Annotated in this window: 106 protein-coding genes, 1 tRNA gene and 3 pseudogenes (2 of these 110 only partly in view); 23 read left to right on the top strand and 87 right to left on the bottom strand. The window is 44.9% G+C overall.

All coding sequences use genetic code 11. The annotated features are described in order from the left end of the window. From lutB to QA442_RS04365, 6 genes are all read right to left on the bottom strand, one after another. A protein-coding gene (gene lutB, locus QA442_RS04390; protein WP_014665427.1) for a lactate utilization iron-sulfur protein LutB crosses the window boundary here: on the bottom strand, positions 1 to 1,172 show its 5' portion. It extends 268 nt beyond the left edge of the window; the window shows 1,172 of its 1,440 coding nt (coding positions 1–1,172); the start codon lies at positions 1,170 to 1,172; the stop codon falls past the left edge of the window. 26 nt (positions 1,173 to 1,198) lie between these two features. After that, the gene (lutA, locus tag QA442_RS04385) at positions 1,199 to 1,915 is read right to left on the bottom strand and encodes a lactate utilization iron-sulfur protein LutA (protein WP_014665428.1); all 717 of its coding nucleotides are present in this window, start codon (positions 1,913 to 1,915) and stop codon (positions 1,199 to 1,201) included. A 189-nt stretch (positions 1,916 to 2,104) separates the two neighbouring features. Then, the gene (gene yvfU, locus QA442_RS04380; RefSeq protein WP_095431918.1) at positions 2,105 to 2,707 is read right to left on the bottom strand and encodes a two-component system response regulator YvfU; all 603 of its coding nucleotides are present in this window, start codon (positions 2,705 to 2,707) and stop codon (positions 2,105 to 2,107) included. 16 nt (positions 2,708 to 2,723) lie between these two features. Further along, positions 2,724 to 3,839, bottom strand: a complete 1,116-nt coding sequence (gene yvfT / locus QA442_RS04375) for a two-component system sensor histidine kinase YvfT (RefSeq protein WP_141237722.1) — start codon at positions 3,837 to 3,839, stop codon at positions 2,724 to 2,726. A gap of 3 nt (positions 3,840 to 3,842) precedes the next feature. Further along, a complete protein-coding gene (locus tag QA442_RS04370) occupies positions 3,843 to 4,580 on the bottom strand; it encodes an ABC transporter permease (RefSeq protein ID WP_014665431.1) in 738 nt (245 codons plus the stop codon). Continuing rightward, positions 4,581 to 5,486, bottom strand: coding sequence for an ABC transporter ATP-binding protein (locus tag QA442_RS04365; protein WP_095431919.1), 906 nt, complete (start codon positions 5,484 to 5,486; stop codon positions 4,581 to 4,583). 284 nt (positions 5,487 to 5,770) lie between these two features. Between QA442_RS04365 and rsbQ the strand changes: the two genes are divergently transcribed. Further along, on the top strand, positions 5,771 to 6,580 hold the full coding sequence (rsbQ, locus tag QA442_RS04360; protein ID WP_095431920.1) for a sigma factor SigB/phosphatase RsbP regulator RsbQ: 810 nt from the start codon (positions 5,771 to 5,773) through the stop codon (positions 6,578 to 6,580). Between the two features lie 34 nt (positions 6,581 to 6,614). Continuing rightward, positions 6,615 to 7,826, top strand: coding sequence for a phosphoserine phosphatase RsbP (gene rsbP, locus QA442_RS04355; protein WP_095431921.1), 1,212 nt, complete (start codon positions 6,615 to 6,617; stop codon positions 7,824 to 7,826). 53 nt (positions 7,827 to 7,879) lie between these two features. Here the strand turns inward: rsbP and ganB are convergent, their stop codons facing one another. The 7 genes from ganB to lutR form a co-directional block, all read right to left on the bottom strand. Next, positions 7,880 to 9,169, bottom strand: a complete 1,290-nt coding sequence (ganB, locus tag QA442_RS04350; protein WP_095431922.1) for an arabinogalactan endo-beta-1,4-galactanase — start codon at positions 9,167 to 9,169, stop codon at positions 7,880 to 7,882. Between the two features lie 79 nt (positions 9,170 to 9,248). Then, positions 9,249 to 11,312 (bottom strand): beta-galactosidase GanA, encoded by a 2,064-nt coding sequence (gene ganA, locus QA442_RS04345; protein ID WP_095431923.1) that lies wholly within the window; start codon positions 11,310 to 11,312, stop codon positions 9,249 to 9,251. 18 nt (positions 11,313 to 11,330) lie between these two features. Further along, positions 11,331 to 12,182: a galactooligosaccharide ABC transporter permease GanQ gene (gene ganQ, locus QA442_RS04340; protein WP_279473742.1), complete on the bottom strand. Its 852-nt coding sequence runs from the start codon at positions 12,180 to 12,182 to the stop codon at positions 11,331 to 11,333. Between the two features lie 3 nt (positions 12,183 to 12,185). Continuing rightward, positions 12,186 to 13,442, bottom strand: a complete 1,257-nt coding sequence (gene ganP / locus QA442_RS04335; RefSeq protein WP_040081765.1) for a galactooligosaccharide ABC transporter permease GanP — start codon at positions 13,440 to 13,442, stop codon at positions 12,186 to 12,188. Between the two features lie 39 nt (positions 13,443 to 13,481). Further along, positions 13,482 to 14,747 carry an arabinogalactan oligomer ABC transporter substrate-binding protein GanS gene (ganS, locus tag QA442_RS04330; RefSeq protein WP_095431924.1) on the bottom strand — a complete coding sequence of 422 codons (1,266 nt, stop codon included), beginning with the start codon at positions 14,745 to 14,747 and terminating at the stop codon, positions 13,482 to 13,484. Between the two features lie 141 nt (positions 14,748 to 14,888). Further along, a complete protein-coding gene (gene ganR, locus QA442_RS04325) occupies positions 14,889 to 15,881 on the bottom strand; it encodes a galactan degradation operon transcriptional regulator GanR (protein WP_095432028.1) in 993 nt (330 codons plus the stop codon). Positions 15,882 to 16,062: 181 nt separating this feature from the next. Next, the gene (gene lutR / locus QA442_RS04320; protein WP_095431925.1) at positions 16,063 to 16,785 is read right to left on the bottom strand and encodes an L-lactate utilization/bacilysin biosynthesis transcriptional regulator LutR; all 723 of its coding nucleotides are present in this window, start codon (positions 16,783 to 16,785) and stop codon (positions 16,063 to 16,065) included. Positions 16,786 to 17,012: 227 nt separating this feature from the next. Between lutR and lutP the strand changes: the two genes are divergently transcribed. Beyond that, positions 17,013 to 18,704, top strand: coding sequence for an L-lactate permease LutP (gene lutP / locus QA442_RS04315; RefSeq protein ID WP_014665442.1), 1,692 nt, complete (start codon positions 17,013 to 17,015; stop codon positions 18,702 to 18,704). Between the two features lie 25 nt (positions 18,705 to 18,729). On the opposite strand, the gene rpoN is transcribed toward lutP, so the two are convergent. Then, positions 18,730 to 20,040 (bottom strand): RNA polymerase factor sigma-54, encoded by a 1,311-nt coding sequence (rpoN, locus tag QA442_RS04310; RefSeq protein ID WP_095431926.1) that lies wholly within the window; start codon positions 20,038 to 20,040, stop codon positions 18,730 to 18,732. A gap of 78 nt (positions 20,041 to 20,118) precedes the next feature. On the opposite strand from rpoN, the gene yvfG reads away from it, so the two are divergent. Then, the gene (gene yvfG / locus QA442_RS04305; RefSeq protein ID WP_003219905.1) at positions 20,119 to 20,337 is read left to right on the top strand and encodes a protein YvfG; all 219 of its coding nucleotides are present in this window, start codon (positions 20,119 to 20,121) and stop codon (positions 20,335 to 20,337) included. A gap of 9 nt (positions 20,338 to 20,346) precedes the next feature. Here yvfG and QA442_RS04300 read toward each other — a convergent pair whose 3' ends face one another. From QA442_RS04300 to QA442_RS04230, 15 genes and pseudogenes are all read right to left on the bottom strand, one after another. After that, complete coding sequence (locus QA442_RS04300; RefSeq protein ID WP_095431927.1) at positions 20,347 to 21,315, bottom strand: polysaccharide pyruvyl transferase family protein; 969 nt, start codon at positions 21,313 to 21,315, stop codon at positions 20,347 to 20,349. Continuing rightward, a complete protein-coding gene (locus QA442_RS04295; RefSeq protein WP_095431928.1) occupies positions 21,294 to 22,460 on the bottom strand; it encodes a DegT/DnrJ/EryC1/StrS family aminotransferase in 1,167 nt (388 codons plus the stop codon). The genes QA442_RS04300 and QA442_RS04295 overlap by 22 nt, the downstream gene beginning before the upstream one ends. A gap of 4 nt (positions 22,461 to 22,464) precedes the next feature. Next, positions 22,465 to 23,115, bottom strand: coding sequence for an acetyltransferase (locus QA442_RS04290; RefSeq protein ID WP_095431929.1), 651 nt, complete (start codon positions 23,113 to 23,115; stop codon positions 22,465 to 22,467). Continuing rightward, positions 23,112 to 23,720 carry a sugar transferase gene (locus QA442_RS04285; RefSeq protein ID WP_095431930.1) on the bottom strand — a complete coding sequence of 203 codons (609 nt, stop codon included), beginning with the start codon at positions 23,718 to 23,720 and terminating at the stop codon, positions 23,112 to 23,114. The genes QA442_RS04290 and QA442_RS04285 overlap by 4 nt, the downstream gene beginning before the upstream one ends. After that, on the bottom strand, positions 23,717 to 25,234 hold the full coding sequence (locus tag QA442_RS04280; RefSeq protein ID WP_095431931.1) for an MATE family efflux transporter: 1,518 nt from the start codon (positions 25,232 to 25,234) through the stop codon (positions 23,717 to 23,719). The genes QA442_RS04285 and QA442_RS04280 overlap by 4 nt, the downstream gene beginning before the upstream one ends. Further along, a complete protein-coding gene (locus tag QA442_RS04275; protein WP_095431932.1) occupies positions 25,231 to 26,265 on the bottom strand; it encodes a glycosyltransferase in 1,035 nt (344 codons plus the stop codon). The genes QA442_RS04280 and QA442_RS04275 overlap by 4 nt, the downstream gene beginning before the upstream one ends. Next, complete coding sequence (locus QA442_RS04270) at positions 26,262 to 27,338, bottom strand: polysaccharide pyruvyl transferase family protein (RefSeq protein ID WP_095431933.1); 1,077 nt, start codon at positions 27,336 to 27,338, stop codon at positions 26,262 to 26,264. Before QA442_RS04270 ends, QA442_RS04275 begins: the two co-directional genes overlap by 4 nt. A 4-nt stretch (positions 27,339 to 27,342) precedes the next feature. After that, entirely contained in the window at positions 27,343 to 28,377 is a 1,035-nt protein-coding gene (locus tag QA442_RS04265) for a glycosyltransferase family 2 protein (protein WP_095431934.1), read from the bottom strand. Positions 28,378 to 28,401: 24 nt separating this feature from the next. Beyond that, positions 28,402 to 29,506: pseudogene (gene epsG / locus QA442_RS04260) on the bottom strand (biofilm exopolysaccharide biosynthesis protein EpsG). Beyond that, complete coding sequence (locus QA442_RS04255; protein ID WP_095431936.1) at positions 29,503 to 30,657, bottom strand: glycosyltransferase family 1 protein; 1,155 nt, start codon at positions 30,655 to 30,657, stop codon at positions 29,503 to 29,505. The pseudogene epsG and the gene QA442_RS04255 overlap by 4 nt, the downstream one beginning before the upstream one ends. Continuing rightward, a complete protein-coding gene (epsE, locus tag QA442_RS04250; RefSeq protein ID WP_069150356.1) occupies positions 30,650 to 31,486 on the bottom strand; it encodes a glycosyltransferase EpsE in 837 nt (278 codons plus the stop codon). The genes QA442_RS04255 and epsE overlap by 8 nt, the downstream gene beginning before the upstream one ends. Further along, positions 31,483 to 32,628 carry a glycosyltransferase family 4 protein gene (locus QA442_RS04245; protein WP_095431937.1) on the bottom strand — a complete coding sequence of 382 codons (1,146 nt, stop codon included), beginning with the start codon at positions 32,626 to 32,628 and terminating at the stop codon, positions 31,483 to 31,485. The genes epsE and QA442_RS04245 overlap by 4 nt, the downstream gene beginning before the upstream one ends. 11 nt (positions 32,629 to 32,639) lie before the next feature. Next, positions 32,640 to 34,460: a polysaccharide biosynthesis protein gene (locus QA442_RS04240; RefSeq protein WP_176465947.1), complete on the bottom strand. Its 1,821-nt coding sequence runs from the start codon at positions 34,458 to 34,460 to the stop codon at positions 32,640 to 32,642. 234 nt (positions 34,461 to 34,694) lie between these two features. Further along, positions 34,695 to 35,378, bottom strand: coding sequence for a protein tyrosine kinase EpsB (gene epsB / locus QA442_RS04235; protein ID WP_040081747.1), 684 nt, complete (start codon positions 35,376 to 35,378; stop codon positions 34,695 to 34,697). A 5-nt stretch (positions 35,379 to 35,383) separates the two neighbouring features. Next, a complete protein-coding gene (locus QA442_RS04230; RefSeq protein WP_069150359.1) occupies positions 35,384 to 36,088 on the bottom strand; it encodes a YveK family protein in 705 nt (234 codons plus the stop codon). A 245-nt stretch (positions 36,089 to 36,333) separates the two neighbouring features. On the opposite strand from QA442_RS04230, the gene slrR reads away from it, so the two are divergent. From slrR to QA442_RS22180, 3 genes and pseudogenes are all read left to right on the top strand, one after another. Continuing rightward, positions 36,334 to 36,792: an HTH-type transcriptional regulator SlrR gene (slrR, locus tag QA442_RS04225; RefSeq protein WP_095431939.1), complete on the top strand. Its 459-nt coding sequence runs from the start codon at positions 36,334 to 36,336 to the stop codon at positions 36,790 to 36,792. A gap of 75 nt (positions 36,793 to 36,867) precedes the next feature. Beyond that, positions 36,868 to 38,337, top strand: a complete 1,470-nt coding sequence (pnbA, locus tag QA442_RS04220; protein ID WP_095431940.1) for a para-nitrobenzyl esterase — start codon at positions 36,868 to 36,870, stop codon at positions 38,335 to 38,337. 18 nt (positions 38,338 to 38,355) lie between these two features. Continuing rightward, a pseudogene (locus QA442_RS22180) lies at positions 38,356 to 38,477 on the top strand (hypothetical protein). A gap of 26 nt (positions 38,478 to 38,503) precedes the next feature. Here the strand turns inward: QA442_RS22180 and padC are convergent. The 4 genes and pseudogenes from padC to QA442_RS04195 all read right to left on the bottom strand — a co-directional run bounded on the left by padC (position 38,504) and on the right by QA442_RS04195 (position 41,649). Continuing rightward, a complete protein-coding gene (padC, locus tag QA442_RS04215; protein ID WP_069838674.1) occupies positions 38,504 to 38,989 on the bottom strand; it encodes a phenolic acid decarboxylase in 486 nt (161 codons plus the stop codon). A 22-nt stretch (positions 38,990 to 39,011) separates the two neighbouring features. Further along, positions 39,012 to 39,468, bottom strand: a pseudogene (locus QA442_RS04205) (DUF3237 domain-containing protein). A gap of 129 nt (positions 39,469 to 39,597) precedes the next feature. After that, entirely contained in the window at positions 39,598 to 40,278 is a 681-nt protein-coding gene (locus QA442_RS04200; RefSeq protein WP_071582389.1) for an aspartate/glutamate racemase family protein, read from the bottom strand. Continuing rightward, positions 40,279 to 41,649 carry a serine hydrolase gene (locus tag QA442_RS04195; RefSeq protein ID WP_095431941.1) on the bottom strand — a complete coding sequence of 457 codons (1,371 nt, stop codon included), beginning with the start codon at positions 41,647 to 41,649 and terminating at the stop codon, positions 40,279 to 40,281. It lies immediately after the preceding gene. Positions 41,650 to 42,183: 534 nt separating this feature from the next. Here QA442_RS04195 and sacB point away from each other — a divergent pair. From sacB to QA442_RS04165, 6 genes are all read left to right on the top strand, one after another. Next, a complete protein-coding gene (gene sacB, locus QA442_RS04190; RefSeq protein WP_071582387.1) occupies positions 42,184 to 43,602 on the top strand; it encodes a levansucrase in 1,419 nt (472 codons plus the stop codon). 79 nt (positions 43,603 to 43,681) lie between these two features. Then, positions 43,682 to 45,232 carry a 2,6-beta-fructan 6-levanbiohydrolase gene (gene levB, locus QA442_RS04185; RefSeq protein ID WP_095431942.1) on the top strand — a complete coding sequence of 517 codons (1,551 nt, stop codon included), beginning with the start codon at positions 43,682 to 43,684 and terminating at the stop codon, positions 45,230 to 45,232. A gap of 107 nt (positions 45,233 to 45,339) precedes the next feature. Beyond that, on the top strand, positions 45,340 to 46,902 hold the full coding sequence (gene aspP / locus QA442_RS04180) for an aspartate/proton symporter AspP (protein WP_069838669.1): 1,563 nt from the start codon (positions 45,340 to 45,342) through the stop codon (positions 46,900 to 46,902). Between the two features lie 95 nt (positions 46,903 to 46,997). Next, positions 46,998 to 47,582, top strand: a complete 585-nt coding sequence (locus QA442_RS04175; RefSeq protein ID WP_014665467.1) for a TetR/AcrR family transcriptional regulator — start codon at positions 46,998 to 47,000, stop codon at positions 47,580 to 47,582. A gap of 81 nt (positions 47,583 to 47,663) precedes the next feature. Beyond that, positions 47,664 to 47,999, top strand: coding sequence for a DMT family transporter (locus QA442_RS04170; protein ID WP_095431943.1), 336 nt, complete (start codon positions 47,664 to 47,666; stop codon positions 47,997 to 47,999). After that, positions 47,999 to 48,319, top strand: coding sequence for a DMT family transporter (locus QA442_RS04165; RefSeq protein ID WP_069150367.1), 321 nt, complete (start codon positions 47,999 to 48,001; stop codon positions 48,317 to 48,319). Before QA442_RS04170 ends, QA442_RS04165 begins: the two co-directional genes overlap by 1 nt. 35 nt (positions 48,320 to 48,354) lie before the next feature. Here the strand turns inward: QA442_RS04165 and QA442_RS04160 are convergent, their stop codons facing one another. Both QA442_RS04160 and QA442_RS04155 read right to left on the bottom strand, forming a co-directional pair. Next, entirely contained in the window at positions 48,355 to 48,867 is a 513-nt protein-coding gene (locus QA442_RS04160) for a DUF3231 family protein (RefSeq protein WP_069838667.1), read from the bottom strand. A 151-nt stretch (positions 48,868 to 49,018) separates the two neighbouring features. Next, positions 49,019 to 49,094, bottom strand: a tRNA-Arg gene (locus QA442_RS04155). 269 nt (positions 49,095 to 49,363) lie between these two features. On the opposite strand from QA442_RS04155, the gene clpP reads away from it, so the two are divergent. Beyond that, positions 49,364 to 49,954: an ATP-dependent Clp endopeptidase proteolytic subunit ClpP gene (gene clpP, locus QA442_RS04150; RefSeq protein ID WP_014665471.1), complete on the top strand. Its 591-nt coding sequence runs from the start codon at positions 49,364 to 49,366 to the stop codon at positions 49,952 to 49,954. A gap of 45 nt (positions 49,955 to 49,999) precedes the next feature. Here clpP and pgmB read toward each other — a convergent pair whose 3' ends face one another. The 10 genes from pgmB to QA442_RS04100 all read right to left on the bottom strand — a co-directional run bounded on the left by pgmB (position 50,000) and on the right by QA442_RS04100 (position 62,629). After that, positions 50,000 to 50,674 (bottom strand): beta-phosphoglucomutase, encoded by a 675-nt coding sequence (gene pgmB, locus QA442_RS04145; protein ID WP_095431944.1) that lies wholly within the window; start codon positions 50,672 to 50,674, stop codon positions 50,000 to 50,002. After that, positions 50,671 to 52,356 (bottom strand): oligo-1,6-glucosidase, encoded by a 1,686-nt coding sequence (gene malL / locus QA442_RS04140; protein ID WP_095431945.1) that lies wholly within the window; start codon positions 52,354 to 52,356, stop codon positions 50,671 to 50,673. Before malL ends, pgmB begins: the two co-directional genes overlap by 4 nt. Further along, entirely contained in the window at positions 52,349 to 54,622 is a 2,274-nt protein-coding gene (locus QA442_RS04135) for a glycoside hydrolase family 65 protein (RefSeq protein ID WP_095431946.1), read from the bottom strand. The genes malL and QA442_RS04135 overlap by 8 nt, the downstream gene beginning before the upstream one ends. Further along, the gene (locus QA442_RS04130; RefSeq protein WP_103749345.1) at positions 54,600 to 55,484 is read right to left on the bottom strand and encodes a DUF1189 domain-containing protein; all 885 of its coding nucleotides are present in this window, start codon (positions 55,482 to 55,484) and stop codon (positions 54,600 to 54,602) included. Before QA442_RS04130 ends, QA442_RS04135 begins: the two co-directional genes overlap by 23 nt. 4 nt (positions 55,485 to 55,488) lie before the next feature. Further along, positions 55,489 to 56,325 carry a maltodextrin ABC transporter permease MdxG gene (mdxG, locus tag QA442_RS04125; RefSeq protein ID WP_095431948.1) on the bottom strand — a complete coding sequence of 279 codons (837 nt, stop codon included), beginning with the start codon at positions 56,323 to 56,325 and terminating at the stop codon, positions 55,489 to 55,491. Further along, complete coding sequence (mdxF, locus tag QA442_RS04120; RefSeq protein WP_071582379.1) at positions 56,326 to 57,633, bottom strand: maltodextrin ABC transporter permease MdxF; 1,308 nt, start codon at positions 57,631 to 57,633, stop codon at positions 56,326 to 56,328. It abuts the gene before it with no gap. A gap of 39 nt (positions 57,634 to 57,672) precedes the next feature. Further along, positions 57,673 to 58,926 carry a maltodextrin ABC transporter substrate-binding protein MdxE gene (gene mdxE, locus QA442_RS04115; protein ID WP_095431949.1) on the bottom strand — a complete coding sequence of 418 codons (1,254 nt, stop codon included), beginning with the start codon at positions 58,924 to 58,926 and terminating at the stop codon, positions 57,673 to 57,675. Between the two features lie 95 nt (positions 58,927 to 59,021). Further along, a complete protein-coding gene (gene mdxD / locus QA442_RS04110) occupies positions 59,022 to 60,791 on the bottom strand; it encodes a maltogenic alpha-amylase (protein WP_095431950.1) in 1,770 nt (589 codons plus the stop codon). Between the two features lie 112 nt (positions 60,792 to 60,903). After that, positions 60,904 to 61,854: a LacI family DNA-binding transcriptional regulator gene (locus QA442_RS04105; RefSeq protein WP_095431951.1), complete on the bottom strand. Its 951-nt coding sequence runs from the start codon at positions 61,852 to 61,854 to the stop codon at positions 60,904 to 60,906. 199 nt (positions 61,855 to 62,053) lie between these two features. Further along, entirely contained in the window at positions 62,054 to 62,629 is a 576-nt protein-coding gene (locus QA442_RS04100; protein ID WP_014665480.1) for an LOG family protein, read from the bottom strand. Positions 62,630 to 62,745: 116 nt separating this feature from the next. On the opposite strand from QA442_RS04100, the gene QA442_RS04095 reads away from it, so the two are divergent. Next, positions 62,746 to 63,066 (top strand): MazG nucleotide pyrophosphohydrolase domain-containing protein, encoded by a 321-nt coding sequence (locus QA442_RS04095; RefSeq protein WP_040081731.1) that lies wholly within the window; start codon positions 62,746 to 62,748, stop codon positions 63,064 to 63,066. Positions 63,067 to 63,093: 27 nt separating this feature from the next. Here QA442_RS04095 and QA442_RS04090 read toward each other — a convergent pair whose 3' ends face one another. Then, positions 63,094 to 64,686, bottom strand: coding sequence for a SulP family inorganic anion transporter (locus QA442_RS04090; protein ID WP_095431952.1), 1,593 nt, complete (start codon positions 64,684 to 64,686; stop codon positions 63,094 to 63,096). An 18-nt stretch (positions 64,687 to 64,704) separates the two neighbouring features. Continuing rightward, entirely contained in the window at positions 64,705 to 65,298 is a 594-nt protein-coding gene (locus tag QA442_RS04085; protein ID WP_095431953.1) for a beta-class carbonic anhydrase, read from the bottom strand. A gap of 382 nt (positions 65,299 to 65,680) precedes the next feature. Here QA442_RS04085 and QA442_RS04080 point away from each other — a divergent pair, with 382 nt between their 5' ends. Next, positions 65,681 to 66,658 (top strand): 2-hydroxyacid dehydrogenase, encoded by a 978-nt coding sequence (locus QA442_RS04080; protein ID WP_081483646.1) that lies wholly within the window; start codon positions 65,681 to 65,683, stop codon positions 66,656 to 66,658. Positions 66,659 to 66,694: 36 nt separating this feature from the next. On the opposite strand, the gene psdB is transcribed toward QA442_RS04080, so the two are convergent. From psdB to QA442_RS04055, 5 genes are all read right to left on the bottom strand, one after another. Continuing rightward, positions 66,695 to 68,635: a lantibiotic ABC transporter permease PsdB gene (psdB, locus tag QA442_RS04075; RefSeq protein WP_095431954.1), complete on the bottom strand. Its 1,941-nt coding sequence runs from the start codon at positions 68,633 to 68,635 to the stop codon at positions 66,695 to 66,697. Then, the gene (gene psdA / locus QA442_RS04070) at positions 68,610 to 69,389 is read right to left on the bottom strand and encodes a lantibiotic ABC transporter ATP-binding protein PsdA (protein WP_014665486.1); all 780 of its coding nucleotides are present in this window, start codon (positions 69,387 to 69,389) and stop codon (positions 68,610 to 68,612) included. Before psdA ends, psdB begins: the two co-directional genes overlap by 26 nt. 82 nt (positions 69,390 to 69,471) lie before the next feature. Further along, on the bottom strand, positions 69,472 to 70,542 hold the full coding sequence (gene psdS, locus QA442_RS04065; RefSeq protein WP_095431955.1) for a two-component sensor histidine kinase PsdS: 1,071 nt from the start codon (positions 70,540 to 70,542) through the stop codon (positions 69,472 to 69,474). Then, entirely contained in the window at positions 70,536 to 71,249 is a 714-nt protein-coding gene (gene psdR / locus QA442_RS04060; protein WP_095431956.1) for a two-component system response regulator PsdR, read from the bottom strand. Before psdR ends, psdS begins: the two co-directional genes overlap by 7 nt. Positions 71,250 to 71,588: 339 nt before the next feature. Continuing rightward, positions 71,589 to 72,359: a DUF6973 domain-containing protein gene (locus QA442_RS04055; protein WP_043940202.1), complete on the bottom strand. Its 771-nt coding sequence runs from the start codon at positions 72,357 to 72,359 to the stop codon at positions 71,589 to 71,591. Between the two features lie 136 nt (positions 72,360 to 72,495). Between QA442_RS04055 and QA442_RS04050 the strand changes: the two genes are divergently transcribed. Further along, a complete protein-coding gene (locus QA442_RS04050) occupies positions 72,496 to 72,696 on the top strand; it encodes a hypothetical protein (protein WP_411814089.1) in 201 nt (66 codons plus the stop codon). 64 nt (positions 72,697 to 72,760) lie between these two features. Here the strand turns inward: QA442_RS04050 and QA442_RS04045 are convergent, their stop codons facing one another. The 23 genes from QA442_RS04045 to QA442_RS03935 all read right to left on the bottom strand — a co-directional run bounded on the left by QA442_RS04045 (position 72,761) and on the right by QA442_RS03935 (position 96,443). Further along, the gene (locus QA442_RS04045; protein ID WP_095431958.1) at positions 72,761 to 73,525 is read right to left on the bottom strand and encodes an arylamine N-acetyltransferase family protein; all 765 of its coding nucleotides are present in this window, start codon (positions 73,523 to 73,525) and stop codon (positions 72,761 to 72,763) included. After that, positions 73,526 to 73,783, bottom strand: coding sequence for an HPr family phosphocarrier protein (locus tag QA442_RS04040; RefSeq protein WP_003219835.1), 258 nt, complete (start codon positions 73,781 to 73,783; stop codon positions 73,526 to 73,528). A 23-nt stretch (positions 73,784 to 73,806) separates the two neighbouring features. Continuing rightward, positions 73,807 to 74,757, bottom strand: a complete 951-nt coding sequence (gene whiA, locus QA442_RS04035) for a DNA-binding protein WhiA (RefSeq protein WP_003243775.1) — start codon at positions 74,755 to 74,757, stop codon at positions 73,807 to 73,809. Between the two features lie 22 nt (positions 74,758 to 74,779). Next, the gene (mgfK, locus tag QA442_RS04030) at positions 74,780 to 75,733 is read right to left on the bottom strand and encodes a gluconeogenesis morphogenetic factor (RefSeq protein WP_095432029.1); all 954 of its coding nucleotides are present in this window, start codon (positions 75,731 to 75,733) and stop codon (positions 74,780 to 74,782) included. A gap of 1 nt (position 75,734) precedes the next feature. Further along, positions 75,735 to 76,622 carry an RNase adapter RapZ gene (gene rapZ, locus QA442_RS04025; protein WP_003235371.1) on the bottom strand — a complete coding sequence of 296 codons (888 nt, stop codon included), beginning with the start codon at positions 76,620 to 76,622 and terminating at the stop codon, positions 75,735 to 75,737. 24 nt (positions 76,623 to 76,646) lie between these two features. Further along, a complete protein-coding gene (locus tag QA442_RS04020; RefSeq protein WP_080478281.1) occupies positions 76,647 to 77,123 on the bottom strand; it encodes an 8-oxo-dGTP diphosphatase in 477 nt (158 codons plus the stop codon). Positions 77,124 to 77,441: 318 nt separating this feature from the next. Further along, the gene (trxB, locus tag QA442_RS04015; RefSeq protein ID WP_069150380.1) at positions 77,442 to 78,392 is read right to left on the bottom strand and encodes a thioredoxin-disulfide reductase; all 951 of its coding nucleotides are present in this window, start codon (positions 78,390 to 78,392) and stop codon (positions 77,442 to 77,444) included. A 217-nt stretch (positions 78,393 to 78,609) separates the two neighbouring features. Further along, positions 78,610 to 80,019: a peptidoglycan DL-endopeptidase CwlO gene (gene cwlO / locus QA442_RS04010; RefSeq protein WP_071582368.1), complete on the bottom strand. Its 1,410-nt coding sequence runs from the start codon at positions 80,017 to 80,019 to the stop codon at positions 78,610 to 78,612. 380 nt (positions 80,020 to 80,399) lie between these two features. Then, positions 80,400 to 81,854: a tetratricopeptide repeat protein gene (locus QA442_RS04005; protein ID WP_095431959.1), complete on the bottom strand. Its 1,455-nt coding sequence runs from the start codon at positions 81,852 to 81,854 to the stop codon at positions 80,400 to 80,402. Between the two features lie 125 nt (positions 81,855 to 81,979). Continuing rightward, positions 81,980 to 83,749, bottom strand: a complete 1,770-nt coding sequence (gene bmrA, locus QA442_RS04000) for a multidrug resistance ABC transporter ATP-binding protein/permease BmrA (protein ID WP_095431960.1) — start codon at positions 83,747 to 83,749, stop codon at positions 81,980 to 81,982. A gap of 166 nt (positions 83,750 to 83,915) precedes the next feature. Continuing rightward, positions 83,916 to 84,275 carry a hypothetical protein gene (locus QA442_RS03995; protein ID WP_040081718.1) on the bottom strand — a complete coding sequence of 120 codons (360 nt, stop codon included), beginning with the start codon at positions 84,273 to 84,275 and terminating at the stop codon, positions 83,916 to 83,918. A 14-nt stretch (positions 84,276 to 84,289) separates the two neighbouring features. Next, on the bottom strand, positions 84,290 to 86,194 hold the full coding sequence (locus tag QA442_RS03990; protein WP_071582366.1) for a DUF6792 domain-containing protein: 1,905 nt from the start codon (positions 86,192 to 86,194) through the stop codon (positions 84,290 to 84,292). After that, positions 86,184 to 86,921 carry a lipoprotein YvcA gene (locus QA442_RS03985; protein WP_071582365.1) on the bottom strand — a complete coding sequence of 246 codons (738 nt, stop codon included), beginning with the start codon at positions 86,919 to 86,921 and terminating at the stop codon, positions 86,184 to 86,186. Before QA442_RS03985 ends, QA442_RS03990 begins: the two co-directional genes overlap by 11 nt. Before the next feature lie 314 nt (positions 86,922 to 87,235). Beyond that, entirely contained in the window at positions 87,236 to 87,973 is a 738-nt protein-coding gene (locus QA442_RS03980; RefSeq protein WP_095431961.1) for a lipoprotein YvcA, read from the bottom strand. 130 nt (positions 87,974 to 88,103) lie between these two features. Continuing rightward, a complete protein-coding gene (locus tag QA442_RS03975) occupies positions 88,104 to 89,762 on the bottom strand; it encodes a DUF2339 domain-containing protein (RefSeq protein ID WP_095431962.1) in 1,659 nt (552 codons plus the stop codon). 262 nt (positions 89,763 to 90,024) lie between these two features. Continuing rightward, complete coding sequence (gene hisIE, locus QA442_RS03970) at positions 90,025 to 90,648, bottom strand: bifunctional phosphoribosyl-AMP cyclohydrolase/phosphoribosyl-ATP diphosphatase HisIE (RefSeq protein ID WP_024571940.1); 624 nt, start codon at positions 90,646 to 90,648, stop codon at positions 90,025 to 90,027. Further along, complete coding sequence (gene hisF / locus QA442_RS03965) at positions 90,645 to 91,403, bottom strand: imidazole glycerol phosphate synthase subunit HisF (RefSeq protein WP_069838645.1); 759 nt, start codon at positions 91,401 to 91,403, stop codon at positions 90,645 to 90,647. Before hisF ends, hisIE begins: the two co-directional genes overlap by 4 nt. Further along, the gene (gene hisA / locus QA442_RS03960) at positions 91,400 to 92,137 is read right to left on the bottom strand and encodes a 1-(5-phosphoribosyl)-5-[(5-phosphoribosylamino)methylideneamino]imidazole-4-carboxamide isomerase (RefSeq protein ID WP_069838644.1); all 738 of its coding nucleotides are present in this window, start codon (positions 92,135 to 92,137) and stop codon (positions 91,400 to 91,402) included. The genes hisF and hisA overlap by 4 nt, the downstream gene beginning before the upstream one ends. Then, positions 92,134 to 92,772: an imidazole glycerol phosphate synthase subunit HisH gene (gene hisH, locus QA442_RS03955; protein WP_069838643.1), complete on the bottom strand. Its 639-nt coding sequence runs from the start codon at positions 92,770 to 92,772 to the stop codon at positions 92,134 to 92,136. The genes hisA and hisH overlap by 4 nt, the downstream gene beginning before the upstream one ends. Further along, positions 92,773 to 93,357, bottom strand: coding sequence for an imidazoleglycerol-phosphate dehydratase HisB (gene hisB, locus QA442_RS03950; RefSeq protein ID WP_069838642.1), 585 nt, complete (start codon positions 93,355 to 93,357; stop codon positions 92,773 to 92,775). It abuts the gene before it with no gap. Continuing rightward, positions 93,354 to 94,637, bottom strand: coding sequence for a histidinol dehydrogenase (gene hisD / locus QA442_RS03945; RefSeq protein ID WP_069838641.1), 1,284 nt, complete (start codon positions 94,635 to 94,637; stop codon positions 93,354 to 93,356). The genes hisB and hisD overlap by 4 nt, the downstream gene beginning before the upstream one ends. Next, positions 94,634 to 95,275 (bottom strand): ATP phosphoribosyltransferase, encoded by a 642-nt coding sequence (gene hisG, locus QA442_RS03940; protein ID WP_040081700.1) that lies wholly within the window; start codon positions 95,273 to 95,275, stop codon positions 94,634 to 94,636. The genes hisD and hisG overlap by 4 nt, the downstream gene beginning before the upstream one ends. Then, positions 95,268 to 96,443 (bottom strand): ATP phosphoribosyltransferase regulatory subunit, encoded by a 1,176-nt coding sequence (locus tag QA442_RS03935; RefSeq protein WP_095431963.1) that lies wholly within the window; start codon positions 96,441 to 96,443, stop codon positions 95,268 to 95,270. Before QA442_RS03935 ends, hisG begins: the two co-directional genes overlap by 8 nt. Before the next feature lie 250 nt (positions 96,444 to 96,693). Here QA442_RS03935 and QA442_RS03930 point away from each other — a divergent pair, with 250 nt between their 5' ends. Then, a complete protein-coding gene (locus tag QA442_RS03930; RefSeq protein ID WP_069838639.1) occupies positions 96,694 to 97,446 on the top strand; it encodes a C39 family peptidase in 753 nt (250 codons plus the stop codon). Positions 97,447 to 97,686: 240 nt separating this feature from the next. Next, a complete protein-coding gene (gene pelC / locus QA442_RS03925; protein WP_071582355.1) occupies positions 97,687 to 98,352 on the top strand; it encodes a pectate/pectin lyase PelC in 666 nt (221 codons plus the stop codon). A 19-nt stretch (positions 98,353 to 98,371) separates the two neighbouring features. Here the strand turns inward: pelC and hprF are convergent, their stop codons facing one another. Genes hprF through hprK form a run of 5 tightly spaced genes read right to left on the bottom strand, consistent with a single transcriptional unit; the run spans position 98,372 to position 102,258 of the window. Continuing rightward, a complete protein-coding gene (gene hprF / locus QA442_RS03920; protein WP_071582354.1) occupies positions 98,372 to 98,890 on the bottom strand; it encodes an acyltransferase in 519 nt (172 codons plus the stop codon). Positions 98,891 to 98,893: 3 nt separating this feature from the next. Further along, on the bottom strand, positions 98,894 to 99,544 hold the full coding sequence (gene ppaX / locus QA442_RS03915; protein ID WP_071582353.1) for a pyrophosphatase PpaX: 651 nt from the start codon (positions 99,542 to 99,544) through the stop codon (positions 98,894 to 98,896). Further along, entirely contained in the window at positions 99,541 to 100,479 is a 939-nt protein-coding gene (locus QA442_RS03910; RefSeq protein WP_014665517.1) for a nucleoside recognition domain-containing protein, read from the bottom strand. Before QA442_RS03910 ends, ppaX begins: the two co-directional genes overlap by 4 nt. 23 nt (positions 100,480 to 100,502) lie before the next feature. Continuing rightward, a complete protein-coding gene (gene lgt, locus QA442_RS03905; RefSeq protein ID WP_014665518.1) occupies positions 100,503 to 101,312 on the bottom strand; it encodes a prolipoprotein diacylglyceryl transferase in 810 nt (269 codons plus the stop codon). Positions 101,313 to 101,325: 13 nt separating this feature from the next. Next, the gene (gene hprK / locus QA442_RS03900) at positions 101,326 to 102,258 is read right to left on the bottom strand and encodes an HPr(Ser) kinase/phosphatase (protein ID WP_095431964.1); all 933 of its coding nucleotides are present in this window, start codon (positions 102,256 to 102,258) and stop codon (positions 101,326 to 101,328) included. 181 nt (positions 102,259 to 102,439) lie between these two features. Between hprK and nagA the strand changes: the two genes are divergently transcribed. The 3 genes from nagA to nagR are packed head-to-tail and all read left to right on the top strand — an operon-like array spanning position 102,440 to position 105,102. Next, a complete protein-coding gene (gene nagA, locus QA442_RS03895; protein ID WP_095431965.1) occupies positions 102,440 to 103,630 on the top strand; it encodes an N-acetylglucosamine-6-phosphate deacetylase in 1,191 nt (396 codons plus the stop codon). Continuing rightward, entirely contained in the window at positions 103,627 to 104,355 is a 729-nt protein-coding gene (gene nagB, locus QA442_RS03890; RefSeq protein ID WP_071582349.1) for a glucosamine-6-phosphate deaminase, read from the top strand. Before nagA ends, nagB begins: the two co-directional genes overlap by 4 nt. Positions 104,356 to 104,370: 15 nt before the next feature. Further along, positions 104,371 to 105,102: an N-acetylglucosamine utilization transcriptional regulator NagR gene (gene nagR / locus QA442_RS03885; RefSeq protein WP_071582348.1), complete on the top strand. Its 732-nt coding sequence runs from the start codon at positions 104,371 to 104,373 to the stop codon at positions 105,100 to 105,102. Positions 105,103 to 105,121: 19 nt separating this feature from the next. Here nagR and QA442_RS03880 read toward each other — a convergent pair whose 3' ends face one another. From QA442_RS03880 to yvlA, 5 genes are all read right to left on the bottom strand, one after another. Beyond that, complete coding sequence (locus tag QA442_RS03880) at positions 105,122 to 108,991, bottom strand: lamin tail domain-containing metallophosphoesterase family protein (RefSeq protein WP_095431966.1); 3,870 nt, start codon at positions 108,989 to 108,991, stop codon at positions 105,122 to 105,124. Between the two features lie 163 nt (positions 108,992 to 109,154). After that, positions 109,155 to 109,514, bottom strand: coding sequence for a phage holin family protein (locus QA442_RS03875; RefSeq protein WP_095431967.1), 360 nt, complete (start codon positions 109,512 to 109,514; stop codon positions 109,155 to 109,157). A 1-nt stretch (position 109,515) separates the two neighbouring features. Continuing rightward, positions 109,516 to 109,713 carry a PspC domain-containing protein gene (locus tag QA442_RS03870; RefSeq protein WP_095431968.1) on the bottom strand — a complete coding sequence of 66 codons (198 nt, stop codon included), beginning with the start codon at positions 109,711 to 109,713 and terminating at the stop codon, positions 109,516 to 109,518. 4 nt (positions 109,714 to 109,717) lie between these two features. Then, on the bottom strand, positions 109,718 to 110,815 hold the full coding sequence (locus QA442_RS03865) for a DUF4097 family beta strand repeat-containing protein (RefSeq protein ID WP_095431969.1): 1,098 nt from the start codon (positions 110,813 to 110,815) through the stop codon (positions 109,718 to 109,720). Positions 110,816 to 110,839: 24 nt separating this feature from the next. Beyond that, positions 110,840 to 111,166: a protein YvlA gene (yvlA, locus tag QA442_RS03860; protein WP_095431970.1), complete on the bottom strand. Its 327-nt coding sequence runs from the start codon at positions 111,164 to 111,166 to the stop codon at positions 110,840 to 110,842. Positions 111,167 to 111,383: 217 nt separating this feature from the next. On the opposite strand from yvlA, the gene QA442_RS03855 reads away from it, so the two are divergent. Then, entirely contained in the window at positions 111,384 to 111,614 is a 231-nt protein-coding gene (locus QA442_RS03855) for a hypothetical protein (RefSeq protein WP_095431971.1), read from the top strand. 198 nt (positions 111,615 to 111,812) lie between these two features. Here QA442_RS03855 and hag read toward each other — a convergent pair whose 3' ends face one another. Together hag and uvrA are read right to left on the bottom strand one after the other, a co-directional pair. Further along, complete coding sequence (gene hag, locus QA442_RS03850; RefSeq protein ID WP_040081686.1) at positions 111,813 to 112,682, bottom strand: flagellin Hag; 870 nt, start codon at positions 112,680 to 112,682, stop codon at positions 111,813 to 111,815. 336 nt (positions 112,683 to 113,018) lie between these two features. Beyond that, positions 113,019 to 115,343, bottom strand: partial view of an excinuclease ABC subunit UvrA gene (uvrA, locus tag QA442_RS03845; protein ID WP_095431972.1) — the 3' portion only. 549 nt of this gene lie beyond the right edge of the window; the window shows 2,325 of its 2,874 coding nt (coding positions 550–2,874); its start codon lies beyond the right edge, outside the window; its stop codon occupies positions 113,019 to 113,021.

Raw genomic sequence — 115,343 nt, 5'->3', positions numbered from 1 at the left:
ACGATGTTTTGGCGATGCTTGAGAAGGAGCTCGTGCAGCGGAATTTTGACCGGGCAGGCTTCTGTACAAGCAGCGCACAGTGAAGAAGCGTACGGCAGCTCCTTATAATCGTCATAACCGCCGAGCAATGGCGATAAAACCGCTCCGATCGGCCCCGAGTAGATTGAGCCGTATGAATGTCCGCCGACATGGCGGTACACAGGGCAGACATTGATACAGGCGGCACAGCGGATACATTGCAGCACAGACTGGAATTCCGTTCCTAGGATGTTGGATCGTCCATTGTCAACGATGACAAGATGGAATTCTTCTGGACCATCCACTTCACCTTCCAGCTTCGGACCCGTTAATGCTGTAATATAGCTTGTCAGCCGCTGTCCGACAGCACTTCTTGTCAGCATGCTGACAAGCACTTCAAATTCAGAAAATGACGGGACAATCCGTTCCATTCCCATGACGGTAATTTGTGTTTTCGGCAAGGTGCTCACAAGCCGTCCATTTCCTTCATTGGTCACAAGGCTGACGGAACCCGTGTCCGCAATGGCGAAGTTACAGCCGGTAATGCCGATATCCGCTTCCAGAAACTTTTTCCGGAGAATGGCACGCGCATGCATGACAAGCTCTTCCGGTTTTTCTGTATGTTGATAGTCCAGCCTTTCTTTAAACACATCGCGTATCTGCTCTTTATTTTTATGAAGGGCGGGCGCGACGATATGTGACGGCGGATCGTGATCATCAATCTGCAAAATATACTCGCCGAGGTCGGTTTCGACGACTTCACAGCCTTCCTTCTCCAGCACCTCATTCAGATTGATTTCCTCTGTAACCATTGATTTTGATTTTACGATTTTCTTCCCGTTCTTCTTTTGAATGACGTCGCGAATATAAGAAGACGCCTCTTCCGCTGTTTCCGCGAAATAGACATGTCCGCCTCTTTTCGCTACATTTTCGGCAAGCTGTCCGAGATAGAAATCAAGGTTTTCAAGGACATGCTGCCTGATTTCCTCTGATAAAGAGCGCCACTCCTCCCAGTTTCCCAGTTCTTCTGCTGCCTCTAGGCGCCGCGTCCGCAGACGCTCCTGTGCACCTGAAACAGCGCCTCTCATAAATTCATTATCAATCCCCTGTGATACCCGCTCTTTAAAAGCGTCAGTACCGATTTTCATCGCCATGATCCTTTCCCCCTCTGAATCCAGTTTTATCTGCTGTTGAGCACTTCGGCGATGTGCATCACTTTGACATTCTTATCTTTTCGGTCAAGCCGTCCCCCGATATTCATCAAACAGCCGCAGTCAGCGCCGATCAGCACCTCTGCTCCCGTTTCCTCCACACATTCGACTTTTTCATCGACCATCTGCTCTGAAATCTGCGCCATTTTGACGGAGAACGTTCCTCCGAATCCGCAGCAGTTATGTTTGCCTGGAAGCTCTGTAAACTGCAGTCCCTTTACATGGCTCAACAGCTTCATCGGCTCCTCCCGAACCCCGAGCAGCCTTGTCATATGGCACGACGTATGTAAGGTCGCTTTTGTATGAAGGGTCGCGCCGACATCCTCTACCCCAAGGACGTTCACGATAAAATCTGTCAGTTCATACGTTTTATCCGCCAGCTTTTGCGCTTTATCGGCCCATTTCGGATCATCCGCAAACAAGTGCGGGTATTCCCGGAACATCGTTGTGCAGGAACCGGAAGGACTGACAACATATTCGGAATCCTGAAACGTTTCGATCATCCGTTTCATTGCTTTTTTGGCGTCATGTACATAGCCGCTGTTGTAAGCCGGCTGCCCGCAGCAAATCTGCCCTTCCGGAAAATCAACCTCGCACCCAAGCCGCTCCAGCAGCTCAACCGTTGCTTTTCCGACATTTGTTTGAAACATATCAACAAGACAAGTGACAAAAAGTGAGACTTTCATGATGAACCCCTCTCTCATCCCCAATATATGATCAGGTCATCTGATGACCTGAGTTAAAATAACTATATGAATATCGTACACTATTCTGATAATAGAAGGGAAGGGTTTTCTGGGGATATTTTCATTAGCGGGCATATCAAAAACACTCCTGATCTCCCAGGAGTGCAGTAAATGGTGAAAAGTATACGGTTAAATCCAGCCCTTTTCCTCAGCAATGCTGGCGGCTTCTGTCCGATTTTTCGCATGAAGCTTTTGGATGATTTCTGAGATATAGTTTCGGACTGTGCCTTGAGATAGATAGAGCTCCAGCGTAATGTCTTTTGTTGTCTTGCCTAAAGCCGCAAGCCTCAGAATTTCTTGCTCTCTAGCGGTTAGCGGATTTTCGTCTCGCATCATATTAAACGTAAGCTCGGGGCTGAAGACACGTTTTCCCTCTACACATTTTCGAATGGCATCGGCCAGATCGTCAATTTCTCCGTCTTTCAGCAGATAGCCATGCGCACCGGCTTTTACCGCACGTTCAAAATATCCGGGGCGGGCAAAAGTAGTTAAAATTATGACCTTGCTGACGCAGCCTTTTTTCATTAATTCCTCTGCCACATCCAGTCCGCTTCGAACCGGCATTTCAATGTCCATGATGCATACATCCGGCTCCAGCTTCAAAATAGCATGTAGCGCCTCTTCCCCGTTTAATGCTTGTCCGATGACTGTCATATCCTCTTCTAAATCAAGCAAAGATCCCAAAGCGCCTAAAAGCATTCGCTGGTCCTCAGCAATAAACAGACGAATCATTCTTTTCGTCCTCCAATCATTCTGCTTTTTTAATCAGCGGAATCGTCAGAGTCACAACCGTTCCGTTATGATCTGAAACTGTTAATCCCCCTTCAATGAGCATGAGCCGTTCTTCCATTCCCCGCAGGCCATTCCCAAAGGTTTTCTCCTTCGCTGCTCCCTTTCCGTCATCCCGTATCACGATCCTCATTTTGCCAGCAAACTGAGAAATGGTGATGGCGCAGTGAGTTGCTTTGCTGTGCTTGATGATGTTAGTCACTGCTTCCCGCATACACATACTGATAATATTTTGAGTGACGGGAGATATCGCTGAAAAGTCGTCGGCTCCTTCGTATTGAAAGGTAATGTTCCCCGCCCTTAAAATGTGCTGAATGTTTACGAGCTCCTCTGTTATCGTGACCGTCCTCATATCAGAAACCAGCTCTCGGACTTGCTTGAGTGCGGCTCGCGAGCTGGTTTCCATTTCTTTTGCCTCATGCTTGGTCCGTTCTGGATCAGATGCAGCCAACCGCTGAATGAGCTGGCTTTTTAATGTAAGCAGCGACAAGGTATGGCCAAGAGTATCGTGAAGATCACGGGCGATTCGAACACGCTCCTCTCTTTTAGAGAGTTCTTTTATCTGTTCGTTGGCTTGTGCCAGCTTAGCTTCAAGCTCAATTCTCCGAAACATAGAACGAATGCCGAATGGAGAAATGAGCATGATGACGAGAAACGGGAGAACAGAAAAAAGCTCCCGGAGCGTGACTGAATTCACGATAAATTGGTATAGGCATGGAAAAAGCAGGATAAAGATTAAAGCGCAGAACGCACGGTTAAAATTCGTTTTCTCTTTGTAATAACCAACAAAGTTTGCCGGGAAAAAACCTAAGTATATATAGGTGATATTGTAAAACACACTATATATCAAAATAACCGCCATTTGCATGATAAGCCAATACGTAAACGAAGCTCTGCCCACGCAGCAGAATAACTGGCGATATGCCGCGATAAATAGAAGCAGGATGCCATATCCAATGACCTGTTTGATGCCTGATTCTTTCAATAAAGAGAGGAACGGCATAATGGTGTACACCAGAAAGATATAAGGGAAAAACCCGAATTGCTTCGGGAAAATTGATATTGCCTTTTTCATGTATTACACCGCTTCTTGTTTTCTTCTAATATATTTAGATAGTAGCATGAAGAACATCATATAAGCGATTAATATCAGGATATTTTTCCAATCCGGACTCCCGCCCCGCACTAGTTCCCACGCGCCGCTCCCGAAATGATAAGACGGAAGCCACTGGCCAATGTTCTGCATCATGTCAGGCATGACCTCAAACGGCATCCACATCCCCCCGCCTAAAGCCAGCAGCATATAAAGCACATTACTGATTCCGGCCGCTGTTTCTACTTTTCTCATGAGGCCGATTAGTGTGCCTAATGCTAAAAAAGGCAATGCGCCAAACAAAATCCACAGTCCGCTCATCATCCATTCAAACGGTGACAAGGCAATGTCATTGATCATTGCGCCGAACAGAAAAATGACGGTAATCGATAAAACGTGAATGACACTTTGTCCGATCATCTGAGCTAATAAATAGATATGATCTGGAAGAGGTGTAAGGCGGATAAAGGCAGTCCAGCCTTGTGACCGTTCTTGAACCATACGGATGCCCAGTGTCATGATAGAGGAACCCATCACGCTGAAGACTGTCATTGACATTAAGTAATGGGCGTCCCATGCACGTTGGTCGGGAACGTTGGTATTCACTACATTGGTAAAGAGATAATAAAAGACTATTGGCATGATCAGCGACCAAAGCACAAAATACTTGTTCCTAAGCACCCTTTTCATTTCAGCTATGCTTTGCTTCTGCAGCATGTTCACTCACATCGCCTCCCTGTTTCCGTCAGCCAGCCGGCGAAATGCCTCATCGAGCGTCCCGTGTTCAATTCGAATATCCCGTGCTGGGATGTTTTCTTGAAAGATCAACGCCAACACTTTGTCTGTATTTGATGTTTGGATGATGATTCTTTGATGCCTGCGGAACACTCGCTCTACTTCCGGGTGCCGAGACAGCTTTTCCAACGATTCATCTGAATGGAGCGCAAAGGAAACAGACTGTTTTTGAATTCTTGAGCGGATTTGCATCGGTGAGTCATCTGCCACAAGCCGTCCATCAGCAAAAAATAAGATTCGCTGTGCGGCATCGTCTGCTTCCTGTAAATAATGCGTTGAAAAAATAATCGTTTTTCCTTGGTCCGACAGTCCGTGAATGGTCTGCCAGAATCGATGTCTTGATGAAGTGTCCATGCCGACTGTCGGTTCATCAAATATAAGCAGCTCCGGATTCCCGGCAAGAGCCAAAGCAAAGCTTAAACGGCGTTTTTGTCCTCCGGATAATTTTTCTGCTTTTGTTTTCAAATCTTCTTTTGTGAGTGCTGTTAACGAAACGAGTTCGTTCAAGGACAATGGATTCGGATAATAGCTTCGAAAGAGTTCGAGAATTTCATTCACCTTGAGGCCCGGCATGACACTTACTTCCTGAAGCATCACGCCTATTTGTTCGCGAACCTGTTGATCATCGGGAACCCGGTTAAATAGTTTGATTTCTCCCTCGCTTGGTTTCAGCAATCCTAATATCATAGAGATGACAGTCGTCTTCCCTGCCCCATTCGGTCCGAGAATGGCTGCGATTTCTCCTTTTTTCATGCTGAAGCTGATGTTGTTTACAGCTGTTTTATGCTGGAACTGTTTTGTCACATTGCTTACTGATACTGCCTCATTCATCACTTGAGCACCTCCTGATGGCTTACATTGATTGTAAAATGGCTGAGCAGCTGTTGTTAGTATGGGGTGTCATGATGATAGAGTGACAAATGTCATATTCTTTCTCACCGTTAGTGTCTAGGCAATCCATCCTCTGCATCTTCCAATTCAATCACCTTTTCTATGCCGCATGTCCCCTTTCTTTTAAACTGCTATGACTTTCATAGAAAGTACACTCTTCAAACCGTCCGAGTGTTATGATAGACACATTGAACTTTATATTACTTTCCGGCTGAAAGGAGCCAATCATGAACGAAGCGATTTTGTCTAGAAATCATGTGATGGTGAAAGGCAGCGGCAAAGCATCTATCATGTTCGCACCCGGTTTTGGATGCGATCAAAGCGTGTGGAATGCCGTGGCACCGGCCTTTGAAGAAGAGCACCGGGTCATTTTATTTGATTACGTCGGTTCGGGACATTCAGATTTGCGCGCATATGACCTGAATCGCTACCAGACACTTGACGGCTATGCCCAAGATGTCCTTGATGTTTGTGACGCTTTAGATCTGGAGGAAACCGTGTTTGTGGGGCACTCCGTCGGAGCCGTGATTGGGATGCTTGCATCCATCCGCCGCCCGGAGCTTTTTTCCCAACTGGTGATGGTAGGGCCTTCTCCTTGCTATTTGAATGATCCTCCTGAGTATTACGGAGGATTTGAAGAGGAGCAGCTCCTTGGTTTGCTGGAGATGATGGAGAAAAACTATATCGGCTGGGCAACTGTATTTGCGGCAACCGTTCTGAATCAGCCAGATCGGCCTGAAATTAAGGAAGAGCTTGAAAGCCGTTTTTGTTCTACTGATCCTGTCATTGCCCGCCAATTCGCGAAAGCGGCGTTTTTTTCTGATCACCGGGAGGATCTTTCGAAGGTAACGGTTCCCTCTCTTATTCTCCAGTGTGCAGATGATATCATCGCACCTGCAACAGTAGGTAAGTATATGCATCAGCATCTGCCTTATAGCAGTCTGAAACAAATGGAGGCTCGCGGTCATTGCCCTCATATGAGCCATCCAGATGAGACGATACAGCTGATCGGCGATTATTTAAAAGCACACGTGTGATAGCGGAACGAAAGGGATAGAGGTGACCCTCTTAATGGACAAACAATTGAATGATGCACCATGCGGTTTCCTCACTTTGTCAGAAGAGGGGTCGATCTTAGCTGCCAACCGTACCCTTATCAAGATTCTGGGTTATGGGGCGGAGCAGGTTATCGGCCAGCATATGAATACGATGTTGACCGTTCCCGCACAGCTTTTCTGCCAGCTTTATTTTTTTCCGCTTTTGAAATTGGAGCATCACATCGAAGAATTATACATTTCCCTGAAAGCAAGAGATGGAGAAGAAGTCCCCGTCCTTATCAATGCTATTGCGAGACACAGTAGCGGGGCTTCTGTCTTCGATTGTGTTCTCATTCCAATGCGGAAGCGAAATGAATATGAAAATGAGCTGCTGATAGCCAGAAACGCGGCTCAAGAAGCTTTGCTTGCTAAACAGAAAGCCAATGCGGAGTTAGAAATTGCCTTGGAAACGCTGAAGGCAAAACAAGAAGAGCTTCTTGAGATCAACAAACAAAATCAACAATTTAAATTAAACACCAAAAGAGAGCTTGAACTCGCCAGAAAGATCCAGAAAAACTCGTTGACTGAACCGATTGTAAACGATCAGGTTCAGATTGGATCTTATTACAATGCATCGAGTGAATTGTCAGGTGATCTTTACGGATTTTATCAAATCGATGAACACCGTTACGGCATTATTATCCTTGATGTGATGGGGCACGGGATTTCATCGGCATTGATTACGATGTCACTTCATCCTTTGTTTCAGCGCCAGATCACGCAAGGTCTCAGTCCCGTTAACGTCATGAAAGAATTAGACCGGCACCTTCACAGCTTGTTTCAAAATGATGAGGAAGCAAGACATTATTGCACTGCTATTTATCTTGAGATTGATATAGCAAGGCAAAGCATTGATTATGTCAACGCAGGACATCCGCCGGCACTATGGCAGGACGACAGCGGAACTCAACAACTGCTTCACGCGACCTCGCCTCCGATCGGGATGTTTGAAGACTTAGTGTTTCAGTCAAGCAGCCTTTCATATACAGATGGCGGAAGACTGCTTCTATACACAGATGGCGTGATGGATCCTACGGCTTCATGCTATTTATTTGATTTACTAAAAGAGCATCCTGATTCGCCGATCACTGACCTGAAGGAGAAAATCCTTACATCACTCCAGCATCAAAAGGAAGCTCATCATAAGAATGATGATGAATGTTTTATATTAGTTGATGTAAAATAAAATGATCCATGAGACATAACAATGATTTGTTACATCTCATGGATTTTTTTGTTTCAGCGTTTCTTTGGAATATGGCCTGATTCCGCATATTGAAACACCTGCAAGGAAGGCAGCGGATGACCATTAAAATCAAACAAAGCTTGATTATCTACAGCACTTCCCCCATACCACTTCCCGGCATCTTCAGGGTCATATTCAGCAGCATAGCTGGAGGCCCACCCTGACCCGTATGTTTCCCATAACACTTTGTTTTTCTCTATCTGCGTCTTCGGCCCGACTGGAATCCACGCCGGCTCCCAATAGAAAACGCCAAGTCCTGCTTTGCCCGTATTCGCCACTGCCTCCATTACATCTCTTACTGCAGTTGCCTGGCCTTGAACAGAAATGGGATATGGCAGCGTCTGTCCGCTTTTTGGCGCTGTATTTCCATGCCCATCGCCATCCTCAGCGGTATAGGTGTACGACGTCTCCGCCACCATGACTTTTTTGCCGTACGTATCGGCAACAGCCTTCAGCACGGAGGTCAAATTTTGTAATGTGCCATGCCAGAAAGGATAATAGGAGCTCGCGAACACATCATAATCTACTTTGTTTTTGCTGAGTGTTTCTGCAATAAATGAATACCTTCCAGCCGTTTCAGGATTGGTAAAATGCAGGGCGACCAAAATGCCTGAATTTGTCTCCCTGACCGCTCGGCTTCCTTCTTGAAATAATTGGAACATCTTCGTCCAATCGGTTTCGCCGGCAAATCCTCCTGTTGTTTCATTTCCGACCTGAACCATGCCGATGTCAACGCCTTCCTTGATCATCTTTTGCAGGCTTTGTTTCGTATACTCATAGAGCTTGGCTTTTTTTGCTTCAAAGCTGAGATTCGCCCAAGCTTTTGGCACCTTTTGTTTCGCGGGATCTGCCCAAAAATCAGAATAATGAAAGTCGGCAAGCACCTTCATTCCGTTCGCTGTCGCTCTTTTTCCGATTTCGATGGCTTTTTGAATATCATTGTTTCCCCCGCCATACCCGTTGCCATTTGAATCATACGGGTTATTCCAAATGCGGACGCGAACATAGTTGACCCCAGCCTGTTTTAAAGTTGTAAAGATGTCCTGGCGTTTTCCGCTTGTATTGTAAAAGGTGACACCGCTGTTTTCCAAAGCAATAACGCTGGACACATCTGCCCCTTTAATAAAGTCTTTGTTCATTCCCTCTACTTTTTTAACAAAAAGATCCTCTGCCCGAAGCTCTGGCATATGCTTCTCCTTCTCAACGGCAGCGGCAGATCCCGGTGAACTGAATGCACTCCACACGATGGCAGCCGCTAAGCACATTTTCACTCCATTCCTCATGATTCCACCCCTCACGATTTAGTAAGCGTTTTCTAAAATGCAGAAAAAAGAATCCGCCCATATCGAGCGGAGCATCAGCCTAATGTGTGTTTACGACGATTCTTACTTCATACTTTTCCATCGTCAGGTCGCCTGACAATATCTCTCCTGTCATCATGTCCTTCACACTCTGATCAAACGTGACCAGCTGTTTTTCTTCCGTAAAATTCATGACAAAAATATAATCATTGCCCTGATCCTGCCTCGCTTGTACGGAGACGCCTTTTCCGTGCCGAACCGGAAAAACAGGTGAGAGAGACAGGTCTGTGATCAGACCCTCATAGAAATCACGGTGAAATTGATCCTCCAAACGCGCGCCGATAAAATACGCCTTGCCCTGCTGATATTGATGGCTTGTGACAGCTGGCGTACGGGCGTAAAAATCCTCTTGATACACCGCTTCTGTTGAAGCAGTTTTTACATCAATCACGGTTGCATAATCCTTCATTTCGTATGTTTTGCCGCGGTATGTGACAGCATTTCGATCCTTCGGATACAGCGTGTCAGTCTCAAGAGGCTCAATTCCGAAAATTTCTTGAAGATCCGGATGCCATCCGCCTGTGTACGTTAAATCATGCTCATTCACAATTCCGCTAATATACGTCATGACTAAGATGCCGTCATCAGCTGTAAACGCTTTTAAACGGGAAATGGTGTCCTCGCTGATTAAATAAAGCATCGGGACGATGAGCAGTTTATATGGTGAAAAGTCTTGTTCTTTCGTGATGACATCGACAGGGATATCGTGTTCCCAGAATGTGCGGTAATGCTGCTGAAGCGTTTGCGGATAACGTTTTGTCGCCTTCGCAAACCCCTGAGCATCCTCGAGCGCCCAATGATTTTCCCAGTCATATAAAATAGCGGTTTGTGCCGGCCTCTTCGTTCCGACAACCTCGGACAGCCGTTCCAATGTCTCGCCGACCTTGGCCACTTCTTGAAAGACGCGGTTCTTCGGGCTGTTGTCATGATCCACAACCGCCCCATGCAATTTTTCTGATGACCCGCGTGATTTGCGGTATTGGAAATAGAGAACGCTGTCCGAGCCGTGGGCTATCATTTGCATAGATGACAGCAGATTCATGCCCGGGCGCTTCGCCTTATTGACGTTATGCCAATTGACCGCGCTTGGCGTACACTCCATTAATAAGAAAGGCTGCTGCTTCAAGCTTCGGTACAGGTCATTGATAAAGCCGACCTTCATCGCCAAATCAGCTGTGCTTTCCCAGTCATTGTGCCAGACAGGATAAGCGTCCCAGCTGATGGCATCGACATGTTTCGCAAATTTGCTGTAGTCGAGGCCCTGATATGGAATTAAATCCGGTGTGTCAGCCATAAAGTTCGTTGTGATAGGGACATCAGGCGTCAGTTCTTTCAGCGGAATGATTTCATTTTCATAAAACGAAATCGTTTGATCGGTGACGAACCGGCGCCAGTCTAAGTTCAAGCCGTGCAAGCCGTTTTCACCGATCGGCGAAGGGCTTTCAATCTGTGACCAGTCATTGAATGTATGGCTCCAAAAAGGAGTCCACCACGCACGGTTCAATGTTTTGAGGCTGTTGTCGTATTTCGATTTCAGCCACTCCCTGAAAGCATGCTGGCATAGATCACAGTGGCAATCTCCCCCGTATTCGTTTGAAATATGCCACATTAACAGCGCCGGGTGATTGCCGTATCGTTCTGCTAATAGGCGGTTGATGTGCCGTGTTTTTTCTCGATAGACTTTAGATGTGAGACAGTGGTTGTGCCTTCCGCCGTGCAGCTGTTTGACGCGGGAGGCATTGACGCGCAAAACTTCCGGATAGGCTTGCGACAGCCAGGCCGGACGGGCTCCGCTCGGCGTTGCTAATATGACCCGGCCGCCTATACTGTGAATCCGCTCAAAAATATCATCCAGCCAGGCAAATTGATATACGCCCTCTTCCGGCTCAAGTGCGCTCCATGCAAAAATGCCGACAGAAAACGTATTCGTATGAGAAAGCTTCATCAGTTTGATATCGTCAGCTAAAATATCGGGCCGATCCAGCCACTGATCGGGGTTGTAGTCTCCCCCATGAAGCATAAAATTCGCTTCGGTTACGTGCGTTTTTTCAAGCTTTGACATCACATTCTCCTCCTTATTCTCTTAGCCCTTCGTTCCGCCTGCGGTTAATCCGGACACAAAATTCTTTTGCAGTATGATAAAGATGACGGCAACCGGAATGCTGATAAGCAAGGCTCCGGCCGCAAATGTCGTATAGCTGGCCCCCATAACATCATTCACTAAATTGAATAGGCCGACGGGCAATGTATATGATTCAGGCGTTCTCAATATCGTTGAGGACAGCACAAAATCTCCGAGCGGTCCTGTAAAGCTGTTCATGGCCACCACTGCCGCCATCGGTTTTGATAATGGCAGAATGATTTGGAAGAAGATTCGGGTGCTGCTGGCCCCGTCAATCTTGGCGCTTTCGTCTAAATCCATCGGAATCGAATCCACGTACCCTTTCATCAAATACGTATTCATCGGGATCAGGCCGCCGATATAAAGCAAGATTAACAGCCAGTGGCTATTGATCATGCCCAAGATTTGCGCCAATACAAACAAAGCGATTAAAGCCGAAAACTGAGGAATCATTTGCAGCAATAAAAAGAGGGTTAAAGCGTATTTCCTCCCTTTGAACCGAAAGCGCGAAAACGCATAGGCCGTAAACGTCACACAGAGCAAAGACCCTGCCATTGTAAACAGGCTGATCTTCATTGAGTTGACATACCACTGCACATATTGAAGGCTTTCCTTGCCCGCAAATAATTCTTTGTAATGGTCGAATGTCGGATGCTTCGGAATGATGGATGTACTGATTAAGCTGTTGCCGGGATTAAAGCTTGCACCTGCCGTCCAAAGGAGAGGATAAATAATGATGACCGCCATACAGGCTAACAACAAGTAAGAGAAAAGGAGACGGAAATATTTTCTGACCTTCATATCTGCCAGCATGCCTCATGCCTCCTCTTTAAAAGACTTTGTCTGTCTGAACTGCCACAATGCGATGGAGATGACAAACACAGATAATAAAATCGTTAAAGCCGCAGCAAGTGAATATTGACTGGACTGCATTGTCAACTTATAAATCCATGAAACGAGGATATCTGTCCCGCCGGCTGTTGATCCGGTTACAGCCGGACCTCCGCCATTAAATAGATAGATAATATTAAAGTTATTAAAATTAAACGTAAACTGAGTAATGATAATCGGAGCCATGGCGATGAACACCATTGGAAGCGTAATGTATCTCAGCTTTGAAAAGACAGAAGCGCCATCAATCGTAGCTGCTTCATACAGATCGTCCGGGATGGATTGCAATACGCCTGTTGAGACGAGAAAGATGTACGGAAATCCGAGCCAGCCCTGCATGAGAATCAACGCAAGCCTCGACCAATTGGCATCTGTCATCCACGGAAGCGGATCTATCCCGAAGAAAGCCAAGATGTCGTGATTCATCGCACCAAAGCTATCATTAAACAGCCCCGCAAAAATTAAAATCGTCACAAAACCGGGAACGGCCCATGGCAAAATCAGTATCGTCCGGAAAAAGCGTTTAAACCGAAGGTCTTTCTGGTTGACAATGATCGCGAGAAAAATCCCCAAGCTGACTTGCAGTGTGGATGCAGCAAGTGTCCAAACCACCGTCCAAGCCAGTACATCAAAAAAGGTCGACCTCCAAATATCAACTGTGAAAATATTTGCGAATGTTTGAAAACCGACCCAATCAATTAATTTTGCAGGAGGAGAATGATACAAATCATAGTTTGTGAACGCTAATGCAAAGCTGAATAAAATAGGGAAGATCACGGCGAAAATTAGAATAAACAAAGATGGGCCGCTGACGACATAAGGATAGCCCTCAGAAATGATATGCCGGTATTGTTCTTTTAAGGAACTTAATGGCTTGTTTTCGTCACGCTGCTTTCCGCTTTGAAACGCATCGCGAAGATTCACATAATACACCGCAAGGCCAAAGCAGGTCACGATGACAGCGATAATTCCTTCCGCCAGCAAGAAAACGGAATTATCCCGCGGCACTTCTGTTCCCAGTGTAAAGATTCCCCAAAATCCCATATTGAGCAGATCTCCAAAGACCGCAAAAAACGATGCGCCTAAGAAAAGAAAGACAAAGCCTTTTATCCATTGCTTGTTATAAAATTGCCCGAGCCCCGGGATGATAGACAGCAACAAAGCGATTTGACGATGCTGCACCGTTTTCACCTCTCTTACAATACAAATCTAGCTTTCTCTTTATGTTCCGCTGTGCTTTGCCTTAATTTGTCCTTTGGCCGTTTCAGCTGCTTGATCCAATGCTTGTTTCGGACCCGCCTTCCCTGTTGCAACTGTCTGTAATGCAGAATCAGCCGGCGTCCATATTTCATTCATTTCCGGAATATTTGGTGTTGGCTCTGAGAAACGGGATTGTTCAGTAACAGCCCGTGCCGCCTCACTTTTCATAATAGCCGGGTCATTGGCTAGAGATTTTACAGCAGGAACTTCTTTCGTCTCTTCATATCGTGTTTTAGAATTCCTTTCATTTGCCAGGAATACGGCTAATTCTTGCGCCAGCTCCGTATTCTTTGAAAATGCGCTGACGTTGTAGCTTTTAACGCCGATAAAGGAACTCATGTTTTTCCCATTTTCCAGCTTCGGCAGTTTCGTAATGCCATAATTGATTCCTGCTTTCGAGAAGGCTTCTACATTCCATGGGCCAGAAATAATCGCGGCGGCTTTTCCTTCTGTGAACAGCGATTCCAACACGTTAATCCCTTGTTCTCCAATAATGCCTGCCGGGAATAAGCCCTCTTTGTAAAACTTCTGCATCAGCGCCGCACCTTTGACAGCGCCTTCATTATTGATTCCAATGTCTGACGGGTTATAGTTGCCGTCTTTGTCCTTTCCAAAAATGTATCCGCCGTATCCGCTCATTACACTTTCCGCATAATAAATTTGATCGAATAAGGCTAAAAAGCCAAATTTGCTGCCATCAGCAGTCTTTTTGGAATAGTCGTACCACTCTTCCAGCGTTTTGGGCAATTCCTTTTCTGAGATGAGATCTTTGTTGTAAAACAGCACAGTCGTTTCAACTGCTTTTGGCAGTCCATAAAGCTTTTGATCGACCATTTGAGACTGAATGGAAGCGTCAGTATAAAGTGATTGAACGTCTTTTTTGACATGTAATTCCTTGAGTAATCCTTCCGTGACAGCCGTTCCGATTTGGTCACCTGGCATTGTTAACACGTCAGGGCCTGTGCCGGCCGGTCCGTCCATTCGCAAATCTTCAATCTGCTTGGCATACGGTTTTTCAACGACTTTGACCTTCACATCGTGCTCTTTTTCAAATGCAGCCACGGCGTCTTTAATGCCGTTGCTCTTTTCTTTATCCTCCCATACAACAAGCTCTGACCCTTTTGAACTCGATTTGGCGCTGCTGCTTTCCTTTGGGCCGCAAGCCGCCAAGGATAAACTGACAGCTGCACAGAGCATGAATACGGAACACTTTTTTGCCATTTTCATTGATTGTCACCCTTTCGGTATGAATGAAAGCGCTTTAAAAATAATATAGCACGCTTGAGAAAATGTGTAAACAAACTATTTACTACTTTAGGTAAATTATTTTACCTAATTAAAAAAACGGCTTAGTATCCCAAGCCGTTTTTAATTCATACTCTTTCTGACGATTAATTCCGCGCCCACATATAAAGTTTTTACCGTCTTTCTCTTGTCCTGCACTTGTTCAAGCAGCAATTGAACAGCGTTTTTACATAATTCATGTATATCAATATGAAACGTCGTCAGAGGAGGTGAGACATACTTCGCGAAGCTGATGTTGTTGATACTCACAATACTGACCCTGTTCGGTATGGCAATTCCTTTTTCGTTCAGGGCTTGCAGACAGCCCACTGCAATCGGGTCCGCTGCGATCATAAAAGCAGTCGGAAGCTGGTCGCCTAATGTCTCGATCGCCGCTGACATCAGGCGGTAGCCGTTTTCTACAGAGAATCCGCGATGACAGAAAATATACCGCTCGTCCAGCATGCCTTTTTCCCTCATATAGGATCTGAAGGTTTCTTCACGGATGTCCATTTCATCCTGGTTGGTGTTCGGATTTTTGTATGTGCCGCCGATAAAACCGATGCTTTTATGCCCCTTCTCAGCCAGGATGTTTACCGTCTTCCTTGTCATTTGTGCTAAGTCAGGCCTTACCGAGTCAAAATGATCGGGATCAGGAGTTGAATCGATAAAGACGCCGTTTTCAGTGAGATTTCTAAGGAAAGCCAGCTCTTCATCTGAAAATGTGCCGACGGCAATAAACCCTTCCGTATGTTCAGGAATGCACTCGATTCCATCTGATATTTTATAAGTGGTTATATCGATATTGAATGCTTTCGCCAGTTTCTCTATTTCCAATCTCATCGTTTTAAAATAGACATCTTCCAATTCTTCTTTATCTGTCAGCCAATATAAAAACGCAATATGTTTCACCAGCGGCCTTACTGTTTTTTTGCGGTAATTGAGTTTCTCCGCCGCTTCATAGATTTTCTCCCGTGTCTCATCAGGAACAGAAAGGCTTTCATCGTTATTTAAAACGCGGGAAACGGTTGAGATTGAAAATCCCGCTTCCTGCGCGATATCTTTAATTGTCGCCATTGCATCTGCCTCCATAATGCAGCTCGCATTCATTTTAGTAAAATATTTTACTTTCTTTTTCAAAAATGTCAAGCGTACAAAGCCCCTGGCTGCCTCATGTAAAAAGACTGAACCATTTGCGGCTCAGTCTCAGTTGTTCGTATCATCCGGAACCAGCAGAATTGCCCGGGAAATGAGTTGGTTATTGCACATTTTCCTCGAAATATCCCGAAAGCACATCTTCCACATTCGTCAAGTGCGCCAGCATGGCGGCTTCCGCCTGTGCACCGTTCCCGGCAGCCACGGCATTGTAAATCCGTTCGTGCTCCTCATACAGCCGCTGAACTGAGGTCTTCTTGGAAAACAGCCAGATTTTCCGCGTTTCTCTCATTGTTTCCAGCAGCAATGATGATACGTGATTCATCAAGTGTTTAAGAAGTTCATTTTGAGAAGCGTTCGCAAGCGCCAGATGAAATGCAAAATCTGCTTTCTCTCCCAACTCCCCGTCTGCTTCAATGCTCCCCATTTCCTTTAGTGCATCATGAATTCTTTCGAGATCTGCTTCTGTCCTTTTTTCAGCAGCTAATGACGCCACGCCGAGTTCAAGCAGTTTTCTGACCTCGAGCAGCTGCTTGACGTCCTCTTTTTTCATGAGAAGGGCGGCTGAGAGCGGCTGAGAAATTTGATTGAGCTCAAATTCCTTCAGGTACGTGCCTTCCCCCTGTTTCATTTCGACAAGCCCCATCGCTTTTAGCGCAGAAAGTGCTTCTCGAACCGCTGAACGGCTGACTTGAAAGCTCTCAGCAAGCGCCTGAACAGAGTCCAGTTTATCTCCAGGCTTCAATTCGCCGTTTTTGATCATATCTAATAGTGCATCCGCTACTTCTTCATATATTTTTTTTGTTTTAATCTGTTTGTATTTCAATGCAATTCACCCCGTAACTTGTAGGTCTGGCTGTTTACGATCTATTATACTCTGTTTTATGGGCCGCCAAAAGATTTTGACTATTTTGTCAAAAAGTCTTGTACTTTGATTTTTTTCAAAATATAATGCTAGGTAACTGGTCTTATTACCCAGTCATCAGATGATCATATCATCTATAGAAACCGCTTACATACAACGCCAGTTTATGTTTCAAGGAGGGGTTTGGGATGCAATGGACACAGGCATATACGCCTATAGGGGGAAATTTGCTTTTATCAGCGCTTGCCGCACTTGTACCGATTATTTTCTTTTTTTGGGCACTCGCGATTAAACGGATGAAGGGGTATACAGCGGGCTTGGCCACATTGGGGATCGCCCTTGTCATTGCTGTATTGGTTTATCGGATGCCTGCGGAAAAAGCGCTGATGTCGGCGACACAAGGAGCCGTTTACGGAATATTGCCGATTGGCTGGATCATTGTGACATCTGTTTTTTTGTATAAAATCACTGTGAAAACGGGGCAGTTTGATATCATCCGCAGTTCGGTTCTCTCGATTACTGATGACCGGCGGCTTCAAGCCCTCTTGATCGCTTTTTCATTCGGGGCTTTTTTAGAAGGGGCAGCAGGCTTCGGAGCGCCTGTCGCCATTTCTGCCGCGCTTTTGGTCGGTCTCGGCTTTAATCCTCTTTATGCGGCGGGGATCTGTTTGATCGCCAATACGGCGCCTGTCGCCTTTGGCGCAATTGGAATTCCAATTACAGCCGTAGAAGGGCCGACAGGGATTCCGGCGATGGAGATTTCACAAATGGTCGGGCGGCAGCTGCCGTTTTTATCCGTATTTATTCCTCTTTATTTAATCATCATTATGAGCGGGTTCAGGAAAGCCTTGGAGGTCTGGCCGGCAATTCTCGTATCCGGTGTTTCCTTTGCTGTTGTTCAATATCTCAGTTCCAATTTTTTAGGGCCTGAGCTGCCTGATGTTTTGTCAGCGCTTGTTTCAATGGCTGCGCTTGCTGTGTTTTTGAAATGGTGGAAGCCGAAAACAACATTCCGGTTTGCCGGTGAACAGGAATCGGCCGCCGCGATTGAAACGGCGCGAACGAATCCGACAGCGCCTGCGTACAGCGGCGGACAGATTTTCAAGGCTTGGTCGCCATTTCTACTGCTGACGGTGATGATTTCCGTATGGGGCATTCCATCTGTCAAATCCGCGCTGACCGGGCATTATGAAGGCTCTGCTGTGTTCTTGACATGGCTGAATGCTGTTGGGGAAAAACTGACTTTTGCCCCTGGTGTGCCTTTTTTGAACAATCAGATTGCCAATGCTGACGGTACGCCGATTGAAGCGGTTTACAAGCTTGACGTGCTCGGTTCGGCCGGCACCGCCATCTTGATTGCCGCTGTGCTGTCAAAATTCATCACGGCGATTTCGTGGAAAGACTGGGGAGCCGTTTTTAAAGAAACGATCCAAGAGTTGAAGCTTCCGATTTTGACCATCGCATCTGTGGTTGGTTTTGCCTATGTCACAAACTCCTCAGGAATGAGCACGACACTCGGGATGACACTCGCGCTGACGGGTTCGATGTTTACCTTCTTTTCACCTGTTCTCGGCTGGCTCGGCGTCTTTATTACCGGCTCGGATACTTCTGCCAACCTGCTGTTCGGCAACCTGCAGAAAGTCACCGCGTTATCGGTCGGTATGGACCCTGTTCTGTCTGTCGCCGCCAACTCTTCAGGCGGTGTCACAGGAAAAATGATTTCGCCGCAATCGATTGCGGTGGCATGCGCCGCGGTAGGACTCGCCGGAAAGGAGTCAGATCTTTTCCGCTTTACCATTAAACACAGTCTGTTTTTGCTGCTGCTCGTTTGTATCATCACCTTTTTGCAGCATCATGTGTTCAGCTGGATGATTCCTTAAAAAAACCTCCCAACACGGGAGGTTTTTATTTATACCGTTTTCTCGCTGCCGAAGACGGAATATTCATCTGATCGCGGTATTTTGCCACGGTGCGTCTCGAGATTTGGATGCCGTGCTGTTCATATAGCAATTCGGCAAGCTTTTGATCTGAGAGCGGTTTTGTTTTGTCCTCTTGATTGATCAGGTCTTCAAGATGCATTTTGACTGCATAATTCGACGCATCTCCATCTCCTGAAGCCTCGGCTTTTGCTGAGAAAAAGAGTTTCATCTCAAACAGCCCGTAAGGCGTTTGGATCGTTTTTCCTTTAATGGCCCGGCTCACAGTTGATTCATGAAGGCTTAAGCAGTCTGCTATCTCCCTGAGAGTCAGCGGTTTCATTGCGCTTCGCCCTTTCAGAAAGAAATCCTTTTGGCGTGTGATCAGCTCATTGATTATCCTCGTGATTGTCTGTTTTCGCTGCCGCAGCGCGCGGCTCAGCCAGCGCCATTCCTGATATTTGGCGGATAAATAAGAGACAGTGTCCTGACAGGAGCCGGATGATAAAAGCGTACTGTACTGCGGATGCAGATCGATCTCGGGAAACGAGCGGGTATTCAGCTCCGCTGCAATGTGCCCGTTTTTTACAGTGATAAAAATGTCAGGCTCGATATACACATCTTGCTCTGGTCGGGCAAACAGAAGACCCGGTCTTGGATGAAGAGCCGCTATATCATCTGAGATATCCTGAATGGTATCAAGCGGAATTCCAGTCTCCACTGAAAGCGCTTTCCACTTTTTTTGCGCAAAAGCATCAAAATGAGCAGAAACAAGCATTTCCGCGTGTTCATTTCTGTTCGGCAGCCGCTGTAATTGAAGAAGGATGCATTCCTGCAAAGATCTCGCGCCGATTCCAGCCGGCTCTAGTGACTGGAGTTTTGCCAAAACAGCCTCTGTTTCCTTGGCCGATACAGATAAGCGCTGTGCCGCCTCCTCAACATCTTCTTCCAAGTATCCGTTTGCATCAAGCGAATAAATCAGATAATTAAAAATCTTTTTTTCAGTGTTTGACAGATTCATATCGAGTGACTGCTGTTTTAACGCATCCTGCAATGTTTTTTGCGGATCACTTAATTGAAGGCCCGCTTCCTGTGCATTCATCCTGTTTTTATTTGTTTTATGGTAAGATAGTGGCGGTGTGTCTGTTTCCTTTCGTTCAATAAGAGGGTTTTCCAGTGAGAGCTCATCAATGTACTCGGCAAGCTCTGCCGAATGATAGCCAAGCAGCGTGATGGCCTGCCTGAGCTCCTGTGTCAGTTGAGGCTTTAATACTTGTACTTGCTGAAGTTTCATATCCATCTTGCTCACTCCCCTTTCTTCATTGTACATGATTGAGATCACACCGTATACATTTATGAAAAAGGAGCTGCCAAAGAAATGTCTGAACTTTTTTCCGTCCCTTATTTTATTGAGAATTTAAAACAGCATATTGAAATGAATCAGTCTGAGGATAAAATCCACGCGATGAACAGCTACTATCGTTCCGTCGTCTCAACGCTCGTGCAAGACCAGCTGACGAAAAACGCTGTCGTCTTAAAGCGGATTCAGCATTTAGATGAAGCATACAACAAAGTCAAACGTGGAGAATCAAAATAAACCTTCCGCTCACACGTGAGCAGGAAGGTTTTCCTTCTTTGAGGCGTCCTGGATGAGCCGGGTGCTTGGCACTCCTTCCATCCAGGTATGAAAGTAATTGGCGTTTTTCCCATAGGAATTATCAATGACCGTGTTTTCTTTTTGAAGAAGAGAAGACAAGATGTGGCCGTGCAGCCTTGATGTTTCCACCGATTCGTAACGGCTGAAAAACCGAATGGCTTTTTTGACGATATAATCCGAGTATTTTCCCCATATATACGCAATAGGCAAAGGGTTGCCCGCTTTTTTGTTCAGGACGTTGAGCGTTTGCAGAAAAGCGATCGTCCGGCGGTCTGAAGCTGACAGGACCGTGCGCCAGTCGTAGCTCTCCGCTTGTGCGTGTTCCTGAAGCTCCTGGTTTGCTTCATGATCTGTTCGGATAAATCTCAGCTTTTGATTAGACGGCTGCTGCGTGGGAATGACGGGAAACAGCTGATGAGCCATATCAGGCAGAAGCTGAATGTGATTTCTTGAAAAATAAGCCTGTGCCGTAGCATAGGAGGCTTTTTCCCTTGTCATGATGTGGAGATTCGCATGCTTAGAAAATACCTCCGCCGTCCGCTTGAGGTTGTCTTTGTTTTGAAAATAAATCGATTGCGGCAGGATCACAATTTTGTGGTTCGGATAGGTTTGGATGATTTTCTCTCTAAAGCCTTGATAATACGGATACAAATCCCCGAAGTTTCCGCCTCCCTGGCAGACGATGATAAGATTAGGGTCCAGCTTTCGTCCGACTGGAAAATTGTCAGGATTCCAGCGTTTTCTGACCCGAATCCCGTGTTCTTGAAAGAAGGCTTCTGTTCCTTTCATAATAAATAAATCCCCTACATTCCCATATAGAGGATAGTCCGCATATACGATCTCAGATTGTTTCGGAATGACGTCGAGCAGCCCGGACAGTTTCTGTTTCAGGCTGATCATCGAATGCTTGCTGTCCATTTCTTCACCTCGGCAGTTTGGAATAAGTGCAGTAGCACGTCAATGACCCGATCTTGCTCATCTTCTGTCATATTTGACCCGGATGGGAGACAGACCCCTTGCTTGAAAAGCTCTTCGCATACGCTTCCTGTATCTTCATGAGAATAAAACAAAGCAGGATCGAACAGCGGCTGGGTATGGAGCGGCTTCCACAGCGGACGGGCTTCAATGTTTTCTTCAGCAAGACGGTGAACTACGTCATAGGGGCTGAGCCCGTTATCAAGTGTGAGCGTGGTGAGCCAGCGATTGGATACGCCTGCTGCGTACTCCGGCATAAAGTGGACGCCGTCTATGTGACCGAGTGCATTTTTATATCTCGTAAAAATGGTCCTTCTTTTCTCTACGCGCTCATCCAGCACATCGAGCTGGGCAATGCCGACACCGGCTAAAATATTGCTCAGCCTGTAATTATGCCCCATTTCACTGTGCTGATAATGAACAGCCGAATCACGGGCCTGCGACGCGAGAAATCTTGCTTTTTCAATTGCGGCTTCATCATTTGAAACAAGCATCCCTCCGCCTGATGTGGTGATGATTTTGTTCCCGTTAAATGAATAAATGCCGAAGCGCCCGAATGTCCCGCTATGCTTCCCTTTGTAGACTGTTCCGAGAGATTCGGCTGCGTCCTCAATGACAGGAACTCCGTATGCATCACACAGGCTTACGATGTCATCCATTTTCGCGCTCTGTCCATATAGATTGACAGCAATCACCGCTTTTGGCAGAGTGCCGTTTCTTTTCGCTTCCTGCAATGCTCTTTCAAGGGCTTTCGGCGACATATTCCATGTGTCAGGCTCAGAATCAATAAAGACGGGCACCGCTTTTTCATATAAAATCGGATTGGAGGTTGCTACAAATGTGAAGGACTGGCAAAACACGCTGTCTCCTTCTTTTACCTCAAGCAAACGCAGCGCCAGATGAATCGCAGCCGTTCCAGAGCTGACCGCAGCTGCTGCTTTTACACCGACGCGTTCTGCCAGCTGTTCTTCAAATAAATTCACGAGCGGCCCAAGCGGCGCGATCCAGTTTGAGCGAAAGGCTTCCGAAATATAGTGCTGCTCCCTGCCGCTCATGTGAGGGGGAGATAAGTAGATTTTTTTATGCATAGAATCATCCTTTGTTTGATGTTTGAATGGCAGAAATGATGCGTGCCGGTGCCCCGGCCGCCGTTACCCTGTCCGGTATGGAACGGATTACCGCAGAGCCGGCGCCGACAATGCTCCAAGCCCCGATTGTGATCTGCGGTATGACGGACGCACCGGTTCCAACGTGAGCGCCTTCCTGAACGGAAACCGCTCCTGACAGTGTGACACGCGGGGACAGATGAACGTAATCGCTGATTTGATTGTCGTGCTCTGCCACTGCGCCCGTATTGATGATGCAGTGGGCGCCGATGCGCGCATCCGCCTGAATGATTGCGCCCGCCATAATCACGGTCCCTTCCCCGATAGCAGCCGACTTGCTGACGATGGCTGACGGGTGAATCAATGTAATAAAATCATCTTTCTTCAGTCCCAGTCGTTCAGTCAGCTGTTTTCTGACACTGTTATTTCCAACAGCAATCAAAAACAGCACATCGGGAATGAGCCTGCGCAATTCACTAATGGCTTCCGGCGGGCCTGTGTACCATTCTTTTCCGCCTTCGAACGTTTTGAATTTATCATCCAGCACCGCGGCTAAACGCGTATCTGTGCGGGCGTTTATCAGCTCCCTGATCACCTTTCCGTGTCCGCCGTCACCCACAATGGCCACGTTCTTCATGAGGACACATCTCCGCTTCCGGTAAACCGTTCCGTGGTCACATGATTGGTTTGCTGAATCCCTTCTGAAACAAGAACCTTTCGCACCGTCAAACATAGAATTTTCAAATCGAGAAAAAATGATCGGTTGTCAACGTACCAAACATCTAATTCAAATTTCTTTTCCCAGGAAATCGCGTTTCTGCCATTGATTTGCGCCCAGCCTGTGATACCCGGCTTCACCTCGTGGCGCCGGGCCTGTTTTTCTGTATAAAGGGGCAGATAGTCCATCAAAAGCGGCCGCGGCCCGACAAGGCTGAGATCGCCCTTCAGAACATTCAGAAGCTGCGGAAGCTCATCAATGCTTAGCTTTCTGATCAGCCTGCCTGTTTTCGTCAGCCTAACTTCATCGGGCAGCAGATTTCCTTCACTGTCCCGTTCATCCGTCATTGTCCGGAACTTATACAGGGTGAACGGTTTGCCGTGCAGGCCCGGCCTTACTTGCTTAAAGAAGACAGGTGATCCTATTTTCAGCCTGACAACGGCGATGGTGAACAAAATGATCCCACTCGTACAGCACAACAAAAAAATGGCGGCCGTCAGATCAAAAAGTCGTTTCAGGATCAAAGATTCACAGCTCCTTTCGTTTTTCGAAACCGTTTTAGTATCAGCTGTCTTTCCTCTTTTGTACAAACGAGCATAAAAGCGAAAACAGCGTAGCAAAAGCTGACTGTCACTCCCGTCGCTATCAGTGACGTCCAGCCGTCAATCTTCACAACAAACTGCATGGCCTTACAAACCGTCCAGGCAAACACAGCGGCTGAAAGAGGCCCGATGATGCCTTTAAAGAACACGTGCTTTTTGCAGCCTGTAATGCGGGATACGTAAAGCGGCGTAAAGATGGCATTCTTTAAAATAAGGGAAATCGCCCCGGCCAATGTTATGCCGTACAGACCGAGATGAGCCGGCCCGCTCAGCGTGACGGCCAGCACCACATTCACTGCGCCTAACAGCAGGGTAACAATCGCCGGTGTTTTTTGTTGATTAAAAGCGGTCCAAATATAAAACAGCGGCATAAAGGCGAGGCTGATCACCAAGTATCCGGCATGAATAAATAAAAGCGGTGCTATCGACGAAAAGGACGGTCCGAGCCAGATTGTCAGAAAAGGCCCCGCCAACCCGCCCAATAAGGCAGCAGGAAGTGCAAGCAAAAGGCCATTCAGCCTCACTGCCTTATTGGCGTAATTCATCAATCCGTCCATATCGCCTTTTGAATAATATGAAGTCATGATAGGCGCAAACAGGGATGCGACCGTTCCTGCCAAGCTGCGCAAAAGCAGCGGAAACTGGATAATCGCCGCGTATTTCCCGGATGCGGACGCTCCAAGCATCAAATTGGCGGTTAACAGATCAATCTGCAAAAAAAGCAGGACGCCGATTTGATTGACGGAGCTCCATGCGCCCGCTTGAAACAGCTCCTTGCTTGTGCGGAATGAAAGATCCTTCATACGGAACGAAAACCATGGAATCAGCTTTTTGAAGAAATAGAAAGACAGCACAGACGCGATGACAGCACCAGCTAAAGCGGCAAGCTGGATCTGCCAGATTTTTGGCGCAAAGCATGCAAACAGGAGCAGCACAGACAGCACGCGTACAAGCATTTGCACCGCCTGAATGGAGCTGGTGATGTAAAGGCGGTTGGCATAAAATGGTGCAGCCCCGAAACCAGCCGTCAAAAACGTTAAGATAAACAGCAGACTGCCGATCAAAATCGACACACGCACATCAGCCAAAAGCGCTTGCGGCACATTCATAACGCGGTCAACAAAAAAAGCCGAGCCCGCAAGCGGCAGCAAGAGAAGCAATGAAATCAAAACAGAGGCCGCTAAATAATTGCTGATATACGCATTTGCTTTCTCACGCTCTCCCCTGTGGGCAGCAACAGAAAAGAAGCGAACGACAACCGAGCTGAGAGCCACGGTGATAATCGAAAAGTAATTAATCACATTTTGTGTCAAGTGAACAAAGCCGAACGCTTCCACACCGAGCGTTTTGACAATAAAAGGCGTCATCCAAACCGACAGGAAAACAGACAAGAGAAAAGCCGTAAGATTCGCGCTGAAGTTTATCGTGAATTTCATGCCTGCTTCGCACTGCCTTTCATCGTCCCCCGCTGCTCGAAAAACAGTTTGATGAGAAAAGTGAGCCGCCATTTACACAGTGCCAATATCAAACGCTCTCCTCTTAATAATTTCTCATGCTGAAACGGAGTATGTCTGACAGCCTGCCGCACCATGTCATAAGATAAAATCTGTCTGATCTTCTTTTTGATGTCTTTCGGCGAATTCGGAGAAGCACAGGCATTTGCCAAAAGCATCGGAAGCTGGTGCCTGCAAATGTACACATTCAAATCTTCTTGGCATGCGCCTGCTAAGCCATAGTGATTGTAGAATGCGATTTTAGCCTGATATTGTTTTTGAAGATGTTCATCCATCGCCGGCTTATAAGGAGTTTCTGTCAGGCTGTTCGGGTTTTCACGATAAATGTACAATCCTTCATCAAGCATTTTCACCCGCTCCGCTTCGCGAAAAGCGGACAAATTGAAGGGAGAGTCTTCAGCAAAACGGATGTCTTCCTCAAACATCAGATTCGCCCTATCAAAAAGCTCACGACGGTAAAGATAACGCCATACATACCAGATAAATCTCGTTTCGTGAGCATATTTAAGCCATTCAGTCATTTCTTTTTTTGTCAGCACGCGGTTTGCCTCAAGCTGCGGCGCCACATATGTCCGCCTGTCCGGTGACTGCTTGTAAAAACCGCATCCGGCGATGTCGAGCCGATTTTGCTCCGCTTCTTCAGCCAGTCTCTGGAACATGGCGGAAGATACATAATCGTCTCCGTCTACAAAGCCAATGTAAGTGCCCCGCGCGGCCTTTATTCCCGTATTTCGTGCTGAACTAAGCCCACCGTTTTTCTGATGAATGACCCGAATTCTCGCATCCCGTTTTGCATAGTCCTCTGCAATGTCTCCTGACCGATCCGGTGTTCCGTCATTCACGAGGATGATTTCAATATCAGAAAGCGTTTGGCCAAGCAAAGAATCAATGCACTCCCCTATAAATGGTTCAACATTATACATCGGGACAATAATGCTGACAAGCGGGGTCATTGCGCTTCACCGCTGATTTTGTCACGCAGACCTTTAAAATACACATCTCTCGGAAAGCCGGCACGGAGTGTTTCTTTTGTTAAAAGCTCATTGACTGCGGCTGTTACACGCTCCGGCTCCGGATGTTCAATCAGCTTCATGAATGGGATGTCTTTCAGCCATTGATAGCCTTCCATCACCTTATGGTCAAAGGAGCGAATAACAACACACGGCGTTCCTGTCAGCGCGCAAAAAATCATGCCATGAAGCCTGTCAGTGACGACGGCTTCTGCGCTTTGCAGCTTAGACCACAGCGCTTCAAGCTCTTGTTCCCGTGTATCGCGGCTGACCCGGCGCCCAATAGTTGTCGTAAAGGAATTGATCTCGCCGAATTCCTCATATAGCGCAGCTTTGAGCCAGTTTCTCTGCTCCTCCTGAAGCACGCTTTCCCGGTCCTCGCGCAAACACATATAAACCCCTTCGCGCTCTGCGGGGGCCTTGCTTCTGTCTAAATACAGCACCATGTCCGGCTGCTTCAGAATTGTTTTTTCTTGAAAATGCTGTTTCATAAATTGATACGTTGTTTCATCCCGTGCCATCAGCAACAGGTCCGGGTGCGAATTATAAATTTTCTGTGCCCGCTTCAGCTCTTTCCGCCCTTTTTTCGTGTCGGAAAAATGAGTCGTTGCCGGAAGCTGGACAACCCGATAGTCATGAAATGTTTTAATGATGAAGCGGCGAGTCCATTCCTCATAACGGTATAAATCCCCCATGTTTCCGCCGCCGATGATAAAGACCATATCCTCCGGGTGGCGCGAGCGGATCAGTTTTTTTGCTGATTTGTAAATGTCCTTCATATCGACCTCGATGATGTCAAAGTCCGGGTATTCTTGCTCAAGAAATGCCTTGCTGGCATAAGCAATTGCGTGATCTCCCAAATTGTCATGGGACGGCAGCAGGGTCAGTATGATTTTTTTCTGATGTGCTGCGGCCTTTACCGGCTGGTCTGCCGCTCCCAGCCAATATTGGGACGGGTATTTGACCTTAAGCAGCAGCCATTCTGCAAAATTAATTTTCAACGATTGTAACGACATGTCCTCACCCTCTGTTTCTCATTTTGTACTCGATCACCCGCTGATACACAGCCGATGCCATCGCGACGAACGGAATCATTCTGTATTTCGCCATCAGAAGCAGGCATGACCGTTTTGCGTCAAAAGGCGCTGTTCCCGTTTTTGAAAGACTTTCTTGAAACACCGGGTCCGCGCATATCATGCCAACATTTCTAAGCTTTTCAAACAGCCGGCGGCTGCCGCTCGTTTTCCATTCATTCAGCATACAGAGGCTGCTGTGAAGAATGATAAAGGTATCAAGCTCCTTGCGGTACTCCTCCAGTTTGTTGTTCTCCTGTAAAAACGCCGCATTCGCCTCATACAGCGCAAGCCCTGATTCAAACAGTTTTTTCTGATAGCGCTGCACAATGGAGGAAAGGTGAATTCGGTAATGATAGAGCGGCGCTTTTACATAGGATACCGAGCGGGCGAAAAAATGAGCCCTGAAGCTGAAAAACTGATCCTCGACATGCTCCAGCTCGCCTCGGAGCGGAAACGACAGCCGATGGGCTTCAATCATGCTTCTTCTGTACAGTTTGTTCCATGAAAACCCTCTGACCTTTCCTTCGAATAATGCCTTGATATAATGCTCCTTCGGCTGATCCTGATAGGTTTGGGCAATGTCTGAGTCCATGGTTTTGCCAGTATCCTCAAACTCCGCGGCGTAATTGCAAATGACCAGATCAGTTTCATCGCCTGCTGCGCGGAGCATCTGCTCGCAATAATCAGGCTCGATCCAATCGTCTGAATCGATAAACGCGATAAATTCGCCGCGTGCAGCTTCAATGCCTTTATTCCGAACCGCACCGAGCCCCTGGTTTTCCTGATGAATCACCTTAAACCTGTTGTCCATTTTGGCGTATTCTTCCGCGATATCCGGGCTGGCGTCAGCTGAACCGTCATTGACGATGATGATTTCAATATTGTCCACTGTCTGGTTCCGCAGTGATTCGAGACACGTTCTGATATATGTTTCTGTGTTATAAACAGCGACTAACAGACTAACCGCAGGTGTTTCCATAATGACCGGCTCCTCGTGCATAAATTACCGGGAAAAAATCGTTCTGTAAGGCAGAACCGATGAATCAACCTAAGATAAGCAAATAACTGTAAAGAAAATAACAAACAACGATAGCAATATAGATAAGAGCGTTCGATTTTTCATCAAATATCCTGACGAAATAAGGGACTAGGATCATTTGATACAGACCGAAATAAATATTGAATCTGGCAAAAATCACGTCCTTTGTGGCCAAAAGGCCGAACAAAAAACCTAGCAGGCACAAATTGACGACAATATCAATTTGCGGCCACAGACTCCGCAGTCGTTCTTTATAGCAAAATGCAAGGAACAGCGGCAGAACCAAAACAGCGATTTTGATCACATTCATTCCATTTGTGTTTGTCATAAGCCATTTTTCATAATGGCTGTATGAGCTGTTTTCAAGTACAACGACAAACACAGAAATAAATTTTTGATATAAAAAGGTCATGCCGAGAAATAAAGCGGATAGGCCGAATATCGCCGGAGACCAGGCTTTTCTTCTGACAATAAAGTACACTGGAATCATAATCAGCGCCGACGAATGAAAGAGCGAGCTGACCAGCACAATGAGAAAATATCGCTTCCAGTTCCCGCTGATGATATAACGGAGCGCCCAAAACAAAACAGCTGCCACCATGTATTGCCTGATGCCGTTAAAAGACGCGTAATAATGAAAGGTTCCCAAAAATAAAAAGACACTCAGCTCAAACGGCCTGCCATAATCGGCGAGTGTCTTCATAATAAAGCTATAGGTCACGGCCGCAACCGTAAAATACATGATTTGCGGATCTTCCGTGATAAAATTCATCAGCCAAAGGAGTGCGGTAAACCCCGGATCTGTCGCCGTTTTTGCTGTGCCGAAACCGAATATCTGCCACACATTTTGATAATCGCCCGCCAATTCGTACAGCAGTGTGTACGTCTGAAAATCCGTGCCAACTCGGTAGCGGAGGCCTGACACGAGCACAAGTGAAGCGAGCGGAATCCAGATCAAAAGCTTATTCGGCCGATACCCCGTGGCAAGCGAATCGTCACGGCCGCCGCACATTTTAGCGAACCAAGACCAAACAAATACAATCCCCATATTGACGGCATATACAATCATCGGTTATTGTCCTTTTCCGTGCGGATGTTGTATACATTCAGCAGCGCTCCTACATTTTGCTGTGCATCGTAGCCAAGTTGGGCGAGTGTTTCCTTGATGAGCTCGCGCTTCGGCCTGCCTGCGGCGGCCGCTCTTGCAATGGTTTCAGCCCAAATGCTGATCGGCTCAGAGAGACTTAATCTTGTGACAAGCCCGAGCCCGGCGTCGACTTTTTCTGTAATGCTGTCTGAAATGATGCATGGAAGCCCCGACGCCTGCGCTTCCACAAGCACAACCGGCAAGCCTTCGTACAGAGACGGCATGACAAATACATCGAATGTACGCATCAATTCATGAATGCGGTCTTCAGTGCCTAAAAAGAGAACCTCTGACAACAGATCCTGCCGCCGCGCCTCCTCTTCCATTTTCTCACGCAGCGGCCCGTCACCTGCGAGAACAAGCTGAAAGCGAACGCCTCTTTCTTTGAGATGTGCGGCAAGCTTCAGGAGAAACGCATGGTTTTTCACTTCATGAAACCGGGCCACATGGCCAATGATGAGCCGGTCAGCTGCAATACCGCGGGCTGTTTTTTCTTCATCAGCCGCCTGCCCATTTGGAGCGAACAGCTCAAGATCAATCCCGTTCGGAAGGAGGTGAACACGCTCCCGCTCCATGTTGGACTGTCCAAATAAAAACCTGCCCGCATCCTCTCCGCAGGCACACAGCGCTGTCGCATTCGCCAAGATGAGCCGCCTGAATACCATCAGCTGCAAGCGATCCTTCCAATTGAAGCCGGTCTTCCAAGACGTATTGTGGGAATGGCAGACCCTGACCGGCACTCCGGCGAGCCTTGCCGCAAGGGCGATAAAACCCGTTTGGAAATCTGTATGCGCATGAACGGCGCTGAACGGCCCGTTTGCTTTTATCGCGTTTCTCACATTCCTCACAAATGTAAGGGGATTGCTTTGCCCAATGCTCGGGACATAAAAAAGCCGCCCGCCTAAGGATAAAATCTCTTCATCGTAAGCGCACGGATCATTTCGATACGTTAAAAAATCAAATTGTACTTTGCTTCTGTCCATTTTCCGATATAAATTCATCACCATGGTTTCCGCGCCGCCCCTGTTCATGCCGCTGAGAACATGGAGCACGCGTTTTTGGCCGCTAGTCATGCTTGACAAGCCCTTCCTTTTGGTTCATTACTCTTTTTTTGTGGTAGCGATTCATCACGGCTGCGGGCATAAACGCGCGGATTAACGGTTTTGCGATATATATGTAATCAGATATAGGAAGCTTCAAGCGTCTGCACGCCTGATAGACAAGGATGGCATTGTCGATCGAATACGTAAATGACCGCCGTTTGAATGCATCGCTGTCTTCCCTCACTTTATACAAGGCTTCCTGAAGATTATAGCCCCTGAAGCCCTCTTCAAAAAAGCGAAGCCACAAATCGATATCCTCCATTCGTCTCGTCCTGCGCACCGACCGGTAGCCTTTCAGCGTGCGGTAGGCACTCGCTCTCATCATAATCGTGCCGTGGCAAAATGGGGTCCCTTTTGCCATGACGCCCGGCTCCGGAACAGAAGGCAGGATGCGGGTGCCTCTTACGCCAAATTCATCAAACACAAGCATGCCGGTGCCAACCACCTGATAGTGGCGGTGTTTTTCTAAAAACGCGACCTGCTTTTCCAGACGGCGCGGAAACGAAAGGTCATCTCCGTCTTGACGTGCGATATAATCGCCTGTCGCATGCGAAAGACAATGATTTAATGATGCGGCAAGCCGCTTGTTTGTTTTGTTTCGAATCAGTTTGATGCGGTCGCTATAATGAGCGGCATACTGCTTCGCGATGCGGAGCGTGCCGTCTGTTGACGCATCATCGCACAAAATCAGCTCCCAATTTTTATAGGATTGGCTGAGTATGGATTCTATGCTTTCTGCCAACGTGCGCTCGCAATTATAAATGCCCATAATGACAGAAACTTTCGGTCCTGAGTTCATACGCTTTTCTCCTTTGTATCCATATCCATGTACGCGGAATAAATATCTGCCATTTCTTCCACCGTTCGCGCCTCTGAAAAGCGCAAGGCTGTTTTTCGGCCTTCCTGTCCCAGCTTTCGGCAGAGTTCCGGCTTATGGTAAAGCTGTTCAATCCGGCGGGCAAAAGCAGCACTGTCACCGATTTTGACCAGAAAACCGTTTTCTCCGTCGCGGATGATTTCCCGATGCCCGCGGTTATCTGTGGCGATCGCCGGTTTTTCCGCCGCCATTCCCTCAAGCACATTCATGCCGAGGCCCTCTCTCATGCTGGATGCCACAGATACATCCGCAAGCTGAATCAGCTCATGTATGTCGCGGCAAAAGCCATAAAAACGGACATTGGCGGAAGCGCCAAGCTTTTCAGCTAACGTTCGATACGTTTGTTCCATTGCCCCTTCCCCGGCAAACACAAGGCGGAGCGAAGGAATGTTTTCTTTCAGCAAGGCTGCGGCTTCAATTAACAGCTTCTGATTTTTGTTCACATTAAGCTCAGCCGGATAAACCAATATAAAATCATCTTCACGGAATCCGTGTTTTTCTCTGAGTCTTTGCTGCTCTTTCGGGCTAACAGGCCGGAAACGCTCAGTATTGACGCCAATGCCGTGAATTTTCTGCGTCCTTCCGCCCGGCCTTTGAAGTCCTTTCGCCCGTGTGTAATCCTCTTCATTGATCGTGATCAGGCAGTCCGTATATGCTGAAAGCCACTTTTCGACCGGATAGTATAGAAGCCAATTTTTCATCGGTGCCCCTTTGCAGAAGTGAAAGCCGTGCGCTGTGTACAGCACCTTTGTTCCGCACCGCCGCGCCTGCCGCGCCGCCAGCCTGGCGAGAACGCCGCCTACCGGTGTATGGCAATGAACCATGTCGTATTCATGGGTGTCGATCACTTTCTTCAGCTGCCTATAAACGGACAGATTCTGAGGGTGAAATGGTGACCTGCGAATCGGGATGGAGAATTTCTCATCCACATACGGCAGCTTGGTTTGTCCGCTCGCGGCGACATGAACCTCCCAGCCCATTCGCTTGAACCATTTAAAATAAGGGAGGTGAAAGGCCTTAAAATGATAATCAACAGTCGCGCAAAACAATATCTTTTTCGTCATTTTCACTCCCCCTAATGAACACTGGCAGCCGTCATGTTGTCTGATGTATTGATTGCCGCAAACAGCCTCGCTCTCAGGTCGGCTTCCGACAGTTCAGTGAAATCCTCGATAAAGCGCATCAGCACCGGCCAATCGCCGTCTACCGCTTTACCGATATGAATTTTTGGAAAGACTTGTTCAGCGTGGACTTCATTTTTGTTCAGCAATTCTTCATACATTTTTTCGCCCGGACGAATGCCTGTGAATTCGATTGGAACCTGCTCAGTCGTGTAGCCGGACAAATGAATGAGGTTTTTGGCAAGATCCACAATCTTTACAGGCTCTCCCATATCGAGAACGAAAATCTGACGCCCTTTCGCCAGTGCCCCAGCCTGAATCACAAGCCTTGATGCCTCGGGAATCGTCATGAAATAGCGGGTCATTGCCGGATGTGTTACTGTCACAGGGCCGCCTTTTTCAATTTGTTTTTTGAAAATCGGAATGACGCTGCCGCGGCTCCCGAGTACATTGCCGAAACGGACAGCGACAAATTTGGTACTGCTGACTTTTCCAAGATTCATAATAATCATTTCCGCGAACCGTTTTGTCGCCCCCATTACATTGGCTGGGTTCACCGCTTTGTCTGATGAAATCAGCACGAATGTCTCAGTTCCCGACATATCGGCTGCTTCCGCGACATTTTTTGTTCCGATGATATTGTTTTTGACCGCCTCTTCAGGATTGTGTTCCATTAAAGGGACATGCTTATGGGCAGCTGCATGGTAGACAACATGCGGCTCGTACTTTTTCATTAAGGTAAACATTTTATCGCGGTCCTGCACATCAGCGATTTCCGTATGGAGCACAATGTGTTTGCCGAATCGTCCATTCAGCTCTGTATAAATCGAATGAATGCTGTTTTCCCCATGGCCGAGCAGAATGATTTCCTTAGGCAAAAACGCGCTGATCTGCCGGCAGATTTCCGAGCCGATTGATCCGCCCGCTCCTGTGACGAGAACTGTTTTTCCTTTGATGCGGTTCGAAATTTCGCTAGTGTCGAGGGTCACTGGCTTTCTGCCGAGCAGATCCTCAGCTTTTACATCTCTGATTTGTCCGGCAGTTCGTGTGCCGAGCAGCATTTCATCAAAATGAGGCATAATTTTAATGCTTACTCCGGTTCGCACACATTCTTTATATAACACCTGAAGCTCATGGGTGCGGAGTGAAGGAATGGCAATAATAATATAGTTAATTTTGAGCTTTTGCACCGCAGGCATGATACTTTCTTTTCCGCCGATTACGGGCAGCCCCATGATTTCTAATTTATGTTTCGTTTGGTCGTCATCAATAAAAGCGACAGGTATGATATCAGGTTCATCTTTGGAAAGCAGCTGCCTGACCATCAGAGTCCCGCCTGAGCCCGCCCCGATAATCAGCGCGCGGGATGAGGCGCAGCGTTTTTTTCTAATGCTTTCGTTTAATACTCTGGATAAAATACGCGTCCCTCCAATGGACAAAAGCTGAAGCACCCAGCACGCGGTTAACAGACGAAAGAACATCGTATGATACACAGCATACTGAATGACGCCGGTCACAGCGGCGGAAAGCGTAATGCCTTTAAGCAGGACAAGCAGCTCGCCGAGCCCGGTGTATGTCCACACCTGTTTATACTGATTGAACAGGAAAGCACACACATGATAGCTGAGGAGCAAGCTGACAGCGGTAAGCAGTAATGCTCCGGAGTCATAAAATTGATAGGAATCTTTTAAAAATTGATATCCTGCAATAACTGAATTTAAAACGAGGTAAGTATCCAGCGCAATAATCATTGATAGTCTTCTCCGGTAACTCAACCTATTCCCCCCTAATTCTTTTATCGGTTTAGCTGCGGCGGTTTTCGTCTCTCCAAAACATCGGCAACAGCTAAACCGACAACACGTCCTATGTATATATCAGATAAGTGGGCATTTAACCCATCCTCACGCCCCGCCAGCGACGACCAGCATCTAAGGCAGCAACTTCAGCTGCCCACAGCAGAGCCGAGTGCCTCCATTGATACAGGTCAGGAGACATCACCTTTCCAAAAACTAGTAGGAATAGTGTTCCGATTTTTTCATTTTCTTTTTGTTTAAAAGAGCGCCTAACAGCTTCGCATTGGATTGTTCCAGTGCATCTTTTGCTTTCAGGACGGTATCGGTTTTTGTTTTTCCGCTTAAAACGACAAGCACGCTGCCGTCTGTTTGATTTGCTAGAATCTGAGCATCGGCAACAGCCAAAAGCGGAGGGGAATCAAAGATGACGAGGCTGAATTGTTCATAGATGTCAGATATTAAATCTCCCATTGCTTTTGAAGACAGCAGTTCTGCCGGATTTGGCGGGGTCGGGCCGCTTGTCAGTATGTATAAGTTATCGATCGGCGTCTTTTGCACCGTCTCACTGAGTGAAGCATTACCGACCAGCACATTTGTCAGCCCGGTTACATTCTCAACCTGAAACGTCTGATTGATGGTCGGCTTTCTTAAATCGGCATCCACTAGCAGTACTTTCTTTTCCTGCTGCTGCGCAAAGACAGCCGCAAGATTCGCTGCACTGAACGATTTACCTTCACCAGGCACAGAGGAGGTGACGAGGATGGATCGCAAGTTGGTCTGGACAGATGAGAACTCAATGTTTGTCCGGATGGTGCGATATTGTTCCGCAACAACTGATTTATTGTGTAAAACAGATATTTGAGCCAAACCTCGCCTTGCTTTCTTTTTTCTAAAGATCACTCGCTTCACTCCCCGAAATGTTTTATCCCGCGATTCCGCCCTTTTTGAACATCAGGAACGGAGCCTAGGCATGGCAATCCGGTTCTCTCGCTGAGCTGCCGTGCGCTTTTGCACGTATCATCGAGAAAATGCAGAAAAAATGCCAGTGTAATGCCGCCCATGACAGCAGCGCCAAAAGCCATGACCATATTTCGCAGCCGGGCCGGCTTGATCATCGGGCTTTCCGAAGCCTTCGCCTCTGATAATATATGTACGCCTTGTACATTCATTCTTTCATCTACTGCTCTTTCAAACTTGTTCACTAATGTGTTCGCAATCTCAGCCGCTTTCGCCGGATCGTGATCCTGGACGGCAACGGTGATAATTTCTGATTCATTTTCACTGCTGGTGATTACTTTTCCTTTCAGCGAGGAAGCCGATTCAGATAGGTGCAATTCCGCCTTGACCTCTTCCATCAAGGCAGTGCTTTTCATAATCGATTGGAACGTGCTGCTATACTGAAGATTTCGCTGGATGTCACTGAGATTCGAGTTTTCTTCACCGTCTGATTCATGAATCAGCACCTGTGTCGACGCCTGATAGGTCGGTGAAATAACCTTAAATTGCACAAAACCCGTAATCAGGGTAACGCCGATTGTGATGAGCAGAATCAGCACGAATCTGTGTCTGACAATCGCATATAATTCTTTAAAACTCATATTCTCATTCATGTATTCATAGCCTTCAGCCTTCCCGCGGCTGGCTTCCCGCGCCCCTTTCTGTTAATGATTGGATTATAAAAGAAAATAGTATTATTTAAAAATTGCAAAATAAGCCAATAAGTTCTCTTTAGAGAACAAAATCATGATTTTCCTCTAATTTACTGCACTTCCCTTATTATTTTAAATTTTATAAAGAACGAATTATTCCTTATAATGAACAAAATAACGACAGGAATAGAGGAGAATTTCACATTATGATTGGAAGAATTATCCGTTTGTACCGAAAAAGAAAAGGCTATTCTATTAATCAGCTGGCGATTGAGTCAGGCGTTTCCAAATCGTATTTAAGCAAGATTGAAAGAGGGGTTCACACGAATCCGTCCGTTCAATTTTTAAAAAAAGTTTCGGCGACACTTGATGTGGAATTAACAGAATTATTTGACGCAGAAACAATGATGTATGAAAAAATCAGCGGCGATGAAGAGGAGTGGCGCGTACATTTAGTGCAAGCCGTACAAGCCGGAATGGAAAAGGAAGAATTGTTCACTTTTACGAACAGACTCAAGAAAGAACAGCCTGAAACGGCTTCTTACCGCAACCGTAAACTGACGGAATCCAATATAGAAGAATGGAAAGCGCTGATGGCGGAAGCAAGAGAAATCGGCTTGACTGTCCATGAAGTCAAATCCTTTTTAAAAACGATGGGAAGATGATGATCGGCTAGAGGGCTAACGTTCGCATCTTCAGGGTAAATCTGTTTATAATGGGGGAAAAAGGGAGAGGACACAATGACTCATCAAACAGTAACGACTCAATACGGCAAAGTAAAAGGCACAACGGAAAACGGCGTACATATATGGAAAGGCATCCCCTTTGCCAAGCCGCCTGTCGGACAATTGCGTTTTAAAGCACCTGAGCCGCCTGAAGTGTGGGAAGATGTACTTGATGCTACAGCCTATGGCCCTGTTTGCCCGCAGCCGACTGATTTACTTTCACTATCGTATGCTGAACTGCCGCGCCAGTCCGAGGATTGCTTGTATCTCAATGTATTTGCGCCTGACACTCCAAGTCAAAACCTGCCTGTCATGGTGTGGATTCACGGCGGCGCTTTTTATCTTGGAGCGGGCAGTGATCCATTGTATGACGGATCAAAACTTGCGGCGCAGGGAGAAGTCATTGTCGTTACACTGAACTATCGGCTGGGGCCGTTTGGCTTTTTGCACTTGTCTTCATTTGATGAGGCGTATTCCGATAACCTTGGGCTTTTAGACCAAGCCGCCGCACTGAAATGGGTGCGGGAGAATATCTCAGCGTTTGGCGGTGATCCCGATAACGTAACAGTATTTGGAGAATCCGCCGGCGGCATGAGCATTGCCGCGCTGCTCGCAATGCCAGCGGCAAAAGGCCTGTTCCAGAAAGCAATCATGGAAAGCGGCGCTTCTCGAACGATGACGAAAGAACAAGCGGCGAGCACCGCGGCAGCCTTGTTACAGGTCCTTGGGATTAACGAGAGCCAACTGGAGAAATTGCATACGGTTTCTGCAGAAGATTTGCTAAAAGCGGCTGATCAGCTTCGGATCACAGAAAAAGAAAATATCTTTCATCTGTTTTTCCAGCCCGCCCTTGATCCGAAAACGCTGCCTGCTGAACCAGAAAAAGCAATAGCAGAAGGGGCTGCTGCCGGCATTCCGCTATTAATCGGAACAACCCGTGATGAAGGATATTTATTTTTCACCCCTGATTCAGACGTTCATTCTCAGGAAACGCTTGATGCTGCACTCGAGTATTTATTAGGGCAGCCGCTGGCCAAGAAAGCCGCCGATCTGTATCCGCGTTCTCTGGAAAGCCAGATTCACATGATGACTGATTTGTTATTTTGGCGCCCGGCCGTTGCCTATGCATCCGCACAGTCCCACTACGCCCCGGTTTGGATGTACAGGTTCGATTGGCACCCGGAGAAGCCGCCGTACAATAAAGCGTTTCACGCATTAGAGCTTCCTTTTGTCTTTGGAAATCTGGATGGGTTGAAGCGGATGGCAAACGCGGAGGTTACGGATGAGGTGAAACAGCTTTCTCACACGATACAATCAGCATGGATCACGTTCGCCAAAACAGGAAACCCAAGCACCGAAGCTGTGAATTGGCCGGCGTATCACGAAGAAACGAGAGAGACGCTGATTTTTGATTCGGAGATTGTGATCGAAAACGATCCGGATTCTGAAAAAAGGCAGAAATTATTCCCTTCAAAAGGAGAATAAACTGGGGAAATATGATACATTGGCGCTGTCATTGTTGTGGCGGCTTGTATCATCATTTTGTCGACCGTGGTACAGCCTATGCGCTGGGCTGGAATCAGATTGTTTTTGCAGCAAAAAGAAAACCCGGAAAAGAGAAGTAAATCTCTTTTCCGGGTTTTGATGTTTCTTATAATTTTCCCGCACGAATATCGTCTGTCATTCCTTCATAAGGAGCCTTCGAAATCACTTTTTCATTGTCGACTCCCTCATTTTTCAGAAATGTAATTTCCGCAAATTCAGGTACAACGTATTTTGGATACGTTTCATATTTTTCGCGTGATTCTTTCATCAAGTCAATGTGGTCATTTTGGTAGCACACTGTAATTTCAGGATGTTCATGCACCCATTTCGGGAAGAAAATAATGCCGTGCATGCGTTTTTCATTTGGCATAAAGTTTAATGAAACATCCGTGCCAGTCGGCTCTGTCCAAGACACTTTATATACGCCTTCTGTCAGTTTGACAATATTCACTTCCTGATCCCGAACCCAGCGTCCGGCAACCATTCCGCTATGAATTCTATAATCAATTGTATGGTCGTTTTTAATATAAATCTCGTATTCCCATCCGTTTTCATACGTATAAATCATGTGGCTTCCGATAAAGTTTTCCATCTTTCACACTCTCCTTAGTCTTTTACTGTACTTCATAAATGTCTAGTCGAACGTAATCAGAGGTTCTTTCTGCGGAACCGATAAACAAGCGGTCATGCAGCCATTGATAGGCTTCACTGCCTGTTTCAAACGTCGGTACCGTACGAAAATAAACATGCTCCGGATCAATGATTTCCCCGGCTGCCGCTTGTTTTCGAAACGGCTCGCTGACTTGCCGTATTCCATTGGTTTTCAATGTAAATCAGTTCATGATCTGCTGTTTCGATTACATACCTGGCAGATAAATCGGTTCTGCCGTCAGCACGAATCATTTGCGAATCGGCACCGCCCGGCAAAATACGTCCCTTTACTTCCCCGGTTATTGTTCCCGAACGAATCGGAATAAATCGTCTCAGTCCCAGGCCTGTCTCACCAATTGTGATAGGCGGATCAACCTTGATTTCTAAAGAGGCGAATGGTTTTAAAACCGGCTTCTTCAAGGGCACCACCTCACCTTCAGAAAAAATCATGTAACTATTTACATGTTCAATTTAACACCATTGCAGTTAACTGTCAAACAATAGGAACATAAAAAACAAGGACTGTTTGAAGACAGTCCTTGTCTTAAGCTAGCTTTGATACGCAAGATATGTGCTGACAGTGCTTTTTGCAAGACAGGCAGAGGAATCTATCATCGGAATCTCACTTTGAAAATGATCTAACACCGCATTTAAATCCGTGCAGGCTGAAATGATGATGTCTGCATGCTGACTGATTTCTTCATATAGCGTCTGCCACAATGCTTGTGTATGCATATGATTTGGCTGTTTGATTGCGGCAATAAGCCGGTTCACAGCGTGCTGCCAAAGGTCCTTGTGAACAACTTCTTGTCCATTTGCCTTCAGCCCATTTTGGTAGATGGCGGATTGGATGGTTGGCTCTGTTCCTAACACCACCGCTTTTTTTGCAGGATGCGGAATCGCTTTTATCGTTTCCTCAACGATATTTAACAAAGGAACCGACAATGACTGCTGAATCTCTTCATAGTAGACATGCGCCGTATTACAAGGCAGCGCAATGAAATCAACGCCTGTTTTCTCAAGCTTTACCGCTCCGTCGATAATCGCTTTTTTCATCTCATCATGGTCAATCGGACGATCTGCATAGAAGGGCGTCGGGCATGAATAGATCATCATGTGCGGATAGTCAATATCGTTTGAAGCCCCATACAGCTTCTGACAGTAATCAATCACCTTATCGATAAACGGCGAGGTCGATTTCGGACCCATTCCGGCTAATATTCCGATCATCTAGTTCATTCCTTTCTCATTCGTGCGGACCGCTTCTTCCTCTGAGCCATCCTCATAGAGGATAAAGCTTTTCGCAGCATCCTCGCCTAACATAAACTCGACTTCAACAGACAATGCTCGCAGAAAAAAACGCGTTTCCGAGGAAGGGAATAACTCCAGTCTCAGCTGCCCGGTGATCTCCAAATAAAGCCGTTCATTCTCGGCTGTCACCTGTGCAGCCGTCCCATCCTGAAGCAAGTAGCTGCCAACATAGCGGCTGTATATCGCCGTATCAATTGCTTTTTTCTTTTTATCAGCAGGACGTTCCGGGACCTCATATGGCTGGCCAAATAGAATATGTTCCGCCGCCTTCAGAATCGCTTGTTCATATTCAGTATCCTCTTCCTTATTACTCAAATAGATCAGCGTTTTACGATGATCGATATATCGGATCATCATCGTTGAATAGCCGGGCCATCCTCCGCTATGGCTGACAACCCGCCCTTTTTCAGGACTGTTTTGCAGTACCCAGCCAAAGCCATAATCAATTGTTTCTCCGTTGTTGAGGCGTACTGGAGAAAACGCGGATTCCTTAGAAGCCTTGCTGATGAAATCGTTCTGATATAAAGCCTGATCAAAACGAAATAAATCGCTTGTGACAGAGTTCACCGTCCCATCCCCTTGTATGCCATCAAGGTACACAACATAGTTCGTTTCCTCCAAATCGTCTGGAAGGACGTATGTTTCGGAGTGTACATCATACACATATCCATATGAATAATGATCAATTCGCTCAGGCAAAAGCCTCCTGTTATACACTCTTGTTTCATTCATGCCGATCGGTGAAAAAATACTTGTTTTCATAAAATCCGCATAACTCATGCCAGATGCTTTTTCAAGGATAACCGCCAGCAGAACATACCCTGTATTGCTGTACAGCCAGCCTTCATTCGGCTCAAAATAACCGGGCAGCCCCTCATTCATCAGCATATCGACAATATCCTGATTCACCGCAATCTTGTTTTGATCCCAATTGGCAAAAAACCAACCCATATAATCAGGAAGCCCTGACGTATGGTTCAATAAATGCCGAATCGTTACACCCTGATACGGAAAACCAGGCAGCCAGCGACCCACTTGGTCTTCATAGCTAAGAATCCCCTTCTCCTCCAGCAAGATGATTCCCAAAGCTGTAAAAGGCTTCGACAGAGACGCTAACTCAAACAAAGAGTTGGTTTGCAACGGGCGTTTTTCAGTCATTTCCGCATAGCCAAAAGAGTGATGATATAAAATATCACCCTCTTCCGCAGCCAGAACCGTCCCGTTAAACTGATGTTTTTCGCCTAATGTCTCAAATAACGTCTGAAGATGCTTTCTTTTATTCTGCTTCATTCCTCCACCTCCCATAGCTTTGTACGTTACCAGGCTATGAACGTTTCAAATATTTTGAAATATCCCTCAGTTAGATCCTTTTTAACCGATCACATATAAGCGCCGTTCACTTTTTTAATGGAATGAGATCGTATGCTATTTTCTGAATTATTATTAAAAAGACAACTTTATGCCTATGCGACAGAGGCAATAAAAAATGCAGAGAACGAAAAGAAATTGATAGATATTTTAGTTCCTTAGACCTGTAATCTTTACATCCGTTTATGTTTTTCTATCAAACAAAAGAGGAAAATAGACCAGTTGCAATCCAAACGAGAGTCTAATAGAATGAGGTCGAAAAGTAAATCACGCAGGTTTGTTACTGATAAAGCAGGCAAGACCTAAAATGTGTAAAGGGCAAAGTGTATACTTTGGCGTCACCCCTTACATATTTTAGGTCTTTTTTATTGTGCGTAACTGACTTGCCAACTTCAAACAGGAGGGCTGGAAGAAGCAGACCGCTAACACAGTACATACAAAAAGGAGACATGAACGATGAACATCAAAAAGTTTGCAAAACAAGCAACAGTACTAACCTTTACAACTGCACTGCTGGCAGGAGGCGCAACTCAAGCGTTTGCGAAAGAAACAACTCAAAAACCATATAAAGAAACTTACGGCATTTCCCATATTACACGCCATGATATGCTCCAAATCCCTGAACAGCAAAAAAATGAAAAATATCAAGTGCCTGAATTCGATTCGTCCACAATTAAAAACATCTCTTCTGCAAAAGGCCTTGACGTTTGGGACAGCTGGCCATTACAAAACGCTGACGGCACAGTCGCAAACTATCACGGCTACCACATCGTCTTTGCATTAGCCGGAGATCCTAAAAATGCGGATGACACATCTATCTACATGTTCTATCAGAAAGTCGGCGAAACTTCTATTGACAGCTGGAAAAACGCTGGCCGCGTCTTCAAAGACAGCGACAAATTCGATGCAAATGATTCAATCCTGAAAGAACAAACACAAGAATGGTCTGGCTCAGCGACATTCACATCTGACGGTCACATCCGTTTGTTCTACACTGACTTTTCCGGTACACATTACGGCAAACAAACACTGACAACTGCACAAGTTAACGTATCAACATCAGACAACTCTTTGAACATCAACGGTGTAGAGGATCATAAATCAATCTTTGACGGCGACGGCAAAACGTATCAAAATGTACAGCAGTTCATCGATGAAGGCAACTACAGCTCAGGCGATAACCATACGCTGAGAGATCCTCACTACGTAGAAGATAAAGGCCACAAATACTTAGTATTTGAAGCAAACACTGGAACTGAAGATGGCTACCAAGGCGAAGAATCTTTATTTAACAAAGCATACTATGGCAAAAGCACATCGTTCTTCCGTCAAGAAAGTCAAAAACTTCTGCAAAGTGATAAAAAGCGCACTGCTGAATTAGCTAACGGCGCACTCGGCATGATTGAGCTAAACAATGACTACACACTGAAAAAAGTGATGAAACCGCTAATTGCATCTAACACAGTAACAGACGAAATTGAACGTGCGAACGTATTTAAAATGAACGGCAAATGGTATCTGTTCACTGACTCCCGCGGGTCAAAAATGACGATTGACGGCATCACGTCTAACGATATTTACATGCTTGGCTATGTTTCTAATTCTTTAACTGGCCCATACAAGCCGCTGAACAAAACTGGCCTTGTGTTAAAAATGGATCTTGATCCTAACGATGTAACCTTTACTTACTCACACTTCGCTGTACCTCAAGCGAAAGGAAACAATGTCGTGATTACAAGCTACATGACAAACAGAGGATTCTACGCAGACAAACAATCAACGTTTGCGCCAAGCTTCCTGCTGAACATCAAAGGCAAGAAAACATCTGTTGTGAAAAACAGCATCCTTGAACAAGGACAATTAACAGTTAACTAATAAAAACGCAAAAGAAAATGCCGATATCCTATTGGCATTTTCTTTTATTTCTTATCAACATCATAAAGGTGAATCCCATATGAACTATAAAAAAACAGGCAAATGGCTAACCGTATTCCTGAGCTTTTTAGGAATATTGCTGTTTATCGACTTATTTCCAAAAGAAGGACATGACCAAAAAACAAAATCAACACAGAAGCCGGACTACCGGGCGGCATATCATTTTACGACGCCGGATAAATGGAAAAATGACCCTCAAAAACCGATCTATTTTGATGGCAAGTATCATTATTTCTATCTATATAACCGGGATTACCCAAAAGGCAACGGCACAGAATGGCGCCATGCCGTCTCAGAGGATTTGGTGCACTGGACCGATGAAGGCGTGGCGATTCCGAAATATACAAACCCGGACGGTGATATTTGGACCGGTTCCGTCGTGGTGGATAAAGAGAACACAGCCGGCTTCGGGAAAAATGCGCTTGTCGCGATTGTGACACAGCCCTCAGCCAAAGATAAAAAACAAGAGCAATATTTGTGGTACAGCACAGACAAAGGAAAATCATTCAAATTCTACAGTGGCAACCCCGTTATGCCTAATCCGGGCACAGACGATTTTAGAGATCCGAAAGTGATATGGGATGACCAGGATAACAAATGGGTCATGGTCATGGCTGAAGGAGCAAAAATCGGCTTTTATGAATCCGATAATCTTAAGGACTGGCATTACACAAGCGGATTCTTCCCAGAGCAGGCGGGAATGGTCGAATGTCCTGACCTCTACATGATGCGGGCAAGCGACGGAACGAATAAATGGGTTCTCGGTGCGAGCGCGAACGGTAAACCGTGGGGCAAACCAAATACGTACGCCTACTGGACCGGAAGCTTCGACGGAAAAGAATTCACAGCGGATCAGACTGAAGCCCAATGGCTTGACTATGGTTTTGACTGGTACGGCGGTGTGACGTTCGAGGACAGCAAAAGCACAGATCCATCAGAAAAGCGGTATGCGCTTGCCTGGATGAACAATTGGGATTATGCCAACAACACCCCGACAATGAAGAACGGCTTTAACGGCACAGATTCTGTCATACGCGAACTCCGGCTGCAAGAGCAGTACGGAACATACAGCCTCGTCTCACAGCCGATTGAAGCTTTGGAGCAGCTGACTGTTTCAACTGACAAAATAGAGGATCAGGATGTGAACGGATCAAAAACACTGTCGATAACAGGTGATACGTACCAGCTTGATACGGATCTTTCTTGGTCAGAGCTAAAGAATGCAGGCGTCAGGCTCAGAGAATCAGAAGACCAAAAACGCCATATTGATGTCGGCATTTTCGCTGAAGGCGGCTATGCATATGTCAATAGAGCAGCCACAAATCAGCCTGACAAAAGCAATACCTATGTCGAAAGCAAAGCTCCTTATGATGGAAGCAAACGTAAGGTGCATTTGAAAATACTTGTTGATAAAACAACGATAGAAGTATTTGTTGGCGACGGGAAAACCGTTTTTTCAAATGAAGTCTTCCCAAAGCCTGAAGATAAAGGCATTACCCTTTTTTCTGATGGCGGCACAGCCTCCTTCAAAAATATAACAGTGAAACACTTTGATTCGATTCATAAATAAAAACAGGTGCAGCGCAGGCTGCGCCTGTTTTTTTATTAAGGGCGGTATTCTCTGTTACATATTGGGCATTGTAAGGAATATAAGGCTGGTTTCGAAGGAGGAAGCGAATGTCTAAACAAGGAAATTTTCAGAAATCAATGTCTCTGTTTGATCTGATTTTAATTGGGATGGGAGCCATCTTTGGATCAGCGTGGCTGTTCGCTGTCAGTAATGTCGCTTCAAAAGCTGGGCCCTCCGGCGCTTTTTCCTGGATCCTCGGAGGAGCCATTATTTTGTTAATCGGGCTCGTATATGCAGAGCTCGGAGCTGCTCTGCCCCGTACCGGAGGCATCATTCGATACCCCGTTTATTCACATGGCCACCTTGTCGGCTATTTAATTTCGTTTGTCACGATTGTCGCTTACACAAGCTTGATTTCCATTGAAGTGACCGCTGTGCGCCAGTATGTGGCTTATTGGTTTCCCGGTCTAACCATTAAAGGATCTGATTCACCGACCATTTCCGGCTGGATCTTGCAGTTTGCCTTATTATGCTTGTTTTTCCTGCTGAACTATTGGAGCGTCAAAACCTTCGCTAAGGCGAATTTCATCATATCGATTTTTAAATACATTGTGCCGATTACCATCATTATCGTGCTGATCTTTCATTTCCAGCCGGAGAACTTATCCGTTGAAGGATTTGCACCGTTTGGATTTACAGGTATTCAGGCCGCCATTTCGACAGGCGGCGTGATGTTTGCGTATCTCGGCCTTCATCCAATTGTATCTGTAGCAGGTGAAGTGCAAAATCCAAAGCGTAATATCCCGATCGCTTTAATCATTTGCATCATCGTTTCAACCATCATTTACACTGTTTTGCAGGTCACCTTTATTGGTGCAATTCCGACAGAAACGCTGAAACATGGCTGGCCGGCAATAGGCCGGGAGTTCTCATTGCCGTTTAAGGATATTGCGGTCATGCTCGGGTTAGGCTGGCTTGCAACGCTTGTCATTTTAGACGCCATTCTGTCTCCCGGGGGAAACGGAAATATTTTTATGAATACGACATCTCGGCTCGTTTACGCCTGGGCGCGCAACGGGACATTATTTGGCATATTCTCAAAGGTCAATAAAGAAACGGGGACACCCCGCGCTTCACTTTGGCTTTCGTTTGCCCTGTCCATTTTCTGGACACTTCCCTTTCCTTCGTGGAACGCGCTCGTCAATGTCTGTTCAGTCGCGCTCATTCTTTCATATGCGATTGCACCTATTTCTTCTGCTGCGCTGAGGGTTAACGCGAAGGACTTAGACAGGCCGTTTTATTTAAAAGGAATGAGCATTATCGGTCCGCTTTCCTTTATATTTACAGCGTTTATCGTGTACTGGTCAGGATGGAGAACAGTCTCCTGGCTGCTCGGTTCACAGCTCGTGATGTTTTTGATCTATCTCTGTTTCAGCAAATATACGCCTAAAGAAGATGTCAGCCTCGCTCAGCAGCTGAAATCAGCCTGGTGGCTTATCGGGTTTTATATTATGATGCTGATTTTTTCCTACATCGGTTCTTTCGGACATGGCTTAGGGATCATCAGCAATCCCGTCGACCTCATTTTAGTCGCGATCGGCTCACTTGCGATTTATTACTGGGCCAAGTATACCGGGCTCCCAAAAGCCGCCATTGATTATGATAAATAAAGAAGCAAGAGGTTTTCTTGCTTCTTTATTCTTTACAAACACATATACACGCGATAAAATGAATGAGAGTCAGTCATTTCTAGGAGGTGTTCCTTATGCCAAAACAAACATCAGGCAAATATGAAAAAATTCTGCAGGCAGCCATAGAAGTCATTTCTGAAAAAGGCCTGGATAAGGCTTCTATTTCTGATATTGTCAAAAAGGCTGGCACTGCACAAGGAACATTCTATTTGTATTTCTCATCTAAAAATGCCCTCATACCGGCTATTGCAGAAAATCTTCTCACCCATACACTTGATCAAATCAAAGGCAGGCTACATGGGGACGAGGATTTTTGGACCGTTTTAGATATATTAATTGATGAGACGTTTCTCATTACAGAACGCCATAAGGATATTATTGTCCTCTGTTATTCCGGTCTTGCGATCGACCACTCCATGGAAAAATGGGAAACGATCTATCAGCCTTATTATTCCTGGCTTGAAAAAATCATCAATAAGGCCATTGCAAACCATGAGATAACGGAAGGAATCAATTCAAAATGGACGGCCAGAACGATTATCAACTTGGTCGAGAACACTGCGGAACGATTCTACATCGGATTTGAACAAGATGAAAATGTGGAAGTGTATAAAAAAGAAATCTTTACTTTCTTAAAACGAAGTTTAGGTACTGCTTAAAAAATGACTGGGTAACACCGCTCATTTTTTAACGCCCTGAAAATGACTGACGTTCATTCATAAATTAGAGAGGTGTTTCATTTGTACTGGGTTCTTGTTTTGATTGCAGGACTTTTAGAAGTTGTTTGGGCCTCTTCCCTCAAACATGCCGATTCGCTTTTGGATTGGGTCATCATTTTTATCTTGATCGCGATCAGCTTTCTCCTGTTGATCCGCTCTTATCGAAAAATCCCGATGGCCGCCGCGTACACTGTGTTTGTCGGAATCGGAACCGTCGGAACATATATGACCGGAATTGTTCTGGGCGAATCCTTCTCAGCAGCCCAGATGTTCTTTTTAGCTTTGTTGCTGGCTGGCATTTTAGGAATGAAATTATTTACGAAAGAAAACAAATCTCAGCCGGGAGGTGAACAATAATGGCATGGTTTTTATTAGTGATTGCCGGCATAGAAGAAATTATAGCTGCCGTTGCCATGAAATATATTGATGGGACAAGAAAAAAATGGCCGATCATTGTGATGACGCTTGGATTCGGCTTATCCTTTTACTGCCTGTCCCAAGCGATGATCGTCCTGCCTGCCGGAGTCGCTTATGCCGTCTGGACCGGCATTGGCAGCATTGGCGTTTCGGCGGTCGGGCTCATTTGGTTTAAGGAGCGGTTTCAGCTCTCACAGGTGATTTCTCTTTGCCTTATCCTAGCCGGCGTCATCGGCTTGCGTCTTACGTCTTCTTCATAAAATAAAGGCATATACAGCTGTATATGCCTTTGCCATTAAGCGTCGTGATGTTTTTGAAGATGAAGCGGCGGCGGGATGAGCCAGCCTTTGTTTTTTAGCAGCCTTAAGTATTTTGCGCCGGTTGCCGCTTTTGATATATGAAATTGCCCAAACATCATGGCAATATCCTCACGAATCGATTGCCCCATCATTTTGCTGCATGTCACAAGACCTGCAGCATTTTCCGCTGCCGCGGAGGCCGCCACATCCGGATCGAGAAACCGTGCACCAGGCGGAATATCGTTAAGATCTGCTGTCGGCGGTTCAGGAGAAGCCGGCGGCAGCGCCACCCCGTTTTCTTTCAGGATCGTGCTGACCTGTTTGATTTCATCTTGGCATTTCTCAATAGACTCACGTAGCAGCTTCTTCAGGTCGTCATCACCGACATGATGCAATAGCATCTGGTAATTGCCGACCATTTTATTGCCCGCCATCACATAACTCCACAAGCCGAATATCTCACCATAATGCATCGGTTCATCCTGCGGGTTTCCGCTTAAAATACCCATGTTCATCCTCCTCGGAAATTCAATATCGCACATCTCATAAACTGCCCGAGAGGAGGAAAATTTATGTTGCAGCAAGAAAGATTTTTAAACAAACAAAAAAGACAAGAGCGGTAAAATGGCAAACCCTTGTCTTTCCTGTTGTTCTATTGGACGCGCTCGGAGGGATTCGAACCCCCGACAGACGTGGTACCGGAAACCACCGCTCTATCCAACTGAGCTACGAGCGCATATGGACTGCGTTATGAGAACGTCAGCACAACTAATTATACGATAATTCCATTCAAATAACAACCCTCTATTTCGAGAGGCCGCTTTTTAAATAGACACAGCATCTTAATTGGAAATCTGACATACGATGGTTTGAACCCCTGTATTTTTGGGGAAAATGGGAAAAAGAGACGACTTTGCATATCAGGCCAGCTTTTTGTTTGACCTTTATTGACCAAAAATGTATCATGTAACTACATACTTACCTAAAAGGTGAAGGAGGAGCATTATGAATTTAATACCTACAGTCATTGAACAAACGAACCGCGGGGAAAGAGCGTATGACATTTATTCTCGTTTATTAAAGGATCGTATCATCATGCTTGGATCTGCGATTGATGACAACGTTGCGAACTCCATCGTGTCACAGCTTTTATTCTTAGCAGCAGAAGACCCTGAAAAAGAAATTTCTCTTTACATCAACAGCCCGGGCGGCTCTATTACAGCCGGTATGGCGATCTATGATACCATGCAGTTTATTAAACCGAAAGTATCTACAATTTGTATCGGTATGGCTGCGTCAATGGGCGCGTTCCTGCTTGCAGCCGGTGAAAAAGGCAAACGCTATGCGCTTCCAAACAGTGAAGTCATGATTCACCAGCCTCTTGGCGGTGCGCAAGGTCAGGCGACAGAAATTGAAATTGCCGCGAAACGCATTCTCTTGCTTCGCGACAAATTAAACAAAGTCCTTGCTGAACGTACTGGCCAGCCGCTTGAAGTGATCGAACGCGACACAGACCGTGATAACTTCAAGTCTGCTGAAGAAGCGCTTGAATACGGCCTGATTGACAAAATTTTGACTCACACAGAAGACAAATAGTCACAACAAAACCTGCAAGAGCTGCGTCTCTTGCAGGTTTTTTATTTAAACACTTTTGATTCTATACTGCTCCCATTCCCCGTGTAACAGCTCAAGTGTCAGATCACTCGTCTGCCTCACAACCAGATCAGCACCAATCATCGACTGTTCTTGACCGACTCCAACCGCAAACATCCCTGCGGATTTGATTGCGGAAATGCCTGCTTCTGCGTCTTCTATTGCCGCGCAATCAGCCGGGGAAACATCGAGCAGCGCTGCAGCTGTTAAAAAGATTTCAGGATCGGGCTTCCCCTTCGCAAGAGCTGCCGGGTCAACAATGGCATGAAAATCATCACTAATCGCCAAACGTTTTAAGATCGCGCGGGCATTGCGGCTAGAGGATGCTAACCCGATTTTTATATTTTCGTTTTTTAATTGACATAGAAGCCTGCCGATTCCCGGCAAAAGATCTTCCGGCGTCAATTTGCTGATCAATGTTTGATAATATTGATTCTTTTGATGCATGAGTTCTTGTTTCTCAGCATGTGTATACTTTTTTTCCACTCCGCCAAAAATAAGTATCCTTTCTAGTGACGCTTCTCGGCTGATTCCTTTTAGCCTTTCATTCATGTCTCTGTCAAAGGGGATATTGATTTGTTCTGCAATGTGCTTCCACGCAAGAAAATGATATTCAGCTGTATCGGTTATCACTCCGTCTAAGTCAAAAATGACCGCTTTCATATGCTAATGCCCATCACAGCTTCATAAGGTTTGAGGCTAATACTTTTCAAGTCAGCCGGCTCCTGCGGATAGTTCGAAATCAGCACTTTCCAACGCTCATGAATCAGTTCCGGAGGCGCTTCGAACAGCGCCTTTTCTTCCGACAAATTCACAACGACGAGAAGCTTTTCCCCTTGATATTCTCGGAGGTACGAAAAAACTTGCGGATCATTTTCCTGCAGCAACTGATAATCGCCATATATGATGATCTTATATTGCTTTCGTAATTGAATGAGCTTCTGATAGTAATAGAAAATGGAATCTTGATCTTCCAAGGACTCTTTCACATTGATAGCTTGATAGCGGGAATTTACCGGTATCCACGGGTCTCCGGCTGTGAATCCCGCATGTTTTCCGGCATCCCACTGCATCGGTGTTCTCGCATGGTCCCGTCCTTTTGTCATCACGGCTTTGAGAAACTCTTTTTCTGACATCGTTTTGTTTTCAACGACTAGCTCACGATAAGCATTTTTGATTTCAAGATCGTCATACATCTCCAGCGGCATATCGCTGTTAACCATACCGATTTCTTCTCCCTGGTAAATAAACGGCGTTCCTTTCATGCCGTGCAGAACCGTTGCAAATGCCTTCGCACATTCCTTACGCAGCTTCCCGTCATTGCCCCAGCGGGAAATAACCCTCGGCTGGTCATGGTTTTCAAAATACAGGGTATTCCAGCCGACATTCATTAACCCAGTCTGCCACCTTGTCATCGTCTTTTTTAAAGCAACCAAATCGAACGGTTTGATCTGCCATTTTCCATTTGGCGAGTTTTGTTCTGTATCAATATCCATATGTTCAAATGTAAAGATCATATTCAGCTCTTGCCTGCCTGCGTCTGTGTACTTTTTCGCCTCTTCAATATCAGAGCCGTTTGCCTCTCCAACCGTCATGCAGTCGTAATGAGAAAGCACTTCCCTGTTCATCTCTTGAATAAACTCATGAAGTCGGGGGCCGTTAGAGTGATAACGGCCGACGATATAGCTGCGGGTGTGATCCGTTTCGTAGTCCGGAAAATCGGTGTGTTTGGAAATGGAGCCGATCACATCCATTCGCCAGCCGTCAACGCCTTTATCCATCCAGAATCTCATTACATCATAAACTTCCCGGCGAACGGCGTCATTTTCCCAATTTAAATCAGGCTGTTTTTTCGAAAAGTAGTGCAAATAATACTGTCCTGTCCTTTCATCGTATGTCCACGCCGAGCCTGAAAAGATCGATCCCCAATTATTCGGCTCTGAGCCGTCCGGTTTAGGGTCTTTCCAAAAATAATAATCCCGGTAAGGATTGTCCTTCGATTTACGGCTTTCAGCAAACCAGGCATGTTCATCCGACGTGTGGTTCACAACCAAATCCATGACGATTTTCATTCCGCGTTTATGGACTTCATCTATCAGCTGAAACATATCTTCATTTGTCCCAAACTTTTCGTACATGTTTTTGTAGTCACTGATATCGTAGCCGTTGTCATCCTGCGGGGAATCAAACACCGGAGAGAGCCAGATGACATCCGCCCCGAGATTTTTGATGTAATCCAGCTTTTGAATCACACCTTGCAAATCTCCGAATCCATCTCCATTGGCATCATAAAAACTGCGCGGGTAAATTTGATAAACGACAGCTTCTTTCCACCATTCACTCATTAGGGATTCTCCTTTCACATCGTCCCTTTAGGACAACCGGTTCCTCATAAACTTTCATATGCAGCGGCTCGCCTTTTACAAGCTCAAACACGGCGCTCCTTTCGTCAACCGTCACATTGAGTAATCGGTTTCTATAATTGATGTTGAATGAATAGCCGTCCCATTCCTTCGGCAAAAACGGATGAAATGACAGCGTCTCATTCGCGGTGCGCATGCCCGCAAAACCGTGAACAATTGCCAGCCAGCTTCCCGTCATTGAAGTAATATGCAAGCCTTCTTCCGTATCATGATTGTAATTATCAAGATCAAGCCTTGCTGTGCGCTTATATAATTCGAGCGCTTTTTGTTCCAGCTTGAGTTCGGCTGCGAGAATCGCATGGACAGATGGCGATAGGCTTGATTCATGAACAGTCATCGGTTCATAAAATTCAAAGTGTCGCCGTTTTTCTTCCATTGTAAAACGGTCATTAAAAAAATACATGCCTTGGAGAACATCTGCCTGCTTAATAAAATTGGAGCGGAGAATTTTGTCCCATGACCAATTCTGATAAAGAGGCCGATCAGCTGGATCTAATTCATCAACTGTTTGCAGGTCTTTGTCCAAGAATGTGTCATGCTGAACGAAAATCTGCAGTTCTTCACTATACGGATAGTACATGTGCTGGATGATTTCTCTCCAGACGCTCAATTCTTCTTCCTGTATATCAAGAAGGCGGCGTTTCTCCGCTGAGATACTTTCGAGATTTTCTAATGTATACTCCAACGTCCAAGCCGCAATGACATTTGTATACCAATTGTTGTTGACGTTGTTTTCATATTCATTCGGCCCTGTGACGCCATGGATCATATACTTGTTTTTTCGTTTCGAGAAGTGAACGCGATCGGCCCAAAATCTGCTGACTGCCACAAGAACGTCTATCCCATATTCCTCCATATAGCCGCGGTCGCCTGTATAATTGATATAATTGTAGATTGCATAGCAGATCGCGCCATTGCGGTGAATTTCTTCAAAGGTGATCTCCCATTCGTTGTGGCATTCATCCCCTGTGAACGTCACCATCGGATAAAGGGCCCCCTTCATCCCCAATTTTGCGGCGTTTCGTATAGCAGGCTCCAACTGATGATAGCGGTACAAAAGCAGGTTCTTCGTCACCTCTGGCTCGGCTGTCGCCAAATACATCGGAACAGCGTAAGCCTCTGTATCCCAATATGCGGCACCTCCATATTTCTCGCCAGTAAATCCTTTTGGCCCGATATTCAAACGGGCATCGCCCCCGTAGTATGTCGAGAATAACTGAAAGATATTGTAGCGGATTCCTTGCTGAAGCTCCTCATCCCCTTTAATCTCAATGTCCGCTTTTGACCATCTTTCCTTCCATTGATCAGTGTGCCTCCGTTTTGCTTCTTCGTAACCGTTCTCAACAGCATTCGCCAAAAGCTCCTTAGCTTTCGTTAACAATTCTTCTTCCCGAAAATCACGAGAAGTCGTGACGATAATAAACTTTTTCAAAGATGCCTTCGTTTGGTAACTGTAGCGATTCTCAACATACATCCCGGCTGTTTGAGAGCTTTCACTGACAAAGCCATCTGTCACGTTTGCCATTGCGGCTAAAACAGTAAAACGCGGTGTTCTAAATGGATTTTCGATCGTTTTTGCCGCTAAATAGCCGCTGTGGGAATCAGCCCCTTTCACTTCTTCCTGCCAAAACTGTTCTTGGTAGTTAGAATCTTCATTTGCCACATTTCCATCCAGGTATGGAACAAGCGTAATGACAGCATCTCCCGTCAAACACTCCGCTTCATAATGAATCGCGCAAAGTTCTTTTACAGCAAGGCTAAGAAATCGCTCCGAGCTGATTCTGACGGTTTTATCCTGAATGCGGACAACAGCGCTTCGCCGCAGAATCCCCTCTTTCATATTGAGTTCCACCTCAAATGATTCGATTTGATTTTGATAGAGATCAATTTTTTCACCGTCAACATATAAGCCTATGCCCATAAAGTTCATCGCATTGATTACTTTACCGAAATATTCCGGATACCCGTTTTTCCACCAGCCTACTCGCGTTTTGTCAGGGAACCACACGCCTGCAATATATGTGCCTTGGTGACTGTCGCCTGAATAGCCTTCTTCAAAATTCCCTCTGACCCCCATATAGCCGTTGGCAAGAGACGTCAGGCTTTCCAGCAGCCGCATGTGCTCCTTTTGAAATGTATTTGTTTTGATTTTCCATTCATCAATCTCAAATAACCGCTGATTTATCATCATTTCCTCCCGAATGTAAGTTTCCATTATCACGGCGGGTTTTTGTCAAATATCTAAATGCCAAAGTGATCATCAAAGTGACGCCGCACGAATGGATCATCAATATAGTAATTAAGTCAAAATGAACCAGACCGATAGCAGCTGCCGCAAATGCCGGCAGTGCTGAAGCGCAAATCGCTATAGATGCCGCTTCCTTGAATGACGCAATAGAGACCATGTTTGATCTTTTTGTGATCCAAAGGCCTCCGGCAAGAACAACCGTTACAAACAGCTGGATCATCAAAATCACCGCATATGCCAGGAGCATAATCATCGGCTTATACTGCGCCAACCACAATGTATCGATCAAAACCTCTACATCATGGGCGTTTGGATTCTCGAGCTTAACGTCCATTTTTGCATAGCCAACAGAAAACCCTGCTCCGTTTTGATCGGTCATTACCAGTCGATCAGGCTGAAATACGATGGCGTTGTCAAATCCCTTCACTTTCAATCGCCCATTTTCACCGTTTGTCTCATATTCATGCTTCATATCGACCGCCATCACATTCTGCCCATCTTCAATCCTCTCAGAGCTCTTCACGCCTGTTAGTTTTCCGTTTCTGATTTGAACACCTTGTAATTGATCAGCAAATGTATCATTCACCTTTTGAATCGCTGACGGCACGAAAGATGCAACGCTGAAACGATCCATTTTCAGAAACGAAACTGTCAACGGTGCCATCAAGGAGGCCGTTACAAACATAAAGAGAAAAGAGAGCTGCAGCCAGCTGAAGGTATTCCCGCAGCGGCAAACACCTGATGGAGATGCAACTGCCTTCAGGCAGCGGATGATAAAGCTTTTATTCTCCAGATTCTTCATTGAATTACCCCTTTGTTCCGCCGGCTGTCAAACCAGACACAAAGTTCTTTTGGAGAAAAAAGAATAGAACGCATATCGGCAGTGCGGCAAGGATGGCACCAGCCGCAAATAGAGCAACTTTTTGCTGCTGCGGATTTGAAATAAAGGACTGCAGCCCTACAGCAATGGTCAGCCTTTCCGGTGAGCGAAGCAAAAACTTTGCCAGCAAATAATCGCCAAACGGTGCCATAAACGCCCAAAGCGCTTGCACCGCGAGCATTGGCTTAACAAGCGGCAGAACGATTGAAGCGAAAATCCTCATATGGCCCGCTCCGTCAATTCGCGCGGCTTCATCAATTTCTCTCGGCACAGTATCAAAATAACCTTTCATCAGCCACGTGTTCATCGGAATTCCCCCGCCGATATAGATGGCTGTCAAAAACCAGTATTGATCGAGTGCGCCTATCAGCATCGCCAAGACATAAAAAGCAGTCAGCGCTGCCATCGTTGGCACCATTTGAATGATTAAAAAGAATATCAGGCTCTTTTTTCTGCCTGCAAACCGATAGCGGCTGTACGAGTACCCGGCAAGCGTCACGATTGTAACCTGTAAAACCATAACCGATAGCGCGATGACGAGTGTATTGCTGTACCAATTGAGATAAAGCGTTTCGTCAAATAGCCGCTTAAAATGATCCAATGTCCAAGCCCCTGAAAAATCGAGCTGAAAAGCCGCCGAATTCCCCACACGGAAGGCTGATGAAGCCGTAATCAGCAACGGATATATAATGACAATACTTAAAAGCGTCAAAAAGAAATACGTACAGATTCTATTAAGTAATCTGGCAGTTCTCGCGTTCACCTACATAACCTCCTCATTGCCAAAAGCATTCGATTTTTTGAAAGCAATCAGTGAAATTCCAATGACAATGAAAGAAATTAACAGTGTCACAGCCGCCGCAACAGAATATTGGGGTGATGTGCCTGTTGTCAGTTTATAAATCCACGAAATTAAGATATCGGTCGATCCGGCCCCGGCTCCCGCACTGCCTGGCCCTCCCTCATTAAATAAGTAGATGATCGAGAAATTATTGAAATTAAACGTATACTGAGTAATCATCACGGGTGCTGTCGCAAATAAAATCATCGGAAATGTAATATGCCGAAAACGCTGAATAAAAGTGGCCCCGTCAATCTTTGCCGCTTCATATAATTCACCTGGAATCGCCTGAAGCACTCCCGTTACCATGACATAAATATATGGAAAGCCGAGCCACGTCTGAATCATAATGAGGGCTGTCTTTGTCCAGAAAGGATCGGTCTTCCACGCGATCGCAGGCAGCTCAACAAACGGCAGATGATTGAATAGTGGAATCACCTGTGCATTCACCGCTCCTATGCTGTCGTTAAACATGTTGGAAAAACTCATGATTGTAATAAACGCCGGAACAGCCCATGGAAATAAGAAAATCATTCGAAATATCCGCTTGCCTTTGATAAAATCCTGATTGACGAAAAGGGCGGTCACAATACCTAAAATGATTTGCAGCGTTGTTGCGCAAATGGTCCAGATGACCGTCCAGCTGAGTACATTTACAAATGTTTCACGATAGGAGCCGAGGAAAAAAATATTCAAGAAATTCTTGAATCCGACCCAGTCAATCAGATGATTAGGCGGTATATGATAAAAATCATAGTTTGTACACGCAACAAACAGAGTCACCAAAACCGGAAAGATAATCACAAATACCATCATGATATATGCCGGCAGAGTAAAGAGATATGGAAACCCTTTATCACCGGCATAACTGAGCATATCCTTGGCCGATGTATTGATCTCCAAACCCGCCGCTTTCATTGCGGCGGTCTTACGCGAATCATGAATATTAAAGATATAGAACATGAGGAAAATCACCGTCACGATCAATTGCAGCGTGCCTTCAATCAGCATAAACAGCGAGTGGTCTTCACCGGCAACACTTCCCAATGTCATCAATCCGGTTAGCGCCTGAATACCGAAAACGCATAATTCAAAAGCAAACAAGCCTGTGATGGCAAGAAATAAGAGCCCCTTTGACAACTGCTGATTCGCAATCTGCCCAAGGCCTGGGATGATCGATAAAAGCCCTGCCTTTCGTTTCTGCTTTGCAAGTGTGTGATGTTTATTCATTTTTCCGCCCTCTATTCTTCCGGACGCTATCCCGCCGTTTTATTTCACATACTTTTCTTTAATATTTTCCTTTATGGTGTTTACAGCATCATCCGCTGCTGTTTGTGTGGATTTTTTTCCTGAAGCTGCATCAAAAATCAAGCTTTCCGCTCCTGTCCATACCTCAGCCATTTCTGGAATATTTGGAGTAGGCGTTGCTGTTTCATATTGTTTAATCACAGCTGACGTCAGTTCATTCTTTTGCTCATCGGCTTTCTTCCTTGCAGCAGTGTTGGCTGGAACTTCGTTTGTATCCTCATAAAAAGCGTAAGCATTGGCATCATTTGCAGCATACTCAATCCATTTTTCAGCCAGCTTGGGTTCTTTTGTATATTTCGAGGCAACCCAGCCCTTCCCGCCGGCAAAAGGGGCGTATTCTTCTCCATTTGGCAATGTCGGAATGGGAGCTGCTCCGTAGTTCAATTTAGCTTCTTTATAGTTGGCAGCTGACCACGGTCCGCCTATGATCGCAGCCGCTTTGCCTTCTAAAAACATCTGCTGAATAAAGTCGTCTGCGCTTGAATTGTCTTGCATTCCTTTCGGCCAATAGGTTTTAAACCATTTCTCTGCATATTTCGCCGCTTCCACAGCCCCTTTGTTGTTCAGGCCGATGTCCCCGGAATCTGTGCCGTTTTTCCCAAATACATATCCGCCGTATCCAGCCAATAAGCCGTACGACATATAAAAGTCAGTCCATTTCGCTAAAAATCCGGTTGATTTTCCTTTTTCCGAAGCAAACGCGAATCGAGGATCCTTCATTAACTTTTCAAGGTCTTTAAATGTTTTTGGTGCTGTTTTTAAAAGATCTTTATTGTAATACAAAATAAGTGTCTCAATGACTAGCGGCATTCCGTACACTTTGCCGTCAACTGTCACCTGCTGCATTTCTTTCTCTCCAAAGCTCTTTGTATGAGAGGGCTTAATGTCGAGCAAATGCCCCTGCTGTCCCAAACCGCCGATCCGGTCATATGCAGCAAGCATAACATCAGGCGCGTTACCCGCCGGGCCATCAAGAGGAAGCGCTTCCAACTGTTCGAACATTTGCTTTTCAACAATTTTTACTGTGACATCATTCTCTTTTTCAAACTTTGCTTTGATGCTTTCAATGTATTCTTTATACGTTTCCTCGACAGACACAGTCAGCACCTTTTTGCCATCAGCGCTTGCTGGATTTTTTGAACTTGAGCAGGCGGCAAGGCTGATTGCCAGAAATGATGCCGCCAATATGGCGAACCCCTTTTTAAAAAGAACCATCTCTTTTCCCCCTTCTATTTATGAAACTATAACAATTGTATTGTCCTGCAGAAAGCGGTTACAACAACTTTCGATTTGTTACCGATAACAGAATGTTATACTGGGGCGGCAGCACTCAAAATCAAAAATTCCCCCGGCTGAACGGCAATGACATCGTGATGATGAAGCGGCTGCTCTGTCCATGCATCGCAGATTTTCTTATTCCTTTCAATATTCAATTCTCGTAAACTGACGTGTTGAACCGCATTCCCCTGATTAAAGAAATAAATCAGTATTTTTTCATCGAGAGTCCGCGAAAAGCTGATAAAATCATTTTTGTCATCCAGCAGATTCCACTCAAGATGTCCTTCAGTCAACAAAGTGTTTTCCTGCTTGCGTAAAGCAATTAACCGTTTCATAAATCGCAGCATGTCCTGGTTTTGCTTTTCCGTTTCCCAAACCATACATTTCCGGCATAATGGATCATTTTCGCCGTCCAGCCCGATTTCCGTTCCGTAATAGATGCATGGTGAGCCTGTCTGGGCAAACATAAAGGCCAGCAACGCGCGTGCTTTCTTCTCATCATTGCGGCATCTGGTCAAAAGGCGCTTTGTATCATGGCTATCCAGTAAATTAAACATCACCTCATTGGCCTGCTTCATCCCATTCATCAAATGTGCATTGACACGGTGGGCCATACGTGAGGCTGGGATCGTCTGGTCAGCAAAGTATTCATTCATAGGTTCTGTAAAAGGGTAGTTCATCACCGCATGAAATTCATCCCCTCTAAGCCAGGGTTCAGCAGAATGCCAGATCTCACCTAAAATATAAACATCAGGCTTTTCTGCTGATACAGCCTTCCTGAATGTCTTCCAAAACACGTGATCCACTTCATTTGCGACATCCAAACGCCAGCCGTCAATGTCAAATTCCCGAATCCAGTACAAAGCAATATCAAGCAAATATTTCTGCACCTCGGGATTCGCCGTGTTTAGCTTCGGCATATCAGCTGTAAAAGCAAACCTGTCATAATTGTCTTCTGTGACAGGAAAAGAGTGAATATGGAACCAGTCTTTATAGCGGGATTGAGCTCCGTTTTTGAGGACATCCTGCCATTGCGGAGATGCGCTTCCTATATGGTTAAAAACCGCATCTAGCATAATTCTCATCCCCCGCTGATGAAGCTGGCTGACCAATGTACGAAAAAGCTCGGGATCCCCAAAATGAGTATCAATAGAAAAGTAATCCAGCGTGTCGTATTTATGATTAGAAGGCGCGGAAAAGATCGGCGTCAGATAAATGCCGTTCACCCCTAAATCCTCTAAATAATCAAGCTTGTCAACAATCCCTTGCAAATCTCCTCCAAAAAAATCATTGACGCCCGGGTCCTTGCTCCCCCACGGCAATGCATTCTTCGGTGACAAGTCTTCTCGTCCATTTGCAAAACGCTCCGGAAAAATTTGATACCAAACCGTTGACTTAACCCATTCAGGCGCTTGAAATGTATCAGCCTCATGAACAAATGGAAATTTAAAATAATAATGAATCGTCTCCAATGTTTTTTCGTTATAAGGGCATACACCCGAGCTTCCGAAAAAGATGTCTTCATGATCGTCTGTTACAACAAACGCATATTGTAAACGCCTAAATGGCGGCACCACTTCAGCAAACCAATAGTCATGCACGTCTGTTGCGGCAATTTTCTTCATCGGCTGCTCGTTTGCAGACCAGCTGCCGTCGTTGTACTCATAGGGATCACCCCAAATGACGCGAATGTGATCTGCATCATCTTTTTTCGTCCGAATCTTGATATGCACTGTCCGCCCATCATAAGAATAAGCATCAGTACTGAATGGCTGATGGTGAATCGCTGCATATTCCATCATGTTTCCCCCTTTGATTTCCGTGTTATTGAAGCCGGCTCATAGTTTGAAAGTATCATGATGGAATAGCAGGAACAATCCTTTTCCCCCTGTTACCGATAACAGAATAAGGCGCTTACAGCGTTGATTCTCGTACAATTAACTCTGGTTCAAAAAATAGGCTTCCTTGAGCAGCACCGTCTTCATTCATTTTTTTCAGCAACATTTTCGCACAGGCTTCTCCCATTTCAACAACAGGCTGTCTGACCGTAGTCAACCGCGGTGAGGAGATGCGATCAAGAAACACACCATCATTCCCGGTAACCGCCACATCTTCTGGAATTCGCTTTCCAAGCGATTGTGCCGCACGAATGACGCCGAGTGCGATTCGATCAGATGCGCAGACAAATGCCGCCTGATTGTCCATGGATCTCAGCAGTTCTCTTGCAAGGCCTTCACTTTTCTTAGAACTGTTGTCAACCCGAAACATATTCGTCTTTTTAAAGCTTTCATTCATCGCCCGTATATACCCCTGTTCTCTTGCACGTTCGAAAGGCTCATCTAAATCAATGCCAAAAAAGACCACTTCCCGCTCACCCAGCCCCATCACATGTCGGGTTGCCATAAAAGTGCCTTTCTCGTTATTCACATCGATAAAGTCATAGCCCATTTCATTTTGCCCGAATACGACGAGCGGCTTCTCAAACGCTTTTATTACACCTTCAAAATCAGTCCTTCTCAAGCCGGTGGCAATAATGCCGTCACATTGGCCAATATTGAGAGAATTTCTTGTCACAAGCTGGAGAGCATAGTGATTGCGATCCAGCTCCCTGCTGATTCCGGTCAGCAGGTTCATGTAATATGGTTCTGTCGTATCCATTTCCTCAAGAATCAATAGTTTCACAACCTGTGTTCTGTTTTGCACGAGCGCTCTTGCCGCATAATTAGGGATGTAATTCAGCTCTTTCATCGCAGAATGAACGAGCTTTTTCAATTCATCTGTCACCGTCTCAGGGTGATTGATCACTCGTGAAACTGTCATTTTTGAAACATTGGCTTTTTTCGCTACATCTGACAACGTTGCCATTTTCATCCCCTCCTTATCTGTGCTTATTATCCAAACTAGTGAAAAAGTCCTCTTTCACTGCTAAATATACCATGCAGGCAAAAGAGAAATAAAAAAGAGATTTCCTTCTGGAAACCTCACATTGTTAAAAAACTCGGTTTTTAATACATTCTCTGCCCGGCAATTAGACCAAATACGTCCTTCACAATAAAGGATCTTTTTAAATTTCCGTCCACTTTTTCTCTAAAATCGGATAAGAATAATTCTGCATTTGCTCAATTAACTCATCCGGCCGTGACGAGCTGTGAATCAGTTTTAGGTGCGATTCGTTAGAAAACCCTTCTTGTATACTGTATTTCACCATTTTCATCATCGGTTCAAAATATCCGTTTACATTGTACAGTCCGATTGGTTTTTGGTGGATGCCGATCTGTGCCCAGCAAAGCACTTCAAATAATTCTTCATATGTACCGAACCCTCCCGGCATCGAGATAAAGCCGTCCGCCAGCTCGCTCATTTTAGCCTTTCGTTCATGCATCCCGTTTACTTCAATCAGCTCAGTCAGGTTTTGATGAACAACCTCCCCGCTGAACAAACCGCTCGGCATGACCCCGATTGCAGTTCCGCCGTTTTCCATAATCGCGTCAGCAATCGTGCCCATCAAGCCTACGCGGGAGCCCCCATAGACAAGCCCGATTCCCTGCTCAGCCATGTACGTGCCAAGCTCTGCCGCTTTTCTTTTATACGCTTCATTTCCCCCTGGGTTTGACCCTGCAAATACACAAATGGTTTTCATCTTGTCATCTCCGCATCTATATATCGTGTTAAATATCCCGAAAGACACTATATATTGTCCCATCTTCATGTGATAATATCAATATGAAATACATAAAGAATGCAGGAGTGATGATGTTGCAGCTGGCTGATGCAGAAAAATGGATGAAAGAGTTTTACGAAAAAAGAGGCTGGACAGAATACGGGCCGTTTATTCGGGTCGGCTTTTTAATGGAGGAAGCCGGAGAACTGGCCCGGGCTGTGAGGGCGTATGAAATTGGCAGAGACCGGCCGGATGAGAAAGAATCGTCACGCGCCGAGAAAAAACAAGAATTGATCGAAGAAATGGGAGATGTCATCGGAAATATCGCCATTCTTGCTGATATGTATGGTGTCTCTTTAGAAGACGTCATGAAGGCCCACCAAGAAAAACTGACAAAACGATTTGAGCATGCATAAAAAAAGCGGCCGCAATGGCCGCTTTTTTTAACCTGTGATTTCATCATGGTGATCAAAGAAATGCTGTTTTCCTATTTTGTGAAAAAGGCCTGTTTTATGCAGCAGCTCCTTCGGCTGCGATTGTAATCCTACAATCATCAGCTTTCCATTGTGGCGCTTAATTCGATTCATAATGTTCCCTAGCACCGCTTCAGCTGACGTATCCATATAGTGCACCTTATTCATGAGCAGGATGAGGGTTTTCGGTTTTTTCTGTACATGCTCCAGCAATGACGATTCAAGGGAATCAATTGATCCGAAAAACAGCGGCCCTTCTATTGCATACATGCTGACAGATGGATCTTCTCTCTTCGCCAGAACAGGATGCGATTCCTGATTGTGGATGCGGGTCGCTTCGCTCATTCTTCTGATAAAGAACACGAATGCAAGCAGCAATCCGGTTGCCACACCGATGATTAAGTCAAACAGAACCGTGAGGGCGAAGGTCGCCGCCAAAATAAAGGAATCAGCGTTTTTCAGTCTCAGCATATTTGCGACTTCCTTGCGCTCACTCATATTCCACGCGACTACCATGAGAATTGGTGCCATACTGGCAAGCGGCACATGGGAGGCATAAGGCGCGAATACAAGCAGGACAAGGAGAACGACTACACCGTGAACGACGCCGGAAACAGGGGAAACCGCTCCGTTTTTTATATTGGTCGCCGTTCTTGCAATCGCTCCTGTAGCCGGGATTCCGCCAAACAAGGGCGCTGCCATATTCGCAATCCCCTGGCCGACAAGCTCTTTGTTGCTGTCATGCTTTGAGCCCTTCATGTTATCAGCGACCATTGCCGACAAAATCGACTCAAGTCCTCCAAGAAGCGCGATGACAAGCGCTGCCGGAAACATCATGACCATTTTATCCAGAGTAAGCTCAGGAAACTGAAATTCAGGCAAATGGCGGGGGATTTCTCCATAAGTTGACCCGATTGTTGCCATGCGGTCAGGGAAAAAGACAACCGCGACCACTGTGGAAATAAGAAGCGCCAACAAAGCGCCCGGCACTTTAGGCATCACCTTGGCGGATACAAGCAAAATGACGAGCCCGATCACAGCTGTCAAAATGGCATACACGTTAAAGGTGCCGAGCTGCTGCACAATTTCAAACATGTTGTGATGAAAGTTCTCATGTTTTTCAACATTTCTCAATCCGAGAAAATTAGCGATTTGTTCCGTAAAGATCAGCACGGCAATTCCGGCTGTAAAACCGACGATAACGGGTTTCGGCACGAATTTCATTATTTTTCCGAGCTTAAACAGCCCGAACAGCACCAGCATCACTCCTGCCATAAACCCCGCAATCAGCAGATTTTCCAAGCCATACTGCATGATAATGCCGAATAAAATTGGGACAAAGGCGCCCGTCGGACCGCCAATTTGATATTTGGATCCTCCAAACAAAGAAATACAAATCCCAGCTATAACAACAGTGTACAGCCCATATTCAGGCTCGACTCCCGAGGCAATGGCAAACGCCATCCCTAATGGAATTGCCACGACACCTACTACGATACCTGCAATTAAATCTTTCTGAAATTTCTGCAAATTGTATCCCTTGAATCTCCCTGAGAATCGCATATTTTGCTATAACCTCCCTTATAAATGTGTGTTTATGAGCTCAGTTTCATAACCGTTAATGACCACATCTAGTTTTCCTGTTTCAGGATGAATGACAAGCCCGTGTACCGGCACCTTTTTCGGTAGCAACGGATGGTTCTTGATCAGATTCACACTGTGGGAAACGCTTTCTTCCACGCTGTGAAAACCGGTCAGCCACGTTTTCAAATCAAGTCCGGCGCTCGTCAGCAAATTCAGGCAGCTATCCTCTACTCCGCGTTCCTTTGCTTTCTCAAGAATTGAGGAAGCATTCAGTCCTGACATTCCGCATTCATGATGGCCGACAATGCACACCTCTTCAGCCTGCAATTCATAAATCGCGACCAGTATGCTTCGCATCACGCTTCCAAATGGGTGAGAAACGATGGCTCCCGCGTTTTTTACAATTTTAGCATCACCGTTTTTAAGCCCCATTGCTTGCGGAAGAAGTTCTGTAAGCCTTGTATCCATACAGGTGACAATGACGAGCTTTTTTGAAGGAAACTTAGTCGTTTTGTACGGTTCATACTTCTTCTCTCTGACAAACCGCTGATTGTGTTCCAAAATTGATGTTAAAGAAACCATTTGATTCATCTCCCATCCATATAATTTTGCAAGCCTTCTTCCCCAGCTTACAGTAAGGAATTATAGCATAGGAATACACCGCGAAAAGGCTTTCAAAAAAAGACACTATAATTGGACTGTAGAATCAAAACATAAACATTTATATCTTTCAAAGATAATAAAATTTATATTTATTGAATCCTATAATCTGGCTCCAACTCGATATTGATGATTTGTCTGACAAAAAATATAGGTGAATTCTGATAATTAAAAAACTTTTTTAAGCGGATTTAGCTGTCCGATCTCCATTTTAAGTTCAAAAGAACCAGAAATTAAAATGGACACAGCCATATTTTTAACATCTATTTATTTCCGATATAATAAAATGGACAACAGCAATAAAGGGGGAGCCTTGTTGAAACCATTTGTATTTATCACAAAACCGATTCCTGAAGAGATTGAAGCATTCATCGGTGAACATTGCCGTTATGAAGTATGGCAGGAGGATACGCTTCCGAGTGATGTGCTATTTGAGAAATTAAAAGATGCGGAAGGGCTTTTAACGTCAGGAACGTCCGGACCGTCAATCAATCGTGAATTGCTGGAACACGCGCCAAAGCTCAAAGTGGTCAGCAACCAATCAGTAGGCTACGATAACTTCGATATAGAAGCAATGAAAGAAAGAGGCGTCGTCGGCACTCATACACCTTATACACTGGATGACACAGTAGCAGATCTGGCCTTTTCTTTGATTCTGTCTTCTGCCAGACGTGTTGCCGAACTGGACCGTTTTGTCAGAGCGGGAAAATGGGGAACCGTTGAAGAGGAAGCGCTTTTCGGCATTGACGTTCATCATCAAACGTTAGGCATTATCGGCATGGGTAGAATTGGCGAACAAGCAGCGAGACGCGCCAAATTTGGTTTTGATATGGAAGTGCTTTATCATAACCGCCATCGCAAACAAGAAACGGAAGACAGCATCGGCGTTAAGTACGCTGAGCTTGATACATTGCTGGAGCAATCTGATTTTATTCTGCTCATTACGCCGCTAACAGATGAAACGTACCATATGATAGGCGAACGTGAATTTAAGATGATGAAGGATTCAGCAATTTTCGTCAATATTTCCCGGGGAAAGACAGTTGATGAAAAAGCGCTGATTCGCGCCCTTCAGGAAGGCTGGATCAGAGGAGCCGGCTTAGACGTATACGAAAAAGAGCCTGTTACCCAAGATAACCCGCTCTTACAGTTGGATAATGTCACGTTGCTTCCTCACATTGGTTCAGCAACAGCTAAAGTGCGCTTCAACATGTGCAAACAGGCTGCCGAAAATATGATCGCAGCCATTCAAGGACAAACACCGAAAAATCTCACAAGAGAATTTCAATAAATCAAAAATCCGGTCTGATACAGACCGGATTTTATATTACATACGCTGAAGAACAGCACGCTTATAAATATGGCGGGTAACGATATAATAAACAGCCTGGAACACAAAATAAATGAAGATGACAATTACTGCCTCAAAAAATAAGTTGGAATTCAGCATATTGCTTAACGCAGCATACGCAAAGCCGGCGTGAATTGTGCCCGCAATAAATGGGATGAAGAACAAAAATCCAATTTGTTTTCCAAGGATCGAGTGAATCTCTCTGTCCGTAATTCCCATTCTCTTTAATGCTAAAACTTGCACTCTTGTATCTTCTATTTCTGTAAACATCCGCAAATACAGCATGCTTCCTTGCACGATAAAAAACAGCACGCTGACAAACAGACCAATAAACAGCATTAATGCAACTCCCTGCTTCACGATTTGATAGCTTGGAGCACGCGTTTGAAAATCAGATGTATGTTCTTTCGGCACCATGTTTTCAAGCTTTTCAGAGACATCCACCGTCTCCTGCCAATTCTCAAGCTCATAACCTACCACTCTCATCTGTTCCTTCAGCGGCACATTCTGTGACAGACTGTCAAAGCTCTTTTCGCTGACGACCAATAAACGGCTGACTCCATCGACTGACATCAATATCCCTTTGTTTTGCTGCTTTTTCATTGTGTAGGAAAGTGTTTTTCCTGACTTCATATGAAATGCCGCTGTTTCCCCTTCTCCAAATGTGTCTTTCACCATCATTTGAAAAGGAACATTAATAAATGCTTCATTTTCTTGTAAATGAATAACTGGAAGCCCTTTTTCCTTTGCGACTAGATTATAGATATTTGCTGGAATCAGCAAGGCTTCCGTTTCTGTTTTCTTGTTTCCATACGGCAAATCTGATTGGAAAGTGACCGGAATCCCTGTTGTATCCACCTTATATTTGATAACAGCATGAGCTTTTTTCAATGTATGCTCAGCCGTCTCAGGCTTCATGACCTGAAATCGCGACGCGTCTTTTTCCACCCAGGAAACAGACTGAGGAATGCTTTGCTCCTCCTGCGTTTGTAAATCGGAATAAAACATATAGATGACACCTGTAGCTGTGAGTATGACCGCCGTAATGACAGAGGTTAAAAACAGCATGCGTGCATGATCCTTCAGCCTGAATATCATGTTGGAACGCACAATGATATTCGTGCCTTTATAGAAGCTGTTTTTCTTTCTGTACAGCATGCGGAAGAACGCCACACTGCTTTGGGTAAAAAAGAAATACGTCCCGATTAATACTAAAATCAAAATTGGAAAGACACGAAACATCATATCGATCGCATTGGCTGTTGCAGATAAGTAATAACCGCTGCCAAGACAAAGCAAAGACAGCACAGTGAGCCATTTCGAATAGACCGGCAGGCTTTTCGGCTTTTGGGCCGATTTAATCAGTTCAATGATTTCCAGCTTCCGAATCCGCCCCAGTGATAAAATGAGCAGCGTCTGAAACAGGATGAGAAAGCCGACAGCTGTCATCACAAACGCTTTCGGTACAATGGCAAACGAAATCGGCACCTTCACGCTGAGCATCCATGTCATGATCATAAAAAACAGTTTTGAAAATAAAAGACCTGCTCCAATGCCGGCCGCAATCGCTGCAAGAGCAATGAGTGATTGCTCATAATAAATCATCTTGCGAAGCTGCTGCTTTGATGTCCCAAACAGCGTCAGCAGGCCAAACTCTTTCTTTCTTGCCTGCAAAAAAGCCGAATTGGAATATGTGATGAAAAATATACAAAACACAATGATGACGACAAGAGCTGCACTCAAGCATGTTTTGACAAGGCTTCCGCCATATATATTGTCTTCATTGACATCAGGATGAAAAATAAAAGATGTGAAGACAAAAAACACTGAAACGGCAAACACACAGCTTAAAAAGTAGGCGACATATCGTTGCAGATTCCCAAGAATGTTTTTACGGGCGATGGTTCTCAAATTCATGAAAATCGCCTCCCAACACACTCAAGGTATCCAATATACTTTGATAAAACACCTGCCTGTTTGTTCCTCTGTGAATCTCTGAAAAAAAACGTCCGTCTTTAATAAACACAATCCGTTTACAGAAGCTTGCCGCTGTGGCATCATGCGTAACCAATAAAATCGTCGCTTCCTTTTCTTCATTCAGCTGAGCCAGCGTGTTCATCACTTGCTTTGCCGATTTTGAGTCGAGGTTTCCTGTCGGTTCATCTGCAAGAATGAGGGCCGGATTGTGAATAATCGCTCTGGCACAAGCTGCCCGCTGCTGCTGCCCGCCCGACACCTCGTATGTCCGGTGGTCAAGAATATGCTTGATTTGCAGCGTATCCGCCAGTTCATCCAAACGGGCTTCCATTTCTTTCAGCTTTACCTTATCCAATGCGAGCGGCAAGAGAATATTTTCACGTATCGTCAGCGTATCGAGTAGATTAAAGTCCTGAAAGACAAAGCCTAGTTCTCTTCTGCGAAACATAGCTAAGTCCTGATCCTTTAATGTTTTCGGCTGAATGCCGTTGATCATCATCTCGCCCTGCGTCGGCTTATCAATGGTAGCCAGCAAATTCAGGAGCGTGGTTTTTCCGCTTCCAGACGGCCCCATAATCCCGACAAATTCTCCTTTTGCCACACTGAGATCAAAGCCGCTGAGCGCTTGATATGAGATTGTCCCTTTATTTGAATAGTACGTTTTCGATAGGTTCGTTGTTTGCAACACGTTCATGTTCTGCTCCTCCTTTTTCTTTATTATAAAAAGGAAGTCAGCATCCTCCCATCGAACTTTCTTGCAATTCCGCTCCCCAACCTTACAATGCTGTCACATTCACGAGGGTGTCACTTGAAAACACGATGGTCATCACAGTGCCAGCCCCTTCTTTTGATTCCGCATACAGCTTATGGCCGAGACGGCTGCACACCTGTTTTGCTAAATAAAGGCCCATTCCAGTTGCCTCTTTCATGGTTCGTCCGTTTTCTCCGGTAAAAAACGCGTCAAAAATCCGCGGCAGATCCTGCGGCGGTATGCCGATTCCTTCGTCGGCAACCGACAATCGTGTCTCATGTCCCTGTGTTTCAATCTGGATTGTAATAGGGTCTCCAACACCTTGCTTTGAATATTTTAAAGCGTTGAAAAGGATTTGCTCGACAACAAAGGAAAGCCACTTTTGATCACTGGAAATCTGAACGGCATTTGGCGGCACATGTAATGTTGGAAAAAGGCGCCGTTTAATAAACTGACGTTTTTCCTGATTGATCAGTGAACGAACCATTTCGGCCAAATCAAAGGTTTGCGGCTTTACATCAAAGGCGAATTCCTCCAGCCTGGCCGTTTGCAGCATCATATCAAGACCGTGGCGAAATCTCTCATTCTCATCCTCCAGCTCCTCTAAAAACGTCGGAAAAGAGGGTGCGGTTCCGCTTTTTCCTTCCTGAATCATTAAGGAAATGACGGATACCGGTGTTTTCATATGGTGGACCCATTGATTGGTGAAGGTATAATGCTGCTTTTGCTGATTGATATATTGTGAGAGCCTGCTTTCGTATTGCTGCCCGAGCGCGTTGATCATTTTCGTCCAAAGCGCTTGCTCTCCTGTTCTTGGCTTTCGGGCTTTCAAAGACTGTCCGATGTCATTTGCAGCAGACGCTTGCTCTGCAAGCTTTTTGACATAGGTGAGAAAGGAATATTGCCGAACGTAATCAGCTGCAAAACCGGCAGCTAAAAGAACACCAGGCAAAATCCATATATACACCATATTTTCTTTAGATGGTTCTGCGCCGCTCTCTATGATGCTTAAATACGCAATCAGCATGCTGGCCCCTATCCCTAATAATGAAAATAGTATAATGGCGAAACGGTCGATGAGATACGTCTTTAACACTCCGCTTCATCCTTCCGATTGACTTGAAATTGATAGCCCTGTCCTCTGATTGTTGAAATACAATCTTTCAGTCCGGCATTCTCCAGTTTTCTCCGCAGCCGGTTGACATTGACCGTTAACGTGTTGTCATCGACAAAATCAACGTCATCCCATAACGCCTCCAATAGCACATCACGGGAGACAATTTTTTTATGCTCCCTCACAAAAATCGAGAGAAGCTGGAATTCTTTTTTGGAAAACAAAATCCGGACACTGTTCCACTCCGCTTCATTCTGATCAGGATAAATCGTCAGCCCGCCAAGTTCCACTATTCTTGATTCCTGCGGCAAAGAGGGCGAATATTCACCATATGTGCGGCGCAGGACGCTTTTGATTTTGGCCATCACTACCTCTAGATGGAACGGCTTTGTGATATAATCATCGCCGCCATTTTCAATCGCCATTACCTGATTCAGCTCATCGGTCCGTGCTGATATAAAGATAATCGGCGCATTAGAAATCGTACGTATTTGCCTGCACCAATAAAACCCGTCAAAAAAAGGCAGGTTGATGTCAAGCAGGACAAGATCAGGCTTCATTTCTGCAAATTCCAATTTTATATCATTCAGCTGTTCAGCAATTTTTACTTCATATCCGTATTTTTGAAGATGACCGCCCAGCAAAGAAGCAATCCGCTCATCATCTTCCACAAGCAAAATCTGATACACGTTGATCCCCCTTATATGTACATCACGATGATTTTTCTAGAAGATTCCAAAATTATTATAGCATAAGGGAAACCAAGCGATTGTCTATAGAAAGCAGTCAAAATAGGTAAAGTTGTAAAAGCCAATAAAGTGATATTTTAACCGAAATATATAATATAGTTGAGAGTTTTTAGTAAGTTCTCTTTTTCAATTAATAAAAAATTCATATGATTTTTTTATTGCCTTTGGTTAAGTTATGTGCTTTTTATAATAAAAAAGCTTGTGACTAAATCCAAACAAATGGATATAATCAACAAGCGAAAAAGTCTATAAAATATTCTAACAAAACCAAAATAAAAACTATTTTCCTGTAGTACCGTTAGTAGCTACTAACTTACCATTCACGATCCTTACTAGACTACCTTGTTTAACCATACTTCTTAAGACACTGCTATATTTTACGCTACTATATGTATAATAGTTTTCAGTAGCAAGAAATCTCCCAGTTTCATTGTTCATAAGATCCATCTGTTTATCTAAACCTGAAGACTTTGATTCATGTGCCGTTGCCCATACTTTTGCTCTATTATACCCATGGCTTGGTCCTCCGCCAAACGATTGTACTAGACGTGCATTCCAATAACTATGGCGAAATGCATCTCCATTTCCTTTCCCAAGTTGTTCTTTACCATAATATTTTTCCGCTTCCGCTTTAGCTTCTTGTGCAGCATTACCATACTTCACAAATTCAAGCGGATTACTTTTTGCTAAACGAATCTCTGCATCAGTTAAAGCTCCAAAACCGGGAATACTGTAATCCATAGCTGAAAAAGAAGTTGATTTATTTTGAATTGCTTGCTGAATTGCTTTAGCAGCAATTTGATTAAGTTCTTCTTCTGTATAATTCTTGTTAGCAATCTTTTTTTCTAGTTGATCATTTACTTTACTTAACATATTGAAGTCCGTATTTCTGAGTTCCTGTTCAGTTAAATATAATTTATTCTTTTTTGTGTGTTCGGTCTTTGAATATTGTAGTTTATCTGGTGAATATTCTTTGGCTAAAGCCGTTGATGAAGTAAAAATTGTTGCTGAAATTACTACACTTGATAACAGAATTATACTCTTTTTCACAAATTAAACCTCCAAATAATGTAATAACATGTAAAATTTTATCATATCAAAAGTGTATTATCAACAATTATTTTCACAAAAGGTATTTTTTGATATAGTTGAAATAAACTGTGAGAGGGTGATTAATTTGAAAAAAATGTTAATGTTAATTTCTGTCCTCTGTATAATTTCTGGTTGTGAAAAAAATTACACAGGTAAATTCACTGAATGGGGAGATACAGTAACAGAAAATAACAAAAAATGCTTTAAAGAAAATCAAATTCCTTATAAGATTGACAACGGTAAAATATATATTCCCGAGGATGCTTTTGATATGGCTATTAATACTTGTTCCTGATAGGTCACAACTATCTTCTTTGTTCACAAAAAAAGCTTGCAGATAACCTGCAAGCTTTTTTACGTTACAAAAAATGAGTATTTAATTTCTCTTCAAATTCTGAAGGGCCGATATCCCTTTTTTGAATGTCACCGCCGTTTTCATGAATCGTGAAATGGCGGTCTGACATGACCATCCTTCCGCTCGGTGTCAGCTTTGAGGCAAGCGGTGATTTGTTAAAAGGAGATTTTTCATGAGAGTGAATCATGTCCTTCATGTTATCTAAATCACAGAGATCGCTCTCTTCAAGGGTAAAGGCGTACCCAATTTGCCAGCCTTCTCCTTTGTCCATCAGCAGCACATGGCTGCCCATTTCTGTCTCTTCTTTTTTGATTCGGAATGACCCGACTGGTGACTGTACCGTTTCTCCGGAAATCGGTATCGGCTGAAGCGCCAGGTTGATGCCGAAACCAATATCAGCGAGGTAATCGCCGTTTTCCGCAGACAGCAATACAGCAGCATGCGTCCCTTCTAGCGCCCATCCCTCTTGATTGCCTGCATAAACCGTTCCTCGAATGAGCTTCACATGAAACCCGGCCTCACGCAAGACAAAATAAAGGAAACCATTTAAATCGTAGCATAGGCCGCCGTGCTGTTCTTTGACCAGACGGCGCCATAGATCTTCTTTTGTTACCCTATAATTCTCTTTTGCAAGTACGGCGCGGTTTTCAAATGGAAAACGGTATGCCATTGCTTTGAGAAAAAGGGGAAGATCGCCGAAGCTGACATGGTCTTTCTCCCAGCCGATTTTCTGAAAGCAGTCTTTTAGAAAGTCACTCATTTTTATCACCTAAACTTCTTCTTGAACGTAAGCAGCCAGCTTCTCCAGCGCCTCTTGTTCATCTTCTCCCTGGGCAATCAAGGTAACCTCAGTGCCTGTGCTTACCGCCAGGCTCATCAGCCCCATGATGCTTTTGGCGTTTACTTTTTTCCCATCCTTCTCAAGAAACACATCTGACGTAAACCGGTTTGCTTCTTGTACAAACAAAGCAGCAGGACGTGCTTGCAGTCCTGTCTTTAATCGAACTTCCACTTTCTGTTGAACCATAAGATCTCCCCTTTTCTTTACGGTTATTTTAAAGTGACGGTTTGCCCTGTCCGCAGCTGTTCTGCGATTTCGTCAAGTTTTCTCAGCCTGTGATTGATCCCTGATTTGCTGATTTTCCCGCTTGCTACCATTTCCCCCAGCTCTTTCAGCGTCACTTCCTGATAATCAATCCGCAGCTGCGCGATTTCCCGAAGTTTTTCAGGAAGCGCCTCCAGGCCGATTCTTTCATCGATGTATTTAATATTTTCCACCTGTCTCAGCGAAGCGCCGATCGTTTTGTTTAAGTTGGCTGTTTCACAATTGACGAGGCGGTTGACCGAATTTCTCATGTCCCGGACGATTCTGACATCCTCAAATCGCAGAAGCGAGTTGTGAGCGCCGATTACGTTCAGAAACTCTGTAATCTTTTCAGCCTCTTTTAAATAGGTGATGTAGCCTTTTTTCCGTTCAAGCGTTTTGCTGTTTAACTGAAACTCATTTAACAGGTCACATAATGAATCGTTATGCTCCTTATAAAGAGAGAAGATTTCTAAATGATATGAGGAGGTTTCCGGGTTATTGACCGAACCTCCTGCCAAAAATGCTCCTCTCATATAAGAACGCTTGCAGCATCTCTTTTTGACCAGCTCTTTCGAAATACTTCGTTCAAACACAAAATTCTCCCCGAGTATTTTTAAATCCTCTAAGATCGCTTTTGCATTTTCTGAAAAACGCACAATATAGACGTTGTTCTTTTTCAGCCGCATTTTCTTTCTGACCAGCAGCTCGACCGACACGTCATATTGTTTTTTCAGCAATGTATAGATGCGGCGGGCAATCGCCGCGTTTTCGGTTTGAACATCGAGTACGAGATGGCGGTTTGTAAATGATAAAGCTCCATTCATCCGGATGAGTGCAGACAGCTCGGCGTTAATGCAGCAGTCTTTCACTTCCAGATTGGTTAATTCTTTTTTTGTTTCTGATGCAAATGACATATAGCCACCTCATTTCAAGGCTTCATTCTTTCAGTAAATCAACAAGAAGAGAGGCCACTTTATGTGTATCGTGACGAATTACGTCATTTTTATACGTTACGATTTGGTCTCTGATGACTTCAAGCCCCATCGCTTTCAGCTCATCGATATCAAAATCAACAGGACGTGCGGATTCCATTTCGTACTTACGCTTTATTTCGTCGGGAATGTCTTCACTGTTCACTAATATCGTATCAATAAAACCGCAGCCCATATGCTGATTTAGCGCTTTCACATGATCAGCAGCGGTGTAATGGAGCGTTTCACCGGGCTGAGTCATGACGTTGCAAATGTATACTTTTTTCGCCGGCGCCTTTATCACTTCTTCCCCGATTTTTGGGACGAGCAAATTGGGAAGAATGCTTGTATAGAGGCTTCCCGGGCCAATAATAATCAAATCCGCTTCCCTGATCACGTCTATCGTTTCCGGCAGCGGGTCAATCTGTTCAGGCGTGAGAAAAACACGCTTAATGCGCTGTCCGTATTCTGGAATCGTTGACTCGCCTGAGACCACGCGGCCGTCTTCCATCTCAGCATGCAAAACAACACTGGTATTTGCAGCCGGCAAAACCTTCCCTCTTACATTCAGCACCTTGCTCATTTCTGTGACAGCGTGAAAAAAATCACCGGTTATATTTGTCATCGCTGCCAAAATCAAATTCCCGAGAGAATGGCCTGTTAAGTCATTCCCTTTATTGAAGCGGTGCTGAAAAAGATCTTCAACAAGCGGCTCCACATCGGATAAAGCGGCAAGCACATTTCTGATGTCTCCGGGAGGCGGAATTTTCAGTTCATTCCGCAGACGGCCAGAGCTTCCCCCATCATCGGCAACTGTTACAATGGCCGTGATGTCAACGGGTTTATGTTTTAGGCCCCGAAGCAATACAGAAAGTCCCGTACCGCCGCCAAAGATTGCGATTTTCGGTTTTTGTCCCATCTTATTTCCGGCTTCTCTTTTCAATGTCCCGGTGAGTAACATGAGTATAGTAATCCTTTTTGAAATAATCAGCTAGATTCTCGGCAAGTGTCACAGAGCGGTGCTGGCCCCCTGTGCAGCCGATCGCAATGACGACCTGGCTTTTTCCTTCTCTTTTGTAAGATGGAAGCATAAAGCTCAGCAGATCAATTAATTTCTCATTGAACTTTTGCGTTTCATTCCACTTCATGACGTAAGAGGAAACCTCTTCATCCTTGCCAGTCAGCGGCCGCATGCTTTCGATATAGTACGGATTCGGCAAAAATCTGACATCAAAGACGAGATCTGCGTCAATCGGGATACCGTATTTAAAACCAAATGACATCACATTTACGGTAAATGTCTCTCCTTGGTTTGAGGCAAAGTGCTTTACAATTTTTTCGCGTAAATCACGCGGCTTCATGTCAGATGTATCGTAAATGATTTGAGAACGGCCTTTTAATTCCTCAAGCAGCTCTCGTTCCAGCGCAATGCCTTCAAGCGGCAGGCCAGTCGCTGCCAGCGGATGCGAGCGTCTCGTTTCTTTATATCTCGTGACGAGAATGGAATCCTTCGCGTCCAGGAATAAAATTCGCGGTGTGATCCACGGATTCTCGGCCATTTCATCCAGCGCTTCAATCAGCCTGTCAAAAAATTCGCGGCCGCGCAGATCCATCACGAGCGCAACTTTGCTCATTTTCGAATTTGATTCCTTCATCAGCTCTAAAAACTTCGGAAGCAATGAAGGCGGAAGATTATCGACGCAGAAATAGCCGAGATCTTCAAAGCTTTGAATGGCGACAGTTTTCCCCGCTCCCGACATTCCGGTTATAATGACAAGCTGAATATCATGTGATTCACTAACACTCATCTTTCTCCCCCCTGACTTGTCTTTCTATTTGATATGCTGCGGGTCTAAACGATAACTGAGCAGCTCAAAGTCCGGTGTATACGTAAATGTGCCGTGCAGCAGCCCTTGTCCCTTCATCATAAAATCAAGGATATGGCCGTCTCCAGGGGCCATAGGCAGGCTCTGAATGTCATTGACATCATGCCACTGCAGCTTGCCTTCCTCGGATTCTGATACATTTTGTCCTGTATAAGAATCAGCGACAAACGTAAACATCATCCACTCGGAGACAATGTGGTCACCGTCTTTAATAATAAAGGTAAAAACGCCTTTTAATTGAGGATTTATGATATAGATACCAGTCTCTTCTCTGTACTCTCTGATGACGGAGTCTCTGACTGATTCTCCGCTCTCCATCTTGCCGCCCGGCGCGACCCACCAGCCGCGTCTCGGCTTTTGCAGCAGAAGAACTTTGTCATCCGTCTGAAGCACACAATTTGTCACTCTTTGCAAGTACGTCACCTAACCTTCGTCCTGTCATCGTCTCTTTATTATACCGCTTCAAGATGCCTCCCACAATGAAGAGACATTGACAATCTTTTCTTCTATTTTACAGCATATTCTTTCGTTAATTCAGATGATTTTGCTGTAATCGGCATTCATCTTTTATTTTTGGACAAAAAAAGGACACGGATAACTGGAGAATCCGTGCCAAAAAAGTGTATTCATTATAAAAAGGGGGTCAATTACTTTATTAATCATAACCGAAAAGCATTACACATGTGTTACAGCGGAATTAAAACCCAGTAACGTAATGTGAAACTCGTATGACAGCCCTTTTTATTTTAAGGTTTTCAGCGTTTCTTGAAGCTCTTCGACATAATGCTGAACGCTTTGTGCCGCAATGCTTCCGTCTCCTGTAGCCGTTACGATTTGGCGCAGTGATTTTTCGCGAATGTCTCCGGCAGCGAAAATCCCTTCAACCTTAGTTTCCATGCGGTCGTTTGTTTCGATGTAGCCTTCTTCATTCGTAATGCCCAGGTTTTCAAACGGTTTAGATAGAGGAAGCATCCCGATGTAAATGAATACGCCATCTGTTTTGAATTCACTTTCTTCACCGGTTACCGTATCGACAAGCGTTACGTTACCGACTTTGCCGTTTTCCTCATGAATTTCTTTCACGGTTTTGTTCCATAGGAAGTCAACTTTTTCATTATCAAATGCTCTCGCTTGAAGAATGCTTTGCGCACGGAGTTTATCACGTCTATGAACGATCGTTACTTTGGAAGCGAAACGTGTCAGGTACACACCTTCTTCAACCGCAGAATCTCCGCCGCCGACAACAACAAGCTCTTTGCCTTTAAAGAAAGCCCCGTCACATACCGCACAATAAGATACACCGCGTCCGCCTAATTCCTTCTCGCCAGGCACACCGATTTTTTTATACTCCGCACCTGCAGCAATAATGACAGCACGCGCTTTATATTCTTTTGAACCAGCTTTAATTACTTTGTACTCTTTGCCGTCAACGACTTCTTTAATATCGCCATAAGCGTATTCGGCGCCGAATTTTTTCGCGTGTTCAAACATTTTGTTAGAAAGCTCAGGCCCAAGGATACTTTCGAATCCAGGATAGTTTTCTACATCTTCCGTATTGGCCATTTGTCCGCCGGGAATTCCTCTTTCAATCATTAATGTCGATAAATTTGCTCTCGATGTGTATACAGCGGCCGTCATCCCAGCAGGGCCCGCGCCGATTATAATCACGTCATAAATTTTTTCTTCTGACACACTATTCACTCCTTAAACCATCTTTTCAAGTTTGGGCTCTTTCTTATAAGATAAGAATCCCCATCAAACGTATTCCTTACCCATATCCTATAAAATCTCATGGTGATACGCTATTTTTTTGCTCATTTTTTTTGAAACGCGATTAAATGTATTTCAAAAGGGTATGTATATATTAAAGAAAGAGCCTTCTGTCCATAGAAGGCCCTTGTCTTATTTATTATTGAACAACACGTCTTACATTACCATTGAAGTATTTTTTCCAGTAAGGGTTATTCATAGAATCAATTGAAACACCATGTGAAGAATTGTCATTAAGGAACGTTCCGTTTCCTAAATAAATCCCAACGTGACCGTTTACTTTGTATGTGTCAAAGAAAACTAAGTCTCCGCGCTTCATTTCTGACGGGCTGACAGCTCTTCCTTTATTAATTAAAGTGTCAGTGCTCGTTCCGCTAACAGGTCCAAGGTTAACACCTGCAGAAGCGTATGCCCAGCGTACGAATGATGAGCAGTCAAAAATACGATTGTTGATATCAGACTGAGTGCGCCCGCCGCCAAACTTGTATGGAGATTGTCCTACAATGCTTGAACCAACGCTGATCGCGCCTTCAATTCCGCCGGAGTTGCTGATAACAGTGCCGCCTGAATTACTGTTTGAGCCGCTGCTCTTCTTAGAAGATGAGCCGTTAGACGAACTGTTTGATGAACCGTTAGAAGAATTGTCTGAAGAATCATCAGATGAGCTTGCTTTTGCTGATTCAGTTGTAGCCGTTTGGCTGTCATCTGTTTGTGTTTCATCAGATGCTTTTTGTGCTTCTTCCTGCTTTTTGATCAAAGCAGCAGCTGCTTCTTGTTCTTTTTTGATGCGAGCTTGTTCAGCTTCAGTATTTGCTTTTTGATTTGCAAGTTCAGACGCCTCTGATTTTAATTCAGAAATCGCTTTAGCCGTTTTCTTTTGGCTTGCTTTTGCTTCGTCGAAAAGCTTGTCTTTTTCATTAAGCTGTTTATCAAGGTCTTTTTGCATTGTTTCTAATTTAGCCAATGCAGCTTGAACTTCTTTCAGCTTGTCATTCAAATCCGCTTCAGAATCTTCGAGCTTCGCTTTATCCTGCTCTTGCTGTTTGATTAAATCTTTGTCTGCGTCCACAATAGATGAAACCGCAGTCGCACGAGAGATAAAGTCACCAAAGCTTGTTGATCCTAAAAGAACATCTATGTATCCTTGAGATCCGCCGCTTTCCTGTAAAGAACGAACGCGTTTTTTCAGGATTTCATTGCGTTTTTCGATGCGTGCTTCTGTTTCTTTAATCTCTTTTTTCAGTTTTTTGATTTCTTCTTTTGTTTTATCGTTTTCTTCTTTTTTATCTTCGATCTTGTTGCTTGTATCAAGCGCCTTAGCGTTAATGTCTTGCAGTTCTTTTTCAATCTTTGATTGATTTTCCTGAAGCTCAGTTAATTCTTTTTCCTTCGCTTCAATGCTGGAAGCAACCTCAGATTGCTTGCTTTCGATTTTTTGTTTCTTTTCATCTAATGTTTCCGCCGATGCAGTTTTACTTGTAAATGGGATCAAAAAACTGCTTGTCCCGATGACGGAAGCCAAACCAAGTGTAATTAAACTCTTTCTCACTTTTTATATCCTCCCTTTTACTGTGAACCTGTCCTCATTTGGAATCGTATTTTGAACATCAAGTTTCGTTCCTCATACTCTACGAGGAATGATGGTTGTTTATGGTTAATTATTCTGTGCATCTCTTATTCTGGTTGTATAGCGTTTATTTCACATCATATGTAAAAAACACTAATTCCTTATGTACGAGAATCATTATACCATCAAGTTTCGACAAATTAGCGATAAATTTTATTACATTTATGTTTCAAACAGATGTCAAGCCACACATCATTTGTCATTTTTCTTAAGCGTGTAAAAAAACTGTCGATATTATTTTCTTAATATAATCTATCAAACAAAAAAAGAGTCGATTAAACAAATCGACTCTTCAAAATATACTATTCTAGAATATCATCAATATATTTCATATATTTCGTCAACGTTGCCGGAGAGATGCCAAATCGGGCTGCTGTGTCTTTTTTCGTGTCTTGCTTGCCGTGGGCTTCTTTCCAAATATAACAGATCGCTGCCGCCCAGCCTTTCTTATTCTTCAAAGGAGCGGCTGCGCGGATTTGCTGGATGACATGGAAAACCCAACAGCTCATGACTTCTGTTGTCATCTCTTCTTTTTCAGCTTGCTCTAATAATTTGACCGTTTGATAGGCGAACAGAGCATCCTCTGAAACGTCAGCTGCCACAGAGTCTCCATTCAAAAGCAGCTTTACAAAGTGATTTTCAAAAGGAGCGGTAATTCTCTTTGAGCGTATTACCGCTTCAAGATGCTCCGTTTCTCCCTTTGTACTGCTGATATAATAGGCTGCGAGACGCTGTTCTACAGATGAAGGAAGTGCTTCCCTTCGCTCAACCCAAGGCGCAGGGCGGTCTTCTCCGGGGTATTGCGACTCGACTTTTCTCCAGATCGTCTCGGCAAAGTCGGTATGCCCCGTAAAATAAGCGGAGCACGAGAGCCAGTAAAAGAATGTGTCGTCACCTTCAAAGCCGGTTTTATATAATGATTTGAGCCATTTATACCCAAGCTCGTAACGGCCGACAAGCGCCAAGGTAGCACCCAGTTTATAACGCTGTTCCAACAGCATTGGATAGACATTAGAAAGCTGCTCACTCAATTCCGCCACTTTTTCATCTTCTCTTTCATAATAGTAGAAAACGAGAAGATTGCATAAGGCGTGAAGATTTCCTTCATTATGAGAAAGCACTTCATACGCGGTTTGCTTCGCTTTTACAACGTTTCCGGAATAGAAATAGGCAAGCGCCAGATTGTTGTATGCTGACCAAAGCTCCGGATATTCAGCTGTGATTTCCTCAAGCGCCGCAACCGCTTCAGCAAGCTGGCCGCTTTCCAGCAATGATTTTGCCCGATCCTGTTTCATCAGCAGTTCATCCTGATCATACAACGAATCCTCAATGCCATCGTCTCCTAAATCGAGCAAATCAAGCAGACTATCGTTTTCTTCCGCGAATTCACCGTCCGGGTCCGCATCAGAATAAGCGGCCGCTTCTTTATAAGCTTCTTGAAAGAGCCCCAGGTGGGCAAAGTTGTTCGCTTTAAAGTAATGGCACTCCGGCATTTCGGCCTCCAGATTAGCCATGATATAGTCAAGAAGATCGTTCGACTCTTGATACTGGCCCATTTCCGAGTAAATGACCGCAAGCTGTGAAAGCATCTCCGAATCCTCCGGCTCCAAATGAACCGCGCGCTGAATCAGTTTGCTTGCCCGTTTCAGATTGCGCTCTTTATACGCTTTCAAACCTTTATGAAAAAAATATTGTCCATCTTGAAGCAGCTGGACAATTTGTGCGTGATTTTTATGTTCAGAAGTGTGTTTTCCCACAACTACCCTCCGTTTTATACAATATTACCGTCAGTAGTATACCATAAATCGTAAGCCCCTCAATAGTTCAAAAGGAAGGATTGGGAAATTCCCTCCTCTTTTTTATTGGCTGATTCGACCAAAATTTACCCGGCTTTGTTTTCTAAATCCGCGTTCATTTTCAGCTGCTGTTCAGCAAAATCCCGATAAAGATCATGGGAAGCCATTAATTCATGGTGTGTTCCACGACCGGTAATTTCCCCTTTTTCAACAAACAAAAGCTGGTCCGCGTCTACAACGGTAGATAGGCGGTGAGCGATAACAATTGTTGTGCGGCCCTCCATCAGCACCTCAAGCGCCTGCTGAACTGACTTTTCAGATTGGCTGTCAAGGCTTGAAGTGGCTTCATCAAGCATAAGAATGCTTGGGTTACGGAGAAGCGCTCTCGCAATCGCGATTCTTTGTCTTTGTCCGCCTGACAGCATGACGCCGCGTTCGCCCACTTCTGTATCAAGCTGATCCGGCAGCTCCTTTATGAAATTGAGCGCATAGGCCATCTCCGCGGCTTTTTCGATCTCAGCATCTGTTACATCTCGTTCTAACCCGTAGCAAATATTTTCTCTGATTGTCCCCGACATTAACGGGCTTTCCTGTGATACATATCCGATATGCTCCCGCCACGATTCAAGCGAATAAGTGTCAATCGGCTCGTCCCCCAGCCGAATAGCCCCTGCAGTCGGAGAGTAAAAGCGTTCAAGCAGCTTAAACAGCGTCGTTTTTCCCCCGCCGCTCGGACCGACGATCGCTGTCACTTTCCCTGCTTCAATGACGGCGCTGATCTCTTTTAAGATCAGCTGATCGGGCTTATATCCAAAAGACACGCGATCAAGCTGGATAGGCAGATGCGCATTTTCGATTTGTTTTCCCGTCACTGTATCTTCCTCTTCCTCTGCCAAGATCTCAATCATTCGTTCTGTTGCACCGATTGATTTTTGCAGCTGTGTAAAGAATGTTGTAATTTGGCCCATCGGCATAATAATTTGGAACAAATATAAAATAAAAGCCACGAGCGCTCCGGCCGTGAGCTCGCCTGAAGATACCTGCATGCCGCCATATCCGATGACTGCGACAAGGGCTGCCATTAACACGAGTGAGATAAGCGGGCCGACAAGTGATTGAACCTTAGCTTCACGAACGCCAAGCTTAAATAATGACGAAATCCCCGTTTTCCCGCGCCCATATTCGACATCCTCCGCATTTGAAGCTTTAACAAGTCTGATTTCCGGGAGAATTTGATTCAGCAGGCCTGTAAAACGGGCCGTTTCATCTTGCGTTTCCCGTGAAATGGAGAACATTTTCCTTCCAATCGGCACCAAAATAAGAGCGGCCAGCGGAACGACCACTAACACAAGCAGTGTCAGCTTCCAGTTCATAATAAACAAGATTGTCAATGATCCAATGACAGAAATGATGCCTGTAATAAATCCGCTGATATGGGTTGTAATCAATTCTTTGACCACCATCGTATCGTTCGTTACACGGCTGACTGTTTCTCCGGAAGCATTTGTATCGAAATAAGAGACAGGAAGCTTAATTAATTTCTTCCATAATAAATCCCGCAGCCCGGAAATGATTTTTTGTCCATTATAGTTAAGCGCATAGGTGGCATAAGCGCTTAAACCCGCCTGAACGAAAAACACCAGCGCGATCAAACCGATTTGCGTGCCTGACAGATTTGACATAGAAAAACCATCGACAAGCTGCTTCGTTAATAATGGAATGAGCAGGCTGACCAGCGTGGTTACAACACTGAGGGCAAGCGCAAAGGCGAGCTTTCCATAAGAAGGGTTGGTCCGTCTTACTAAGGCAAAAAAGGGTTTCAATTTACTTTTAGATTTTTGTTTCTGGGTTGGCATATATTTTCCTCCTGTTTCAGCGTTCAGAAAGGTGAAAAGTCATAGCAAAAGGATGATTTTTACTCTTTCTCAATCATATCAATGGCGAGAGACTTTTTCAGTATATTTTTGCCGTGATGAAAATAAAAGATCTCCCACTCATTGTTTGAATAGGAGATTTTTTATGTTAGACATCTTTCACTGGCTTCTTTTTTCTGTAAGTCAATGTTACATCCTGCTGCCGCAGGTCTTCAATTATCATTTTGTACCGATCCACTTTTGCGGTATGTTCTTCTTTTATCATCTGAAGGGCAGCTTTTCGTTTTTCGCTTTTCGACTCAAGTTCTTCTTTTATTTTTTTTACAATCAACCCTTTTTGCCCCTTGATTTCCTCTTTTAATGAAGCCTCAAATTTCTTTGTCAGGCTGAGAAAGTCGTTGATCGGTTGATTGAGGGCGCCCGCTTTCCCCTTCATTTCATCTTTGGTCAGAAACATATAGGTGGTTGATACAATTTCTGTTTCACTTTCTGAAAATAAGGAAGTCACTCTTCAAATTCCTCCTAAGGCTGAAAATCAAATAACTGAGAAATCATTTCTTCTTTTTCAAACAGCTTTTCAATACTCTCGCGGATATTTTTGATAAAATCTCTTTTTTCTGTTGTCTGTTTTTTTAATTCAGCAACAATTCCATCATTAGCAGGAAGCGCTCCTGTGTGGAATGATTCATGAACTGAGATTTTTTCCAATTTATCGAATGTGTGGCTGAAACCAGCTGCAAGCCGGAATTGAAGGTCGAAGGCATAATGCGAAGGGTTTTCTTCCATATGATGAATCGCCGTGGTGATCGCCTGTTTTTTGTCTATGAAGTCTTCATCTATTTCCTGACTGTAAACCTTCTGGTACTGAGAAATCGCATCTTCCATATCTTCAACGATTTTCATACCGTTTTGATAGATTCTGACAGCGGATGAGAGATTGACTTGAATTGTTTCTCCCGAGCCGCTCTTGCCTGTAAAATAAATATCTGAGCCTTTATAGCTGAAGCCTTTTTCCTTCGACAAGGCGTTGAGCATTTGAACGATGCTGTGGCCGTCGACGATGAGTTTTAGTGCGTCTTTTGTTTCTGTGTTGAGTGTTTCAAATGCATCTTTTAATTCATTAACACTACCTATTAACTCACAGACATAATAAACAATTGCAACTACATTATTAGTAGAAAGCGCGTATTTTAACTGTTTATATTGAATTTCTATATCGCCTATCTTATTATTAACTATTTTTAACTGTTTTTTGATACTCTTCTTTTGCGTATCATTAATGTACCCATTCTCTTCAAGCTGATCCACAACTGTTCCGCTATTATTCAAGATAGTATGAAAGAATTTGATAAAGGCCGGCATTTTTTCCCCGATATTTTTAACCATTACCTGTATGTCACCAAACCGGTCTTTCACTATTTTCCCTTTCGCCATATTTCCATCAGCACTAATAATACTGCCGACAAGCTCTGCATCTATCCCAGTCGAAGCCATGACAAATCCGTTTAACCCACCTTTTTTATATTCTTCCGAATACTTCCGTAAAAAAGTTTGGATAGAGCGGACTTCCTCATCAGGAATCTTATCTATAATGCTTCTGATTCCTTTGACATCTGTATTTGTATCTTTCATCTTTACATTGCCAAATGTAATAAAATCAGCCTTTCCGCTGACGCCATAAAGCGGGTCATCTTTGGAAATACGCTGGGTGATGTTTGCTGTGACGCCTTTGTCATTGTAATATTGGGTGATTGTTTTTTTTAGCTGTTCTCGCGGAAGCTCTTTAAGCTCTTGACGACTAAGATCATATTTATTTAATAAAAAATCCACCAAATTTCTATCAGCTAATAAAAGTTGGTCGATACTTATTTGTGCCCCATTCACTCCATATACTTCATCAAATTCCCCATCAATTAATTGAGCTAATACTTGGTTATTATTAGCAAGAGAATGTCCTAGCGCAAATGTTCTTAATTCCTCAGAGTTACCTGCTTTTTTCTTTGAATTCTTTACAAATTCTCTCGTAGCTCTGTATTGGTTATCATCAATACCTAAAAACAAACCAAAGAAGTTATAAGACCAATCTGCGTTATCAGCACTCCCCTCAGAAATAATATGAAGCTGCTCTATATCATTTTTCTTTTCCTTTATATAAATCGCTGTACCATCATAACCAGAATCTTTAATCCGTTTATCTATGTTCTTATTTTCTTGAATAAGTTCGTGTGAAGTATATATCTCTATTTCTTTAGGAAGCTCAGAGTTAGTTTCTTCTTTATAGATCCTCCGTATTTCAGTTTCAAACTCTTCTTTGGCTTTTTTTACTTTTTCCGGATTGTTCGATGCAAACTTTTCTTTATAGGCATACTCTAAGTTAATTAAACGGAGCTTTACATTTTCATTTGCGAAAACATTCTTATTTTCCATCTCTAACCTCCTTGTTATTTCTTAAAAAGGTTATAGAATTAATTAGTTTATCAGTTTTTTCTTTTGCTCGAGCTTCATCCAAAGTACAAGGTTTATCATCTTTTTTACAGCGGACTATAAAAGAATATACTATCCCCAAATAATCTTCTTCATTGGATTTTATATATCCAAAATAACGATAGGAAAAATTATATTTACGATCACTGTTTTTAAAATTGCTTTTTTTTGTTGCTGCGTAAACTACTTTTCCGTCAGTTTGTTGCTTCTTAAAATTTCCTTTGTAACCATTCTCATTACTAATTTGGTCCAGCATTGTCTCTGGATCATTAATAAAAGAAGATTTGTTATAGTAGCTTATTTGCGCATCTAAGAGAATATTTGATTTTTCATTATAGCTTTGAAACCCAATCGATTCACTATTTTCTCCATTTGACGCAGAATAATCAGGGAGATACTCCCCATCCTCCGGAAACAACATCCTAAACCCTTTCAGCTTAGATTCAAGCAAATAATACCCCGGCTCTTCTTCTTTCGTTGACACCATGTACTCTCTCGTTTTTTCATCTTGAAACGCCGGAACTTGTGGCAGGTCTTTTGAATCCATGTCTTTTGGTTTTACGGCTTCTGTTTTATTGTCATTTGTGGTGTTTTTATCATTGTCATGCATACTGCATCCTCCTGTCAGGGCAAGTAATAAGCTGAAGCAAATACATATGATCTTTTTCATTACGAACCTCCACGGGTTTTGTGAGAATAGAATTCTATTTCAAACCAAAAATAATTCTATTGACCTGGTTAATAAGTGATTATTTTATCCTTTTCTATGTTACATCATGGAGGAATTTGGATAAATAGGAAATCCGACTTGGTTTTGATCTCCTTTCACTAACAAATCTAGCAAAACACCTCATACACATCCAAATACCCGTTACTTTTTTCACAAAACGAAAAGAGGCGTTTATCATACGGTTCTTCCCTTAGTTTTCAGAGTGGCTTCTATATAATTTTGCTCTAGGTTATCTTAAAGTCTTCAATATATTCCTATTCTCCACTCTCTATATCTCCTTTTTTAACTATTAAAAAGGTAATAGAGTCTATTATTTTTTCAACTTTTTTTCTCGCTTCATCTTTCTTTAATGAACAAGCCTCTTCATCACTATAGCAGGCAAATCGAAACGAATACTCTATCCCCAGATAATCCTCTTTTGTTGATTTAACATAACCAAAAAATCTATAAGAAAAGTACTTCTTTTCCTCTGCATCATCAAAAACACTTTTCTTTTGCGCAGAATATACAATTTTATCGGATTGTTTCCTTTTTTCATATTTTCCTATATAGCTGTTTCTTCCACTTACTATGTCAATCATTATATCCTTGTCATTTGCAAAACTTTTGTCTTGATGATAATCCAGTTGAACATCATATTGAATGTTAGTTTTTTTATTAAAACTATCAAATACTATTGTTTCTTCATTTTCTCCTGTACTAGAAAGATCAGGTGCGTACTGTCCATCCTCCGGAAACAACATCCTAAACCCTTTCAGCTTAGACTCAAGCAAATAATACCCTGGCTCCTCTTCTTTCGTTGACACCATATACTCTCTCGTCTTCTCGTCCTGAAATGCCGGAACTTGCGGCAGGTCTTTTGGATCCATGCCCTTTGGTTTTACGGCTTCTGCGTTATTGTCTTTTGTGTTGTTTTTTTCTTTGTTGTTCATACTGCATCCGCCTGTCAGAGTAAGTAATAAGCAGAAGCAAAGCAAGATGATTTTTTTCATGACGAACCTCCACGGGTTTAACTGATAGATTGTTACAACATGATTATTTAGTTCTAGCCGTATTACAATATAGAATCATACTGAAAAAAGACCGCCGCATTCTATCGGCAGTCTTGACCAGACATGATTGTTACTCTTTTTTCGAATAAAATACTCTTGATATAAACAGGCCAATGACCCCTAACAAGATGAATAAGACCGCTCTCCAAACAATATCAATCGAAGCAGAATCTATTAAAATTATTTTGGCAAGTGTAATGAATAAAAAGATCAGCCCAATTCGGTTCCATGTCTGTTCTTTGGTTGCGTAATAAACAGCATACATCACAATGACAAATATAAACCAAGACAGGGATACTCCGACGTTTACCGATACGCCGTCAATCCTATCCGACATCCATATGGATAATTTGCTGAAGAATACAAGCAGCAGCAATGAAACAGCGGACGAAATAACGATTGTGATTTGTTTATAATGTATTTTCTTCGAATACAGATAGCCGCCAAATAGTGAGCAGATCAGCAGCAGCCAAGAGACAATGCTGAGAACGTGTAATGAACGTGCCGGGTATTGTATGAGGCCGCAGGCTGCCTGTAATAATACAATCACTCCGGCAATGCCGATCAACCAGCTTTTTTTGCGGTATGACACGTAACACATGATGATTCCTTGTAAGGTGAATATGATGTACAGCAAGCTCACATTTTCAGCTAATGCATCCGCTGCCAATACATTAAAATAAATCATAGAAATGAGAAAAAACGTATGTTTGATTTCGGCAAATTCTTTACTTTTCCATAAGCTTAACAACAGGTAAAACACAAATGCAGCAGTATAAAAAGCGTATAAGGCTGTATCGTTTTTCATGTACAGGACAACCCCTGTAATAAAAACGACAAAAGCTCCGATTGTAACAGCTGTGAGATAGACAGCTTTTTTAAATTGGCTGTTCGATCGTAAGGCTGATAGGATCGTAATCGCCTGCTGTAGGATAAATACAGCAAGTGTCCAACCCGTCACCTGCGCATCTGTAAATGATAAGAAAGCAAAAATCGCTAATATGAAAGCATAGTTTGCTATATTCCATGCTACGCTGTACTTTTGTTTAACTGTCTCATATATTAAGCCTGCGAAAACCAATGACTCATATACATAAAAGATGTATTCATTTCCTTGTTTCCCGCCAAATAAAAAAGGATACAAGTAAACACCTGCGACGATAATCGCAATCAGTGTTTGTGATCGGTATTTTCTTGATATGTACACACCGCCCGCAACGCCTGCAGCAAGAAGGATCATCGTAAGCGGCGTCGGTATAATCTGGTACAGCATGTTACCCGCAAACAAAGAAATAATATAGACAATATTACTGCCCGCCAATAATGAACTGCCCAATACACTGGCATTTTTCTTATGTGACCTGCTACCGAGAACATATAGCACAATAGAGACAATAAGTCCTGCCCCTACCCTCATATATGCGTTGATCCAGCCTTTTTCTGCAGCTGCCACAAATGCCCAAATCATACCAAGAAGAAAAACAAAAATAAAGATCTTCGGAAGCCAATTTCCCGCCATGTTTTCTAAAGTGCGGTTCTCTTTTCGCGGAGCCGGTGTCTTTTGTGGAACTTCGGTTTCCTTGTTGATTTTTGGGTGCTCTTCCGTTTTGACTACTGTTTGTTCTTTCTTGCCAGCAGCGAGATATGCGATCTCCCTTTTGACACTTTCCAGTTCTAGTTCCAAACGTCCAACTTTTTTGTTCAGTTCATCAATTTTTTCGTTCACCATTCTCTCCTCATTTTCGAATAATTAGCAGCCGCTTTTTCATACTATGTCTTTTCCTCACTATCCTGACCGGTTTGTATAAAATAATCCTAAAGACCTGATATCCATTTGGGATTTTCATTCTTAGTCATGTTACATCATGGGAAATTTTTGTTAAATAGGAAATTCGATTGGTTTTTTCATTTCTTCTATTAGGACAAGACAAATGGTTCTGCAGAAACAAATACATAAAAAAGGAGCTGACATATGAGCAGCTCCAATCCTTTTATTTCTCAGAATGGCGTTTTTTCAATACATCAAGCACATCATCCAGCGGCAAGGCTTGTTCTCTGAGCAGGACAAGCAGGTGATACAGCAGGTCTGCCGCTTCCCATTTGAGTTCCTCGTGGTCCCGATTTTTCGCGGCGATGATGACTTCGGATGCTTCTTCTCCGACTTTTTTCAAAATCTTATCGACGCCTTCACGGAAGAGGTACGTGGTGTAAGCTCCTTCAGGCATTTCCGCTTGGCGTTCCGCAATCACCCGCTCCAGTTCGTTCATGATGCCGAATCGGCCCGCGGCCTGTTCTTCTGTTTGTTCCTTTGTAAAACAGCTGTAGCTGCCAGTGTGGCATGCCGGGCCTGACGGTTCTACGAGTACGATCAGCGCGTCTTGATCGCAGTCATACCGGATACCTTTGACGGCTTGCGTGTTCCCTGAGGTTTCTCCTTTATGCCATAGCGCTTGGCGGGAGCGGCTGTAAAACCATGTTTCCTTCGTTTCCAGCGTTTTTTCGTACGATTCCTTATTCATATAGGCAAGTGTCAGCACTTCTTTGCTTGCCGCATCCTGCACGATGGCAGGAATTAATCCGTCCTCGTTAAAACGCAGTTCATCTGCCTGTTTCATCTCACATTCACCCCGTACTCTTTCAAGTATGATTTCACTTCTTTAATTGATGTTTCTTTATAATGAAAAATTGAGGCGGCCAGCGCAGCGTCGGCTTCCCCTTTTGTAAAAGCCTCAAGCATATGCTGCGCGCTTCCCGCGCCTCCCGAAGCGATAACAGGGACGGGGACAGCTTCAGAAACAAGCTTTGTCAGCCTGTGGTCAAACCCTTTTTTCTCACCGTCAGAGTCCATGCTTGTCAGCAATATTTCTCCTGCCCCGCGTTTGACGCCTTCTTTTGCCCACTCGGTGACATCCCAATCTGTTTTCTTTCTGCCGCCGTGCGTGTAGACCTTATATGTGTCAGATTCTTTGTCATACTTGGCATCAATGGCAAGAACGATGCATTGGGAACCAAAAAATTCGGCTCCTTCTGTAATCAGCTCAGGGCGGAGAACAGCTGCCGTGTTCACCGACACTTTGTCTGCTCCGGCACGCAGAATCGTTTTCATATCACTGAGCTGATTGATGCCGCCGCCGACTGTAAACGGAATCGCAAGCTTCGCGGCAACCTGCTCCACGACGTCTACCATCGTTTTTCGTCCTTCATGCGAGGCGGAGATATCAAGAAAGACCAGTTCATCCGCACCTTCCCGGTCGTACACTTCGGCAAGTTCAACCGGATCACCGGCATCCTTCAATTCGAGAAATTGAATTCCTTTGACAACGCGTCCTTCTTTGACATCAAGACATGGAATAATCCGTTTTGTGATCATTTGCGCTCCACCCTTTCAAGCGCCTCACTCAGCGTAAACTGATTGGTGTACAGCGCTTTTCCGATGATCGCTCCAGAGACGCCATCCGCCTGATAGCGGGCGAGGGCTTCGAGATCCGCGACAGAGCTGACTCCGCCGGACGCGATCACCGATTTCCCCGTTTCCTTAGCAAGCTCGACCGTGCTTTGAACATTTGGGCCTGACAGCATTCCGTCTGTTGCGATGTCAGTAAAAATAAAGACTTCCGCACCTTCATTGGCCAGCTCTTTGCCCAGTTCAGCTGCCTTAAGGGTTGATGTTTCCAGCCATCCCTCTGTTGAAACAAAACCGTTTCTCGCATCCAGTCCGATGGCAATCTTCTCACCATATTGTTTCAGCATTTTTTTGACAAACGGAGGATTAGAAACTGCTGAACTTCCCAGGATCACCCGATCGACTCCTGCTGATAAATATTCATAGACGTCATTTTCAGAACGGATCCCGCCGCCGATTTCAACTTTCAGATTCAGCTTTTGCGCAATCTCAATCACATGGCGGTCATTCACTCTTTTCCCTTCTTTGGCTCCGTCGAGATCAACGAGATGGATCCATTCGGCACCCTCTCTCGCAAATAACTCAGCCATGTCGTACGGTGAATCGCCATATATTGTTTCCTTATTATAATCACCTTGAACAAGGCGGACACATTTGCCGTTTCTCATATCAATTGCCGGATATAATGTAAAAGCACTCATTTTTTCACCTTCTGTTCTGCTGCCATTTTCGTGAATTGGGTTAAGATGGACATTCCGACCGTGCTGCTTTTTTCCGGGTGAAATTGGGCGCCGAAGACATTCCCTTTTCCGACTAATGCAGGCACTCGCACACCATAATCGGCGCTTGCCAGAAGCGCATCCCCCTCCATCCCGTCAATATAATAAGAATGAACGAAGTAAGCGTAGCCTTGTTCTGTTTCAGACAGCAGCGGAGATTCGTTATGAAAGGAAAGGCGATTCCAGCCCATATGCGGAACCTTCAGCTTGTTTCCTTTTTCATCTTCTGCTTTCAGCCTGACTGCTTTTCCTTTTAGCAGCCCGAGCCCTGAAGCGGTGCCGTTTTCTTCGCTTTCTTCAAATAAAAGCTGCATGCCAAGGCAGATCCCGAGAAGCAGCCTTCCCTCTGAGACCATATCGTGAATCAATTGATCGAGCTTCGTGTGGCGCAAATTGTCCATCGCGTCTCCAAATGAACCGACTCCCGGCAAAATGAAGGCATCGGCTTCTTTCAGTGCCTCGGGCTTTTCAGAAACAAAGTACGGTACGCCGACACGCTCAAGCGCCTTTGAGACACTGTATAAATTGCCCATTCCGTAATCTATCACGCCGATCATTTACAGCATCCCTTTCGTTGACGGTATTCCTTTAACACGCGGATCGATCGTTGTCGCTTCATCAAGCGCGCGCCCCAGCGCTTTAAAAACAGCTTCAATCATGTGGTGGGTGTTTGTGCCGTAATGAACGATGACGTGCAGGTTCATCCGGGCTTCGAGCGCCAGCTTCCACAAAAATTCATGTACAAGCTCCGTATCGAAAGTTCCGACTTTCGCCGCCGGGAAGTCAGCGCGCATTTCCAAGTGCGGCCGGTTGCTTAAATCAATCACAACTTGAGCAATTGCCTCATCCATCGGCACAAACGCCGAGCCATAGCGTTTGATTCCTTTTTTATCACCCAACGCTTCAAGCAGCGCCTGTCCTAAGCAGATGCCGATATCTTCAGTCGTGTGGTGATCATCTATATCAACATCGCCTTTTGCGTTTATGGAAAGATCGAATTGTCCGTGTTTTGTGAATAAATCCAGCATGTGTGTCATAAACGGCACGTCTGTTTTGATATCCGCCTGTCCATCGCCGTCTATTGCGAATGCCAGCTCAATATCTGTTTCGTTTGTTTTTCTGGCGCGTTCCGCTTTTCTCATTTAGAATTCCTCCGTTCTCTCGCTTCAATTGATCTGGCATGGGCTTCTAACCCTTCCAGTCTGGCAAAAGCCGCGATGCTTTCGGCATGTTCTTCAAAAGCTGATTGGCTGTAAGAAATAATGCTCGATTTCTTTTGAAAATCCGTTACGTTTAAAGGACTTGAAAATCTGGCTGTTCCGTTTGTCGGGAGCACATGGTTTGGCCCGGCGAAATAATCACCGACAGGCTCAGGGCTGTATCTGCCTAAGAAAATCGCACCCGCATGTTTGATGCTGCCAAGCAAAGCTTCCGGAGACTGTGTGAGGATTTCTAAATGCTCTGGCGCGAGCGTATTGACGGTATCAATCGCTTCATCCATTGTGTCTGCCACATAGATACAACCGTAATCACTCACCGAAGCTTCCGCTATTTCTCGTCGCGGCAAGGTTTTCAGCTGCTCATTCACCTCGGCTGAAACCGCCTCGGCCAGTGCCATGGAATCTGTGACAAACACACATGAGCTGAGCTTATCGTGTTCCGCCTGCGAAAGCAGGTCGGCCGCAATTTCATGCGGTATCGCTGTTTCATCAGCCAGCACGACGATTTCACTAGGTCCGGCAATCATATCGATATCGACATCACCGAACACCTCCCGTTTGGCAAGCGCGACATAAATGTTGCCGGGACCCGTGATTTTATCCACTGGCTCAATGGTTTCTGTTCCGTATGCTAACGCCGCGATTGCCTGAGCCCCGCCCATTTTGTAAATGTCTTTTATGCCAAGCTCAGCAGCAGCAACCAAAACCCCCGGAGACAGCCGACCGTCTTTTCCCGGAGGCGTGACGAGAACGATTCTTTCAACGCCTGCTACAAGCGCCGGAATCACATTCATCAAAACAGATGAAGGGTATGCGGCCGTTCCCCCTGGCACATATACACCGGCGGAATCAAGCGCCGTCACCTTCTGTCCCAGCATTGTGCCGTCCTTTCTGTGATAAAACCAGGAGGATTGCAGCTGTCTTTCGTGATATTCCCTAATATTTTCGATTGCCTGCCTAATCACTTGAAGAAGATGTGAATCCAGCGAGGTGTATGCCTCCTCAACTTCCTCTTTTGTGACGAGCGGGCTGTTTATGTCGATCCCGTCAAATTTCGCTGTATAGCTGCGGACCGCCTGATCACCATTTGCCTTTACATCTTCAATAATGGACCGGACCGTCTTTCTTTGCTCTTCCGTTCCTGCATCGATGGAACGCTTGAGAGAAAGCCGCTCTGCTCCGCTGATGGTTTTGATCTTCATTTTGCCGTTTCTCCTTCCACAACAAGAGATAGGCGGGATGCCATTTCGTCAATCACATCGTCTTTCATTCGATAGCTTACCGGGTTGACAATAAAGCGGGAGGTAATGTCACAAATGTGCTCCATTTCTACAAGCCCATTTTCTTTCAGCGTCTGTCCTGTGGAAACAATGTCCACTATCCGATCTGCAAGTCCAATGAGGGGGGCCAGCTCAATTGACCCGTTGAGCTTAATGATCTCGACTTGTTCTCCCTGCTCTCTGAAATAACTGGAGGCCACATTCGGATACTTTGTCGCGATTCGTGGCGCTACGCCGCTCGAGTCTGTATTCGGAAGTCCGGCGACTGCCAAGTGGCATTTGCTGATGTTCAAATCCAGGACCTCATACACATCGCGCTCTTCCTCCAGCATGACATCCTTGCCCGCAATTCCGACGTCTGCCACGCCATGCTCCACATACGTGGTTACGTCCATCGGCTTCGCTAATATGAAACGGAGATTTTCCTCCGGCACATCGATGATCAGTTTTCTCGAATCTTCAAACTCCTCAGGGAGCTTATAGCCCGCCTGCCTCAGCAGCCCTGCCGCTTCTTCAAATATCCGGCCCTTTGGCATCGCCATTGTGAGTAACTTACCCATTTTGCTCTTCCTTTCTGGCACCGATAAAATAAGTGACGTTTGCAAAAGATTTTGTCATCTGGTCGATATTTTCTATTCCCGATAAATCTTGAAGAACCACTTTGTTCCCTTTCATCCGTTCTTCATTCGCATAAGCGATGGCTTGCGCCCGCTGCTCTTTGCTGAAAATAACAGCATCTATATCACAAGGTTCGTCTTTCATATGAAGGGCTTCAATCAGCCGGTCGATCCGAAGCCCAAAACCTGTTGCCGGAGCAGGTGAATCAAAATGACCCAACAGCTTGTTATAACGGCCGCCGCTTCCAATGACAAAACCGACATTCTCAGCGTACACTTCAAATAAAATCCCTGTGTAATAGCTCATGTGGCTGACCATATTCAGATCCAGGCGGACATTTTCCGTACATCCGTAATCCTCAAGAATATCCCACAGCGCCTTCAGTTCATCAACCACGCTTTTTCCTTGTGCAGAATCGACGATTTCCTCAGCACGTCCGCATACTTCTATGCCGCCCCGCAATTCGAGGAGCTCAAGCAGCCTGCTTTTATCAATGGAGGAAAGCGGGAGAGATTTGACATGCTCTCTGTAGCCGACGTAGTTCTTTTCATATAAGAACCTCCGCAGCACATCAGCCCGTTCAACGTTTCCGAGCACCTCAACAAACAAAGCATCCGCAATACCGGCATGGCCGATGGCAATTTTAAAGGATGCCAGCCCAGCGTTTTTTAATGCACCGACGACTAAAGCAATAACCTCCGCATCCGCGCTCGTCGTGCCGTCACCGATTAACTCCACTCCAACCTGCTCGAACTCTGCAGGACGTCCGCCTTCACGCTCCTGAGCCCTGAATACATTTGCCGCATAGCCGACTCTGAGCGGATGATCGTGTTTCAAAAGCTTTGATGCTGCCACCCTTGCAATCGGCCCCGTCATATCCGGTCGAAGCACCAATGTCTTGCCGTCCTGATCAAGAAGCTTAAACAGCTGCTGCTCTTCTATTGCTGACTGGACGCCAACGGTATCGTAAAACTCCAGTGTCGGCGTTTCCATAAATTGATATCCCCATTTATCAATCAAATCGGTTAACGATCGTCTCACCTTTTTTTTCGTTTCGTATAAACCGGGCAGTGTATCTCTCATGCCGTGCGGTTTTTCAAACATAAACATCAACCCGCGCACCTCCGTTGTCATCTTATGAAGGAAAATTCCGAATCCTTTAGTTCGCTAATATGATAATATGTTAGCAGATGAAAGAATGAAAATCAATGCTTAACTTCAGCCAGAATTTTTTTAGTCCAAATATCCTTCTCCTCATTATGAAAAAATCATGAACAATGTATTAAAGGTACGTAATATCTCAAATTCTTTATGTTTGGCATGCTATAATACAAATCAAATAGAGAACAAGGAGATAAAGATGAAAACACTGCGAACTCTATGTGTCCTGATGATTCTTTCAGGCGTTATTTTTTTCGGACTTAAAATAGATGCAAAAGATATAGATATTCCTTTTTTGAACAGTCTTAAAAAAGCGGTTTCTGACAGCGATACAGATACAGGTGCGAATAGCAAAAAGGAGCTGAAGGGAAGCGCAAAGCCGCTTGATGTCATCCTTTACAATCAAATGGACGCGCCCCGGCTCTATAACGGCTGTGAAGTAACAAGCCTTGCGATGGTGCTGAATTACGCGGGATACGACGTGACAAAAAACACCCTGGCAAACCAGATTGCCACAGTGCCTTTGACATACAGCAGCGGATTAAAAGGTAATCCGAATGACGGATTTGTCGGGGATATGGCAAATGGCCCTGGTCTCGGTGTCTACCATCGACCGATCTATCAGCTGGCGAAAACCTATGCCGGAGACAAAGTATCAGATCTGACTGGAAAAAGTATTTCCGCTGTTTATCAGCAGCTTGAAAAAGGCAATCCAGTTTGGGTCATTACGACCGCCAGCTTTGCGCCAGTTGACAACATGCAGACATGGAAAACCCCAAGCGGAACGATAGAGATTACGTACAGCGAACACAGCGTCGCCGTTACGGGATATGATGAGAAATATGTGTATCTCAATGACCCGTATGGCTATAAAAACAGAAAAACCGATAGGACGAGCTTTGAAAAAGCGTGGAAACAAATGGGCAGCCAAGCTGTCGTTATTCAAAAGTAAACATTTGAAATCCCCACTTTGCTCTATCCTGAGCAAACACGACGATATTCATGCTTTTTGTTTCAATCGGTAAGATTGATTCATTTTCCATTTACTTTCCAAAATTATCTTTACTTTCAGGCTGTCTGTTTTTATGATTAAAACAGATTCAGCCTTGCCCCGATCTATGTGAGAGAAGCCGGAGCAAGTCGCTGACGCTTCTCTTGCAAAAAACGAAGATATCCGGGGAGGATTTTATTATTGAAAAAAATCGTGTCTATCCTATGTATGCTCGGTTTGGTTATGGGTCTCAGCCAGTTTCAGCCATCAACTGCTTTCGCAGCTGACAAAGTGGTTCACGAAACAATGATCGTACCAAAAAATACAACATATGACGGGAAAGGACAGCGGTTTGTGGCAGGGAAAGAACTAGGTGACGGAAGCCAGTCCGAAAACCAAAAACCTGTTTTTCGTGTGGAGGATGGAGCAACTCTGAAAAATGTGGTGCTCGGCGCACCTGCTGCTGATGGCGTGCACACTTATGGAAACGTTAACATTCAGAATGTGAAGTGGGAAGATGTTGGTGAGGATGCGTTAACCGTGAAGAAGGAAGGTAAAGTGACCATCGACGGCGGCTCTGCTCAAAAAGCGTCAGATAAGATTTTCCAAATCAATAAAGCCAGTACATTCACAGTGAAAAATTTCACGGCAGACAATGGCGGGAAGTTCATTAGACAGCTTGGCGGTTCAACCTTCCACGTTGATGTGATCATTGATAAGTGCACCATCACAAACATGAAGGAAGCGATATTCCGGACGGACAGCAAAACAAGCACGGTCAGAATGACAAACACACGCTACTCTCATGTCGGTCAAAAATGGATTGGCGTTCAGCATATTTACGAAAACAACAATACTCAATTTTAACAAAAAAGTCCGCTGATGTTTATTCAGCGGACTTTTTCAATCTTTCTTGCATTTCTTCCTTCGTATAGATGACCCTCATCGGATTCCCGCCGACAAATGCCCCGTCAGGCACATCCTTATGGACAAGCGTTCCGGCGGACACAACTGCGCCATCCCCTATTTCCACTCCGGGCAGAATAGTCGTGTTGGCTCCAATCATTACTTCGTCTCCGATCAGAACTTTGCCGATCCGGTATTCCTGAATCAAATACTCATGGGCCAAAATGGTCGTATTGTACCCGATGATTGTATTCGTTCCGACTGAGATCTTTTCCGGAAACATGATATCTGGCATCACCATGAGGGCAAAGGATGTCTGTTTTCCAACCTTCATCCGCAGAAATGTACGGTACAGCCAGTTTTTCATCCCTATAAACGGTGTATATCTCGCAATTTGTATGACAATGAAGTTTTTAACGACCTTTAAAAAAGGGACCGTTTGATAGACATGCCACAGTGAGTTAGCTCCTGAGACCGGATGGCGATCTGTTTTTCTCACAGATTACTTCACTCCAACAATTTGTAATAGATCACTCATTTTCTCAAGCATAAAATCAGGCTCATGCTTCGCCAGCGTTTCCGGCCCTTTAATCGTCCATGCGACTCCTGCGGTTTTTGTTCCGGCGTTTTTCCCTGCCAGCACATCATGGTAATTATCACCGACCATAATGGCTTCCTCGGGCTTGCTTCCTAGCTGTTTCAGCGCTAACAGCACAGGCTCGGGATCAGGCTTCGCATTTCTCACATCATCAAGGGTAACAACCGTTTCAAAGAATTCGCTGATTCCCGTGAGCTTGAGGCCCATATTGACAGTATCTCTTAATTTTGTTGTCACAATCCCTAATTGAAAGCCGGATTTTTTTAATGCATCCAGGGTCTCATATACCGTTTCATATTCAGTGACGAGTGAATCATGCATGTCATGATTGTATGCTCTGTACATAGCGATCATATCATCGCATTTATCAGGGTCCATCGAGGAGAACGTTTCAAAAAGAGACGGCCCGATAAACGCAAGGACATCTTCTCGTTTATACTTGCTCGGATAATAATGCTCCAGTGTATGCAAAAAGGACGCGATAATTAATTCATTCGTATTAATAAGCGTTCCGTCTAAATCAAACAGAATCGTCGTTACTTGTTTGTCACTCATATTGCTTCCTTTCCAACCGCTGAGGGTTTCCACTTTTTCCATGTATGCGCAATAGCCATTGTCAGCAGAACTGCTGTGGTGACACGAATCAAAAGAAGAGGCCAGACCGGTATGCCGAGCGGAATAAAGACAAGTGTATCTTCCACGACCGCATGGCAGGCAACGAGAAATATAAATGCCAAAGTCATGTCCCGCTTGCTCACGCCATCATCCTCGACAGCTTTGATCATGACACCCGCTCCGTAGGCCAGACCAATCGTCAGTCCCGCCACCATCGTCATAGACGTATTTTTATTCATGCCAAGCAGCTGCGTAAACGGCGACAGCCACCTGGAAAACCGATGCAGCCAGCCTAAATCTCTTAAAAACTGGATGATGATCATCAGCGGGATTACTATTGCCGCCAGCTGCAAAACACCAAGCCCGGCTTTCGTTAAGGCTTCTGCCAGCATTGCCAGCCAACTGTCCGGCGCAACGCTCTTCGCAGCGATAAAACCGTACTGTGCCGTTTCCTGTCCGCCATGCCAAATGAGGTTGATGACGATGGCTGACACAGCGGCCAAACCGATGCGCACCGCCAATATAACGCCAATTCTGATGCCAACCTTTGCGGCAACTGTCGATTCGATAATCAAGTTATGACAGAATGAAAGCATAACAGCTAAAATAAAGACTTCTTTTACAGACAAATCCAACGTCAAAATCCCGGCAATTCCCGCATACAGATTCAGCATATTTCCCAGCACAAGCGGAATGGCCGCTTCACCGGAAAGCCCGAAGAGACCCATTACCGGTGTGATCAGCCGTACAAGCCAATCCATGACAGGCGTATGCTGAAGCAAAGTGACCAATAGTGTTACCGGGAAAATGACTTTACCGAGTGTCCATGTTGTTTGAAGACCTGCCGCAAGACCGGCCAGAAAGATCTTCTTCATCCCCCATCCCCCTTTGTTGACGTCTACTCCGCGTACCGCTCCTTCGAGTATCCCTTGACGCGTCTGAAGATGATGGCTGCCACAGCCAAAACAATCAATACGATTGAAATCACCTGAGCAATGCGAAGTGATTCTGTCAGCATTAAGCTGTCAGTCCGCATTCCTTCAATAAAGTATCTTCCGATTGAATACCAAATGATATAGATCAAGAACATCTCGCCTCTTCGCAAATTCGCTCTGCGCAGAAGCAGTAAAACAATAACGCCGACAAAGCTCCATAGTGATTCATATAAAAAGGTAGGGTGATAATATTGCCCATTGATGTACATTTGATTGATGATAAATTCAGGCAGGTGCAGGCTTTCTAAAAATGCTCTGCTGACAGCCTCGCCATGCGCTTCCTGATTCATGAAGTTCCCCCAGCGGCCGATCGCTTGGCCGAGCAAAATGCTTGGCGCGGCAATATCCGCAAGCTTCCAGAACGAAAGGTTTTTCACTCTTGAAAACACATAACCAGTTAAAATGGCGCCAATTAGCCCGCCGTGAATGGCAATGCCGCCCTTCCAGATCTTAATGATTTCTCCCGGATGTGCCGCATAATAATCCCATTCAAAGGCAACGTAATAAATTCGTGCACAAATAATTGCAATCGGAATGGCAAACAAGACAAGATCAATAAACGTATCTTTCTGCAGCCCCCGTTTCTCACTTTCCCTCATCGCAATCCACAGCCCCAGCAAAGCGCCGAGACCGATAATGATTCCGTACCAATGGACGGCTAACGGCCCCAGCTGAAAAGCTATCGGATTGAGTGGTTCTATCGCTTCATTCATTTAACGCCAACTCCTATTCCTCTTGTTCACCGTCTTCAATGACGTCCGCCAGCTTGTTCGTAAATTGCTCAGCGGCATTCAGCCCCATCCGCTTCAATCTAAAGTTCATTGCTGCCACTTCGATGATGACTGCCAGATTTCGGCCAGGACGGACGGGAATCGTCAGTTTTGTGATTTCTGTATCAATGATTTTCATGGTTTCTTCCTCAAGCCCGAGACGGTCGTATTGCTTGCCCTGCTCCCAAAGTTCAAGATTCATGACAATCGTGATTCGTTTATTGCTTCTGACCGCGCCGGCGCCAAACAGCGTCATCACGTTGATAATGCCAAGCCCCCTGATTTCAAGGAGATGCTCAATTAATTCCGGAGCGTTTCCGACAAGGGTGTCCTGATCCTCCTGCCGAATTTCAACGCAATCATCGGCAACAAGGCGATGCCCTCTTTTCACAAGCTCCAGCGCTGTTTCACTTTTCCCGACGCCGCTTTTTCCTGTAATCAGCACGCCGACACCATATATATCGACAAGAACGCCATGAATCGCCGTGGTAGGGGCCAGCCGGCTCTCAAGAAAGTTGGTTAAACGGCTGGACAGTCTTGTCGTTTTCAGCGGCGATCTGAGGACTGGCACCCCATTTTTCTCAGAAGCGTCAATCAGCTCCTGCGGGATCGGCATATCTCTAGAAAGAATAATAGCTGGTGTTACATCAGTGCACAGAGAATCCATTCGCTGCTTTTTATCCTCTTCCGGAAGCTGTTCAAAGAAAGAAAGCTCTGTTTTTCCGAGAAGCTGCACGCGCTCTCTCGGGTAATATGTAAAATATCCGGCAATTTCAATACCTGGTCTTGATAGGTCACTCATTGTAATCGGGCGGTTAACTCCTTCTTCTCCGCTGATTAATTCCAAATTGAACTGTTCCATTACGTCTTTTGTGCGAACCTTTGCCACGATATGTTCCTCCTGTTCCGGGCTGCCCCGAGCTTGCTCACAATACTTTCATTTTATCACTTTCAGGCTTGAACCTAAAACAGATTTTATAAAAGGCGGGAAAACACCTCAGCTGGTCTAGATCACTAGTCTGAAAAAGAGTAAAATAAAGGTATTCAAATTCCAGAAAGGCGGATCATCTATGGCAGAGAGTCTTCTTATCAAAGACATTGCGATCGTGACAGAAAATGAAGTAATCAAAAACGGCTATGTCGGAATCAATGACGGAAAAATCAGCACAGTCTCAACAGAACGGCCCAAGGAGTCATATTCAAAAGAGATTCAAGCACCTGCGGATTCCGTTTTGCTTCCCGGCATGATAGACATTCATATCCACGGGGGCTATGGAGCGGATATGATGGACGCAAGCTTTTCCGCCCTTGACATCATGTCGTCAAGACTGCCCGAAGAAGGCACGACGAGCTTTTTAGCCACAACGATTACCCAAGAGCATGGGAACATTTCTCAAGCGTTGGTGAATGCAAGAGAGTGGAAAGCGGCTGAAGAGTCCTCCTTATTAGGTGCAGAACTGCTCGGCATTCATTTAGAGGGTCCCTTTGTTTCACCTAAAAGAGCCGGAGCCCAGCCAAAAGAGTGGATCAGGCCTACTGATGTTGCGCTGTTCAAAAAGTGGCAGCAGGAGGCGGGCGGACTGATCAAAATTGTTACACTTGCGCCGGAGGAGGATCAGCATTTCGAACTGATCCGCCATTTGAAAGACGAATCGATTATTGCGTCCATGGGGCACACAGATGCCGATTCCGCATTGCTGTCGGAGGCCGCCAAAGCAGGCGCGACCCATATGACCCATCTGTACAACGCGATGAGCCCGTTTCATCACCGAGAACCCGGAGTAATTGGAACGGCACTGGCTCATGATGGATTTGTGACAGAGCTTATCGCCGATGGCATCCACTCCCATCCTTTATCGGCAAAGCTTGCTTTTCTGGCAAAAGGCAGCAGCAAGCTCATTTTAATTACTGATTCCATGAGGGCAAAAGGACTGAAGGACGGCGTATATGAATTCGGCGGCCAAAGTGTGACGGTAAGAGGACGAACAGCTCTTCTTTCAGACGGAACCCTTGCCGGTTCGATCCTCAAAATGAACGATGGCGCACGGCATATGCGTGAGTTTACAAATTGCTCTTGGACGGATATAGCTAATATAACTTCTGCAAACGCGGCCAAACAGCTGGGCATCTTTGACCGAAAAGGCAGTGTGGCAGTGGGAAAAGATGCAGATCTGGTGATTGTCAGCAGTGATTGTGAGGTGATTCTCACCATTTGCCGCGGAAACATTGCATTTATATCCAAGGAGGCTGACCAGATATGAAAGTAATGGAATGTCAAACGTATGAAGAGCTAAGCCAAAAAGCAGCCAGAATAACAGCAGCTACAATCAAAGATAAGCCTGATGCCGTTCTCGGTTTAGCGACAGGCGGCACGCCGGAAGGCACATATCGCGAGCTGATCCGCCTGCACCAAACTGAGAATCTCTCATTTCAAAACGTCACTACAGTTAATTTGGATGAGTACGCCGGACTTTCAAACAACGATCCGAACAGCTATCACTTCTATATGAACGACCGTTTTTTTCAGCATATCGACAGCAAGCCTAGCCGGCACTTTATTCCGAATGGAAATGCAGACGATTTGGAAGCCGAATGCAAACGGTATGAACAGCTAGTCGAATCCCTCGGCGGCACTGACATACAGCTTCTCGGCATCGGGCGCAACGGACACATCGGCTTTAATGAACCGGGAACGTCCTTCAAGTCGCGAACTCATGTTGTGACATTAAATGAGCAAACCCGCCAAGCGAATGCCAGATATTTTTCTTCCATAGACAGCGTGCCGAAAAAAGCACTGACAATGGGAATTCAAACAATACTCTCAAGCAAGCGCATTCTGCTGATCATTTCTGGAAAAAGCAAAGCGGAAGCTGTAAGTAAGCTGTTAGAAGGAAACATAAGCGAAGAGTTTCCCGCATCTGCTTTGCACCTGCATTCCGATGTTACGGTTTTGATTGATCGTGAAGCCGCGTCATTAAGACCTTGAAAGGAACGCTGACTTATGCATATCAATAAACAATCGCCTATTCCGATTTATTATCAGATTATGGAGCAACTAAAAAACCAAATTAAGAGCGGAGAGCTGCAGCCGGACATGCCTCTTCCTTCTGAGCGCGAATATGCCGAACAATTCGGGATCAGCCGGATGACGGTTCGCCAGGCGCTTTCTAATTTAGTTAATGAAGGCTTGCTCTATCGCCTGAAAGGGCGGGGCACCTTTGTCAGCAAGCCAAAAATGGAACAAGCCCTCCAAGGACTGACAAGCTTTACCGAGGATATGAAAAGCCGCGGAATGACACCGGGCAGCAAGCTCATTGATTATCAGCTTATTGATTCAACTGAGGAGCTCGCGGCTATATTAGGCTGCGGGCACCCCTCCTCTATCCATAAAATCACTCGGGTGCGGCTGGCAAATGATATTCCGATGGCGATTGAGTCCTCACATATTCCGTTTGAGCTTGCGGGTGAATTAAATGAATCTCATTTTCGATCGTCGATTTACGAGCATATTGAAAGGTACAACAACATACCGATTGCCCGTGCCAAACAGGAGCTTGAACCAAGCGCTGCCACCTCGGAAGAAGCACACATTCTTGGTATCCAAAAGGGAGCGCCTGTCCTATTAATTAAACGAACAACATATCTGCAGAACGGAACTGCTTTTGAGCATGCAAAATCCGTATATAGAGGCGACCGTTATACATTTGTCCACTATATGGATCGTCTTTCATAAAAAAAGCCTCCAACCCTTTTTAAGGATTGGAGACATGGCGAAAATCAAACTGGTCTGGTGCCGGACGATATGTCTCTTTTTTCGTCTTGAACTTCCAGATCGGTGATTTCGTTTTGCCGTTAAAACTGTCTTCCACTATAATGTACCAATAATAAACAGACTGCGGTTCAAGATGATCCCAGCGGAATTCAGCTGTATCCCCGCTCTTCACTTGCTCTCGTTTTCCGAGCTCTTCATTGGTATATACGTTACATTCAAAATAATCGGTTTCCACCTTTTTGATTCGTGGCTTCAAATCAAGCGAAAGGGAAAATTCATCCTTGTTGCCATAGGTATCCGTATCATAGTAATTCTTATCCTTTACATACGGAGAGTACGTCGATACGTGCACCATGTCATTGGCCTGGTCAAATTGAAGCAAACGCAAATACCCTTGCCCGCCTTCTGGCCCGCCCTGATAATCGGCCAGCATTTGATGCACGAGACGATCCGGTTTCCCATCACCATCATCATCAAGCTCATCTGTTTTTCTCATCGCACTATGATAATGCCCGCTCAACACCATCACAACATTAGGGTTCGGCTTTACGATTTCTTTGAATATTTTCTCTCCGATTGGGCTTCTGTTTCCGCTGACCAGCAAATACTCATGAAAAGCTAAAATAGCCATCCGGTCAGGGTGCTTCTTCAGTATCTGATTCATCCACGCGATGTCTTCATCCGTAATGCCCCATCCCATGTAAAGCATGATATAATCGTTGCCGTTGCTCGAAATCAGGTCATAATGTCCGCGGTTGTTTTTATAGGAACCGCCGTAATGCAATTTTTTATCAAAACGATCGCTGCCAAAATATTTGCCAAACGCCCTGTAGGAACCATCCTTATGTCCGACATCGTGATTACCGGCCAGCACGCCGTATGGAATTCCGCTCTTATCCAGAACGGACATTGACCGATCAGCGTTTTTCCACTGTCTGATATCGGCAGAATCATCTACAATATCACCCGTGTGGAACACATATTTGATATTGAGCTGCTTTTGATTATCTTTTATCCATTCGGTCTGTTTATCAAAAATATGCGGATAGCTTTCGGCGTAATACTGTGTATCAGACATCCAGACAAATGTGTACATATCCTTCGCAGGAGGAATTTCATCCTGTACAATCACATTCATTTTCGACTCCCGTACAAAATCGGCGGCAATCACAGACGCTTTCAGCGTAAACGGTTTGTCATCCTTCGCGACGAAGCTGTCAACAGGCTGCCATTCGTTTGTCCGATAATTCCAAGCATACATCGTCACCTTTCTCCCCGGCAAAGAACTGCCCTTCCAAACCGCTTCTGCCAGATCATTCTCATCAATTGATGGATCAACCGTCACTTCAAAGCGATGATAAGGGAAAAGCTCTTTGTTTTCTGTCGATACTGTTTTTCCATCAGTAGCTGATACCCGCTCCAATTCTTTATTCGTAAATGGGGTCTCCCTTTCCGGCACAAAGCTTTTCGGCGGTTCAGTCAGTGACGCGTGCTTAAATATTTTCACATGATTGCGCGCTGTATATTGAAATCCCCTATAAAAACCAACATCCATGGCATCATTCGTCGGATCCTTCACCCGCACAGAAAGCTTGGCCTTATGCGTGTCGGCTTCGCTGTCTATAACCTCCGGCTGGTCCGGATGCTCTCGTTCGGTTTTAAATATCCTCTCAATCACTGTTTTATTGCCCGCGAGATCCGTTGCTGTCACTTTTAGAGAATGTTTTCCCGGCAAAAGATCAGAAGAGGACGTATGATATGGGAGTGTAATGCTTTCTCCATCTAAAGACGCTTCCGCTTCCTCAATTTTGCTCCATTTATCATACATATCCGCCTGCAGGATAAGATTTCCTTTATACGTTTGCCCCTCGGTGATATTCGGCTCAATGTGAGGTCCTGAATTATCTACCCGTACAACCAGGCTGACATTTTCCTTGCCGTCGCTTGCTTGAATATGGTGAGCGCCTTCAGAAAGCTTTGATGTGTCCCACTCCAGCAGCTGTGATGTAAATAGTCCGTCAGGCAGATTGAACTGAAATTGCCAGCTTTTATTCGAGCGCTGATTATCGCCAATCAAGAGTTCCTTCTCAGGAGACACCCTCTGATCCCTGATCACCGTTCCATCCGATAACACCAATCGGGCGTTTTTGACTAAGAAGTCATCACGGTTTTCAGCCGTATCAAACGGAGACACCTTCGAACCCGATCGTATTGTAATACGCTGCAGCTGCTTCCCTTTCCGAAGCAGTGTCTCTGGCAATGGAACAGAATAGGTGCGGTATTTATTTGTTGTATCATCGAACACCTTCAGCACTTTTCCTTCCATCGTTACCGCGTTTTTAAAATAAAGGTTCGTTTTCCTCGTATCGAATGCAAAATATACTTCTTTTTCCATCGCGGGCTCTGTCACTTGTTTTTTCCCGTCAATCCATAGCTTAATGCGGTCAGCTCGCCCTTCTGTCGTGGCTTTGAGAAATTGAGTTCCCGACAGCGTGTCTCTGTTTTCAATATTCATCCGCAGACCGTGCGACTTGCTTGTTTGTTTAATATCAATCATTTTGTCCGGCGTTCTCGCTTCATTGATCCCGTCCCCGGCCGCCACATAATACTCTAGCTGATCCTTCCCGATCAATTCAGGCGAATACACAATATAATGGTAGAGATTATCGTTGCGGTCTTTTTCAGCAAGAATTCGCTTGAACGGTTTGTTCTCATCCGTCCGGTAGTAAAAAGCTGCTGTTTTCACCAGACTGCGATCCCTTATGTCAGCCCGCAGCTCAATGCTTTCAGCAGGGCGGACAGGCTTGCGGTCAGTCAAATCCTCAATAACCGGCTTTTCTTTATCCAGCTTGATTTTCCGTTTCTGCTCGGGTACCTGTGCCTGTAATACGGTTCCGGGAGACGGATTTTTTTCCCCGATTGAAATGTTCAAAAGTTCTGCAGTTCCGTTTAGCGGATACTTGTAAAGCACAGATGACAGCCGGCGCAGCGCATGTTTCCGATAATGCGCTGCCGAAATATCCTTTCCTGTATTCGTTGATATTACAACCGCCCGCGGCCTCGTATTAGCCATACCCTCTGTCTCGTCTATCACCGCAAGATTTTTTCCTTCTATTAATTGTGTCTGATAATACCGATTGAAATCCTCCGGCGTCAATTCTGGATGCCCGGCAGGCTTCAGCCAGATGACAAACGTTTCGCCGGATGGTATCAAGATTTTTTCATCAGGTCTCCAAATCAAATCGGAGTCTGGTCCTTCTTTTGGGTAGCGGTAACGGATATGGTAGTCTTTAAAATCAATCGTTCTGTCAGTCGTATTATAAATCTCAATAAATTCATAACCGTCTGCGCGTCCTATGTTCTTCGTATCAACCGCCAGCTCTGTGATCAAAAGCTCTGGAATATGCGCAAGGTCAGCCTGGTATCCTTCAAGCTTCAGTTTCTGCGTCTCCGACTCCACCCGCTGCTTCCCATTCGACATCACAATGTAATACTCAAGCTCGCTGTTCCAAATCAAACGTTTCGGAATTTGTGCCAAAAACTTGCGGACCGCCCCGGGTGTCGGATCCATCGGCACCATTTTGTAGCCCAGCTCATTACTTTGTTTGTAAAAAAGAAAGGCGGAAAATGCTTGATACGAATTGTCACGAACTTGAGCCTCAATCATTAGGTTGCTTCTCATTTCAGCTTTCACATCAATTTGAGGAGGATTTTCAAGCAAAGGTATGTAATGAGGCGTTTGAAATAGTTCCTGCTGTATAACAGGAAAGGCTTTCGATTCATGATGGCCGCCAGATAAAACGGATAGAAAAGACAATAGTACAGAAGCGATAACTGTGTATTTCCTCACCAAAACACCTCCCTTTTCATGTATTTTGCGTCTGAACAGGGAAGCTTATGAGTTCATTTTTAAACAATGTCCAATCTGACAAAGCAACAAAAAGCGATTACTTCACAATTTTTTAAGAAGGCTGCAGAACATGTAAAAAAGCTACCTTTGCGGCAGCTTTTTTTTATTTTTTTCTAAGTGGCTCTAAAATGCCTTTTTGAATCAGCAAATGAAACACCGACAGGATAACGGATGCCCATATCGCTGTGCCGAAGCCGTCGATTTGAAAACTGTCACCCATGATGGACGCGGTCATCATCAGCGTGATGGCGTTAATCACAAACAAGAAGAGCCCAAGCGTCACCATGGTGACCGGCAGTGTAAAAATAACTAAAAGCGGTTTAATCAGCACGTTTAAGATCGATAAAATGAGGCTGGCGATAATCGCTGCCCCAATGCTGCTGATATGGATGGAGTCAATATATCCATCAATGACGATTAATAACAATGCATTGACTAAAATGCTGACTGCCCATTTTACCATGTCATTTCATATCCCTTTCTGACGGGACGATAAAAATCCAAATGATATAAATGAGCAAAACCGGTAAGACACTTGTCATAATTGCTAAGATGACAGTTATGACTCTGAGGAGTGATGCATCCCAATTGAAATATTCCGCGAGACCTCCAATGACACCAGCGATTTTCTTGTTTATTTCTGAGCGATAAAGCTTATTCATTCGATCACCTCTGTGAGTACTTTAGTTTGATGGCGCCTGTTAATGATTCTGAGAAGACGGTGATGTTTTGATCATGTGCCTGATTTGAAGTGAACATCATTTCTTTTTGAATGGTTTCATTTTTTTCCTTCAGCATCTCAACATCCATTAATTCATGGGACAGCGAACCAAGATTGCTTTTCAGCTCTGCCTTCACTGCGAGATCGTCCGGAATCGCAAGCTCCACACTCCCAGTCGTTGTTTTTGCATAAATGGAGCGGCAGTCTGATTCTGTTACGTTAATCGCAATATTTCCGTTAAAGCTTTGAACGTCAATGGATTCGCTTTCCCCTCGGAGATCGATCAATCCGTTAATGGTTTCCGCTTCTATCGTTCCGCAGCTGTGGCTGGCGAGCTTAATTTGCCCGTTGGCCGTTTCAGCAATGGCTTTTTCAGCTGTTAAATGCGAGAACGACAGCACGCCGTTTGTCGTTTTCGCTGAGAACTCTTTTACATGTAAATGTTCCCCTCTGATCGGTCCATTAAACAGCTTCACCCGAATCTTATCATACTCCTTTTGAGGAATATACAAAGTGACATTCGTTTTCATCGTCTTTTTCTCAGTACGGATAAAAAACTTATTTCCTTTGATTTCGCATTCAATATGCTGAAGAAATGCATGTCTCGCCGCATCCTGGCTGTCAGCGCGATATACCTTTGCCTGGCATTCCGCTCTGATATCCTCATCTTCCCAAGGGACAATATTCACGCTGCCATTGGCAATTTGCAGCTCAACACTGGAAAAGTCAGTATCTTTAAATTGAAAAATGTGCTGAACATCATATGCATGGCCGAAGTTTAAATCAAGGTCAACTTCCTTGACCTTTTTCACAGCAGAATCAATCCAGTCAAATAGCTTGGCTCCTAAAGACGGCTTGCCGCTCTCTTTTTTTGCCGTTGTAAATGGCTCTTCCTCGTCATGAACGTGAACTGAGAGCGCTGTGATTTTCTCTTCTTTTTCCTTATAGTCGCTGTCAAGCTTTTCAATCAGTGTCAAAGCCTCTTGTGCGGTAAGCTTCCCTTCCTCAACAAGCTTAAGGATTCGTTCCTTTTCTTGCTTCATTACGATCTCCTCCCCATTGTCTACTTATGCTTCACGCAGGACCTTAATGCCCTGAATCACATTCCAAATGATAATGCCAATGACAACCAAGAAATAAATGGACGCTCCCCCAATGATTACAAATACGGGAAGAAGGCTGTCTCCATCAGTCGCAATAGCTCCGCCAAGTAAAGCAATAAAAAGGAACAGCCAGCCGACAAACGGAACAATGTGAGAAATAAGAGAACGTATCGCATGGCGTTTTGTTTCTTTCTCATTTACTACAAAATAAGCGACAATCGGCACAATGATTGGCGCAATGAACACACTGAAGTAACAAAGTGATGCAATAATAGCTTGATTTCGGTTCAATTTATTCCACACTCCTATTGTGAATTGCCCATGACAAAAGATCAGGGACGTTTTACTTATTTATACGTTTAAAATCTCTTCAGGTTTCAAATTCATTCTTTAGACATGCTCCGATTTACGGAAATTGGATTTTAAAAAGTTTTAGAAGTAGAATCTTCCGGCTATACCGATTACAATATGTAAAAAGCTTACGGCAACCAAGGAGGCTGGACAAGCAATGGAGAAAGATCCCAGTGACTATACAGTAACACAAGAATCCGTGTTAAAGCTGATTCATGAACAAAAAAGAATGAATCGTGAAATGATCGCCGAGCTTGAACAGATTCACGGACCCTTCCCGATCTCTCACGATATCCAATATATAAAAGTGCTCCTCGATAGCAGCAGCACGCATATTGTTCAAGATTTAATGAGTGTAAGTAAGCAGCTGTATAAGAAGACTTTATAATTGCGGAAAACATTTCATCATTATAACTGAAACAAAGCTAAAGGTTAGATGACAATATCTTGCCTTTTTTGTTTTGAAAAAACAAGTGATTCCCTAGCTGTCACACCATGATTGTAACAAAAAAAGCCTGCCGGCACATCCAGTTAATGGACTCTGTCGGCAAGCTGTGACTATCAGAAAGAGATAGCTTTTCAGAAATTAACGTAACAATTGAAGTACGTTTTGCGGCTGTTGGTTTGCTTGAGCAAGCATCGCCTGAGAAGCTTGAGAAAGAATGTTGTTCTTTGTGAACTCGCTCATTTCTTTCGCCATGTCAACGTCACGGATACGAGACTCAGCAGCTGTCAGGTTTTCAGAAGAAGCACCAAGGTTGTTGATTGTGTGCTCTAGACGGTTTTGTACCGCACCAAGTTTTGCGCGTTGAGCAGATACTTGATTCGTTGCTGCGTCGATAGCTCCAAGTTGATCGTCAAATGAATTAGTTGTGAAATCTGTTACTTTAATATCTTTGATTTTGATAGCGTCTGAACCTAAGTCAGCAGCTTTCATGCTCTCAATGTTTACACTTAACTGCTGTCCGCCATTCGCTCCAATTTGGAATGTAAGCTGTTTACCGCTTGCTTCTGAAAAAGAACCGTCTAACAGGTTTTTACCGTTAAATTGCGTACGGTCCGCAATACCTTTACTTCCGTCTTGCCCACCGATCTCTTCAATTAAAGAGTCCATTTCGTCTTGGATCGCTTGAAGGTCAGTATCATCTTGCGTACCAGTGTTACCAGCTTGAACAGTAAGTTCACGCATACGTTGAAGGATTGCATGAGTTTCAGTCAATGCACCCTCAGCTGTTTGGATAAGAGAGATTCCGTCTTGAGAGTTTTTAGAAGCCATTTCAAGACCTCTGATTTGTCCTCTCATTTTTTCAGAGATCGCAAGACCCGCTGCGTCATCTCCCGCACGGTTGATACGAAGACCTGAAGACAGTTTCTCCATGTTCTTTTGGCTCGCACCGTTGTTTGAAGACAAACGGTTCAGTGTGTTAAGTGCTGCGATATTGTGGTTAATTCTCATGTGTAAATTACCTCCATGTGTATTTATTTTGAAATCAAAGACTTCCTTTTCTTTGATTTCTGGCGTATGAGATTCCAATAAAGCTTCTAACCTATGTAGATTCAGTTATTGATTAAGGATTCCTTTAAACCCCTTAATAGGGTTTGTCTGCTTGATTTGGAAACCATCATCCGCCTTTCAATTCATATATCGACAGCAATTTGTAAATGTTTAGGCGTTTTCCCAAAGAAATTTTACCCAAAGATGATTCTATACTATTATGCCGTAAAGAAAAAGCTTGCCTGCTAAGCCCATGGATGGACTTGCTGACAAGCTGTTCTCTCTTAATAAAGTTTTTTAAGATGTAGCCGTTTCTTTCGCTTCCAAGAGCGATTTCATGCGTTTTTTGTCACGCTCCATAACAGGCTTCAAATAACGGCCTGTATACGATTCTTCCACTTCAGTGATTTCCTCAGGCGTGCCTGACGCGACAATGGTTCCGCCTCCGGCTCCGCCTTCCGGGCCCAGATCCACAATGTAATCGGCCGTTTTAATGATATCAAGGTTGTGCTCAATAACCAGTACAGTGTCCCCGTTGTCTACCAACCGTTGCAGCACGACAAGAAGTCTGGCGATATCGTCGACATGCAAACCTGTCGTCGGCTCATCTAAAATGTAGAGCGTGCGTCCGGTCGAGCGTTTGTGCAGCTCTGATGCGAGCTTCACGCGCTGCGCTTCTCCGCCCGACAAGGTCGTCGCCGGCTGGCCGAGCGTAATATAACCTAAACCAACATCATAAAGGGTTTGAAGCTTGCGTTTGATTTTCGGGATATTTTCAAAGAAAGAAAGAGCATCTTCAACCGTCATATCAAGCACATCAGAGATGCTTTTTCCTTTGTACGTCACTTCAAGCGTTTCCCGATTATAGCGTTTGCCGTGGCATACCTCGCATGGAACGTATACGTCAGGAAGGAAGTGCATTTCAATTTTAATAATCCCGTCTCCGCGGCAGGCTTCACATCGCCCGCCCTTCACGTTAAAGCTGAAACGGCCTTTTTTATAGCCGCGGACCTTCGCTTCATTTGTCTGCGCAAATACATCGCGAATGTCATCAAACACACCGGTGTATGTCGCAGGGTTGGATCTCGGCGTTCTACCGATTGGCGCCTGGTCAATGTCGATGACTTTGTCTAAATGGTCCAAACCTTTTATCTCTTTATGGCTGCCGGGCTTCGCTTTCGCTTTATGAAGCTTTTGCGCCAGCGCCTTATGCAAAATTTCATTAACGAGTGTACTCTTTCCTGAACCGGAAACACCTGTAACTGCTGTAAACGTCCCCAGCGGGAACTTGGCATTCACTTTTTTCAGGTTGTTTTCTGAAGCGCCTTTCATTTCAATGTAACGTCCATCCGGCTTTCTTCTTTCAGGAGGCAATGGGATAAACTTTTTCCCTGATAAATAGCTGCCAGTTAATGAGTTTGGATCTTCCATCACTTCTTCCGGCGTACCTGCAGATGTCACCTGTCCGCCGTGAATGCCGGCACCCGGTCCAATATCTATTAAATAATCCGCTGCCATCATCGTGTCCTCATCATGTTCGACAACAATCAGTGTGTTCCCGAGGTCTCTCATATTTTTCAGTGCGCTGATCAAGCGGTCGTTATCACGCTGATGCAGACCGATAGACGGTTCATCTAAAATATAAAGCACACCGGATAAGCGCGAGCCAATTTGAGTCGCCAGCCTGATGCGCTGTGCCTCTCCACCGGACAGCGTTCCCGCTGCCCTGCTCAATGTCAGGTAATCGAGGCCGACTTTATCCAGAAAGCTTAAGCGCTCCACAATTTCGCGCAAAATCAAATTAGCGATCTGCATATCCTTCTCAGAAAGGGTAAGGCCTTTGAAAAAGGCGAGTGCATCGGCTACAGACTGCTCGGTAATTTTTCCGATGTGGCGTCCGTCAACCAATACGGCAAGCGCCTCTTTCTTTAACCGATAGCCTTTGCACGTCGGACAAGACTTCTGAGACATATACTGCTCCATTTGTTCACGGATAAAATCAGAGCTTGTCTCCTTATAGCGTCTTTCAATGTTGCGCAATACGCCTTCAAATTGAATTTCACCTTCACGTATTTGACCAAAATCATTTTCATATCGGAAATAAATCAGGTCGTCTCCGCTGCCGTACAGCACTTTATCCAATTGATGCTTCGGCAGATCTTTGACCGGCACATCCATATCAATCCCGTAGTGGGTGCAGACTGCCTCAAGCAGCTGAGGATAATATTGTGAACTGATCGGTGTCCAAGGGGCGACCGCATTCTCCTTCAATGACAAATCTTGATTGGGGATGACAAGGTCGGCATCCACTTCAAGCTTCATTCCGAGACCGTCACACGTCGGACACGCCCCGAACGGACTGTTAAACGAAAACAGGCGCGGCTCAAGCTCACCAATTGAAAATCCGCAGTGCGGACAGGCATGATGCTCGCTGAACATCAGCTCTTCCTCACCGATGACATCAATCATAACCCGTCCTTCACCTAAACGGAGCGCCGTTTCCAATGAATCTGACAGCCGGGCTGCCACGCCTTCTTTCACCACAATCCGGTCAATGACAACCTCAATGGAATGCTTCTTATTCTTTTCTAATTCGATATCGTCGGAAAGCTCAGCCATCTC

This window comes from Bacillus stercoris, from assembly GCF_029772985.1.
In the GTDB taxonomy this organism is placed as follows: Bacteria; Bacillota; Bacilli; order Bacillales; family Bacillaceae; genus Bacillus; species Bacillus stercoris.
Note: the sequence above shows the minus strand (reverse complement) of the source record. Positions and strands in the feature narration are given on the sequence as shown.

Coding starts and splice junctions, on each gene's coding strand:
- yvfU (WP_095431918.1), bottom strand. CDS start 2,707: ATGATTCGTCTGTTTATTGCTGAGGACCAGCGAATGCTTTTAGGCGCT.
- rsbP (WP_095431921.1), top strand. CDS start 6,615: ATGGACAAACAATTGAATGATGCACCATGCGGTTTCCTCACTTTGTCA.
- QA442_RS03975 (WP_095431962.1), bottom strand. CDS start 89,762: ATGGTGAACGAAAAAATTGATGAACTGAACAAAAAAGTTGGACGTTTG.
- hisA (WP_069838644.1), bottom strand. CDS start 92,137: ATGAGTGCTTTTACATTATATCCGGCAATTGATATGAGAAACGGCAAA.
- QA442_RS04195 (WP_095431941.1), bottom strand. CDS start 41,649: ATGAAGCAGAATAAAAGAAAGCATCTTCAGACGTTATTTGAGACATTA.
- QA442_RS04270 (WP_095431933.1), bottom strand. CDS start 27,338: ATGTCGTTACAATCGTTGAAAATTAATTTTGCAGAATGGCTGCTGCTT.
- lutA (WP_014665428.1), bottom strand. CDS start 1,915: ATGAAAGTCTCACTTTTTGTCACTTGTCTTGTTGATATGTTTCAAACA.
- QA442_RS03990 (WP_071582366.1), bottom strand. CDS start 86,194: ATGGAAAATAAGAATGTTTTCGCAAATGAAAATGTAAAGCTCCGTTTA.
- clpP (WP_014665471.1), top strand. CDS start 49,364: ATGAATTTAATACCTACAGTCATTGAACAAACGAACCGCGGGGAAAGA.
- QA442_RS04105 (WP_095431951.1), bottom strand. CDS start 61,854: ATGGCAACGTTGTCAGATGTAGCGAAAAAAGCCAATGTTTCAAAAATG.
- QA442_RS04160 (WP_069838667.1), bottom strand. CDS start 48,867: ATGGGTATTTTAAGCGGAAACCCGCAGGATGAACCGATGCATTATGGT.
- psdB (WP_095431954.1), bottom strand. CDS start 68,635: ATGAATTTGAGAACCATCGCCCGTAAAAACATTCTTGGGAATCTGCAA.
- QA442_RS03930 (WP_069838639.1), top strand. CDS start 96,694: ATGAAAACACTGCGAACTCTATGTGTCCTGATGATTCTTTCAGGCGTT.
- nagB (WP_071582349.1), top strand. CDS start 103,627: ATGAAAGTAATGGAATGTCAAACGTATGAAGAGCTAAGCCAAAAAGCA.
- QA442_RS04085 (WP_095431953.1), bottom strand. CDS start 65,298: ATGAATCAAATGGTTTCTTTAACATCAATTTTGGAACACAATCAGCGG.
- psdA (WP_014665486.1), bottom strand. CDS start 69,389: ATGAACGTGTTGCAAACAACGAACCTATCGAAAACGTACTATTCAAAT.
- QA442_RS04090 (WP_095431952.1), bottom strand. CDS start 64,686: ATGCGATTCTCAGGGAGATTCAAGGGATACAATTTGCAGAAATTTCAG.
- QA442_RS04265 (WP_095431934.1), bottom strand. CDS start 28,377: ATGGAAACACCTGCGGTTAGTCTGTTAGTCGCTGTTTATAACACAGAA.
- hag (WP_040081686.1), bottom strand. CDS start 112,682: ATGAGAATTAACCACAATATCGCAGCACTTAACACACTGAACCGTTTG.
- yvfT (WP_141237722.1), bottom strand. CDS start 3,839: ATGAAAAAGGCAATATCAATTTTCCCGAAGCAATTCGGGTTTTTCCCT.
- QA442_RS04295 (WP_095431928.1), bottom strand. CDS start 22,460: ATGCATAAAAAAATCTACTTATCTCCCCCTCACATGAGCGGCAGGGAG.
- sacB (WP_071582387.1), top strand. CDS start 42,184: ATGAACATCAAAAAGTTTGCAAAACAAGCAACAGTACTAACCTTTACA.
- lutP (WP_014665442.1), top strand. CDS start 17,013: ATGCAATGGACACAGGCATATACGCCTATAGGGGGAAATTTGCTTTTA.
- QA442_RS03935 (WP_095431963.1), bottom strand. CDS start 96,443: ATGTTTATGTTTGAAAAACCGCACGGCATGAGAGATACACTGCCCGGT.
- QA442_RS04255 (WP_095431936.1), bottom strand. CDS start 30,657: ATGACTAGCGGCCAAAAACGCGTGCTCCATGTTCTCAGCGGCATGAAC.
- QA442_RS03985 (WP_071582365.1), bottom strand. CDS start 86,921: ATGAAAAAGATCATATGTATTTGCTTCAGCTTATTACTTGCCCTGACA.
- hisH (WP_069838643.1), bottom strand. CDS start 92,772: ATGATCGGCGTGATAGATTACGGAATGGGCAATTTATACAGTGTCTCA.
- QA442_RS04175 (WP_014665467.1), top strand. CDS start 46,998: ATGCCAAAACAAACATCAGGCAAATATGAAAAAATTCTGCAGGCAGCC.
- QA442_RS04245 (WP_095431937.1), bottom strand. CDS start 32,628: ATGACGAAAAAGATATTGTTTTGCGCGACTGTTGATTATCATTTTAAG.
- QA442_RS04135 (WP_095431946.1), bottom strand. CDS start 54,622: ATGATAAATCAGCGGTTATTTGAGATTGATGAATGGAAAATCAAAACA.
- rsbQ (WP_095431920.1), top strand. CDS start 5,771: ATGAACGAAGCGATTTTGTCTAGAAATCATGTGATGGTGAAAGGCAGC.
- pgmB (WP_095431944.1), bottom strand. CDS start 50,674: ATGAAAGCGGTCATTTTTGACTTAGACGGAGTGATAACCGATACAGCT.
- mdxE (WP_095431949.1), bottom strand. CDS start 58,926: ATGGTTCTTTTTAAAAAGGGGTTCGCCATATTGGCGGCATCATTTCTG.
- QA442_RS04050 (WP_411814089.1), top strand. CDS start 72,496: ATGTTAATGTTAATTTCTGTCCTCTGTATAATTTCTGGTTGTGAAAAA.
- QA442_RS04275 (WP_095431932.1), bottom strand. CDS start 26,265: ATGACCCCGCTTGTCAGCATTATTGTCCCGATGTATAATGTTGAACCA.
- QA442_RS04290 (WP_095431929.1), bottom strand. CDS start 23,115: ATGAAGAACGTGGCCATTGTGGGTGACGGCGGACACGGAAAGGTGATC.
- lgt (WP_014665518.1), bottom strand. CDS start 101,312: ATGAATGAAGCGATAGAACCACTCAATCCGATAGCTTTTCAGCTGGGG.
- QA442_RS04130 (WP_103749345.1), bottom strand. CDS start 55,484: ATGAAGAATCTGGAGAATAAAAGCTTTATCATCCGCTGCCTGAAGGCA.
- QA442_RS04165 (WP_069150367.1), top strand. CDS start 47,999: ATGGCATGGTTTTTATTAGTGATTGCCGGCATAGAAGAAATTATAGCT.
- QA442_RS04230 (WP_069150359.1), bottom strand. CDS start 36,088: ATGAATGAGAATATGAGTTTTAAAGAATTATATGCGATTGTCAGACAC.
- pnbA (WP_095431940.1), top strand. CDS start 36,868: ATGACTCATCAAACAGTAACGACTCAATACGGCAAAGTAAAAGGCACA.
- rpoN (WP_095431926.1), bottom strand. CDS start 20,040: ATGGATATGAAACTTCAGCAAGTACAAGTATTAAAGCCTCAACTGACA.
- levB (WP_095431942.1), top strand. CDS start 43,682: ATGAACTATAAAAAAACAGGCAAATGGCTAACCGTATTCCTGAGCTTT.
- QA442_RS03980 (WP_095431961.1), bottom strand. CDS start 87,973: ATGAAAAAAATCATCTTGCTTTGCTTCTGCTTATTACTTACTCTGACA.
- rapZ (WP_003235371.1), bottom strand. CDS start 76,622: ATGAGTGTTAGTGAATCACATGATATTCAGCTTGTCATTATAACCGGA.
- QA442_RS03910 (WP_014665517.1), bottom strand. CDS start 100,479: ATGAAGAAGATCTTTCTGGCCGGTCTTGCGGCAGGTCTTCAAACAACA.
- ganB (WP_095431922.1), bottom strand. CDS start 9,169: ATGAGGAATGGAGTGAAAATGTGCTTAGCGGCTGCCATCGTGTGGAGT.
- mgfK (WP_095432029.1), bottom strand. CDS start 75,733: ATGGGACAAAAACCGAAAATCGCAATCTTTGGCGGCGGTACGGGACTT.
- yvfG (WP_003219905.1), top strand. CDS start 20,119: ATGTCTGAACTTTTTTCCGTCCCTTATTTTATTGAGAATTTAAAACAG.
- QA442_RS04040 (WP_003219835.1), bottom strand. CDS start 73,783: ATGGTTCAACAGAAAGTGGAAGTTCGATTAAAGACAGGACTGCAAGCA.
- bmrA (WP_095431960.1), bottom strand. CDS start 83,749: ATGCCAACCCAGAAACAAAAATCTAAAAGTAAATTGAAACCCTTTTTT.
- QA442_RS04200 (WP_071582389.1), bottom strand. CDS start 40,278: ATGATCGGAATATTAGCCGGAATGGGTCCGAAATCGACCTCGCCGTTT.
- ppaX (WP_071582353.1), bottom strand. CDS start 99,544: ATGAGTGACAAACAAGTAACGACGATTCTGTTTGATTTAGACGGAACG.
- QA442_RS04100 (WP_014665480.1), bottom strand. CDS start 62,629: ATGAAAACCATTTGTGTATTTGCAGGGTCAAACCCAGGGGGAAATGAA.
- whiA (WP_003243775.1), bottom strand. CDS start 74,757: ATGTCATTTGCATCAGAAACAAAAAAAGAATTAACCAATCTGGAAGTG.
- QA442_RS04300 (WP_095431927.1), bottom strand. CDS start 21,315: ATGGACAGCAAGCATTCGATGATCAGCCTGAAACAGAAACTGTCCGGG.
- hisF (WP_069838645.1), bottom strand. CDS start 91,403: ATGATCACAAAACGGATTATTCCATGTCTTGATGTCAAAGAAGGACGC.
- ganS (WP_095431924.1), bottom strand. CDS start 14,747: ATGAAAATGGCAAAAAAGTGTTCCGTATTCATGCTCTGTGCAGCTGTC.
- padC (WP_069838674.1), bottom strand. CDS start 38,989: ATGGAAAACTTTATCGGAAGCCACATGATTTATACGTATGAAAACGGA.
- ganQ (WP_279473742.1), bottom strand. CDS start 12,182: ATGCTGGCAGATATGAAGGTCAGAAAATATTTCCGTCTCCTTTTCTCT.
- QA442_RS03875 (WP_095431967.1), bottom strand. CDS start 109,514: ATGGTAAAATGGGCAGTCAGCATTTTAGTCAATGCATTGTTATTAATC.
- QA442_RS04280 (WP_095431931.1), bottom strand. CDS start 25,234: ATGAAATTCACGATAAACTTCAGCGCGAATCTTACGGCTTTTCTCTTG.
- slrR (WP_095431939.1), top strand. CDS start 36,334: ATGATTGGAAGAATTATCCGTTTGTACCGAAAAAGAAAAGGCTATTCT.
- QA442_RS03855 (WP_095431971.1), top strand. CDS start 111,384: ATGGAGAAAGATCCCAGTGACTATACAGTAACACAAGAATCCGTGTTA.
- mdxD (WP_095431950.1), bottom strand. CDS start 60,791: ATGATGGAATATGCAGCGATTCACCATCAGCCATTCAGTACTGATGCT.
- hisD (WP_069838641.1), bottom strand. CDS start 94,637: ATGAAGATCAAAACCATCAGCGGAGCAGAGCGGCTTTCTCTCAAGCGT.
- mdxF (WP_071582379.1), bottom strand. CDS start 57,633: ATGAATAAACATCACACACTTGCAAAGCAGAAACGAAAGGCAGGGCTT.
- hisIE (WP_024571940.1), bottom strand. CDS start 90,648: ATGAAACAGGCAGATGAACTGCGTTTTAACGAGGACGGATTAATTCCT.
- QA442_RS03865 (WP_095431969.1), bottom strand. CDS start 110,815: ATGAAGCAAGAAAAGGAACGAATCCTTAAGCTTGTTGAGGAAGGGAAG.
- epsE (WP_069150356.1), bottom strand. CDS start 31,486: ATGAACTCAGGACCGAAAGTTTCTGTCATTATGGGCATTTATAATTGC.
- nagA (WP_095431965.1), top strand. CDS start 102,440: ATGGCAGAGAGTCTTCTTATCAAAGACATTGCGATCGTGACAGAAAAT.
- nagR (WP_071582348.1), top strand. CDS start 104,371: ATGCATATCAATAAACAATCGCCTATTCCGATTTATTATCAGATTATG.
- hisB (WP_069838642.1), bottom strand. CDS start 93,357: ATGAGAAAAGCGGAACGCGCCAGAAAAACAAACGAAACAGATATTGAG.
- aspP (WP_069838669.1), top strand. CDS start 45,340: ATGTCTAAACAAGGAAATTTTCAGAAATCAATGTCTCTGTTTGATCTG.
- ganR (WP_095432028.1), bottom strand. CDS start 15,881: ATGGCGACAATTAAAGATATCGCGCAGGAAGCGGGATTTTCAATCTCA.
- QA442_RS03870 (WP_095431968.1), bottom strand. CDS start 109,713: ATGAATAAGCTTTATCGCTCAGAAATAAACAAGAAAATCGCTGGTGTC.
- malL (WP_095431945.1), bottom strand. CDS start 52,356: ATGAGTGAATGGTGGAAAGAAGCTGTCGTTTATCAAATTTACCCGCGC.
- hisG (WP_040081700.1), bottom strand. CDS start 95,275: ATGGGTAAGTTACTCACAATGGCGATGCCAAAGGGCCGGATATTTGAA.